The 112,892-nt window shown below is 57.6% G+C and carries 108 protein-coding genes, 2 tRNA genes and 2 pseudogenes (1 of these 112 only partly in view); 59 read left to right on the top strand and 53 right to left on the bottom strand.

All coding sequences use genetic code 11. From position 1 onward, the window contains the following. Positions 1 to 198, bottom strand: partial view of an adenosylhomocysteinase gene (locus EDF75_RS09795; protein WP_133598885.1) — the start only. 912 nt of this gene lie to the left of the window's left edge; only the first 198 of its 1,110 coding nucleotides appear in the window; the start codon lies at positions 196 to 198; its stop codon lies off the left edge, out of view. A 207-nt stretch (positions 199 to 405) separates the two neighbouring features. Between EDF75_RS09795 and EDF75_RS09790 the strand changes: the two genes are divergently transcribed. Then, positions 406 to 1,137, top strand: a complete 732-nt coding sequence (locus tag EDF75_RS09790) for an HPP family protein (RefSeq protein ID WP_123709227.1) — start codon at positions 406 to 408, stop codon at positions 1,135 to 1,137. 32 nt (positions 1,138 to 1,169) lie between these two features. Here the strand turns inward: EDF75_RS09790 and EDF75_RS09785 are convergent, their stop codons facing one another. Next, a complete protein-coding gene (locus EDF75_RS09785) occupies positions 1,170 to 1,559 on the bottom strand; it encodes a tautomerase family protein (RefSeq protein WP_133598883.1) in 390 nt (129 codons plus the stop codon). Positions 1,560 to 1,677: 118 nt separating this feature from the next. Here EDF75_RS09785 and EDF75_RS09780 point away from each other — a divergent pair, with 118 nt between their 5' ends. Then, entirely contained in the window at positions 1,678 to 2,601 is a 924-nt protein-coding gene (locus tag EDF75_RS09780) for a LysR family transcriptional regulator (protein WP_133598881.1), read from the top strand. Here EDF75_RS09780 and EDF75_RS09775 read toward each other — a convergent pair. Both EDF75_RS09775 and shiA read right to left on the bottom strand, forming a co-directional pair. Further along, positions 2,594 to 3,334: a lipoyl protein ligase domain-containing protein gene (locus EDF75_RS09775; protein ID WP_133598879.1), complete on the bottom strand. Its 741-nt coding sequence runs from the start codon at positions 3,332 to 3,334 to the stop codon at positions 2,594 to 2,596. The two genes, EDF75_RS09780 and EDF75_RS09775, sit on opposite strands and share 8 nt — an antisense overlap. A 44-nt stretch (positions 3,335 to 3,378) precedes the next feature. Continuing rightward, positions 3,379 to 4,701, bottom strand: a complete 1,323-nt coding sequence (shiA, locus tag EDF75_RS09770) for a shikimate transporter (protein ID WP_133598877.1) — start codon at positions 4,699 to 4,701, stop codon at positions 3,379 to 3,381. Between the two features lie 301 nt (positions 4,702 to 5,002). On the opposite strand from shiA, the gene EDF75_RS09765 reads away from it, so the two are divergent. The 5 genes from EDF75_RS09765 (at position 5,003) to EDF75_RS09745 (ending at position 9,571) form a co-directional block, all read left to right on the top strand. After that, positions 5,003 to 5,500, top strand: coding sequence for a putative pterin-binding protein (locus tag EDF75_RS09765; protein WP_045859463.1), 498 nt, complete (start codon positions 5,003 to 5,005; stop codon positions 5,498 to 5,500). A gap of 148 nt (positions 5,501 to 5,648) precedes the next feature. Then, positions 5,649 to 7,574 (top strand): putative bifunctional diguanylate cyclase/phosphodiesterase, encoded by a 1,926-nt coding sequence (locus tag EDF75_RS09760; RefSeq protein ID WP_133598875.1) that lies wholly within the window; start codon positions 5,649 to 5,651, stop codon positions 7,572 to 7,574. Positions 7,575 to 7,780: 206 nt separating this feature from the next. Continuing rightward, on the top strand, positions 7,781 to 8,113 hold the full coding sequence (locus EDF75_RS09755) for a TehB family protein (RefSeq protein ID WP_041146340.1): 333 nt from the start codon (positions 7,781 to 7,783) through the stop codon (positions 8,111 to 8,113). A gap of 10 nt (positions 8,114 to 8,123) precedes the next feature. Beyond that, on the top strand, positions 8,124 to 8,462 hold the full coding sequence (locus EDF75_RS09750) for a DUF1869 domain-containing protein (protein WP_133598873.1): 339 nt from the start codon (positions 8,124 to 8,126) through the stop codon (positions 8,460 to 8,462). A gap of 275 nt (positions 8,463 to 8,737) precedes the next feature. Next, positions 8,738 to 9,571, top strand: coding sequence for a sugar phosphate isomerase/epimerase family protein (locus tag EDF75_RS09745; protein WP_133598871.1), 834 nt, complete (start codon positions 8,738 to 8,740; stop codon positions 9,569 to 9,571). 48 nt (positions 9,572 to 9,619) lie between these two features. On the opposite strand, the gene EDF75_RS09740 is transcribed toward EDF75_RS09745, so the two are convergent. Then, a complete protein-coding gene (locus tag EDF75_RS09740; RefSeq protein WP_133598869.1) occupies positions 9,620 to 10,783 on the bottom strand; it encodes a dihydrodipicolinate synthase family protein in 1,164 nt (387 codons plus the stop codon). Between the two features lie 278 nt (positions 10,784 to 11,061). Between EDF75_RS09740 and EDF75_RS09735 the strand changes: the two genes are divergently transcribed. After that, positions 11,062 to 12,195, top strand: a complete 1,134-nt coding sequence (locus EDF75_RS09735) for an acyl-CoA dehydrogenase family protein (protein WP_133598868.1) — start codon at positions 11,062 to 11,064, stop codon at positions 12,193 to 12,195. 247 nt (positions 12,196 to 12,442) lie between these two features. Here the strand turns inward: EDF75_RS09735 and EDF75_RS09730 are convergent, their stop codons facing one another. The 5 genes from EDF75_RS09730 to EDF75_RS09710 form a co-directional block, all read right to left on the bottom strand. Then, positions 12,443 to 14,104, bottom strand: a complete 1,662-nt coding sequence (locus tag EDF75_RS09730) for an electron transfer flavoprotein-ubiquinone oxidoreductase (protein ID WP_133598866.1) — start codon at positions 14,102 to 14,104, stop codon at positions 12,443 to 12,445. 24 nt (positions 14,105 to 14,128) lie between these two features. Continuing rightward, the gene (locus EDF75_RS09725) at positions 14,129 to 15,058 is read right to left on the bottom strand and encodes an electron transfer flavoprotein subunit alpha/FixB family protein (protein ID WP_133598864.1); all 930 of its coding nucleotides are present in this window, start codon (positions 15,056 to 15,058) and stop codon (positions 14,129 to 14,131) included. Between the two features lies 1 nt (position 15,059). Further along, the gene (locus EDF75_RS09720) at positions 15,060 to 15,809 is read right to left on the bottom strand and encodes an electron transfer flavoprotein subunit beta/FixA family protein (RefSeq protein WP_133598861.1); all 750 of its coding nucleotides are present in this window, start codon (positions 15,807 to 15,809) and stop codon (positions 15,060 to 15,062) included. Between the two features lie 109 nt (positions 15,810 to 15,918). Beyond that, positions 15,919 to 17,505 carry a GMC family oxidoreductase gene (locus EDF75_RS09715; RefSeq protein WP_133598859.1) on the bottom strand — a complete coding sequence of 529 codons (1,587 nt, stop codon included), beginning with the start codon at positions 17,503 to 17,505 and terminating at the stop codon, positions 15,919 to 15,921. Positions 17,506 to 17,525: 20 nt separating this feature from the next. Beyond that, positions 17,526 to 19,043, bottom strand: coding sequence for an aldehyde dehydrogenase family protein (locus tag EDF75_RS09710; protein ID WP_133598857.1), 1,518 nt, complete (start codon positions 19,041 to 19,043; stop codon positions 17,526 to 17,528). A 358-nt stretch (positions 19,044 to 19,401) separates the two neighbouring features. On the opposite strand from EDF75_RS09710, the gene EDF75_RS09705 reads away from it, so the two are divergent. Continuing rightward, complete coding sequence (locus EDF75_RS09705; RefSeq protein WP_243657290.1) at positions 19,402 to 20,019, top strand: TetR/AcrR family transcriptional regulator; 618 nt, start codon at positions 19,402 to 19,404, stop codon at positions 20,017 to 20,019. Between the two features lie 21 nt (positions 20,020 to 20,040). On the opposite strand, the gene EDF75_RS09700 is transcribed toward EDF75_RS09705, so the two are convergent. Then, the gene (locus tag EDF75_RS09700; RefSeq protein WP_133598855.1) at positions 20,041 to 21,549 is read right to left on the bottom strand and encodes an acyl CoA:acetate/3-ketoacid CoA transferase; all 1,509 of its coding nucleotides are present in this window, start codon (positions 21,547 to 21,549) and stop codon (positions 20,041 to 20,043) included. 182 nt (positions 21,550 to 21,731) lie between these two features. On the opposite strand from EDF75_RS09700, the gene EDF75_RS09695 reads away from it, so the two are divergent. Further along, a complete protein-coding gene (locus EDF75_RS09695) occupies positions 21,732 to 22,760 on the top strand; it encodes an aldo/keto reductase (protein WP_133598853.1) in 1,029 nt (342 codons plus the stop codon). An 80-nt stretch (positions 22,761 to 22,840) separates the two neighbouring features. On the opposite strand, the gene EDF75_RS09690 is transcribed toward EDF75_RS09695, so the two are convergent. The 5 genes from EDF75_RS09690 to EDF75_RS09670 all read right to left on the bottom strand — a co-directional run bounded on the left by EDF75_RS09690 (position 22,841) and on the right by EDF75_RS09670 (position 28,594). Further along, on the bottom strand, positions 22,841 to 23,884 hold the full coding sequence (locus tag EDF75_RS09690) for a zinc-dependent alcohol dehydrogenase (RefSeq protein ID WP_133598851.1): 1,044 nt from the start codon (positions 23,882 to 23,884) through the stop codon (positions 22,841 to 22,843). Positions 23,885 to 23,896: 12 nt separating this feature from the next. Next, positions 23,897 to 24,913: an ABC transporter permease gene (locus EDF75_RS09685; RefSeq protein WP_095100997.1), complete on the bottom strand. Its 1,017-nt coding sequence runs from the start codon at positions 24,911 to 24,913 to the stop codon at positions 23,897 to 23,899. Between the two features lie 19 nt (positions 24,914 to 24,932). After that, entirely contained in the window at positions 24,933 to 26,438 is a 1,506-nt protein-coding gene (locus tag EDF75_RS09680; RefSeq protein WP_133598849.1) for a sugar ABC transporter ATP-binding protein, read from the bottom strand. A gap of 5 nt (positions 26,439 to 26,443) precedes the next feature. Next, positions 26,444 to 27,409, bottom strand: a complete 966-nt coding sequence (locus tag EDF75_RS09675) for an ABC transporter permease (RefSeq protein ID WP_133598848.1) — start codon at positions 27,407 to 27,409, stop codon at positions 26,444 to 26,446. Positions 27,410 to 27,478: 69 nt separating this feature from the next. Next, on the bottom strand, positions 27,479 to 28,594 hold the full coding sequence (locus EDF75_RS09670; RefSeq protein ID WP_133598846.1) for a sugar ABC transporter substrate-binding protein: 1,116 nt from the start codon (positions 28,592 to 28,594) through the stop codon (positions 27,479 to 27,481). Between the two features lie 483 nt (positions 28,595 to 29,077). Here EDF75_RS09670 and EDF75_RS09665 point away from each other — a divergent pair, with 483 nt between their 5' ends. From EDF75_RS09665 to EDF75_RS09655, 3 genes are read left to right on the top strand one after another with little or no spacing between them, the layout of a single operon-like run. Further along, positions 29,078 to 29,857, top strand: coding sequence for a 3-ketoacyl-ACP reductase (locus tag EDF75_RS09665; protein ID WP_133598844.1), 780 nt, complete (start codon positions 29,078 to 29,080; stop codon positions 29,855 to 29,857). Positions 29,858 to 29,877: 20 nt separating this feature from the next. Continuing rightward, positions 29,878 to 31,029, top strand: a complete 1,152-nt coding sequence (locus tag EDF75_RS09660) for a glycerate kinase (protein ID WP_133598842.1) — start codon at positions 29,878 to 29,880, stop codon at positions 31,027 to 31,029. A gap of 22 nt (positions 31,030 to 31,051) precedes the next feature. Continuing rightward, positions 31,052 to 31,837 carry an aldo/keto reductase gene (locus EDF75_RS09655; RefSeq protein ID WP_095101007.1) on the top strand — a complete coding sequence of 262 codons (786 nt, stop codon included), beginning with the start codon at positions 31,052 to 31,054 and terminating at the stop codon, positions 31,835 to 31,837. Positions 31,838 to 31,975: 138 nt separating this feature from the next. On the opposite strand, the gene EDF75_RS09650 is transcribed toward EDF75_RS09655, so the two are convergent. The 4 genes from EDF75_RS09650 to EDF75_RS09635 all read right to left on the bottom strand — a co-directional run bounded on the left by EDF75_RS09650 (position 31,976) and on the right by EDF75_RS09635 (position 36,231). Continuing rightward, the gene (locus tag EDF75_RS09650) at positions 31,976 to 32,590 is read right to left on the bottom strand and encodes a hypothetical protein (RefSeq protein ID WP_133598840.1); all 615 of its coding nucleotides are present in this window, start codon (positions 32,588 to 32,590) and stop codon (positions 31,976 to 31,978) included. Between the two features lie 928 nt (positions 32,591 to 33,518). Beyond that, positions 33,519 to 34,532, bottom strand: a complete 1,014-nt coding sequence (locus EDF75_RS09645) for an NAD-dependent epimerase/dehydratase family protein (protein WP_133598838.1) — start codon at positions 34,530 to 34,532, stop codon at positions 33,519 to 33,521. Positions 34,533 to 34,546: 14 nt separating this feature from the next. Beyond that, a complete protein-coding gene (locus EDF75_RS09640) occupies positions 34,547 to 35,104 on the bottom strand; it encodes a TetR/AcrR family transcriptional regulator (RefSeq protein ID WP_133598836.1) in 558 nt (185 codons plus the stop codon). Between the two features lie 92 nt (positions 35,105 to 35,196). Next, positions 35,197 to 36,231, bottom strand: coding sequence for a GlxA family transcriptional regulator (locus EDF75_RS09635; RefSeq protein ID WP_208113312.1), 1,035 nt, complete (start codon positions 36,229 to 36,231; stop codon positions 35,197 to 35,199). A gap of 55 nt (positions 36,232 to 36,286) precedes the next feature. On the opposite strand from EDF75_RS09635, the gene EDF75_RS09630 reads away from it, so the two are divergent. After that, complete coding sequence (locus EDF75_RS09630) at positions 36,287 to 37,009, top strand: DJ-1/PfpI family protein (protein ID WP_133598834.1); 723 nt, start codon at positions 36,287 to 36,289, stop codon at positions 37,007 to 37,009. 158 nt (positions 37,010 to 37,167) lie between these two features. Here EDF75_RS09630 and EDF75_RS09625 read toward each other — a convergent pair whose 3' ends face one another. The 5 genes from EDF75_RS09625 to EDF75_RS09605 all read right to left on the bottom strand — a co-directional run bounded on the left by EDF75_RS09625 (position 37,168) and on the right by EDF75_RS09605 (position 41,503). Next, complete coding sequence (locus tag EDF75_RS09625; protein ID WP_241723712.1) at positions 37,168 to 37,308, bottom strand: DUF2474 domain-containing protein; 141 nt, start codon at positions 37,306 to 37,308, stop codon at positions 37,168 to 37,170. 8 nt (positions 37,309 to 37,316) lie between these two features. Further along, complete coding sequence (gene cydB, locus EDF75_RS09620) at positions 37,317 to 38,321, bottom strand: cytochrome d ubiquinol oxidase subunit II (protein ID WP_133598830.1); 1,005 nt, start codon at positions 38,319 to 38,321, stop codon at positions 37,317 to 37,319. 139 nt (positions 38,322 to 38,460) lie between these two features. Further along, positions 38,461 to 39,855, bottom strand: coding sequence for a cytochrome ubiquinol oxidase subunit I (locus EDF75_RS09615; protein WP_133598828.1), 1,395 nt, complete (start codon positions 39,853 to 39,855; stop codon positions 38,461 to 38,463). A gap of 155 nt (positions 39,856 to 40,010) precedes the next feature. Then, a complete protein-coding gene (locus EDF75_RS09610; RefSeq protein ID WP_133598826.1) occupies positions 40,011 to 40,439 on the bottom strand; it encodes a CopD family protein in 429 nt (142 codons plus the stop codon). Positions 40,440 to 40,501: 62 nt separating this feature from the next. Next, entirely contained in the window at positions 40,502 to 41,503 is a 1,002-nt protein-coding gene (locus EDF75_RS09605; RefSeq protein ID WP_133599434.1) for a GlxA family transcriptional regulator, read from the bottom strand. Positions 41,504 to 41,951: 448 nt separating this feature from the next. On the opposite strand from EDF75_RS09605, the gene EDF75_RS09600 reads away from it, so the two are divergent. Both EDF75_RS09600 and EDF75_RS09595 read left to right on the top strand, forming a co-directional pair. Then, the gene (locus tag EDF75_RS09600) at positions 41,952 to 42,503 is read left to right on the top strand and encodes a TetR/AcrR family transcriptional regulator (RefSeq protein WP_133598824.1); all 552 of its coding nucleotides are present in this window, start codon (positions 41,952 to 41,954) and stop codon (positions 42,501 to 42,503) included. A 57-nt stretch (positions 42,504 to 42,560) separates the two neighbouring features. Then, positions 42,561 to 43,136 (top strand): DUF1349 domain-containing protein, encoded by a 576-nt coding sequence (locus tag EDF75_RS09595; RefSeq protein WP_133598822.1) that lies wholly within the window; start codon positions 42,561 to 42,563, stop codon positions 43,134 to 43,136. Between the two features lie 35 nt (positions 43,137 to 43,171). Here EDF75_RS09595 and EDF75_RS09590 read toward each other — a convergent pair whose 3' ends face one another. After that, positions 43,172 to 43,909, bottom strand: coding sequence for a 3-oxoacyl-ACP reductase family protein (locus EDF75_RS09590; protein WP_133598820.1), 738 nt, complete (start codon positions 43,907 to 43,909; stop codon positions 43,172 to 43,174). A gap of 64 nt (positions 43,910 to 43,973) precedes the next feature. Continuing rightward, a complete protein-coding gene (locus EDF75_RS09585; protein ID WP_133598818.1) occupies positions 43,974 to 44,558 on the bottom strand; it encodes a TetR/AcrR family transcriptional regulator in 585 nt (194 codons plus the stop codon). Between the two features lie 181 nt (positions 44,559 to 44,739). On the opposite strand from EDF75_RS09585, the gene EDF75_RS09580 reads away from it, so the two are divergent. Next, positions 44,740 to 45,303, top strand: a complete 564-nt coding sequence (locus tag EDF75_RS09580) for a TetR/AcrR family transcriptional regulator (RefSeq protein WP_133598816.1) — start codon at positions 44,740 to 44,742, stop codon at positions 45,301 to 45,303. 55 nt (positions 45,304 to 45,358) lie between these two features. After that, positions 45,359 to 46,282, top strand: a complete 924-nt coding sequence (locus EDF75_RS09575) for a glutathione S-transferase family protein (RefSeq protein ID WP_133598815.1) — start codon at positions 45,359 to 45,361, stop codon at positions 46,280 to 46,282. A 261-nt stretch (positions 46,283 to 46,543) separates the two neighbouring features. Here EDF75_RS09575 and EDF75_RS27585 read toward each other — a convergent pair. Further along, positions 46,544 to 46,723: pseudogene (locus EDF75_RS27585) on the bottom strand (N-acetylmannosamine-6-phosphate 2-epimerase); the annotation flags it as partial. Continuing rightward, positions 46,720 to 48,276, bottom strand: a complete 1,557-nt coding sequence (locus EDF75_RS09565; RefSeq protein WP_133599432.1) for a maltose/glucose-specific PTS transporter subunit IIC — start codon at positions 48,274 to 48,276, stop codon at positions 46,720 to 46,722. The gene EDF75_RS09565 and the pseudogene EDF75_RS27585, both read right to left, overlap by 4 nt. 171 nt (positions 48,277 to 48,447) lie before the next feature. Here EDF75_RS09565 and EDF75_RS09560 point away from each other — a divergent pair, with 171 nt between their 5' ends. Beyond that, the gene (locus EDF75_RS09560; protein WP_133598813.1) at positions 48,448 to 49,275 is read left to right on the top strand and encodes a MurR/RpiR family transcriptional regulator; all 828 of its coding nucleotides are present in this window, start codon (positions 48,448 to 48,450) and stop codon (positions 49,273 to 49,275) included. A 164-nt stretch (positions 49,276 to 49,439) separates the two neighbouring features. Further along, entirely contained in the window at positions 49,440 to 50,222 is a 783-nt protein-coding gene (locus tag EDF75_RS09555; protein ID WP_133598811.1) for a GntR family transcriptional regulator, read from the top strand. A 6-nt stretch (positions 50,223 to 50,228) separates the two neighbouring features. On the opposite strand, the gene EDF75_RS09550 is transcribed toward EDF75_RS09555, so the two are convergent. After that, positions 50,229 to 51,098: an ROK family protein gene (locus EDF75_RS09550; RefSeq protein WP_133598809.1), complete on the bottom strand. Its 870-nt coding sequence runs from the start codon at positions 51,096 to 51,098 to the stop codon at positions 50,229 to 50,231. Next, complete coding sequence (locus EDF75_RS09545; protein ID WP_133598808.1) at positions 51,095 to 51,793, bottom strand: N-acetylmannosamine-6-phosphate 2-epimerase; 699 nt, start codon at positions 51,791 to 51,793, stop codon at positions 51,095 to 51,097. The genes EDF75_RS09550 and EDF75_RS09545 overlap by 4 nt, the downstream gene beginning before the upstream one ends. Positions 51,794 to 52,128: 335 nt before the next feature. On the opposite strand from EDF75_RS09545, the gene EDF75_RS09540 reads away from it, so the two are divergent. From EDF75_RS09540 to EDF75_RS09520, 5 genes are all read left to right on the top strand, one after another. After that, the gene (locus EDF75_RS09540) at positions 52,129 to 53,142 is read left to right on the top strand and encodes a Gfo/Idh/MocA family protein (protein ID WP_133598806.1); all 1,014 of its coding nucleotides are present in this window, start codon (positions 52,129 to 52,131) and stop codon (positions 53,140 to 53,142) included. Between the two features lie 28 nt (positions 53,143 to 53,170). After that, positions 53,171 to 54,439: an ABC transporter substrate-binding protein gene (locus EDF75_RS09535; RefSeq protein WP_133598804.1), complete on the top strand. Its 1,269-nt coding sequence runs from the start codon at positions 53,171 to 53,173 to the stop codon at positions 54,437 to 54,439. Between the two features lie 68 nt (positions 54,440 to 54,507). Beyond that, positions 54,508 to 55,368: a carbohydrate ABC transporter permease gene (locus EDF75_RS09530; RefSeq protein WP_133598802.1), complete on the top strand. Its 861-nt coding sequence runs from the start codon at positions 54,508 to 54,510 to the stop codon at positions 55,366 to 55,368. Beyond that, the gene (locus EDF75_RS09525) at positions 55,361 to 56,188 is read left to right on the top strand and encodes a carbohydrate ABC transporter permease (protein ID WP_133598800.1); all 828 of its coding nucleotides are present in this window, start codon (positions 55,361 to 55,363) and stop codon (positions 56,186 to 56,188) included. The genes EDF75_RS09530 and EDF75_RS09525 overlap by 8 nt, the downstream gene beginning before the upstream one ends. Before the next feature lie 24 nt (positions 56,189 to 56,212). Then, positions 56,213 to 57,358, top strand: a complete 1,146-nt coding sequence (locus EDF75_RS09520) for an ABC transporter ATP-binding protein (protein ID WP_133598798.1) — start codon at positions 56,213 to 56,215, stop codon at positions 57,356 to 57,358. 65 nt (positions 57,359 to 57,423) lie between these two features. On the opposite strand, the gene EDF75_RS09515 is transcribed toward EDF75_RS09520, so the two are convergent. After that, positions 57,424 to 57,499: transfer RNA gene (locus EDF75_RS09515), tRNA-Asn, on the bottom strand. Between the two features lie 5 nt (positions 57,500 to 57,504). Here EDF75_RS09515 and EDF75_RS27580 point away from each other — a divergent pair. From EDF75_RS27580 to EDF75_RS09500, 4 genes are all read left to right on the top strand, one after another. Beyond that, positions 57,505 to 57,597 carry a DUF5951 family protein gene (locus EDF75_RS27580; RefSeq protein ID WP_367575711.1) on the top strand — a complete coding sequence of 31 codons (93 nt, stop codon included), beginning with the start codon at positions 57,505 to 57,507 and terminating at the stop codon, positions 57,595 to 57,597. A gap of 95 nt (positions 57,598 to 57,692) precedes the next feature. Beyond that, a complete protein-coding gene (locus EDF75_RS09510; protein WP_133598796.1) occupies positions 57,693 to 59,129 on the top strand; it encodes an EmmdR/YeeO family multidrug/toxin efflux MATE transporter in 1,437 nt (478 codons plus the stop codon). A 127-nt stretch (positions 59,130 to 59,256) separates the two neighbouring features. Further along, positions 59,257 to 59,332, top strand: a tRNA-Asn gene (locus EDF75_RS09505). Positions 59,333 to 59,664: 332 nt separating this feature from the next. Then, positions 59,665 to 60,486 (top strand): alpha/beta fold hydrolase, encoded by an 822-nt coding sequence (locus EDF75_RS09500; RefSeq protein ID WP_133598794.1) that lies wholly within the window; start codon positions 59,665 to 59,667, stop codon positions 60,484 to 60,486. A gap of 27 nt (positions 60,487 to 60,513) precedes the next feature. Here EDF75_RS09500 and EDF75_RS09495 read toward each other — a convergent pair whose 3' ends face one another. Then, positions 60,514 to 61,239, bottom strand: a complete 726-nt coding sequence (locus EDF75_RS09495; protein ID WP_241782412.1) for a substrate binding domain-containing protein — start codon at positions 61,237 to 61,239, stop codon at positions 60,514 to 60,516. 39 nt (positions 61,240 to 61,278) lie between these two features. Next, positions 61,279 to 61,449 (bottom strand): annotated as a pseudogene (locus EDF75_RS27305) (LysR family transcriptional regulator); the annotation flags it as partial. Between the two features lie 229 nt (positions 61,450 to 61,678). Here EDF75_RS27305 and EDF75_RS09490 point away from each other — a divergent pair. From EDF75_RS09490 to EDF75_RS09480, 3 genes are all read left to right on the top strand, one after another. Next, positions 61,679 to 62,842, top strand: coding sequence for an FAD binding domain-containing protein (locus EDF75_RS09490; protein ID WP_133598790.1), 1,164 nt, complete (start codon positions 61,679 to 61,681; stop codon positions 62,840 to 62,842). Between the two features lie 105 nt (positions 62,843 to 62,947). Continuing rightward, positions 62,948 to 63,598 carry a DsbA family oxidoreductase gene (locus EDF75_RS09485; protein ID WP_133598788.1) on the top strand — a complete coding sequence of 217 codons (651 nt, stop codon included), beginning with the start codon at positions 62,948 to 62,950 and terminating at the stop codon, positions 63,596 to 63,598. A 43-nt stretch (positions 63,599 to 63,641) separates the two neighbouring features. Then, on the top strand, positions 63,642 to 64,904 hold the full coding sequence (locus EDF75_RS09480; RefSeq protein ID WP_133598786.1) for an NAD(P)/FAD-dependent oxidoreductase: 1,263 nt from the start codon (positions 63,642 to 63,644) through the stop codon (positions 64,902 to 64,904). A gap of 63 nt (positions 64,905 to 64,967) precedes the next feature. Here EDF75_RS09480 and EDF75_RS09475 read toward each other — a convergent pair whose 3' ends face one another. The 5 genes from EDF75_RS09475 to hflK form a co-directional block, all read right to left on the bottom strand. After that, entirely contained in the window at positions 64,968 to 66,305 is a 1,338-nt protein-coding gene (locus tag EDF75_RS09475) for an ATP synthase subunit B family protein (protein ID WP_133598784.1), read from the bottom strand. A gap of 382 nt (positions 66,306 to 66,687) precedes the next feature. Beyond that, positions 66,688 to 68,634, bottom strand: a complete 1,947-nt coding sequence (locus EDF75_RS09470; RefSeq protein ID WP_133598782.1) for a heavy metal translocating P-type ATPase — start codon at positions 68,632 to 68,634, stop codon at positions 66,688 to 66,690. After that, complete coding sequence (locus EDF75_RS09465) at positions 68,631 to 69,701, bottom strand: SPFH domain-containing protein (RefSeq protein WP_133598780.1); 1,071 nt, start codon at positions 69,699 to 69,701, stop codon at positions 68,631 to 68,633. The genes EDF75_RS09470 and EDF75_RS09465 overlap by 4 nt, the downstream gene beginning before the upstream one ends. Continuing rightward, on the bottom strand, positions 69,698 to 70,699 hold the full coding sequence (locus EDF75_RS09460) for an SPFH domain-containing protein (RefSeq protein WP_133598777.1): 1,002 nt from the start codon (positions 70,697 to 70,699) through the stop codon (positions 69,698 to 69,700). Before EDF75_RS09460 ends, EDF75_RS09465 begins: the two co-directional genes overlap by 4 nt. Continuing rightward, a complete protein-coding gene (hflK, locus tag EDF75_RS09455; RefSeq protein ID WP_133598775.1) occupies positions 70,696 to 72,597 on the bottom strand; it encodes a protease modulator HflK in 1,902 nt (633 codons plus the stop codon). The genes EDF75_RS09460 and hflK overlap by 4 nt, the downstream gene beginning before the upstream one ends. A 262-nt stretch (positions 72,598 to 72,859) precedes the next feature. Here hflK and EDF75_RS09450 point away from each other — a divergent pair, with 262 nt between their 5' ends. The 8 genes from EDF75_RS09450 to EDF75_RS09415 all read left to right on the top strand — a co-directional run bounded on the left by EDF75_RS09450 (position 72,860) and on the right by EDF75_RS09415 (position 79,355). Beyond that, positions 72,860 to 73,111, top strand: coding sequence for a hypothetical protein (locus EDF75_RS09450; protein WP_133598773.1), 252 nt, complete (start codon positions 72,860 to 72,862; stop codon positions 73,109 to 73,111). Between the two features lie 105 nt (positions 73,112 to 73,216). Continuing rightward, positions 73,217 to 73,576, top strand: a complete 360-nt coding sequence (locus EDF75_RS09445) for a hypothetical protein (RefSeq protein ID WP_133598771.1) — start codon at positions 73,217 to 73,219, stop codon at positions 73,574 to 73,576. A 330-nt stretch (positions 73,577 to 73,906) separates the two neighbouring features. Continuing rightward, positions 73,907 to 74,998: an ABC transporter substrate-binding protein gene (locus EDF75_RS09440; RefSeq protein WP_133598769.1), complete on the top strand. Its 1,092-nt coding sequence runs from the start codon at positions 73,907 to 73,909 to the stop codon at positions 74,996 to 74,998. After that, positions 74,982 to 76,595, top strand: coding sequence for an FAD-dependent oxidoreductase (locus EDF75_RS09435; protein ID WP_133598767.1), 1,614 nt, complete (start codon positions 74,982 to 74,984; stop codon positions 76,593 to 76,595). The genes EDF75_RS09440 and EDF75_RS09435 overlap by 17 nt, the downstream gene beginning before the upstream one ends. Continuing rightward, positions 76,596 to 76,958: a 4Fe-4S dicluster domain-containing protein gene (locus tag EDF75_RS09430; protein WP_076945610.1), complete on the top strand. Its 363-nt coding sequence runs from the start codon at positions 76,596 to 76,598 to the stop codon at positions 76,956 to 76,958. It abuts the gene before it with no gap. Next, positions 76,955 to 77,791 (top strand): ABC transporter permease, encoded by an 837-nt coding sequence (locus EDF75_RS09425; protein WP_133598765.1) that lies wholly within the window; start codon positions 76,955 to 76,957, stop codon positions 77,789 to 77,791. The genes EDF75_RS09430 and EDF75_RS09425 overlap by 4 nt, the downstream gene beginning before the upstream one ends. Beyond that, positions 77,788 to 78,585 (top strand): ABC transporter permease, encoded by a 798-nt coding sequence (locus EDF75_RS09420; RefSeq protein WP_133598763.1) that lies wholly within the window; start codon positions 77,788 to 77,790, stop codon positions 78,583 to 78,585. Before EDF75_RS09425 ends, EDF75_RS09420 begins: the two co-directional genes overlap by 4 nt. After that, on the top strand, positions 78,570 to 79,355 hold the full coding sequence (locus tag EDF75_RS09415) for an ABC transporter ATP-binding protein (RefSeq protein ID WP_200851414.1): 786 nt from the start codon (positions 78,570 to 78,572) through the stop codon (positions 79,353 to 79,355). Before EDF75_RS09420 ends, EDF75_RS09415 begins: the two co-directional genes overlap by 16 nt. 172 nt (positions 79,356 to 79,527) lie before the next feature. Here EDF75_RS09415 and cysI read toward each other — a convergent pair whose 3' ends face one another. Together cysI and EDF75_RS09405 are read right to left on the bottom strand one after the other, a co-directional pair. Then, positions 79,528 to 81,222, bottom strand: coding sequence for an assimilatory sulfite reductase (NADPH) hemoprotein subunit (gene cysI / locus EDF75_RS09410; RefSeq protein WP_133598759.1), 1,695 nt, complete (start codon positions 81,220 to 81,222; stop codon positions 79,528 to 79,530). Positions 81,223 to 81,480: 258 nt separating this feature from the next. Next, positions 81,481 to 81,858, bottom strand: coding sequence for a helix-turn-helix domain-containing protein (locus tag EDF75_RS09405; RefSeq protein WP_133598757.1), 378 nt, complete (start codon positions 81,856 to 81,858; stop codon positions 81,481 to 81,483). On the opposite strand from EDF75_RS09405, the gene EDF75_RS09400 reads away from it, so the two are divergent. After that, entirely contained in the window at positions 81,850 to 82,080 is a 231-nt protein-coding gene (locus tag EDF75_RS09400; RefSeq protein ID WP_133598755.1) for a hypothetical protein, read from the top strand. The two genes, EDF75_RS09405 and EDF75_RS09400, sit on opposite strands and share 9 nt — an antisense overlap. Here the strand turns inward: EDF75_RS09400 and EDF75_RS09395 are convergent. Further along, positions 82,077 to 83,474, bottom strand: coding sequence for an aminotransferase-like domain-containing protein (locus tag EDF75_RS09395; RefSeq protein ID WP_133598753.1), 1,398 nt, complete (start codon positions 83,472 to 83,474; stop codon positions 82,077 to 82,079). The two genes, EDF75_RS09400 and EDF75_RS09395, sit on opposite strands and share 4 nt — an antisense overlap. A gap of 276 nt (positions 83,475 to 83,750) precedes the next feature. Between EDF75_RS09395 and cyoA the strand changes: the two genes are divergently transcribed. From cyoA to cyoD, 4 genes are read left to right on the top strand one after another with little or no spacing between them, the layout of a single operon-like run. Further along, the gene (gene cyoA / locus EDF75_RS09390; RefSeq protein WP_374756741.1) at positions 83,751 to 84,662 is read left to right on the top strand and encodes a ubiquinol oxidase subunit II; all 912 of its coding nucleotides are present in this window, start codon (positions 83,751 to 83,753) and stop codon (positions 84,660 to 84,662) included. Positions 84,663 to 84,665: 3 nt separating this feature from the next. Beyond that, positions 84,666 to 86,639, top strand: coding sequence for a cytochrome o ubiquinol oxidase subunit I (gene cyoB, locus EDF75_RS09385; RefSeq protein ID WP_133598749.1), 1,974 nt, complete (start codon positions 84,666 to 84,668; stop codon positions 86,637 to 86,639). A 3-nt stretch (positions 86,640 to 86,642) separates the two neighbouring features. Further along, entirely contained in the window at positions 86,643 to 87,248 is a 606-nt protein-coding gene (gene cyoC / locus EDF75_RS09380; protein ID WP_133598746.1) for a cytochrome o ubiquinol oxidase subunit III, read from the top strand. 1 nt (position 87,249) lies between these two features. Continuing rightward, a complete protein-coding gene (cyoD, locus tag EDF75_RS09375; protein WP_133598745.1) occupies positions 87,250 to 87,585 on the top strand; it encodes a cytochrome o ubiquinol oxidase subunit IV in 336 nt (111 codons plus the stop codon). 58 nt (positions 87,586 to 87,643) lie between these two features. Here the strand turns inward: cyoD and EDF75_RS09370 are convergent, their stop codons facing one another. Together EDF75_RS09370 and EDF75_RS09365 are read right to left on the bottom strand one after the other, a co-directional pair. Beyond that, complete coding sequence (locus EDF75_RS09370; RefSeq protein ID WP_133598743.1) at positions 87,644 to 87,907, bottom strand: hypothetical protein; 264 nt, start codon at positions 87,905 to 87,907, stop codon at positions 87,644 to 87,646. Positions 87,908 to 88,001: 94 nt separating this feature from the next. Further along, the gene (locus EDF75_RS09365) at positions 88,002 to 88,907 is read right to left on the bottom strand and encodes an AraC family transcriptional regulator (protein ID WP_133598741.1); all 906 of its coding nucleotides are present in this window, start codon (positions 88,905 to 88,907) and stop codon (positions 88,002 to 88,004) included. Positions 88,908 to 89,016: 109 nt separating this feature from the next. Between EDF75_RS09365 and EDF75_RS27470 the strand changes: the two genes are divergently transcribed. The 5 genes from EDF75_RS27470 to EDF75_RS09340 are packed head-to-tail and all read left to right on the top strand — an operon-like array spanning position 89,017 to position 93,371. Beyond that, positions 89,017 to 89,568, top strand: coding sequence for a carboxymuconolactone decarboxylase family protein (locus EDF75_RS27470; protein WP_133598739.1), 552 nt, complete (start codon positions 89,017 to 89,019; stop codon positions 89,566 to 89,568). Between the two features lie 33 nt (positions 89,569 to 89,601). Further along, on the top strand, positions 89,602 to 90,660 hold the full coding sequence (locus tag EDF75_RS09355; RefSeq protein WP_133598737.1) for an acyl-CoA dehydrogenase family protein: 1,059 nt from the start codon (positions 89,602 to 89,604) through the stop codon (positions 90,658 to 90,660). Further along, a complete protein-coding gene (locus EDF75_RS09350) occupies positions 90,657 to 91,457 on the top strand; it encodes an ABC transporter ATP-binding protein (RefSeq protein ID WP_133598735.1) in 801 nt (266 codons plus the stop codon). Before EDF75_RS09355 ends, EDF75_RS09350 begins: the two co-directional genes overlap by 4 nt. Further along, positions 91,441 to 92,631 carry an ABC transporter substrate-binding protein gene (locus tag EDF75_RS09345; RefSeq protein WP_133598732.1) on the top strand — a complete coding sequence of 397 codons (1,191 nt, stop codon included), beginning with the start codon at positions 91,441 to 91,443 and terminating at the stop codon, positions 92,629 to 92,631. Before EDF75_RS09350 ends, EDF75_RS09345 begins: the two co-directional genes overlap by 17 nt. Then, positions 92,628 to 93,371 carry an ABC transporter permease gene (locus EDF75_RS09340; protein ID WP_133598730.1) on the top strand — a complete coding sequence of 248 codons (744 nt, stop codon included), beginning with the start codon at positions 92,628 to 92,630 and terminating at the stop codon, positions 93,369 to 93,371. The genes EDF75_RS09345 and EDF75_RS09340 overlap by 4 nt, the downstream gene beginning before the upstream one ends. A gap of 6 nt (positions 93,372 to 93,377) precedes the next feature. Here EDF75_RS09340 and EDF75_RS09335 read toward each other — a convergent pair whose 3' ends face one another. Next, positions 93,378 to 94,157 carry a metallophosphoesterase family protein gene (locus EDF75_RS09335; protein ID WP_133598728.1) on the bottom strand — a complete coding sequence of 260 codons (780 nt, stop codon included), beginning with the start codon at positions 94,155 to 94,157 and terminating at the stop codon, positions 93,378 to 93,380. Continuing rightward, positions 94,150 to 95,679: an MFS transporter gene (locus tag EDF75_RS09330; protein WP_133598726.1), complete on the bottom strand. Its 1,530-nt coding sequence runs from the start codon at positions 95,677 to 95,679 to the stop codon at positions 94,150 to 94,152. Before EDF75_RS09330 ends, EDF75_RS09335 begins: the two co-directional genes overlap by 8 nt. Before the next feature lie 116 nt (positions 95,680 to 95,795). Here EDF75_RS09330 and EDF75_RS09325 point away from each other — a divergent pair, with 116 nt between their 5' ends. The 5 genes from EDF75_RS09325 to EDF75_RS09305 all read left to right on the top strand — a co-directional run bounded on the left by EDF75_RS09325 (position 95,796) and on the right by EDF75_RS09305 (position 99,626). After that, the gene (locus tag EDF75_RS09325; RefSeq protein ID WP_133598724.1) at positions 95,796 to 96,665 is read left to right on the top strand and encodes a LysR family transcriptional regulator; all 870 of its coding nucleotides are present in this window, start codon (positions 95,796 to 95,798) and stop codon (positions 96,663 to 96,665) included. 95 nt (positions 96,666 to 96,760) lie between these two features. Then, on the top strand, positions 96,761 to 97,819 hold the full coding sequence (locus tag EDF75_RS09320; RefSeq protein ID WP_133598722.1) for a catalase family peroxidase: 1,059 nt from the start codon (positions 96,761 to 96,763) through the stop codon (positions 97,817 to 97,819). Then, the gene (locus EDF75_RS09315; RefSeq protein WP_133598720.1) at positions 97,816 to 98,367 is read left to right on the top strand and encodes a cytochrome b; all 552 of its coding nucleotides are present in this window, start codon (positions 97,816 to 97,818) and stop codon (positions 98,365 to 98,367) included. Before EDF75_RS09320 ends, EDF75_RS09315 begins: the two co-directional genes overlap by 4 nt. 3 nt (positions 98,368 to 98,370) lie before the next feature. Then, positions 98,371 to 98,880 carry an RNA polymerase sigma factor gene (locus EDF75_RS09310; RefSeq protein WP_133598718.1) on the top strand — a complete coding sequence of 170 codons (510 nt, stop codon included), beginning with the start codon at positions 98,371 to 98,373 and terminating at the stop codon, positions 98,878 to 98,880. Next, on the top strand, positions 98,877 to 99,626 hold the full coding sequence (locus EDF75_RS09305) for an anti-sigma factor family protein (RefSeq protein WP_133598716.1): 750 nt from the start codon (positions 98,877 to 98,879) through the stop codon (positions 99,624 to 99,626). Before EDF75_RS09310 ends, EDF75_RS09305 begins: the two co-directional genes overlap by 4 nt. Positions 99,627 to 99,674: 48 nt before the next feature. Here the strand turns inward: EDF75_RS09305 and EDF75_RS09300 are convergent, their stop codons facing one another. Together EDF75_RS09300 and EDF75_RS09295 are read right to left on the bottom strand one after the other, a co-directional pair. Continuing rightward, positions 99,675 to 100,742, bottom strand: coding sequence for an aldo/keto reductase (locus EDF75_RS09300; protein ID WP_133598714.1), 1,068 nt, complete (start codon positions 100,740 to 100,742; stop codon positions 99,675 to 99,677). Between the two features lie 26 nt (positions 100,743 to 100,768). Beyond that, on the bottom strand, positions 100,769 to 101,728 hold the full coding sequence (locus EDF75_RS09295) for an oxidoreductase (protein ID WP_133598712.1): 960 nt from the start codon (positions 101,726 to 101,728) through the stop codon (positions 100,769 to 100,771). Positions 101,729 to 101,808: 80 nt separating this feature from the next. Between EDF75_RS09295 and EDF75_RS09290 the strand changes: the two genes are divergently transcribed. After that, positions 101,809 to 102,786 carry an AraC family transcriptional regulator gene (locus tag EDF75_RS09290; RefSeq protein ID WP_133598710.1) on the top strand — a complete coding sequence of 326 codons (978 nt, stop codon included), beginning with the start codon at positions 101,809 to 101,811 and terminating at the stop codon, positions 102,784 to 102,786. A 19-nt stretch (positions 102,787 to 102,805) separates the two neighbouring features. On the opposite strand, the gene EDF75_RS09285 is transcribed toward EDF75_RS09290, so the two are convergent. After that, entirely contained in the window at positions 102,806 to 103,852 is a 1,047-nt protein-coding gene (locus EDF75_RS09285) for a LacI family DNA-binding transcriptional regulator (RefSeq protein ID WP_133598708.1), read from the bottom strand. Positions 103,853 to 104,080: 228 nt separating this feature from the next. Between EDF75_RS09285 and EDF75_RS09280 the strand changes: the two genes are divergently transcribed. The 3 genes from EDF75_RS09280 to EDF75_RS09270 are packed head-to-tail and all read left to right on the top strand — an operon-like array spanning position 104,081 to position 106,600. Next, positions 104,081 to 105,238 carry an adenosylhomocysteinase gene (locus tag EDF75_RS09280; RefSeq protein WP_133598707.1) on the top strand — a complete coding sequence of 386 codons (1,158 nt, stop codon included), beginning with the start codon at positions 104,081 to 104,083 and terminating at the stop codon, positions 105,236 to 105,238. Positions 105,239 to 105,297: 59 nt separating this feature from the next. Further along, positions 105,298 to 105,618, top strand: coding sequence for a putative quinol monooxygenase (locus EDF75_RS09275; protein ID WP_133598705.1), 321 nt, complete (start codon positions 105,298 to 105,300; stop codon positions 105,616 to 105,618). Beyond that, on the top strand, positions 105,605 to 106,600 hold the full coding sequence (locus EDF75_RS09270; protein ID WP_208113311.1) for a Gfo/Idh/MocA family protein: 996 nt from the start codon (positions 105,605 to 105,607) through the stop codon (positions 106,598 to 106,600). Before EDF75_RS09275 ends, EDF75_RS09270 begins: the two co-directional genes overlap by 14 nt. A gap of 20 nt (positions 106,601 to 106,620) precedes the next feature. Here EDF75_RS09270 and EDF75_RS09265 read toward each other — a convergent pair whose 3' ends face one another. The 4 genes from EDF75_RS09265 to EDF75_RS09250 all read right to left on the bottom strand — a co-directional run bounded on the left by EDF75_RS09265 (position 106,621) and on the right by EDF75_RS09250 (position 112,871). Continuing rightward, positions 106,621 to 107,244 (bottom strand): NTP transferase domain-containing protein, encoded by a 624-nt coding sequence (locus EDF75_RS09265; protein ID WP_133598702.1) that lies wholly within the window; start codon positions 107,242 to 107,244, stop codon positions 106,621 to 106,623. Between the two features lie 56 nt (positions 107,245 to 107,300). Continuing rightward, on the bottom strand, positions 107,301 to 107,759 hold the full coding sequence (locus tag EDF75_RS09260) for a (2Fe-2S)-binding protein (RefSeq protein WP_133598700.1): 459 nt from the start codon (positions 107,757 to 107,759) through the stop codon (positions 107,301 to 107,303). Beyond that, entirely contained in the window at positions 107,756 to 110,980 is a 3,225-nt protein-coding gene (locus tag EDF75_RS09255; RefSeq protein WP_133598699.1) for a molybdopterin cofactor-binding domain-containing protein, read from the bottom strand. Before EDF75_RS09255 ends, EDF75_RS09260 begins: the two co-directional genes overlap by 4 nt. Before the next feature lie 436 nt (positions 110,981 to 111,416). Beyond that, entirely contained in the window at positions 111,417 to 112,871 is a 1,455-nt protein-coding gene (locus EDF75_RS09250) for an AMP nucleosidase (protein WP_045859415.1), read from the bottom strand. Positions 112,872 to 112,892: the final 21 nt, after the last annotated feature.

The following is a 112,892-nucleotide window of genomic DNA, read 5'->3' as shown; positions in this document are numbered from 1 at the left end:
GTTGCAGGTTGTTAAAAAGACCTGCGCGCCCTTTTCCAGGATGCCCTGCACCAGCGGGATCATTTTCATATCCAGATGCATACAGCAGGCCAGTCGTACCTGGCTCAGGTCGGGAAGCGCGGCCACCTGGCGCAGGGTGCGCGGCATGTTCTGGCTGGCCCATGCCACTTCTTTCTCTAAATTAATATTATTATTCAACGTATTATGCCTTCAATCCGTAGAGTGGGGGAAATTCCGAACGGGGATGATTCTAGCGCAGTACGCTGAAATCACATAGCCAGGGTCAATGGCTGGCCGCCGGACAGGGCGAGGGCGAATAGGCATGATAAATGCGTGGTTGTTAAAATATGGTTAAAAAAAGAAAATAAAATATAAGTAATTTATATGACGTGAGTGAGCAGTGAAATGTTAAGCGTTTTACCTTCCGCGCTGTTTTCGCGGATCCGCATTTTTATCGGCCGCCTGAAGCCGCACGCGCTGCCGGTTGCCAGAAAGCATATTCTCCTCGGCTCCATCGGCGCAGGCACGGGGCTGGCGGTCACCAGTATGTTCAGCCACTGGCTGCTGGGCGAAGTCAACCTGTGGTTTATCGCCCCTATGGGCGCTTCGGCGGTGCTGCTGTTTGGCGTGCCCAGCAGTCCGCTGGCGCAGCCGTGGTCGATTGTCGGCGGTAACGTGCTGTCGGCGCTGATCGGCGTGACCGTGGGCGTGCTGGTGCCCAACCTTGCGCTGGCCTGCGGGCTGGCGGCCGGGCTGGCGATTGCGGGCATGTATTTCCTGCGCTGCCTGCATCCGCCGGGCGGCGCCGTGGCCCTGACGGCCATCCTCGGCGGCGCCGGCGTACACAGCGAAGGCTATCACTTCGTGCTGACGCCGGTACTGCTGAACTCCGCCATGCTGGCCCTGCTGGCGATCGTATTTAATAACCTCGTCGGGCGCCGCTATCCGCACCCGCTGGCGGCGGAAGAGGTGAAAAGCAAGGTCGTTCCGCTGGGGCTGTCGGTGACCCGCGAGGACATTCACGCCGCGCTGCTCGATGGCCAGTTCCTTGATATTGATGAAGATGACGTCCAGGAGCTGCTGGAAAATATTGAACAAAAGGCGCGCAGGCGCATGGCCGCTGCGCCGAGGGCGTAGCGCCGCCGTCGGCGAGGGCCGGCGGTGAGCGGCTAAAGCTCGCCGGTCAGATACTGCGCCACGCCGCGGCCAAAACTCCAGTCACCTTTTTGGTTGCTCATCACCGAAACCATGAGATCGTCGGGGCTCAGCCCGCAGTGTTCCTGCAGTTCGGCGAGCAGCGTCGCGTAGAACAGCTGTTTTTGTTCTTCGCTGCGTGGGCTGGTGAACACCCTCACTACCACCAGCCGGTGGCTTCGCGACAGGCCTAAACCGGTATCCTCAATCACCATATGGTGAGGCTTGTTTTCATGAACAATCTGGTAGCGATCGCGTTCCGGTACCTTGAAGGCATGCAGTACGGCGCGGTGGGCGGCATCGAGCAGCGTTTTTATTTCATCTTCACTGCGACCTTCGATCACGTCAAATGTCAGGAGCGGCATAGCAGGTCATCCTTATTGTCTTATGTACGATGAGTGGGCAAAACCGATGCTATCTAATGTGACGACGGGCAAAAACCGCTATATTTGAATTCATTGTTTTTACAGGTGAACAATCGAGATGAGCGATCCGCGCCCCGACGTTTTCTGGACCCATTTGTACTGGCTCACGGTGCTGGAAGAGCAGAAGAGCTATACCCGCGCGGCGGAAAAGCTGGCGGTCAGTAAATCGGCAGTCAGCCAGAAAATAAGCGAGCTGGAGCGGGTCACCGGCAAGACGCTGGTCCACCGGACCACCCGCAGTGTGACGCTCAGCGAAGACGGGCTCAGGCTGGTGGCTGAGCTGAACGCGCCCTTCGGCCAGCTGCGCGATATCTTTAACGGCACCCGTGATGAGGCGGGGCCGCTGCGCGGTACGCTGCGGGTGACGGCCCCGGTTGCCTTTTCGCGCCAGCAGCTGGTCCCGGCGATGACGCCGTTTCTGCATCAGCATCCGCAGCTTGAGCTGCAGCTGGAGGTCACCGACCGGCTGGTATCCCTTGCCAGCGAAGGATTTGACCTCGCGATCCGTCACTGCCGACGCGAGGCGCTGCCGGATACCCACGTCGCGTGGACGCTGTGTCAAACCACCACGCTGATTGTTGCCTCCCCGGCGTATATCCGCCGCTTTGGCGCCCCGGAGTCCCCCGATGCGCTACGCCATCACCAGTGTCTGACCTACCCGCGCGGTTCGCAAATCCCGCAGTGGACGTTTGAATCTGACGACGATCGCGCCGAGCGCGTGAGCGTCCCGGTGCGCGGCCCCTTTGCCACTAATAACAGCGAATCGCTTCGCGATGCGGTGCTGTCGGGGCTTGGGATTGCGCTATTGCCCGATTTTAGCGCCCGGGAGGCGATAGCGCGCGCAGAGGTACAGGCGCTGCTGCCCGGCTGGCGGCCGGTGGACGTGTTTGCCGGGAGTCTGTACGTCATCCGCCCCTACGCGCCGCGCGTATCGCGGGCGGTAGAGACCTTCAGCCGCTATCTGAAAAGTACCTTCAGCTAAGATTTTGCAGCTCGATCGCCAGCGCCTGGCGGAAGCGGGAAAGCAGATCTTTTTCACCGGCCAGGTGCTGGGCGAGGGTGATGGTTTTATCCGCGTGGTAAATCCGCCCGCTGCCCAGCTGTGACTCAAAATCATTGGCCGCCCGATGCGCGGCGATCGGATCGGCATCGATCAGGATCACCGCATGCGCGAGCACCACATGACCTCGGCCCTCCGCCATCGGCCGCCAGTACTGCGCGGTCCCGGCAATTTTACGCGCCTGCTCCCCCTGACCGCAGGCGAGGTTATAGCGTCCGTCGCAAAACGAGCCGCTTACCGCCTGGAAGTGGGCATCGACGCCAAAGGTCGCCAGCGCGCGCTGCAGCAGACCGCAGAGCATCAGATAGATAGGTTCAGCGGCCTCGCCCAGCGGCTGATAGACCGGCCAGGCAAGGCTGAGATTGACAATCCCCGGCCCCTGCGGCACGAGGCCGCCGCCGGAGCGGCGCAGCCAAACCGGCCAGCCGCGCGCGGCAAAACGTTCGCTAACGGCGGAGAGCTGGCTAAATTTCCGGTAGCTGCCGGGAACGACGAATCCCTGCGGGGCCTGCCATAGCTGGGCCAGCGCTTCGCCGCCGCGGGCCCGCTCGAACAGCGGCAGCTCGGCAAGCGTCGGGTCAGCGTGGTACTGCAGCGGCAGCTGTTGATGAATGAAGCGCTGCGGCCAGCAGGCCGCTCTGTTGTGCTGGTACATGGGGTCTCCTTAGGGACGACGGTCTCCCGCCGTCCCTGGCGCTATCAGGCGTGCTGAGGTTTTTTCATCAACATGGCCGTGATGGCCGAGAGCAGGCAGCCGGCGGTCAGATAGATGGCGACGCTGTGCCAGGAGCCTGCGGAGAAGGTGACCAGCGCGGCGGCGATGAAGGGGGTAAAGCCGCCTCCGACGACGCTGGCGACCTGGTAACCCACGCCGGCGCCGCTGTAGCGGTAGCTGGCGCCGAACATTTCGGTGAACATCGGCTGCTGCACGCAAACCACCATATCGTGGGCGATATTGGCCAGCATTAGCGCGAAGAACAGGATCCAGAAATAGGACTGACTTTCGAGGGCCATAAAGAACGGGAAGCCGCTCAGGGTGCCGATCAGCGCGCCGGTAATATAGATGCGTCGACGGCCAAAGCGGTCCGCCAGCCAGGCGAAGCACGGAATGGTCAGGCAGCTGATCCCGCCGACGAGCAGGCCGATGTTGAGGAACAGCTCCCGCGGCAGGCCGAGGTTTTGCGTGGAGTAGTTGAGGGCGAAGGCGGTCACGATATACATCGTCAGCAGTTCGCACAGGCGCAGCGCGATAATCAGCAAAAAGGCGCCGGGATGGCGGAATAACGCTTCGACGACCGGCAGGCGCTTTTTCGCCGCGATGGGCATGTTTTTCTGCTGCTGATGCTCAAACTCAGCCGATTCGCTCATGCCGTTGCGGATCCACAGCGCCGCCAGCACCAGCACCACGCTGAAGAGGAAGGGGAGACGCCAGCCCCAGCTCAAAAACTGTTCGTCGCTGGTATTGGCGCTGATGAGCGACACCAGGCCGGTTGCGAGCAGCAGGCCGACGCCATAGCCAATCTGGACGCCGCTGCTGTAGAAGGCTTTTTTATGCTTTGGCGCGCTTTCTACGGCCAGCAGCGCCGCGCCGCCCCATTCGCCGCCCACGGCAAAGCCCTGGATTGCGCGCAGAAGCACCAGCAGCACCGGCGCCCACCAGCCGATTTGATTGAACGAGGGCAGCAGGCCAATGCAGGCGGTGGCGATCCCCATCATCCAGACGGTCATCATCAGCATCCGCTTGCGCCCGAGGCGGTCGCCAAAATGGCCGAAAATAATGCCGCCCAGCGGGCGGAAAAGAAAACCGACGCCAAAAGTGGCAAAGGCCGCCAGCGTGCCCATTGCCGGGCCTATCTGCGGGAAAAACTCCTTGTTAAACACCAGGGCGGCGGTGATGCCGTAAAGTAAAAAGTCGTACCAGTCGACTACGGCACCGGCGAAGCTGCCCCACGCCGCTCTTCGCGCGCGATGAAGTGAGTGGGCTTCCCCGGCGGGGCGGGGGGATGTAAGCGTTGAGTCCATACCTGTCCTGTCAATCTGTGCTGTTGCTACGTTATCGTTATTGGAATGAGACGCACTCTTAACGGCGTCATCAAAGAGACTACCGCGCCGCCGGGCGAGAGAAAAGATTTTTACCCATCGTCATGCATTAACGGCAAAAAATGTGCATTCTACGGCCTGCCATCGGCGGGCGATCGGAAGGTTCTGAAATTATGGATTCTTTTTTAATTGAACAGCTCACAACCTTCCGATGACATCTTTTAAGAATTGCTGTAAATGGTTTACAATTAACAAATCTCCAATCCTGGAAAGGGTGAGTTAAATGCGTTTATTTTTCGCAGTTTTATTTTGTTTCATAGTTTTACCAAATGCATTTGCAGAAAAACTGCCCGCGCCTGAGGGCAAGCCCGTTTTAACCATTTCCGGCCTTATTGGAAATACAAATGAAGGCGATACCGCGGTGTTTGACCGCGCGGCATTAGAGAAGCTGGGCATGCAGACCGTCGAAACCACCACCCCGTGGTACTCCGGGAAAATCCGTTTTGACGGCGTTTCCCTTAGCAAGCTCATGGACTTAGTCGCGGCAAAGGGTAAGTCGGCGCGGGTTATCGCCCTCAATGACTATACGACGGTCGTGCCGATTGATGATTTCCATAAATTCCCCGTTATTTTGGCTTTAAAAATGAACGGTGAATATATGCGCGTCCGCGACAAGGGCCCGCTGTTTATTGTTTATCCTTACGACAGCAGTCCTGATTTACAAAATCAAATCTATTATTCCCGCTCGGCGTGGCAGGTTTCGAAAATTATTATCGAGTAATAGCCTGTCCCGCCAGGCGTAATTGTTGCAAAGGGTTTGGACACCGGTAGGGCTCAGGAATCAAGGCGTACGCCGGGGTTTAGGGCTCGGCCCAGGAGCAAACTGATAAATAAAACAGCCTAATGGGATAGGCTCTAAGGGTTTGATCTTGAATCGAATACTCACTGCCATTATTTTGTCGCTTTTCGTTATCACCGGATACATTACCTATCTGGTGCATGAGCGACAGAGCGAGCTGCAAAAGTTGACCCGCTACACCGATTCGTGGTCAATCGCGCAGATAGTCTCTGAGTATATGCGGCTGGAAGCGCATCTGGGCTCCTATGCCCTGGGCGTTGAAGGGGTCGATCGGGATGATGTCCGGCTGCGTCTGGAGATCATGATGGGTCAGATCAAACCGTTAGAGCAGGGGGAGCCGAGCGAGTTTATTCGTAAGGATGCGGGGCGCCGGGCGACGATTGAGAGCCTGATCGCGATTCTGTATCAGCTTGATAAGCAGCTGGATACCATCACCCCGCAGCAGGCAAAGCCGATTTTGCAGCGCATGGGCGCGCTCGATGGCCCGATGACCGGGCTGGCGTCAATGTCGCTGGCGCAGGATATTAATATTGTTAACCTGACCCACGATAAAATACAGAATCTCTATTTTATTTATTCGATCATTTCTATTCTGCTGATCACCATGTGTATTTCTTTAGGGCTGTTAATGCTGCGGCAAAATAACAACCTGCGCCGCGCTCACGTCCGCATGAAGCTGCTGGCGAACGATCTGCAGGCGTCAAAAGAGAAGCTCCAGGTGCAGAACCGGCGTTTGCAATACGACGCGTATCATGACTCCTTGACCGGGATGCCGAACCGCCTCTCCTTCTGGCAAAAGCTGCAGGAGATCGTCAATCAGGTTCGGCCCTACAACGGCTCGGCGGTGGTGATGCTGTTCGATCTGGACAATTTTAAGGACGTTAACGATACGCTGGGCCACGATTCCGGGGATAAGCTGCTGCAGGATCTTGCCAGCCGGCTCTCCTTTTTCCGCAGAACCTCTGAAACCCTGTACCGCCTCGGGGGAGATGAGTTTGCGCTGGTCTCCTGTGATTTAAGCGAAGAGCAGGCTCTGGCACGGGCGACGGTGATCCGCGAAAAGATTAGCCAGCCGTATCAGGTCTATGATTCGCTGATCAATATCGATGCCTGTATCGGGATTGTTATCTCTGACCGGGAAACCCGTACCGATTATTTATATAAATGCGCCGATCTTGCGCTTTATGAGGCGAAAAAAGAGGGTTCGGGCACCGTCCAGATCTTCCGCCCAGGAATGCTCCAGCGTCTGCAGGAAAATAAATCCTTTGAGGACGACCTGCTGCAGGCGCTCGATAACGGTGAATTCCGCGTTTACTACCAGCCGATTGCCGATACGATGAGCGGCGAGATTTATGGCTATGAGGCGCTGGTGCGCTGGTTCCATCCGGTGCGAGGCATGGTGCCGCCGACAATATTTATTCCCGTCGCCGAAAAGATTGGCATGATTAATCCGCTCGGGGAGTGGGTGCTTAAAACTGCCTGTGAGGAAGCGGCGAGCTGGTCATCGCCGCTGAAAGTGTCGGTTAACGTATCCCCCGTTCAGCTGATCAACAGCTCGTTGACCGATACCGTTATCGCGGTACTGAAGCACACGGGGCTGGATCCGCACCGCCTTGACCTGGAAATTACGGAATCAGATGTGTTTAATGAAAACACGCGCTCTTTAGAAATCCTCAGCCAGCTGCGCGAGCTGGGGATCCAGATTTCTATTGATGATTTCGGTACCGGATATTCCTCATTATCACGACTCAGTTATTTCCCGTTTGATAAGATTAAAATCGATCGCTCATTTGTGATTAATATTCCAGCACAGAAAGATGATTTGGATATTGTCCGGCTGATTATCAGTATGGGTAAAAGCTTACATATGCGCATCGTGGCGGAAGGCGTCGAAACGGATGAGCAGTTAAAATCTCTCCAGCAATTAGGCTGCGACCTGGTGCAGGGCTACCTGATTGGTAAACCGGGGCCGCTGAATACCGTCAGTAATAAATAGCTCAGGATGCATTCTTTACTGCGGGTCGGTTAATACCGATCCGCCTGACCTTATATTAAATAAAGATAATCCTTGTTGGGTATAAATAGGGGTAGGGTGAAATTTCTTAAAAAATAATACCCTCAGTGATTAAAAGGGGTATATCATATGCAATATATTTCCCCGTTCCCGACCGTGCTCAATGGTGCGGAAAGAGAGGCCGAATCATGCAGCGTATCGTTATTCCTACCCACTACGTGCATACCCGCACAACTCCGCTATGGACCAAAGAAACGGCACCGGCGTCAATCTGGCAGCGACATCTTGATGCCGGCACGCGACAGGGCGTTTACCCTCGTCTGGCGGTCATGCAGGGTGCTATACGCTATTATGGTTACACGGATGAAACCGCCCCTGAGCCTGTCGAAACGATGACGATAGAGGCCGGACAGTTCGGCGTCTTTCCGGCGGAAAAATGGCACCGTATTGAAGCGTTGACGGAAGATACCGTTTTTAACGTGGATTTCTATGTCGATCCTAAAATTCTGATAGAGGGATAAAGCTGAACTTATGAACAGTGAAAATAAAGGCTATTCATTGGCGGTTGCTAACGGCAACAATGATGAAAAACAAGCAAAAGTCTATCTGAAACCGATGGCGCTTTATGTTCCCGATATTGCGGTGCAGGCGGTAGCAGAACTTATTGGTTCACTGTCGGTGGATAATGAACAGAGCAAAGGCTTTATTCTGTCGGTGACCAATAATAATAACGGCATATCGGTAGATAAAGAATTTGCTACCCTCGTCGAATTACAGGATCCGCTCATTGCCGCCGATGCGGTGAAGGATCTGGTTAATATCGTCCGCGGCTATGAATCGGACGAAGAGACCAACGTCTGCGGCTGGTAGCCTCGGCCCCGATAAATCAGGCAGACCTCCCCGGCGTCTGCCTTTCCTCCCCGGACAGTATTCCACCTTGGGTTATCAACTCCAGAGGTTCTCTTGCCCACCAGGCTCCCTTTCTTTGTCTTTCTGCTTTGATATTTATAACTAACTAGTTGGTTATGTGATGGCGATCGTATTTACCCAACACGTTCATTTCTATAATCCTTTGTTGAGAAAATTGATGCTCAATTCAGGTGGGTTTTACGTTTTTAGGCAAAGCAAACAACGAGGTCGCCGAGATGAATCAACCCGACAGTCGTAAACTGTCTCTTAATACCGCCACGGTGCGGCAGAAATGGCAGCTTAATCAGATCATCGAAGGCTGCGCCCGGCATGAGATCCGCGGCATTGCGCCGTGGCGTGACCAGGTCCAGGCGCTGGGGCTAAAAGAGTCAGCGCGTCTTATCCGGCATTATGAGCTGGCGCTAAGCGGCTATTGCCGCGGGGGGATGTTTCCCGGCAGCACTGCGCAGGAGCGCCGCGACAAGGCGCTGGATAACCGACGGGCAGTGGACGAAGCGCTGGAGCTTGGCGCTCCGTGCCTGGTGCTGGTGGTTGGGGGGCTGCCCGCGGGGTCGAAGGATTTGTCCGCCGCCAGGCAGCAGGTGCGCGATGGTTTAAGCGAACTGCTGGAATACGCGCGCCCGCTCGGCATGCCGCTGGCGATTGAACCCCTACATCCGATGTATGCCGCCGAACGCGCCTGTGTAAACACCCTCGCCGAGGCAAACGATCTGTGCGACCAGTTAGGTGATGAAGGGCTGGGTATCGCGGTCGATTTATATCACACCTGGTGGGATCCGCAGTTTCAGCAGCAGATTGAGCGCGCGGGCGCGGGCCGGCTGCTGGCTTTTCATATTTGTGACTGGCTGGTACCGACTGCGGATATGCTGCTGGACCGGGGCATGATGGGGGACGGAGTGATTGATATCCGCAGCCGTCGTCAGGCGCTGGAGGCGTTAGGCTATACGGGTTTTCACGAAGTGGAGATCTTTTCGCAGAATAACTGGTGGCAGCGGGAGCCGGATGAGGTGCTGGCGATGTGTAAACAACGCCACCGAGAATTTGGCTAGAGGCGTGATTTACCCAGAGCCCTCGGCTCTGGGTCGTCGCCTCAGCGCTCAGAGGCCGTAAATTGTTAGCAGATTTTGCATTCGCCGGGCCGCCAGCGGCGGATTTTGCAGCAGGCCGGCCTGGTCGGCGAGACGGAAAATTTCAGCGTAATGGCTAATCTCCCGCGCTGACTGCATTCCTCCGGCCATCGCGAAATGATGCTGATGGCCGTTGAGCCAGGCCAGGAACACGATGCCTGCTTTATAATATTGCGTCGGCGCCTTGAAGATTTCCCGCGACAGGGCCACGGTAGGATCCATCAGGCGGTAGTATTCGCCGCTGTTGCCCAGCGCCAGTTCGTTAAGTGCGGCGGCGGCAACCGGGGCGATGGCATCGAAAATGCCTAACAGCGCATGTGAATAATAGCCATCTTCTCCTGCGATCAGCTCGGGATAGTTGAAATCATCGCCGGTGTACATTTTAACCTGTGGCGGCAGGCGCTTACGGAAGGCGACCTCTTTTTCCTTACTCAGTAGCGAAATCTTGATCCCTTCCACCTTATCGACGTTGTTGCCGATTATCTCAAGCACGGTATCGGCGGCGGCGTTGAAATCTGCCGATCCCCAGTATCCGCTCAGCGCGGGATCAAACATCTCTCCCAGCCAGTGAAGAATAATTTTGCCTTTGCTTTGTTCAAGCAGGCGGTTATACACGGCAAGGTAGTCCCGCGGCGATTTTGCCACCGCGGCTAAGGCCCGGCTGGCCATCAGGATAATTTTACCGTCATGCTTCTCGACCAGCTCCATCTGCTCTTCATAGGCGGCGATGACCTGCGCCAGGGTTGTCGCGTCTGCCGCCGCCAGCTGATCGGTACCGACTCCGGCGGCAAGATCGGCTCCCGGTACGGTTTTCGCCTCCTTCAGAGAACGCACGATCAGCTCTTGCGCGATATGCCAGCTTACCCCCATGCCGCGCTGAGCGGTGTCCATCGCTTCGGCAATATTAAATCCCAGTCGCCACAGATGGTGGCGGTAGGCCAGCGTCGAGTCCCAGTCAATGCGCGGATTGTTCAGCCAGTCCGCGCTCTGATGGCGGGGATCGATAACCACGTGTGCTGCGGCGTAGGCAATACGATTAAACGCGGGAGTGATGGCGCAGGAACGTTCTTCCGTCGTCACAAGGCGGTAATTCGCGATGGAGCCTTGCGGCGTGGGCAGGTCGATTTTAAGCATGTTAACTTCTCCATTAAGTATCTATTTGGTTACTTTTAAGGTGTACTTTTTGCCCAGGTAAAAGTCAAGGTATTCGCGGCCAAAGTGATAACCGGAACGGCCTCCTGTGATCGGGGGGCGGCCTTTACCTGCAATATTTGTCGATGGGTTAACAACAATTATTTAACGGTATTGACAGCAATATTTATCCAATGTAGTAACTATCTGGTTATTTAATTAATGCGTTCGGATGTCGCAAAAAACAGGCGGCATGAATAATAGCCGGCAGGAGAATGACCATGTATTTGACTGAAACCCATCAACAGATCCGCGAAATGACCCGTAAGTTTGCCGACGAAGTAATTCGGCCTCAGGCCGAAGAGCTGGACAGAGAGGAGCGCTTTGCCGCCGAGATCTATAAACAGATGGGTGAGCTGGGATTGTTTGGTATCACCGTTCCGGAAGAGTATGGCGGTGTTGGGCTGGATGCTGTCGCCTACGCTGTGGTGATGGAAGAGCTGTCGCGTGGCTATGCCTCGATTGCCGATCAGTGCGGCCTGGTGGAGCTGCTGGGGACGCTGCTGTCAAAATATGGTAACGATCCGCAACGCGCCCAATGGCTGCCTGGGCTGCTGAACGCGTCGCTGAAAGGGGCCTATTGCATCACTGAGGCCGGCGCCGGCTCTGACGTTTCGGGAATTAAAACCACCGCCACGCGCACCGAAGAGGGCTGGGTGCTGAACGGTAGCAAGCTGTGGATCCATAATGCGCCGGTCGCCGATGTGGCCTTCGTCCTGGCGCGCACTGATAAGGAAGCCGGTCACCGCGGTATGAGCATCTTTATTGTCGACTGCTCGCGCGACGGCGTTTCGCGCGGCGCTAAAGAGCACAAGATGGGCCAACGCTCGTCGCAGGTCGGCGAACTGCACTTCAGCCAGGTCAGGCTGCCGGCGGATGCGCTGCTGGGGCCGGAAAACCGCGGCTTCCATATTATGATGAGCGTGCTGAATAAAGGGCGGGTGGGGATTGGCGCGCTGGCGGTAGGCATTGCGCGTGCCGGTCTCGAAGCGGCGATTGAGTATGCGAAACAGCGCGAACAGTTTGGCAAGCCGATTGCTGATTTCCAGGGCGTGCAGTTTATGCTGGCAGATATCGCCAAAGATACCGAAGCCGCTCGCCTGCTGGTGCATAGCGCGGCGTATAAAATTGATACCGACGCCCCGGATACCTCGATTGCCTGTTCAATGGCGAAATGTTTCGCGGGCGACGCTGCGGTACAGCACAGCGGCAACGCGGTACAGATTTTTGGCGGCGGCGGCTATATTCGCGGCGTGGAGGTGGAACGTCTGTACCGTGATGCCAAGATAACCCAAATCTATGAAGGAACTAACCAGATCCAGCGCATGATTATCGGCCGCAATTTGCTGGCGTAACGCCCGTCGCCCGCCGACAAGGTACCTTAACCGGGATAAGGCTGATCACCTCAGGTGACCAGCCTGTTTTTATGGTTTCGTGGGCTGGCATGATGCAGGTAAATAGTGAATCCGACGTTTTTCTCATACCCGCTGTGGGTGAAGGGCACGGAGAAGCGTTTCGCCCGCCCCATGACCCCGGCATATGCGATGGGGGAGGCCGAGCGGAGGCAAAGAAAACCCCGGCGCTGCCGGGGTGGGGAACAGATCACATATTCGGGTAGTTGGGGCCGCTGCCTCCTTCGGGGACCGTCCAGACGATATTCTGCAACGGATCTTTGATATCGCAGGTTTTACAGTGCACGCAGTTCTGCGCGTTAATCTGTAATCTGGGCTTTCCTTCCGGGGCGATAATTTCATACACCCCCGCCGGGCAATAACGCTGCGCTGGCTCAGCAAAGCGAGGCAGCGTTTCCCGCAGCGAAAGTTCGGCGTCTTTTAGCTGAAGGTGACAGGGCTGATCTTCATCGTGGGAGGTATTCGCCAGGTATACGGAAGAGGGTTTATCAAAGCTCAGCTGGTTATCCGGCTTCGGGTAGCTGATGGGCGCGCTGCGTTCGGCCGTATCCAGCTGGAGATGATCCGCCCTGCGGTCGTGCAGCGTGAACGGCAGCTTTCCTTTAAACCAGTTCTGATCGATATAGTTAAGTGCCCCGCCTGCCAGCGTACCAAAACGGTGCAGCAGCGGACCGAAGTTACGCGACTGCCGCAGCTCTTCCCCCAGCCATGACTCGCTAAACGCCCGGGCAAAATCATCGAGGTCCCGTTTCTCATCGGGGGTTTGTACCAGCGCCTGATAGACCGATTCGGCGGCCAGCATGCCGCTTTTCATCGCCGTGTGGCTGCCCTTAATCTTGGCGAAGTTGAGCGTTCCCGCATCGCAGCCAATCAGCAGCCCGCCGGGAAAGTGCATTTTGGGTAGCGCATTGATACCCCCTTTGGTGATGGCGCGCGCGCCGTAGCAGAGACGCTTTCCGCCGCTGAGGGTTTCGCTAAAGGCCGGGTGATGCTTCATGCGCTGAAACTCATCGAACGGACTTAAATAAGGGTTGCGGTAGTTAAGATCGACAATCAGCCCGACGACAACCTGATTATTCCCAGTATGGTACAGAAAGCTTCCCCCCGACGCGCCTTCGCTCAGCGGCCAGCCGGAGGCGTGGATGACCTCTCCGGGCCGGCTTTTTTGCGGGGCGATCTCCCACAGCTCTTTTATCCCCAACGCGTAGTGTTGCGCATCGCGGCCGGCATCAAGCTGATAGCGGGCGATCAGCTGTTTGCCGAGATGGCCGCGGCAGCCTTCGGCAAAAAGGGTATATTTCGCCAGCAGGTTCATGCCTGGCGTAAAGCCCGGCTTCTCTTGCCCTTCGGCATTGACGCCCATATCGCCGGTGGTGATACCGGCGACGGCGCCCGCATCGTCGTACAGGATGCTGGCGGCGGCAAAACCGGGGAAAATATCCACCCCCAGCGACTCTGCCTGGCGGGCCAGCCAGCGGCAAAAATCCCCCAGGCTAATGACGTAATTACCGGCGTTATGCATCGGGGCAGGGATAAAGGCCGCCGGGATCTTCCACGCTTTTTCGCCATCGCGCAGCAGCAAGAGCTCATCTTGCGTTACCGGAGTCGCGAGCGGCGCGCCGAGCGACTGCCAGTCGGGAAAAAGCTCCTTGAGCGCCCGGGGTTCGAAAAGCGCCCCGGAAAGAATATGTGCCCCAATCTCGGCGCCTTTTTCAATGACGCAAACGCTCAGCGGGCGCTGCTCCTGCTGCGCCATCTGCATCAGCCGGCAGGCTGCCGACAGCCCGGCAGGACCGCCACCGACGATGAGGACGTCAAATTCCATCGTTTCACGTTCCACCATAACCTCCATCTTTCGTTGCCTGCCCCTTGCTCATCAGAGTTTCGCCACCAGCTGCGGCACAATCTCGAACAGATCGCCCACCAGGCTGTAGTCGGCGATTTTGAAAATGGGCGCCTCTTCGTCGCTGTTGATGGCCACGATGACCTTGGCATTACTTATTCCCGCCAGGTGCTGAATCGCGCCGGAAATGCCCACCGCGATGTAGAGATCCGGCGCGACAATTTTGCCTGTCTGACCGACCTGCAGATCGTTGGCGACCATCCCGGCGTCGACCGCCGCGCGCGATGCGCCGACGGCGCCGTGCAGTTTGTCGGCAAGCTGCGCGATCAGCGCAAAGTTTTCGCGGCTGCCCAGCGCGCGACCGCCGGAGACCACCACGCGGGCGGTGGAAAGCTGAGGGCGGTCCGATTGCGCCAGCTCTTCATGAATGAAGCGAGAAACCGGTGGATTATCGACGCGGCTGATGTGCTCAATCGACGCGGAGGATTCGCTTTTTTGCGCCGCCGGGAAGCTCGAGACGCGCAGGGTCAGCACCGTCAGCGGGTCGAGACTCTCGACGGTGGCGATGGCGCTGCCTGCATAGATGGGGCGTTTGAACACGCTGGCGCTGACCACCGCAATCACGTCGGAGATTTGCGCGACGTCGGCGAGGGCCGCCACGCGCGGCAGGATGTTTTTCCCGTTTGAGGTGGCGGCGGCAAGGATGTGGCTGTAACCCTCGCGCAGGGAGAAGATCAGCGCGGCGACGTTTTCGGCCAGCTGGTTTTTAAAGACGCTATCGTCGGCGAGCAGCACCTTCGTCACGCCTTCAATGCGCGCCGCCTGTTCCGCGACCGTACGGCATTTTTCGCCCGCCACCAGCAGCGTAATCTCGCCGCCCAGCTCCCGGGCGGCGCTCACCGCGTTATAGGTTACCGCGTTGAGCTGGTTATTATCATGTTCAACAAGGAGTAAAGTCGCCATATCAAATCACCTTCGCTTCGTTTTTGAGCTTGTTCAGCAGTTCATCGACGCTTTCGACACGCACGCCGGCCTCGCGTGCTGGCGGGGCCTCGACCCGTAACAGCGCCGTATGCGGGCGTAATTCAAGGCCGAACTCCTCTACCGGCAGGATAGTGAGCGGCTTCTTTTTGGCCTTCATCATGTTGGGCAGGGAGGTATAGCGCGGCTGGTTAAGACGCAGGTCGGTGGTGATAATCGCCGGCAGCGTCAGCGAAACAATCTGCAGGCCGCCGTCAATTTCACGGGTGACGATGGCCTGACCATCCTCAATGCGTAGTTCAGCGGCAAAGGTTCCCTGCGGGTAACCGCACAGCGCGGCGAGCATTTGCCCGGTCTGATTGTTGTCGCCGTCAATGGATTGTTTCCCCATCAGGATCAGCGACGGCTGTTCCTGCGCGACGACTTTCGCCAGTAGTTTTGCCAGATTGAGCGGTTCGAGGGACTGGCCGGCGGTGATGAGCAGCCCGCGATCGGCCCCCATTGCCAGGGCGCTGCGCAGCTGCTCCTGGGCCGCGTCATCACCGATGGTTACCACCACAATTTCGCTGGCGATGCCGAGCTCTTTCAGGCGAATGGCTTCTTCAACCGCAATTTCGCAGAACGGGTTGAGCGCCATTTTCGCGTTGGTCAGATCAACCTGGCTGCCATCGCTTTTGACGCGGATTTTAACGTTATGATCGACAACGCGTTTAACGGGGACGAGAACTTTCATCGTGACCTCTCGGAATGTTTTATGCTTCTCTCGATTTAAGTAAATAACTATTTAGTTATTTATTCAACCGATTTTTGCCCATGATGCGAACATGGGCGGCAATTTGCGATCAGTGTGATGCGATAATCAGATCGCTGGCTTTCTCGGCAATCATGATGGTGGGGGCATTGGTGTTAGAGCTGACCAGGCTTGGCATCACCGACGAGTCCACCACGCGCAGCCCTTCAATGCCGCGAACGCGCAGCTGAGTATCGACGACCGACAGCTCATCGACGCCCATTTTGCAGGTGCCGACCGGGTGATAGCAGGTGCGCGCAAACCGGCGAATGTACTCTTCCAGATCTTTATCACTTTGCGCTTCGTGTCCCGGCATATGCTCGCGGCGAATATACGGCGAGAAGGCGCTTTGCTGCATGATATCGCGCATCAGCTTGCAGCCTTCGATCGTCATTTTCATATCGTAAGGATCGCTGAGATAGTTCGGATCGATAAGCGGGGCGTCGCTGGCGTTCGCCGTGCGTAAAGCGACCCGGCCGCGGCTGCGCGGACGCAGGAAATAGCTGTTAATCGTCACGCCGGAGCCGGACGGCACCGGTTCGATACCGGCTTCCACGCCGGCTCCGGCCAGGAAGTGAATTTGGGTATCCGGGTTCACCGACTGCTTATCGGCGTACCAGAATGCTCCGCCTTCGACGATATTCGAACATACCGGACCTTTGCGAAACAGCAGATACTCCAGCCCGGCCCACATCATCCAGTGCGTCTTTTTGTACTTGTCATAGCTCAGGGCGTTGCCGAGCTCAAATATCAGATCGATGCCCACGTGGTCCTGCAGATTCTCACCCACGCCCGGAAGATCGGCCGCGACCGTAATCCCTTTTCTAGCGAGTTCATCCGCAGCACCAATCCCCGAAAGCTGCAGCAGTTTAGGGGAGCCGATCGCCCCGGCGCTGACGATAACTTCGCAGCTGGCATGCAGCCGCTGCTGCTTGCCATCCTGGTAAATCTCCACGCCGACGGCGCGCTGGTTATCGATAATCAGCCGAGAAATATGGCAGCCGGTTTTAATGGTGAGATTACTGCGTCGGCTTGCGTCCTTCAGATATCCCACCGCCGCGGAGCAGCGGCGGGCATGGCGGGTGGTGGTCTGATAGAGACCGCAGCCGGCCTGGGTGGCACCGTTGAAATCAGGGTTGTAGGGCAAACCCGCCTGCTGGCAGGCTTTACTGAAGGTTTTACTCATCAGGTTAGCGCTGACCGGGCTGGAGACGCCGAGCGGACCGCCGACGCCGTGCCAGGCGTTTGAAAAGGTATCGTTATCCTCGGATTTAATAAAATAGCGCTGGATATCGGCAAATGACCAGCCGTCGCAGCCCTCATCCGCCGCCCAGCGGTCGTAATCCGCCGGGGTGCCGCGGGTGAACACCTCCGCGTTGATAGAGCTACCGCCGCCCAGCACACGCCCCTGGGCAAACAGCAGCTCACGATTGCCCAGCTGGGGCTGGGGCACCGTTTTATAGCCCCAGGTCAGCGGCCCGGAAGTGAGTTTGCTAAAACCGACCGGTAAATGGATGTAGGGGTTGCTGTCCTTTGGGCCAGCCTCAACCAGCAGCACTTTACAGTGGCTATTTTCACTTAAGCGCGAGGCAAGGACGCTACCCGCCGAACCGCCGCCAATAATAATGTAGTCGTACATGTCCGATCCTCTGCCAAAAATCACTCAGCGAGCCATTTGGCGCGCTTGCCCAACTGAATATGCACGGATTTAATTTCGGTATATTCATCCAGTCCATAGCTGCCGCTTTCGCGTCCGATGCCGGATTGCTTAAATCCGCCTGAAGGCAGTTCAGGACCCCCGGCAATAGTGGTATTCACCCACAGCCTGCCCGCTTTAAGATCGCGGAATCCCTGTACCGCATGATCCAGGTTCGAGGTCCAGATGCTGGCAGCCAGTCCGTAGCAGGTATCATTGGCAATTCTGATTGCTTCTTCATAGCTGTCGAACGGGGTGACGCAGAGTACCGGGCCGAAGATCTCTTCGCGGAAAATCGCCATCTCCGGCGTCACATCATCGAAAATAGTGGGTTCGATAAACAGCCCGCAGCCGGCGTTAACCGCACCGCCGCCGGTGAGCAGCGTTGCGCCCTCATTTTTGCCCTGTTCAATATAGCCGAGCACGGTCTGGAAATGCTTCTCGGTGATAATTGCGCCAATCTGGGTACTTTCATCCAGCGGATCGCCGCTGCGCACTCTTCGCGCGCGCTCAACCAGCTTCTGGCAGAAATCCTTATGGATTGAACGCTCAACCAGCAGGCGGCTGCCGCTGACGCAGCACTGGCCGGTATTAAACAGGAAACCAAACAGCGTACCGTCCAGCGCGGCGTCGATATCGGCATCGGCAAATACCACCTGCGGGTTCTTGCCGCCCAGCTCCAGCCCAAGACGCTTAATGTTTTTTGCCGAAGCGTGCAGCGCCATCTGGCCGACGGCGGTAGAGCCGGTGAAGGAAACCATATCAACGTCGGCATGTTCGGTAATATGCTGACCGACTACCGAGCCGCTGCCGGTGACGACGTTAAATACGCCGTCGGGCAGGCCTGCTTCTTGAAGAATGCCGGCCAGCAGCAGGGTCGTGCCGGAGGTGATCTCAGCGGCTTTCGCCACCAGCGTACAGCCCGCCGCCAGAATATAGGGGTAGCGTTCCGCGCCGATAAAGAAAGGAAAGTTCCACGGGGTGATGACGCCGACGACGCCGATGGGTTCGCGGGTCACCAGACCGAGCATGCTGTCGCCGAGGTTATTAAAGCTGTCGCCCTTGACGCTGCGCGCCAGACCTGCGGCATATTCCCAGATATCCGCCGCCCCCTGGATTTCTCCCCGGGACTGGGCGATCGGTTTACCGGTTTCAAGCGTTTCCAGCAGCGCCAGCTCGTCCAGCTTCTCGCGGATCAGCTGCGCGGTTTTCAGCAGTACTGCCGCCCGTGCCGCGCCGCTAATACGCGACCACTTCCCGCAGTCAAAGGCTTCTCTGGCCGCCTTTACCGCATCATCAACGTCTTCAGCGGTGCCGGCAGGATAGCTGCTGACGACAATATCGTGAGCCGGGCTTTTACGCACAAAGTTTTCGCTGCCGTGGCCTGCGGTCCATTTGCCATTGATGAACATCTGAAACTCGCGTGCTTTTTCGGGCAGCAAAGCGTGGTTAACGTCTACAGGGCGAAATGTATTACTCATAATTCTCTTCCCATCGTTCATAGCATGTCTTACCGCACGGTAAGAGCCGGAGTGTGATCGTTGTCATCCTGCCCTCAACGTGATGAGTGCTGACAGAATGAATTGGGTTTGTTTGCGTTTAACTTGATGTTTTAAAAGATTTATGTATTATATATATAACTATATGGTTACATATGTTAGCACGCTGTTTTTCGATTGGATAAGGAAACGCCAGCCCTTGTAATGAAATTGTTAAGCGGCTAGCAGAAAGGAGAACAGCCAAAAATTTTTCTTGATTTCCTCCAATGAGTAAGGATTAATCATCAGCCAGATCCGCAACCAAAACGATGTAATGACTAAATCAGCTTCTGAAAAAACAGTGCAGGTCCGTGACCCTATTGCGACACAAAATCGGATCCTCAAAGCCGCGAAACGAGAGTTTGCGCAAAAGGGACTCGGCGGGGCGCGCATTGACGTTGTCGCTGAAAAAGCAAAGTCAAATAAACGCATGATTTATCACTACTTTGGTAGTAAGGAGCAGCTTTTCCAGAAAGTTGTTGAAGACTCCTACCTCGATATTCGAGCGGCGGAAAAAAAATTAAATCTTGAAAAGCTGGAGCCGCAAGAGGCGGTTGAAGCGCTGGTCCGCTTTACCTGGAACTACTACCTGAAAAATCCGGAATTTCTGACGCTGGTCAACAGTGAAAACCTGCATCGCGCCGTGCATCTGAAAAAGTCGGTGGCGATCAAATCAGCGCAAAAATCGATGGTAGCCCTGATGGAGAATATTCTTCAGCGCGGCGTGGAGCAGGGCGTGTTCAGGGCCGGCGTCGATCCTGAGCAGCTGGTTATTACCATTGCGGCGGTTAACTACTATTACTTTAATAATAAATATACCGGCGCCATTCTGTTCGATCGTAATTTCATGGACGCTGATTCCCTTCAGCAGCGCCTTGATTTCAACGTCGAAACGATAATGCGGATATTACAGCCCTGATACCCGCATTACCCTCACGATTCAAAGAGCAACAATGGCGGGGCGATCGACTTTCGGGCAGAACTGCATGCGCTGCAAAATATCCCGTTCGAGGTCAACCCCGCTGACCACCGCGACCAGCTCAACGCCGTCTTCCGTCAGCCTGAAAATGGCGCGCTCCGTGACGTACAGCACCTCCTGCCCGCGTTTTATGGCTTCCGGCCCGCTGAAAGTGATATGGCGAACCTTTTGCACCAGCTTGGGAATTTGCCCGTGAGACTCGATTTGTAACTGCTCTCCCTGCTGGCACACCTGTAAACCTTTCGCTTCGAAGGTGCCGCAGAAAACCACCTTTTTGGCACCGCAGGTAATATCAATAAAACCGCCCGGCCCGACGATCGTGTCGCCAAGCTGAGAAACGTTAACATTGCCTTCCGCGTCCATCTCTCCCATGCCGAGGAAGGTGATATCGAGCCCGCCGCCGCAAAACAGATCGAACTGATCGAGCGAACTAATGATGGCGTGCGGATACTTTGCCGCGCCGAACAGCGCGCCGTCGAGAAGCTGGCCGTTGTGAATGCCCTGTTCCACCATCTGCCAGCAGGAGTCTACCAGCGATTTCTCCGCCATAGCGGAGATCCCGCCGGGGATACCGAAGCCGTAATTGACCCGCATATTCGGCTTCAGCTCCCGTACCGCTAGCCCAGAAATCAGGCGGCGAATGCCCTCTGCCGGCGCGTCGAGCGGGTGCTCATCCGGCGGGGCGAGCTGGCCGGAGAGGGCCGGATCGTATTCGGCAAGATAGCTTTGCCACTGCGTCGGACATTCAACGATATGGTCGATCATTACGCCGGGTACGGTCACCTTTCGGGCCGGGACAAAGTGCTCAGGAGTGGTGGATTTCACCTGGGCGATGACCATGCCGCCGTTGTTATGCGCGGCTAAAGCGACGGCATACGTATCCAGATCCGCCGGCTCTTCGCTGGTGGAGATATTCGCCACCGCATCCGCCTGTGAACCGTGAATCACCGCGACATCAACTTTAAAAGGCTTGTAGTGCAGCCAGGTTTTCCCGTCGAGCTCAATGCGCGAAACGATATTTTCGCAGGTGATGTCGTTGCATTTTCCACCGCTAATCAGCGGGTCGACAAAGGTCCCCAGCCCGACGCTGGAAATGACTCCCGGGCGCCCGGCGCCGCTTTCGCGATACAGCGTCATGATGATGCCGGTGGGCAAGCAGTAGGCTTCTATCTCATTGTTGCGGGCCATTTTTTGCAGCTCGGATGACCACGACCAGTGCCCGCCGATGATCCGTTTGATGAGGCCCGGAATGGCCAGCCGCCCAAGACCGGACCCCTTGCCGTCGCCAATACCTAAGGCATGAATCAGGGTCAGATTCCGCGGATGCCCGGTCTCACGATAGCGCGTCGCGATGGCCGCCATGACGTAGTCGGACTCCAGCAGCCCGCCGCCTGAGCCGGTGAAGGCAACGGTGGAGTTGTCTTTAATCAAAGCCACTGCGTCATCGACGCTTTTCAGTTTGCCGTGCATTCTCGTTATCCTCGTTGTATTTGGTAATAAATAAACTAACTAGTTAGTTACAATTGCAGAAAAAAAATGAAGGATCAACGTAATTGATGACGCTTTGTTATCCAGGTAACATTTTCACAACATTCGTTTTGATATAACTATCTTGTTAGTTAATTAAATCATAAATCTGCAGGAGGGCTGGCATGGTTCCATCACAGAAGAATGCGTTTGGTCGTACAAATATTCAGGTCACCGCAATGGGCTACGGCGCAGCGCCGATTGGCAATATTTTTCGCCCCATCAGCGAGCAGGAGTCGGAAAACATGATCCATCAGGCGTGGAACAGCGGCCTGCGCTATTTTGATACGGCGCCGTTGTACGGACATGGCCTGAGCGAAGCGAGGATTGGCCACGGCCTGCGCTGGTATCCGCGCGATGAGTACGTGCTCTCCAGCAAGGTCGGCCGCCTGCTGAAGCCGAAAAAGCGCGCTGAAATTGATTCCGGGGCATGGGTCAATCCGCTGCCGTTTGAGGCGATTTTTGATTACTCTTACTCTGCTGCCATGCGTTCGATTGAAGACAGCCTGCAGCGCACGGGGCTGGAGCATATCGATATCGCTTTTATTCACGACTGTGATGTTTATACCCACGGCGATAAGCAGCCGCACTATTTTCGCCAGGCGATGGACGGCGCGTGGCGCGCGCTGGCGCAGCTGCGTGATGAAGGGGTGATTAAAGCCGTCGGCATGGGCGTCAATGAATGGGAAGTTTGCCATGCGGCGCTGCAGGAGGCCGACTTCGACTGTTTCCTGCTGGCCGGGCGCTACACGCTGCTGGAACAGGAGGCGTTAAAAGCGTTTCTGCCGCTGTGCGAGGAGCGCAATGCGGCGGTGGTGATCGGCGGGGGATTCAACAGCGGAATTCTGGCGACCGGGGCGGTTGAGAACGCGAAATACAACTACGGCCCGGCCGGCCAGCAGGTTCTGGAAAAGGTCAGCAAAATTGAAAACGTCTGCCGCGATTATGAGGTTAGCCTGCCGGCGGCCGCGCTACAGTTTGTCCTGGCTCACCCGGCGGTGCCGACCATCATTCCCGGCACCCGCACGGTGGCGCAGCTTGAGAACTGCCTTGAGTGGATTGCCGCGCCGATCCCGGATGATTTCTGGCGTACGCTGCAACAACAGGGGCTGCTGGATGAAGGCGCGCCCACCCCGGCAGACCGCAAGGCCTGAGTGAAGATTGCAGAATAAAAAAGGTGCTCTTGATGAGCACCTTTTTTGATCCTTGCGGCCTTATCCGCGTCGCTAAGGCCTCATTCCTGCGCGATGCGCAGCTGGACTTTCAAATACTGCGGCTGCGCGAGCAGGGAGGTGAAAACCTGCTGAATATCCTCCAGCGGATGGACGGACTGGCAAAAGGGCGCGGTGATAAAACGTTGATGCTGCAACAGATGTAGCGCCTGGTGCATGTCTTCCCCCATCCCGGCTACGCTGCCCTGAATCCTTTGCTCTTTTAAAATAATCTCCAGCGGCCTGATGGCGATGGCGGTTTCGCTGTCGGTTAAACCAAAGGCCAGCAGCCGTCCGCCGGGGCGCATAAACGTCAGCGCCTGTTTGTAGAGCTCGGGATGGCCGACGCTTTCGATGGCCACGTCGGCACCGCGGCCCTGGGTGAGCTGCTTTATTTGCTCCAGAGCGCGTTCGGGGTCGGTGATGACGCAGTCTGCACCGCACTGCCCGGCGAGCTCGGCGCGCTGCGGATTCAGCTCGACGGCAATAATCGGCGCGGCCCCCAGCAGGCGCGCCATCTGAATATGCATATTGCCCACCGGGCCGGCGCCGATGACCACTACCGACTCTGCCACGCTGAGGCCGATTTTTTTACCGGCGCGCACTACGCATGAGAACGGCTCGGTCAAGCAGGCAACGCTATCCGTAATCTCGTCGCCGACGGGGATCGCCAGGCGGGCCGGCACGGCCACGTACTGCGCAAAAGCGCCGTGGGTGTGAATGCCGAGCTGGCGGATCTCCGGGCAGTTGAGCAGCTCGTTGCGCCGGCAATAATAGCAGTGGCCGCAGCTGATATTGATATCGGCGACCACCCGCTGGCCCGGCGTCAGGGTCGCGACGCGAGGGCCAACGGCAACAATTTCACCGCTAAACTCGTGGCCGGGAATTAACGGTAGCTTATCCTGGGCATAGTGGCCGTTATAGATATGGATATCCGTGCCGCAGATCGAACACTGGCTGACGCGAATGAGGACCTCGTCATCCCCGTATTCGGGGACCGGGACCTGGCGTATTTCGAATTTTTTGGCGGCGGTAAGCACCGCCGCTTTCATTAATTTGGGGATCATGGCCGGCTCCGGTTATTTAACGGTAGAAATTTTGGAACGATCGATGGTCATCGCAATGGCCGCGATCATCAGCGCCCCGAAGAAGATCTGCTGCGCCTGCGCTTCAACGTTCAGGTAGGTCATACTGGTACGAATGACGGCGACGATGAGAGTGCCGATAAGCGTGCTCACTACGCCGCCCACGCCGCCGGTCAGCGGCGTGCCGCCTAACAGCACCGCGACAATCGCCGGTAGCAGGAACTGATCGGCCATCGTCGGCGATGCGCCGGAGAGACGGACCGCCAGCAGTACCCCGGCGGCGGCGGCGAACGCTCCGGCGATGGCAAAGGTGAGGATCTTCACCTTGACCACCTTCACGCCGCTGGCGAGCGCGGCGGATTCCCCTGCGCCAACCGCCTTCATATGGCGTCCCAGCGCGGTGCGTCTTTCCATCAGCAGCGCCAGCAGCAGCAGTACGGCGGCGATGATGATTTCCGCCGGCAGCGTAAAGACGGTGGCGGTCATCCAGCCAACCGTCTGGCTGCGAATATCCCCAGGAATATAAAACGCCCGCTGTCCGGAAATAACCTGTCCGGTAGCGTAGGCGATCCCCCCCACGGCGAGGGTAGTAATGAATGATGATATTTTAAAGCGGGTATGCACCCAGCCGGAAGCCGCGCCGAACAGCGCGCCGATCGCCAGCGTCAGCGGAATAGCCAGCACGCCAATTTGCGATAGCAGAATGACCAGTACGACCGTCGACATGCTGGCAATCGACTGGGCGGATAAATCTATTCCGCCGATATAAATCACAAAGGTCATGCCGATCGCCATAATAAACAGCGTCGAAGCGTCCTGCAGCAGCTGGAATATATTGTCGAGCTTAAGAAAATCCGGGTTATAGAGGCTGACCAAGGCCACTAATACCGCCAGGGTGAGTATCGGTAAATAGCGGGTGATTTTTTCACGCCCGGTTAACGGCGGCCGTGTCGGGCTACCGCTATTATTATTTGTCGGCACTGCTAATGAGTCAGAACGGATGATTTTCATGGAGATGGGCCTTAATAACCTAGACGAAATGCTGCAATAATTCATATTGCTCCGGGCGCTTCTCTTCGCAGCCGGTAAACTGATACATCAGTCGGCCGTCCTTAAAAATAGCGATGGTGTGGGCGAGGCCGATAGCCTCCTCCAGAGAGTCGGCGATCAAAATCACGCCGCATTGCTCATCGGTGAAGTCGCGTACTAAGTCATAGACATCCTCTTTGGCACCGATATCGAGGCCGCGGGTAGGGTGGTCAAGCAGGATGATTTTCGCCTCAGCGGTCCGCCATTTCGACAGCACCACCTTTTGCTGATTGCCGCCGGAAAGCTTGCCGCATTGCGTATCAATACTGGCGGTTTTAATCGACAGCTTTTTAACCCACTCGTTTGCCAGCCTGCGCTCGTGATGGACCTGCAGCAGTCCGCCGCTGGAATAGTCCTGCAGGTTGGCGAGGGTAATATTTTCCACCACCGACATGCCTTCGACGATGCCCTCGATTTTGCGCTCGCGAGGAATATATCCCACTCCCTCGGCGATGCTGTGGGTGGGGCTAAATTTGCGTACCGCTCTGCCGTTGAGGATCACTTCTCCCCGTTCCGGCTGCATCAATCCGAAGATCGAGCGGATGATTTCTTCGGTACCCGCGCCATCGGTTCCGACCAGCGCCAGCACTTCGCCGGCGTGTAGCGACAGGGAGACGTTTTTATAATGGCCCGGCAGCGAAATATTTTTTAATTCGACTAAGGTCGTCTCTTTGTTAATTCGGTGCTTACGATGCTCGCGATAGTAGCGTTCATCGATATCCCGGCCGACCATCTGGCGCTGAATATTCACCACGTCGAAGCGGTCGCGGGTGAGCATATCCATAACCTGCCCATCCTTCATCACGTAGATGCGGTCGGACAGCGCCATCACTTCATCGAGGCGATGCGAAACGAAAATAAAAGAGGCCCGGCTTTTCAGCTCCCTGACCAGCTCAAACAGCAGCTCTATCTCCTGGGCCGGCAGGACCGAAGTCGGCTCGTCGAGCAGGATAATTAAGTGGCCGCTGCTTCTCTCCTCAAGGGTTAAAACCTTCGCCAGCTCCACCAGCTGACGTTGGGTAAAGGAAAGCTCGGCGGTCATTGTTTGCGGATCGATATCCAGTTTGACTTTCGCCAGCTGCTTTCTGGCCGCCGCCGCCATTTTTTTCCAGTTGATAACGCCCAGCTTTTTAAACGGTTGTTCAAAGCCGAGGAATATATTTTCCATCACGCTGAGGTTGGAAATCAGCGACTGCTCCTGAAATACCATCCCGATACCCTGCATCATGGCGTCGCGTGGCGAGCGAAATACCACCGGCTGACCGTTAATCAGCACTTCACCTTTATCATGCTGATAGGCGCCGTAAATTATTTTCATCAGCGTCGATTTCCCGGCGCCGTTTTCGCCGACTAATCCGACAATTTCGCCGGGATTAATTTGCAGATTTATATTCTGTAAGGCCAGAACGCCCGGGAACGATTTACCAACATTTTTGAATTCAAGCATAATCGTCACTTCACTATTTGCAGACGTTTACGATTAGTGACTAATGCCACCGAGATGATAACCAGGGCGCCTAAAACCCCTTGCTGGATATAGGTCGGGAAGCCGACCAGCACCATGCCGTTGTTAATGACGTTGATAATCAGTACCCCAACCAGGCTTTGCCACACGCCGCCGTTGCCGCCCATTAAGGAGGTGCCACCGACGACGACGGAGGTGATGGCGATAAAGGTGTACCCATCGCCAAGGTTGCTGGCGACCGAGCCCAGACGGGCGACCGCAAAGACGGCACCCAGGCCGTAAAATACTCCGGCCAGCGCAAAGCCAAGCACGCGAATACGTTTTACCGACAGGCCAGACGCGTAGGCCAGATGCTCGCCGCCGCCGATCGCATAAAAATTACGCCCCAGCGCGGTATAGCGTTGAATAAACCAGGCAAACAGCAGGGCCGCCCCGGCGAGATAGACCATCAGCGGGAAATCAAAAATGCGCTCGGTCAGCAGTAACCGGAATACCGGGTCGGGCAGGGGAATACGTTCGCCGCCGGTCGTCACCATCGTGACGCCAATTAAGCTAAAACCGATGCCCAGGCTGACCAGGAATGAGGGGATTTTAAGCTTTACGTGAATAAGACCGTTGATTAGTCCGCAGGCTGCCGAAATAAGGATCGCGGCGGGGATCGCCAAATAACCGAGTTCGTTAAAACCGCCCAGCTTCACCATGATAATTGCCAGCATGGAGCCGCAGAAAGCCATAATGCCTTCAATTGACAGGTCGATCGAACCCATAATAATGATAAACGTCACGCCAATGGCAATCATTAACGGCGCGGCGCTGGCGGTCAGTAAACGTGAGAAGTTACGCACGGATAAAAAACCCGGGTAGACAACGCTGATGATGGTGCAAAGCAGCAGCAGCACCATCAGCGGCGCCCATTTGCGCAAAAAATCTTTGTAGCCTGAATGTGATGACATGGTCGACCTTCACTCATTGAATTTATAACGTCTTCATCGACAATAAATATCTGCAGAAGAGTGGGGGAACTACAATTTGCGATATTGAATAGGCCCCTTCGACGCCTGCCAGAAATTATTCCAGTCGTTCACCGGCGTATTGACGATATTGTCCTGATACCATTTCTGCGCATCGTCTTTGGTTATCATGATCGTCGGACCGTAAAATTCGCGATGCTCATGCGGCTCAGCGGAGGGTTTGAAGCTGCCGATGGCCGCATGGTGAGCCAGTGAAAGCGCAATGCCTCCTGCCCAGTACGGGTCGGTGCTTACGGTGCAGAGGATTTCACCGCTGATGCACAGCTTGACGGCGTCCGGGGTGCCGTCGTAGGAGACAATCGGGATCTGTCCTGCCAGCCCTTCGGCACGCAGAGCCTCAATAATGCCGAGGGTCATGCTGTCGTTGGAGGAGAAGATACCTTTGATATCATCCCCGAAGCGGGTGAGCATCGTCGACATCATGTCGTTGGCTTTCGAGGTGCTCCAGTCCGCATCCTGCCAGTCCAGCAGCTTGATATCCGGGTTCTCCTTCAGCTTGTGCATCAGCCCCGCTTTACGCTCAATCGCCGGGACGTTGGAGGCGATCCCACCCAGCCCGACAATCCCGCCTTTTTTCCCCATTGCGTCAAAGAGCAGCTGCGCACACTGCTGCGCCGGTTCGAAATCCGACCAGCTGATGTGGGCCACGTAGTTGTCGCCAAAATCCCAGGGATGCAGATCGTCGGTTTTGTTCCAGATGGTGGTAATAAACGCGCCGCGCTGCTGGCAGGCGGTCACGACGGCCCGCGCGTTAGGGGCATCGTTAGGATCGCAGCCGATCGCCAGCTTCCCTTCGGTTTTGGAAAGCAGGGCTTTGATATCCGAAAGAACCTTCTCGTTATTGCCGCCGTTAATCAGGCTCACCATCGTCGAGTTTTGCGTCTTCGCATAAGATTGCCCGCCGGCGGCAATCGCGTTCCAGTAGGAGTTGTCAGGATCGCGATAGCCCCAGGCCAGCGTGAGGTTTCCGCCTTCAGCCGCCATGGCTTTTGAGAGCGGGCTGATAAGCGGAAGCGCTGCCATGCTGCCGATGCCCAGGGCACTTTTCAGCAGGAATTCACGTCGGCTAATCACGCTTTGTTCAACGAATTTTTTAATAAATGACATAGCGATATTTCCTGTCTTTTCGGTTTACATGAAGGCGTTAACCCGATGAAAAATACGTTACATGTAAATAACTAATTACTTACAAGTTGATGATATATCATTCGAGAATGAGATTGGCAATGAAGCGCTTTGGGCCGGGTTTACGTGGCTCGTTTATCGGATAGGGAATTGTCTAGTATTTTGTTTTTTATTGTTATTTTTAAATATTTCCTTTGTGAATGAGTAAATGCTTCTCCTCGGGGGTTTTGCCTGAGAATATCTCTTATCAATATGATTTATATTATCTTTTACTCATTTTTTCGTCCCGGGCTGTTTTGCTTGCGTTTGAGATATCAGTCACAAAGATTTTGCTGGCGATCTTCACCCGTCACGCGTGGAGTACGCAGATCTCATATTTGCATATAGTAAGTAACTATTTATTTACAAGTGATGAGGGGTGTAGCTATGCTTTCGGCGTATTCTCACTCCACAATGGGACAAGACATGACCGTTAAAACACGACAGGTAGCGTTTATCACCGGCGGGGCGCGAGGCATCGGTTTTGAGATTGCCGCAAAGCTGGCGCAGGCGGGCTTTGATATTGCGCTGAACGATTATCAGGATTCTGCGGCGCTGCAGGCATCGGTAGCGCGGCTAAAGGGCTGGGGCGTTAACGCCGTTGCCGTGCCCGGCGACGTGGCGGATATCAGCCTGCACGACAGGATGCTGGCGCGGGCGGAGCATGAACTGGGTCCGCTGACGACCTTTGTCAACAACGCCGGCGTATCGGTGACCAGCCGCGGCGATCTCCTCGACGTGACGCCGGAAAGCTACGATCGCTGCCAGGCCGTTAACGCCCGCGCCACGTTCTTTCTCTGCCAGGCTTTTGCCCGGCGCCTGCTTGCCGGTACCTGCTCTCCCGAACTGCACTACAGCCTTATCGTCGTCTCTTCCTCGAACGCCTCGGCGGCCTCCATCAACCGAGGGGAGTACTGTGTGTCAAAGGCCGGGGCAGCGATGGTGGCAAAACTATTCGCCTCGCGCCTCGCCAGGGCGGGGGTGCAGGTGTTTGATATTCAGCCAGGACTGATTGCTACCGAAATGACGCAGCCTTCGCTGGCAATGTACCAACAGCGCGTTGATGAAGGCTTAACCCTGCTGCCGGAGCTGGGGACCCCCGCTCAGATAGGCACGATAGTCACCACTCTGGCCAGCGGCGGGATGCCCTACCTAACCGGCCAGGTGATTAGCGCCGACGGCGGAATGTTGGTTTCCCGTTTCTGATTGATAGCAGGTAAATCGCGATGAAAATAATTATTGCCCCGGACTCCTTTAAAGAGAGTCTGTCCGCCAGCGCCGTTGCCGATGCTATCGAGCGGGGGCTTCGTCGAGCCCTGCCTGGCGTGGAGTGCGTGAAGCTGCCGATAGCTGACGGCGGTGAAGGCACGGTTGATGCGCTGATAAACGCGACCTCAGGCCAGCGGATTTCGGTCGCGGTAACCGGGCCGATGGGGACGCCGGTGAACGGTTTTTTCGGCCTGCTTGGCGAAGGGAAAACGGCGGTCATTGAGGTTGCCGCCGCCTGCGGCCTGCAGTGGGTTGCTCCGGAGGACCGAGATCCGCTGTTCGCCACCAGCTACGGGGTTGGGGAGCTGATTAAAGCGGCACTGGATCGCGACGTCGATAAAATAATTATCGGCCTCGGAGGCAGCGCTACCAATGAAGGAGGGATTGGGATGCTGCAGGCATTGGGCTGCCGCTGTATCACCGCCGCGGGGGAGGACGTACCCTGGGGCGCCGGAGGGCTTGATGAGCTGGCTGACATCGATCTCAGCGGACTGGACCCGCGATTAGCCCGGGTGGAGCTGCTGTTGGCCTGCGACGTCAACAATACGCTGCTCGGCGAGCAGGGCGCGACCGCGGTTTTTGGTCCGCAAAAAGGGGTAACCGCGCAAACGGCGGCCAGGATTGAAAGCAACCTGGCGCGGATCGCCACTATTCTCACATCCAGAACCGGGGACGATATCGCCAGCCTGAGGGGCGGAGGTGCCGCAGGCGGGATCGGCGCCACTCTGCAGGGGGTGCTGAACGCAGAGATGTCGAGCGGGATCGATATTGTGCTCAACACGCTGCATTTCGATGCGCAGGTGCGCGATGCCGATCTGGTCATTACCGGCGAGGGGCGGCTTGATGCCCAGACCAGCGGCGGTAAGGGGCCTGCCGGCGTTATCAGCCGCGCTCATGCCCACGGCTGCCCCAGCATTGCGCTGGCCGGCTCGCTCGGCAGCGGATATGAAGCGCTGTATGAGCTCGGTTTAATCTCGGCGTTTTCGCTGGTCCCCGGCATTATTTCTTACGAGCGTGCTCTACGAGAAGCCGCCACCCTGCTGGAGTCGACGGCGTTTAATATCGGCTCGCTCTGGCAGCAGGCGGCGAATCAGCCGCTGCGCCGCTAAAGCGTCCCCTGAGGAAAAAGATATGAATATTCTTTATCGGCCCGAGTTTATCCGCGGTTTTGGCACCTATAAACTGCGCGGAGAACGCTTAACCACCGCCTTAGAGCATGCCTTGAGCATCGGCTATCGGGCGATCGATACCGCGCAGATGTATGAAAACGAACAGCAGATTGGGCAGGTATTAAGCCGTCATCCCGTCGCGCGCGGTGAGCTTTGCATCACGACGAAAGTCCTGCCGGCGAATTACCGCAAAGATCTGTTTATGGCTTCGGTGGCGCGCAGCCTGGCGGCGCTTAACGTTGAACAGGTGGATGTGCTGCTGCTGCATAGCCCGCCAAAGCAGGCGTTCAGCGCCACGTTGCGTTTGCTGGAGCAGGCGCAGCGGCAGGGGCTGACAAAATATATTGGCTTAAGTAACTTCTCGCCTGAGCAGATGGGGGCGGCACGCGACGAGATCGCCACGCCGCTCGTCGTCAACCAGGTCGAGTTTCACCCTCTGCTCGATCAACGCGATCTGCTGCAGGCTGCGGTAGAGACGCAGATCCCGCTATCATCGTATTGTTCGATAGCCCGGGGAGAGGTACTTAAATATCCGCTTATTCAGCGGCTGGCGGACTATTATGCCAGGACGCCAGCACAAATTATTCTGCGCTGGATTTTACAGTCGGGCATTCAGTCAAACACCATGTCATCCAACCCCGGGAGAATGGCCGAGAACTTTGCGATCCTTGATTTCACCTTGTCCCATATCGATATGCAGCAAATAGCGGAATTAAGAATCGCCAACTATCGCGTTGTGGCGCTGTAGCTTTGTTAACTCGCGGCCCGCGGCCCGCGTCCGGTGGGGAAGGGGAGTCCTTCTTCTCCGCTTAGCTTATTTCGACAGGGTGAGCGCGCCGCAGGCTAAAGCAGACCTCTCCGGCGTCTGCCATTCCCCATGCCACCTCTAGCCCTCGCTGTTTTCCAGCGCCAGCTGACGCTGCACCGCAAGCAGGGTTCGCCGACGGATCCAGCCGCTTGCCGGGCGGATAACTCCCCAGTAGCAGGCGAAGCGCCGTTTTACCTGCGGGGTAGGGCAGTGCACGAAGGTCTCGGTGACCAGCCGGTGCTCGCCGTCGGCCGTGACGACCCGAAAGTACAGGATAAGCTTCGCGGCATCAGCCTCGTTAAAGCGGGCGAACGCTTCGGCGTCGGCGAGGCGATGAACCGCCATCGTGGGCCGCCAGAACTGGCCGGTAAGTCCGAGAACCAGCTCCCGGCTGGTTTGATGCAGCGGGGTGAATGTGGCAAAGCCAAAATCATTGACGTCAATGGTGTGGGGGGAGGGATGCTGCGTAAAGCGTTGATAGCATCTGCCGGGTAATTTACGCAGTTTTAGCAGCGCGTTAATAATCGGGTCCGCCGTCATGTCCAGGTTCTGTACCGCCTGAATTATCGTGCCGGGCTCAGCCGCAATAGGCGCGGATTGATGATGCTCATAAAAGCTAAAGTTGGCTAACCAGCGCGGAGGATCGGGCCAGTGCAGGTATGTCCGCGAAGTGACGTAGCCCAAAAAAATCATGATAACCTCCGTTTAGTGCATGAGCGGCAACGACAGCCAGCAGACCATATCGTCAGCGACATGGTTTAGCATAATACGCCAGCGCGTGCGACTGCCAGCAATGAGGAGGAGCTTAAAGACAGGCGTTATGACGGGATGGAATCAGCTCCGGTCATGCCCGTACAGGCTGAATTATCCCAGGAAACGGGGACGAGGTCGTCACTCAGGAGTCGATTGATACAGGAGATCAAAGCAGTAGATACGAAAAGCAGATACAAAAAAGCCCTGACCGTTGCAGCCAGGGCTTTTAAGGAACTACTGATTTAAGATTTAACATTCATGGACTTAATATGGATACTACTTATGATACTGCTTTAAATGTACACGTTTATCACAGATAATATTGGGTGCTGGTACTAACTAAAACCTCCCTCTATTTTCTCGTTACTTTACCCCACCATTTTCATTACCTTCAAAAATGGCACTTTAAACAAGTACATCCCCTCGCGACATATACTCTTTGATGCGTGGCCTGACTTCCGTTGCGATCGCTTCACTTAACTAACGTACCTAACTCAATCGCAAGAAATAACTTTAAAAAACATGGCCTTACATCGTCGCGCTACTTCCCCCAGATTTGCGATTAACTACCCTAACTACGTGGCCTTAAAACATTACCGATGTAAAAAAACGCTTCTTAACATCCGTAATCCCATACAACAAAATACGTGACCTTTATCGCAAATTACTTTTGTTACCTTACTAACACTTTCAACTTATAACAGCGAACTACTACTTCACCGCTGTTGAATCCTAATTTAACCATTTTAAAAGTAGTGTCAATACTGTTTTTAAAGACATGCTTTTATTCACAGTAAATATATTCTGCGACCGTTAGGCTGTATCTCAATGTTCCCTTATTTATGGCTCGGGAAAGCATACCGATGACCTATTTTCTGAGCGCTTCATCAACGGCGGAAAACCTTTTCTGCGAGGAAGGAGTGCCGTAGGCTTGCAGGCCATCCGCACGCGAAGTCTTCCCGACATAGCCCAAATCGCGGCGCGCGGCGGAGTCGTCGAGGTTAAACTCTCGCCCGATCATGCGCATCATCGAGCGGGAAATCGGCGGATCGTCTTTTTTTCGCGTAATGGTCCAGACGGCATCCATCACCCGGCCAGCGGCCGAGGCGAGCCAGTAGGGCATCGAGCGCAGCTCCTCAATAGAGAGCCCCTGAGCGCCTGCAATAGACGCGATGAATTCGCGGAACGTCCACTTTTCCCGATCTGTGATGAAGAAGGCGCGACCGCCAGCGCTGCGCTCAAGCGCGCATTCAATCGCTTCCACCACATTGTCAACGTGGCAGGTCGAAAAGGCATAGTTACCGCGATCGATGAAGGCGAACTGCCCGGACTTTATCGCGGCGGGAAGCTGGCGGCTGAAGGGATCGCCCGGCCCCCAGATCGCCGGCGGGCGCAGGGCGATTGTAGTAAAGTCGGGCCTGTTGGCTGCCAGTACCAGCGATTCGGCCCGCGCTTTGCTGGCCAGATAGGCTGAAAAATGGTGCGGGTAGGTGAGGGCGCTTTCATTGGCGTTGCGGATCGGCGTGCCGGCTTCATCCTGTATGACGCCCGCAGCGCTGATGTAGATAAACGTCCGCGCTGCGGAATTCCCGGCGGCTTTCAGCAGCGCGGCGGTGCCATCGACATTGGTGCGGAAGAAGGGGACGCGCGGACCTGAAAAGCGGAACATGGCGGCAGCATGCACCACCGCGTCGGTCGCCGGCAAAATCAGGGGAGCATTGCTTTCCAGATCGGCGTCAAACGGCGTTGCGCCCATTGCCCGCAGCCTGGCGTGAGAGGCGGCGGCGCGGGTGAGGGCGAAGATCTGGTGACCCGCGCCCGCAAGTTTTGGGATCAGGCGGCTGCCAAGCAGTCCGGTCCCGCCCGTGACAAGAATTCTCATGACGATCCTCCTTTCTATTCAGGATTCAAAATAGACTGCATGGCGCTGTCGCGGATTTGCTCAAGGACGGCAGGCGTGGGCGGGGCGACCTTGCGCAGCTGGGCCGTGACGTAAAGAAAGGATGCGGCGTGCGCCGATGCCCACATGAGATCGGCGGCCACTTCGACGGAACGGCGAAGTGGCCGCCTGGCCGCAATAGCCTCAATGCGCTCGATCAGGTGCGCGAAGGCCTGCGTAGCGGCCGGGATTTCCGCGCCATCAAGAACGCGGCTCATCATCGCGGCATAGAGTCGGGGACGAGCCGCCGCGAAGCGCACGTAATCGTCCCAGCCGTCGCGTAGCGCTATCACCGGGTCGGTGGGGTGAACCGCAGACTTTTTGCTTTCGAGGAACTGCGAAAAGGCTTCGGCTATGGCGGCGCTCAATAGCCCATCGGCACTGCCATAGTGATGGTAGAGCGTGGGGGCGGTGACGTTCGCGAGCGCGCAGACGCTACGTGTCGAAAAATGCGCCTCGCCTTCTGTTTCGAGCACTTTGAGTGCGGCATCAAGCAGGATATCTCGTGTTTTCATGGTGGGAGTATAGCAGTGCTATAGTGAGTGTCTATAGCGCTGCTATAGAAAGGGGCAGTTTGCGGAGTTCTGTCACCTTAGACGGCGTCAGGCTACAGGCTGTTTTTGCTGATGCAGCCAAAACGGCGGCGATAATCCGTGGGTGTGAGAGCGACAACCCGCCGAAATCGTGCGCGGAAGGCCACCGCAGAACCGAATCCGGCAAGAAATGCGATTTGGTCTATTGGCAGCTGGCTCTGCTCAAGTAATTCGCGTGCTCGTTCAATACGAGCGGCAAGAAGCCACTGTAAAGGGGTTGTGCCGATCTGCTCCTGAAATCGACGCGCAAAGGTTCGCGGGCTCATATTGGCGCGAGCCGCAAGGCTATCGACCGTATGCGCAGCATGCAAATTGTCGCTTATCCATTCGACTAAGGGATTCAAACTCGTTGGCGAGCCGGGGATTTTCTGGCGAATAAATTGCGCCTGGCCACCGTCCCGGTGCAATGGGGCGACCATCAGACGAGCCGTGTTTGCGGCAACCGTCTGGCCATAATCTTGTTGCACGAGGTGCAGGCACATATCCGTTCCCGCGGACGCGCCAGCAGACGTTACGATGCTCGCTTCATCGACGAACAGAACGTTAGGCTCGACGTTTATTTCCGGGTAAAGCCGGGCGAGGTCGTCGGCCAGGCGCCAATGAGTGACGGCGCGCTTTCCGTTAAGAAGGCCGCTGGCGGCAAGGATAAAGGCCCCGGAGCAAATTGATGCCAGCCTGGCCCCGCGCGCATGGGCCCGCCGAAGCGCGATGCTGACCGTCGTTGAAACCATCCCGAGAGGGTCTTCACTCCCCGGAATAACAATAGTGTGCGCTAGCGCAAGACGGTCAAGGCCGTAGCGTACGTGCATATCAAGTCCGGCGACCCGAATTGTCGACTCAGGGCCGCATACCTCCACCTCGTAAGCCCTGCTTCCATCGGCCAGACGAGCGAGGGTGAAAGCCTGCCAGGCGATGCCAAAATCCAGCGGTACCACATCATTAATAGCCAGAACCGCAACCTTACGCATGTCATTGAGCTCCGCTGGAGAATTTGAAAATACCATCCTGTTGGCAGAAACCGGTCTGTTTTTGTCGTCCTTGCGACTCACGCAGCCCTGCAGGCGGAATTATTATTGAGTCGAATTTAACGCAAAGGGGAACATAATGTCTGACGAATTGGGTAACGGTGTTGAAGGTCGAGAACTACAGATTGGCATGGTGATTTTCCCGGGGTTTACTCTGCAGGATTTAGCAGGGCCGCAGACGGCCTTTGGCCTTCATGCCAAAACACACATAATCTGGAAAACCATGGATCCTGTGCCAACGGACATGGGCGTCACCGTGAATCCTACCATCACGATTAATGAGGTTCCAGACAACCTCGACGTGCTGTTTGTTGCGGGCGGCGCAGGCACTCCCGAGATTATGAAGGATCGGCAGTTCCTGGATTTCATCTCCCGCGCGGGAGCAACGGCTACCTATATCACCGCCGCATGCACCGGCTCCGTGCTGCTTGCCATGGCTGGGCTGCTGGAAGGCTATCGCGCCGCCACCTATTGGCCATTTTACGAGCCGCTGATCGCCCTGGGCATTGAGCCCAGCTACGAACGCGTCTGCGTCGACGGGAACCGCATCACCGGCGGCGGCGTCACGGCAGGTATCGATTTTGCGCTCCGGGTTATCGCCGAAATCAAAGGGCTGGAGGCGGCAGAGTTCACGCAGCTGGTGCTCGAATATGACCCGCAGCCGACAATGAATTCAGGGAATCCACGTACCGCACGGCCAGAAATCGTTGCGCAGATAAAGGGGCTGTGGGGGCGAACGGATGAAGCCGTCAGGGTTGCCAGGGAGCATATGAAACGCCTGGCGCAGACGTCCCAATCGTAGCGCCCTGCAGCCCCCGAAGAACCGCCCGCAACCGCTCTACAACGGCCACCTGAAACTGGCCGCTATAGAGCGTTTTCCTGAACCCGCTGCCAATTCGTTTGCCGGCCATCCGGCCCCTAAGCGGGCGATGAAAACATAGGCATTCATGCTGGCGGCGCTTATGTCTTCATTCCGGCAGCAGTCAGCATCGCTCTGAGTATTAATGAAACTACGCCCAGCGCCAAAACGCTCAATGACCAAATCACTATCAGCCAAAATAATCGCTTCAGGAAAGATGTCCCTTTCGGGGAAATACGCATGTTAAGCATCAGTGATATCCTTCATCCGCTTTCGTCTTGCCGCGGAAAACGTAATAACTCCAAAAGGTATAAACCAGGATGACGGGTATAATGAAAAGGCTGCCAGTCAGCATAAATACCTGACTGCTTCGCGGGGCCGCGGCATCCCATATGGAGACCGATGGCGGGATGATATTTGGCCAGATGCTAATGCCCAGGCCTGAGAATCCCAAAAATATCAGCCCGAGCGTCAGCAGGAAAGGGAGGTAATGGGCATCGCTTTTAACACTGCGGATTATTCCCCACGCAAAAATTAACACCAATACGGGAACGGGCATAAACCAAAACAGATTGGGCAGCGTAAACCACCGCTGCGCAATATTTTCGTGAGCCAGCGGGGTCCAGATGCTGATCAAAAATATAACCCCAAGCAGCGCGAACAGGATGGGGCGTGCCACCGCCTGCATCCTCTGATGGATCCGGTGCTCGGTTTTCATGATAAGCCATGTGCAGCCAAGCAGGGCGTAGGCAATAATCAATCCGGCGCCACAAAACAGTGGAAAAGGCGATAGCCAGCCCATCGATGAGCCGGTAAAAGTACGGTTCAAAACCGGTAGCCCGCCCAGTAGCGTACCGACGGTAATCCCTTGACAGAACGTCGCCAGAATTGAGCCCGCGATAAACGCGCTATCCCAGAACGGGCGGTGGGCTTCGGTGGCTTTGAAGCGAAATTCAAAGGCGACGCCGCGGAATATTAATCCGATGAGCATTATCGTTAAGGGTATAGATAGCGCATCGGCAATGACGGCATATGCCAGCGGAAAGGCGCCAAATAACGCCGCGCCGCCTAAAACGAGCCAGGTTTCATTACCATCCCATATCGGCGCAACGGTATTTACCATCACATCGCGTTCGGCTCTGTCTTTAATAAAGAGAAAGATAATGCCAATACCCAGGTCAAATCCATCCATAACGATGTACATCAGCGTTGCGAAAATGATGATGGAAAACCAGATAATGGAAAAGTCGCTCATTTAATTACTGTCCTTTCTCGTCCGTAGAATAAGACGCGCGTGCCGATAGTTAGTTATCTGCAAATGCACGCGCCCTTTATCTTACCGGGGATAATAATAATAGAAATAGCCGCCTCGAGAATTACGGCTGGTCATCGTATCAGTCTGCCGCAGAAAGCGGGCGGGCCGGATTTCTTTTTTGCCCAGGTCCACCGTCTACTACCGTTTTCCCGGAACCTCCCTTTGGCCCTTTTTTAATCAAGCGCATCATATAGTAATAGCCGGCACCGAAGACCGCACTGTAGACTGAGATAAATACCAACAAGCTAATGCTCATCTGCAGAGATCCATGTGCGGAAACTGCATTAATGGTTCTCTGAACGCCATATACAACCCACGGCTGGCGCCCAATCTCGGTAGTAAACCAACCGGCAAGAATCGCCAGTAATCCGGATGGTCCCATTAATAGAACGAACCAGAGAAAAGATCGTGAATGATATAAGCGTCCTCTGTAGCGCATCCATAAGCTCGTTATCCCCATGGTGACCATTAGCAATCCCAGGGCAACCATAACGCGAAATGACCAGAAAATAATGGATGAGTTAGGTCTGTCTCGCTTAGGAAAACTTTTCAACGCCGGGATTTGCTTATCAAGGGTATGGGTTAAAATCAGACTACCCAGGTAAGGAATAGATAACGTATATTTTGTCTTCTCTTGAGCCATATCGGGCAGACCAAACAGGATTAGAGGCGTAGGCTCAGCGCCCACGTTTTCCCAGTGCCCCTCGATTGCAGCTATTTTTGCCGGTTGATATTTAAGCGTATTCAGGCCATGCGCATCGCCGATCAAGGCCTGGACTGGCGAGACCACCAGTACCATCCATAAAGCCATTGAAAACATCTTACGGATCGCCGGGCTATTGTTTCCGTGTAATAAATGCCAGGCGGCGGAGGCCCCAACAAATAGTGCGCTGGAGAGAAAGGCCGCCGTTGTCATATGCGCCAGGCGATACGGGAAAGAGGGGTTAAAAATAACCTTAAGCCAGTCGATTGGCACCACGATATCATTCTGGATGATATAGCCTTGCGGGGTATGCATCCAGCTGTTGGAAGCCAGTATCCAGAACGTGGAGAATAGCGTGCCTAACGCGACCATACAGGTAGCGAAGAGATGAAGGGCAGGGCCAACCCGGTTCCAGCCAAACAGCATCACCCCAAGGAACCCCGCCTCAAGGAAAAATGCGGTGAGCACCTCATAGGTGAGCAAGGGGCCCGTGATGCTGCCCGCAAACTGAGAAAAGCCGCTCCAGTTAGTTCCAAACTGGTAAGCCATGACTAAGCCAGAAACGACTCCCATACCAAAATTGACGGCGAATATTTTCGACCAAAAATAGTAGAGGTCGCGATACGTTTCGTTGCGTGTCTTTAGCCATAATCCCTCCAGTACGGCGAGGAAACAGGCGATACCGATGGTTATCGCCGGGAAAATAATATGGAATGAAACCGTGAATGCAAATTGAATTCTGGCCAGGTGAAAAGCGTCTAGTCCAAACATAATGCCCTCATTATACCTACTTTTTAACCTGCCAAATTTATTCGGCAAAAAGTCTGTCTTAGCCCCGCGAGTGGGCTAATCTATTGCCGCTATTTTTGTGCTATTCCGCTGCCGCGTATTTTGGCGTGGCTCTTTGCGCTTAAGGCGCGTGGCGATTAAAATAGTACCGGTTTAAACTTAGCCAGGAAAATTATTACGGAAATCGCCAGGATAATAATCGATGCGCCGCGGCGAATCGTCAGCCTGGCGTTAATATGTTCACCGCTTGCCAGCATTCGTATCGATTTCGAGAGCGTGCCGTGCAGGGCCGACAGAAAAATAAGGATCGCCAGCTTCATTAAAATCCATGAGTGAAACAGGCCGGCTTTAGATATTAATACAATGCCGCATCCCCAAAGCACAAGCATAGCCGGAGTGATAACCTTTCGATTCCATTTTAAAATATGCCTGAACCACGATTTATCAACCGCGTTGCCGTGTTGATTCTCGGAATAAATATAAGCCGTGATTGCGAGCAGCAGCAGTCCGCTAACCCAGACCACGGCCGCAATCAAATGAATGGCGCCGAACCAGCGGTAATCCATATTTCCCTCTGTTGGTTGTTTAAAAAATATACCTGAGTATTTAACGGCGTTCGCCGTTTCGGTCAAATAGATAAATCGCCGGAATGACTCTCCGCCGTCGCCATTCTTCGAATACTTTGCGGGGGCATGCCCGTAACCCGAATAAACGCTCTTCTCATTCGCTCAGGATCGGCGTATCCCACCCGGCGGGCGATAACCTCAACGGGTTCGATGCCTTCCTCAAGATGCTGTTTTGCCACCTCCGTACGCAGCTTTTCTACGGCTTTTGCCGGGGTATATCCGGTTTCAGCTCTGAAAATTCGACTAAACTGACGCGGGCTCAGGCAGGCGATCGTCGCCAGCTTTTCAACCGACAGATCGTTCGCAATATTGCTGCGCATATAGCCCAGAATGCTGCGGATTCTGTCCGATTGCGGTGCCATATCGGCAAGCGCGGAAAACTGCGACTGTCCGCCCGGCCGCCGGTGGTAAACAACGAGCATCCGCGCCGTCGCGCGCGATATGGCGGCTCCCATATCCTCTTCAATCATGGCGAGGGCCATATCGATCCCGGCGCTGATACCCGCCGAGGTCCATATGTGGCCATCTTTGGTAAAAATATGGTTGCCGTTAACCTTAATCCGCGGGAAGAGCTGCTGCAGTTGGGAAGCGTATTTCCAGTGCGTTGTCGCTTGACGCCCGTCCAGCAGCCCGTCTGCAGCGAGGATGAATGCCCCGGTACACACGCTCGCAATACGTCTGATTTCACCGGTCAGTACGGACTTCAATTGCTGAGAAACATCAAATAGATCGGTTAGATCGGCTAAAACGTCGCCGCCTACGACAATCAGCGTGTCATATTTCCCGGGGCGCAGCCGTTTTGTCACAACCTCGAGGCCCGCAGAGCTGGCTATCGCTCCTCCGGTTAACGAGGCGACGTGCAGGTGGTAGGAGCCTGCGCCAGCCAAGTTGCCCGCCGTTTCAAAAGCGGCGAGCGGCCCGCTTAAATCCTGGATCTGAAATCCGGGAAAGACGACAAAAGCGATGTCACGTTCGATAACCGCACCCTTCAGTTTTTCTTTCATAGCAGTGTTCAACATAGTCGCATGGGTCAGGCAACCGCCTGAGCTCTTACCTTCGCCGTGTCCCTGCAGACCATCACCACAGCGCAGCCGGCAGTCATGGCGCGATTTTCCAGCCCGGCACCAGGGCCTGAAAACGGCGCCGTCTGGATCCGCAAACGCGGCAGCCGCTTTCATTTTCTCATCCGCCTGACGATAGTGCATCAGCGCCAGAATATCCGAAAGGACACATATCCCTCATTAACAGACATATAGTGATAATGGTTTGAAAAATATACTAATTATTTGAGTAAACGGCGTTGGCTTTGTTAGCGCAGCAATCTGGCTCCTCTGACCGGGTGCGCATTTGCCTGTAGCTGGCTAATAAATAAGCTAAAATATGGGGTTAATGAATTAATACGTTTGTACGGTTTTGCGGGTTATGCTACCGTCGGCAGCAAAGGAGGGCGGAGTGACAAACGAGAACCGCAAAACCTGGCAACAGGATCCGCACCGCAAGGCGCATATCTTGCGGGCGACGCTGGATTCTATTGCCTTAAACGGCGTTGCCGGAACAACCTACAGGAAAATTGCTGAAATATCAGGCATTCCGCTGGGCTCGCTGACCTACCACTTCTCCAGTATGCAGGAACTGCTGCTGGAGGCGTTCAGCAGCCTGGCGCGTGAGGTTTCGGCACACTTCACCGCAGCCCTGAGCAGCGCCGGAAATCAGCAAGAGGCGCGTCACGCCATCGTGGAGATCATTTTTGGCGCCGTCACTTCCGGGGAAAAAACCAGCCAGCTGAGCTACGAGCTATATAGCTTTTCATGCCGCACGCCGGTGATGAAATCGGTGATGGCGGAGTGGATGCACAACAGCCGGCAGGCGCTGGAATTGCACTTCTCGCCGCTGGCAGCCGTGGCGCTTGATGCACTGATTGAAGGGGTGATGCTACATCGCTCGGTGATCCCGGTGACCCGCGAGGAGGTACACAAAATGGTCGCCCAATTGGCAATGTTATAAATCGAATGCGGCCGCGCCGCTGGCAAACTATTGGGCAGAAGACGCGAGGAAAACGTTATGAACAGCCATTTTTACTGGGTGAATGAACCGAAAGTCTGGCATCAGGAAGGAGAGGGGCTCGCCGTAACGACCGACGAGCACACCGATTTCTGGAGTAAAACCTGGTACGGGTTCGAACGGTTCTCGGGGCATTTTTACGGCCGCGACGTTGCCGGCGACTTCACCTTTCAGGTGAAGATAAAGGCCGACTTTAGCGCGCTGTACGATCAGGCCGGGATAATGCTGGTGGTCGATAAGGCGCACTGGCTAAAGGCGGGCATTGAATTTAATGACGGCAAGCCGGCTATCGGCAGCGTCCTGACGCTTGAGCACTCAGACTGGGCTACCGGCCTGTTTCCGGGGCGCGCCGACGTTTTCTGGATGCGGCTGACTCGCAGGGGAGATAGCCTGCGCCTGCAGTATTCTGCCGATGGTCAGTGCTGGCCGCTATTGCGCCTTGCTCATTTCCCTGCGGCGCAAAAATGCGCGGTGGGCGTCATGTGCTGCACGCCGGAGCGCGGCGGGCTGGTGGTCAAATTCGAGGACTTTCAGCTCACCGACGCGCTGGATAAAGCGCTCCACGATCTCTCCTGAGCGCTATTTTTACCTGCTGCCTCGCCGATAGCCGCTCAGGCGGTTAACCCGCCGTCAATGGTCAGGCTTGAGCCGGTCATATATCCTGACTCGCTGCCGGCGAGCCAGGAGACCAGCGAGGCGATTTCCTCAGGCTGGGCTATCCGCTGTAGCGGGCTTGATGCGGCCAGGCGCTCTACCATATCTGCGGTGATATCCGTTTCGGTGGGCCCCGGCTGAACATTATTCACCGTAATGCGGCGCGGGGCCAAATCCAGCGCCAGGCCTTTAACCAATCCTGCGACGGCGGCTTTTGTCATTGCGTATACCGCTGCGGCGCCGATAAAGCTGCGCACAGCGGTATTGCTGCCCATCGTTATCACCCGGCCTCCGTCATTCATTTGCGCCGTCGCGGCCTGAATGGCGAGGAAAACCCCGCGAATATTGACGTCCAGCATTGCGTCGAGGTCGTCGAGACTGAAAGACGACAGCGGCGCAACGCGGATGATCCCGGCGTTAACCACCGCCGCGTCAAGAGGGCCGAAGCGCTCTACGGTCAGCGCTACGGCCCGCTGCAGCGCCTCAGCGCTGGCGCTGTCTGCGGCAATGGCGAAGGCCTGCCCGCCGGCGGCCGTAATCTCCTCGACAACCTGCCCGGCTTTATCCGGGCTGGATATATAGGTTAGCGCGACGGCAAAGCCATCCTGCGCCAGGCGCTTTGCCGCCGCCGCGCCAATGCCTCTCGAACCGCCGAACACCAGCGCGACTTTCTGGGAATGGGATTGATTTTTCATGCCGCCTCTTTATGGATTGATTAGTCAAAAATGGGGTGTAAAAAAATAAGCCGAAGCAGGAAAATTAACGAATGCTCAGGCGTTCAACGATAAAATGCGCCATTGCGCGCAGGCTGTCGGCCGGCAGACCGCCGCGGGCCGCAACCTGGATTCCGCTCATACTGGTGAGCACAAAAGCCGCGGCCTGGCCGGCGTCCATCGTCGGATCCAGCTCGCCGCGGGTTTGGCCTTCTTCTATCTTCAGGCTGAGCCGGGACAGCAGCCTGGCGCCCAGCACGTTCCGCTGCTCAACCAGCTCCTGGTCCGAGGTGCCGAATTCGCAGGCAGAACTGACGCCCATGCAGCCCATGGCGCGCTCGGCGTCATCGTCAACCGCCAGGGCCAGTAGCATATTCAGGATGCCCTCTTTTGGCGACGCGGGCGCATTCAGCCGTTTGATATGCGCTGCGGTAGACATTTGCTGGTAGTGGGACAGGGCGGCGCGGTACAGCTTTTGCTTATCGCCGAAGGTGTTATACAGGCTCTGGCGCCCAATCCCCATGGCGGTAAGCAGATCTTCCGTCGACGTCGCGGCGTAGCCTTTTTGCCAGAAGACGCGTATCGCTCGTTGCAAAACAACCTCGCTGTCGAACTCTCTGGGTCTGACCATTCTACGTCTGCCTTTTCATTATGGAACGAACAGTCAATTATATATGTCATATATAACGCGGGAGCAAGGGAAAGATGCCAGACCGAGAAACTTCGAGCGACGCGAGAGAATTATCCTTGTTGCAAAGGATCTCAGATTTGATTTAAATTGACTGACTGGTCACTCATTTAAAGGGGGGTATATGGCAAGACCTTTGAGCGAGGAAAAACGTAAAGCACTGCTGAGTGCGGCTCTGGAAGTGATTTCCGCGCAGGGGCTTTCGGCGCCTACGGCCCTGATAGCCAGGCTAGCCGGGGTAGGGACCGGCACGCTGTTTGTTTATTTCCCAACCAAAGAGCACCTTTTTAATGCCCTTTATCTCAGCATAAAAGAAGACGTGAGACAGGCCGTCAGCATCGCTTCCGCGGGCAGTGTAGAACATGAACTCAGGGCGTTTTGGAGTTCTTATATCGATTGGGGGATGCAATTTCCCCAAAAATACAGGGTGGCGCGCTATTTGAACGCTTCGGACAAGCTGCGGGACGAAACCCGGGAGGCTTCATGGGCAATATTTTCTGACTTTAGCCATCTGGTGAATGAAGGCCTTGAGAAAAAGATCCTCCGCCCGCAGCCGGAAGAGTTTATTGGGCAACTCGTTGATGCTACGGCGAATATGGTTATCGAACATTGCCAGCTCCATGCCGGAGAGTTAGATGCATGGCGCATGTTGGGGTGGCAGGCTTTTTGGCACGCCGTGCGCGCGTGAGCGCGATAGCTAACCCGGCGTTCTCTTTTTCCCTTACCTGTGAGCAAGCGAATATATGTCTGACATTATCCTTCATCATTTTGACGCCTCTCCGTTTGCGGAGAAGATCCGCCTTATCTTCGGCCTGAAGCAGCTAGCCTGGAAATCTGTGATTGCAGAACTGATTATGCCGAAGCCTAAACTGACTGCTCTGACGGGAGGATACCGAAAAACGCCGGTGATGCAGATTGGCGCCGACATTTACTGCGATTCCCGCCTTATCGCCCTTGAACTTGAGCGACGTTTTCCCACGCCGACCCTTTTCCCGGGCGCGGATCGGGGGTTGGCGCAGGCCCTTTCTGCCTGGAGCGACCGCGATGTGCATATTGCCAGCTCCGGCCTGGCGATTGGTTCGAATATCCATCAATTTCCGCAAGAGTTGATGCGGGACAGAAAGGCCTATTTTGGCGACTTTATGGATATTGAAAAGCTGGAGCAGGATCTTCCCCACTTAACCACTCAGCTGCGCGCCCATGCTGATTTGGTCGAACAGCAGCTTGCCGATGGCCGACGTTTTCTTTCCGGCAGCGAGCCCGGGCTGGTTGATTTTCATGCTTACGTCGAGATTAAAACGGTGCTTGAGCACGTCCCCGGCGTGAAAGCGCTGTTTGAGCCGTTCTGGCACCTGTCGGATTGGCTGTCGCGGGTGAAATTACTCGGCCAGGGACAGCGTGCTGAGATCTCCTCAGAAGAGGCGCAGGCCATCGCACGGGCGGCTGCTCCTCAGCCGGACAGGCGGATCGATCGCGCCGATGCTCTCGGATTGTCCGCAGGCGATACCATAACGGTCACTGCGGATGACTACGGGCGTGAACCCGTTACGGGACGTTTGGTGACTCTGACTACGCATGAAGTCGCCATTGAGCGCGAGCATGTGGCGACAGGAGCGGTAGCGGTGCATTTTCCGCGCATAGGCTTTCGTATTGCAAAAAAGGGATGAGCACAAGGCCGGCCGGTAGCAAAGAAGGTTTTTCCAATCAAAACGCATATATAACACACGGCCTGGACAGGGTGGGATTGACTCAACCAGGGGGCGGTTGAGTCAATCACTACTATGGCTACGCTGGTGGAATAGTCATGGCGTTTACGCAGCGGCGGGTAATCTGCTGCGGGCGGGTGATCGCACCGCCACCACAACCTCATGAGCGCCTGGTCTCAGACAGTTTGCGGCCCTCTCAGGCCTCTCAACGTTGCCTTCCTCGATACCGGGTAAGTCAACCGTGTCCATAATTTTCTGTACGTCAAGCAGGCTGTTTGCCCTGATAGCGGCGGCAGCGGCCATTTTTGACATGATAAATAGGCTATGCAACGGTTCGTTTTCCAACGCCTGACAGGAGACGATGAGTTTTCCCCGAATCAGCGACAGCATGGATGGCTTCATAGCGCGAGTAACTCCTCAACTTCATTTTTTATAATGGTAACGTGAGGTCCATAAATGACCTGTACGCCGTTGCCACGTACGATGACTGCCCGGGCACCCGTACCTTTCAGTAACACTTCATCTACTTTGCTTCCATCAACAAGCGTAATGCGCAAGCGGGTAGCGCAGCAGTCCAGTTCAGCGATGTTCTCTTTACCCCCGAGCGCGGTAATAACCTGCTGCGGACGTTCGCCTGACTGAATCGGTGCACTTTCAACACCGGCTTGTTCACGACCTGGGGTTTTAAAATTGAAGCGGGTTATGACAACGCGGAAAGTGATGTAGTACAGGAAGAACCATGGAATACCAACCAGAGGAACGTATAACCAGTGGGTCTTATCCTCCCCCTGCAACACGCCAAACAGGATGAAATCGATAAGCCCGCCTGAGAATGTTTGGCCAATAGTGATATGCAGAATGTGTGCAATCATGAACGCCAGACCGTCAAACACCGCATGGATGACGTACAGCACCGGCGCAACGAACAGGAAAGAGAACTCAATAGGCTCAGTGATACCCGTCAGGAATGAGGTGAGTGCCGCAGACAACAGCAGACCGGTCACGAGTTTACGATTCTCGGGTTTGGCGGTGTGGTACATCGCAAGGCATGCACCCACCAGGCCGAACATCATGGTAATGAAACGCCCGGACATAAAACGCGAGGTACCGACATAGAACTGATGCGTATTGGGATCGGCAAGTTGAGCGAAGAAGATGCGCTGTGTGCCTTCAACCAACTGCCCGTTGACGATTTCGCTACCGCCCAGAGCCGTCGTCCAGAATGGCAGATAGAAAATATGATGCAGGCCGAACGGACCCAGCATACGTAGCACAAAACCATAGATAAAAGTGCCAAAGTAGCCGGTTGCATCAACCAGACTACCCAGACCGAAAATCAGTTTCTGGAAATGTGGCCAGATAATAGTCATCGCGGCGCCAACCAGAATGGCGATCAGTGAACTGATAATCGGTACGAAGCGTGACCCTCCGAAGAAGCCCAGAAACTGTGGCAACGCGATTTTGTTATATCTGTTATGCAGCAGTGAGGTGACGAGTCCAATCACCACGCCTCCAAACACCCCGGTCTCCAGCGTCTGAATGCCCAGCGCCATACCCTGACCCACCGAGCTCAGGTTAGCCGCTGCCAGCACTCCGGTCAGTTTAAGTAATGCATTAATAGTGGCATTCATCACCAGGTAGGCCAGCAGGGAAGCGAGGCCGGCGGTACCTTTATCACTTTTTGCCAGACCGACCGCCACCCCGACGGCAAACAGCACGGCGAGGTTGGCAAAGACTACCGATCCCGCGCTCGCCATGATAGTAAAAACGCCCTGCAGCCAGGCAACGTCAAGGAAAGGGTATGCCTTAATGGTATTTGGGTTTGAAAGTGCGCCACCAATACCAAGTAACAACCCTGCCGCAGGCAGCACGGCGATGGGGAGCATAAAGGATTTCCCGAAACGCTGTGCTTTCTCGAACCAGCCTCCCGAAGAGGCACCGCTGAAAAGTGACATTTTTTTCCCTCGATAAGTTGTGTTGGTGAAAATTATTATCACAATATGAATTGCTCGGTGAAAATTAACATCAACTTTTTGACGGATTTCACATCTGAGCGAATCTGCTGGCTTTATCGGGGGGCTTTCCGCCACACTATGGCGTGAGTTGAGATAATAGAGACGGGTCCGATGACGGAAAATGAGAATATCTTGCTGCATTTGCGGCAAGGCCTGCCGGGCTATAGCCCGACATTGCAAAGACTCGGGGATTTTATTCTCTCCGGGCCCCAGAAAGTGCTGTATCTGACCATCACTGAACTGGCGAGAGAGAGTGAAACCAGCGAAGCGAGCGTGACCCGACTGTGCCGTCACTTAGGTTGTAAAGGGTATACCGAGTTTAAAATGGCGATGGCCATGGACATTCAGCAGAATCAGCCGGATGCCCCGACCGGAGAGGACAGTATTGGCGAACTGGTTGAAGAATCCGTTCAGGCGCTGAGAGATACCGGTAAATTTATCAATCGTGAGGTTCTACGACAGGCAGGAATTGCCCTGCATGAAGCGGCATCAGTACAAATTTATGGCGTAGCGGCCAGTGCCATCACCGGGGACTATCTGCACTACAGATTACTTAGGTTGGGCAAAGCCGCTCTGATGTTTAACGATATGCACCGTGCTGCGATGAACGCATCCACGCTCAGAGAGGGGGATCTGGTTGTTGCTATTTCCAGCTCCGGCTCGACTAAAGACCTGTTGCACGTGGTCAGGCTTGCCAAAAAACGTAAGGCACGCGTGCTGATGCTGAGCAATACTCTGCGTAGTCCGCTGGGCGATCTGGCTGATATGCTGCTGGTGGCAGCCAGACCGGAAGGGCCACTGAGCGCGGGCTCGCTAAGCGCCAAGGTTGGCGCGATGCTGCTGGTCGAGGTTTTGGTCGGAGAGCTTATTACGCATGACAATCGCTACATCACGGCAAGTCAGCAGACGGCCAGTGCAACCCTGCCAATGCTTATTTGACGCTCATTGGCGCAGTGCCTGACCTGATAGGGTGAATCATTCATTGTGCGATTGCCTGTCATTGTGGCTAGTAGCCATACCAGAAGATACCAGTTGGACAAAATGGTATCATCAGCGCTATGCCGGACTGGTAACATCAGGTAATCTTCAAGTATGTCTGGGGAATGGATGGTGAAGGCGTGGAACGAAAATTCATTGAGACACTGAAAACGTATTGCGACGATGCGAATCGTGGGGCCGGACCGCTTTATCTGCGCCTGGAGAGAGGTTTTCGTGACATGATCGGCCGTGGTGAGCTCAAGCCGGGTTATGCCATTCCCAGTGAACGTGAACTTTCGGAACAGTTGAGCCTATCCAGAGTCACGGTACGGCGCGCATTAAGTGAGCTGGCAAACGCACAGGTCATCGTACAGCGACGTGGGGCGCGCAGTACCGTAGCCGGAAGGGTAGAAAAACCGCTCTCATCGCTGACCAGCTTTAGTGAAGATATGATTTCACGTGGTTATCAGCCCGGTGGTCGCTGGCTGGAGAAGGAACTGACGTATGCTTCTCCTTCCGAGATTATTGCCCTGAATCTGTCTCCCGGAGCGATGGTATGGCGGCTTAAGCGCCTGCGTACCGTCGACGACCGGCCGATGGCAGTGGAAATCGCGGTGGTGCCGCAGATATTTATTCCTGATATGGATGAACTGAGCGATTCATTGTACGCCGTGCTCCAGCTGCACGGTTTCATGCCGGCACGCGCGTTACAGCGCATTCGGGCTGAGCCGCTAAATCGCGATCACAGCCAGTTGCTGGATATGCCCGTACACAGTCCGGCGCTGCACGTTGAGCGTCACTGCTACCTCGAGGATGGTCGCCCGATTGAATATACCCATACCTGGTATCGGGGCGACAGCTACGATTTTCTTGTTGAGCTCCAGCGCGATATCTCGACGGGTATGTAACGATCGTTACTGGTGTTGTGCCCAATCAGCAACACCCAGTAACCCTGCATCGCCGCCTCCCAGCGCGGGAGTCACTGGCAGCTTAAACAGCTCGGGAAGTTCCTGCAGCGCCTTTTGCACCCGGGCAAGCATGCCATCTGCCAGACCCACGCTTCCCCCAATCACCACCTCTTCAATATCGACAACCATCAGCGTATCGGCTATCGCCTGGGCGACCGCTCTGGCGGCGTTATTAAGAATGGCGTCGGCCTGCGGGTTTGTACCGGCCAGCGCAAAAAGCTGGCGGCTGTTGAAAGGGCGTCCGAAGAGTGCCGTGGCCTGTCGCGCCAGCGCGGTGCCGGACGCAACGTGCTCCAGGCAACCGGTACGGCCGCAGCCGCAGGTGCCTGACTCCGGGTCCATTGGTGCGATGTTCACCGTCGCATGACCGATATGTCCGGAGAGTCCGTGCGGACCAATACGCAGCTTCCCGTCACAAATCAGCCCTCCGCCGACGCCGGTAGAAAGCGTGATAAATAGCAGGTTAGCGCGTTGCTCGCGGCGCGGCAGAAACTCTCCCCACGCTGCGGCCTGCGCGTCATTCAGCATGATAACCGGACAGGTAAACAGCTGCTCTAACGCCAGTCCGAGAGGAAAGCCTTTCCAGAATGGGATCGTGTTCTGGTTCACCGACCAGACCCGCCCCTCCCGCAGGTAGCCCGTCGCCGCTACCGCGACGCGTTCGATCGGATAATCCGACTGCGTGACTTCACGAAGGGCGGTAAGAAACCCCGCTTCATCATAGCGCATGGCGACCAGCCGACGGTCAATGCAGCGTTGACCCTCGAACCAGGCTGCGGAAAGCTTGGTGCCACCAATATCCAGAGCCAGGATCATGCTGACGTTCTCCCGTGAACAACCGCGGCGAGGGCGCTGTTGTACCACTCAGTAATATGTTCAACACGCGTGATAGCCGAACCCACCGTTACCGCAAAGGCCCCGGCCTGAAGCGCCGCCGCCGCATGAGCGGGAGTTCGGGTGCGGCCTTCGGCCATAACACGATAACCACGGCCGGCAAGTTGCGCAATAAGTTCGAGGTCCGGGTGTTCCATTGGCTGATCCGAGGTTTCGGCGGTGTAACCGGAGAGCGTTGTGCCAATCAGATCGAATCCCAGCTCTGCGGCTGCGATACCCTCCGCTAACGTTGAGCAATCGGCCATTACCAGTACGCCAGACTGACGGGCAAGCCGGTAAAGTTCCGCCACGGCTACCGGGCGGGGACGCGCCGTGGCATCAATCGCAATGATACTGGCTCCGGCAGCAATCAGGGCTGATACATCGTTCAGGAAGGGAGTGATGCGCACCGGCGAATCTTCCAGATCGCGCTTAACAATCCCGATAACGGGAATATCCAGGTGTCTGGAAACCTGACGGACATTATCCACTCCTTCAATGCGCACCGCGCTGGCTCCGGCCCGTTCCGCACTGCGCGCCATCGCGACCACGATATCTGTGCGGTCCATCGGTCCATCGGTTACCGGCTGGCAAGATACAACCAGCCGATCTTTGAGTCGATTTATGTCGATCGCCATTTTTTCACTCCTGTTGGTTTTGTCATTGCCAAATAGATAATCACAATAATACCAGATGTGTAAATTGGTATTTTTATTTAATACCTGACGCTTCGTGATGGTGCTCTAATTTTGATCAAAAGCACCATGAATGTGCTGGACAACACGAAAAAGCAGGCAGTATAACAGGTTAAATATGTTGAAATAATGTGCCTTAAAATGTTAATTGCTTTGATTTTAAAGGATTTTACATTATTGGTATTAATCTGGCATTTTTCTGGCATGTTAATTGAATTACCGAACAGGTTGCAGGAAGCGTTACTCAATTTTTCAAACCCGGTACTGAGGAAAGTGAAATGACAGACAGCGTGATTAAAGTGTGCGTCATCGGCGCAGGTTTCATGGGGGCAATGCATGCCAGAATCTGGCAGCAGATGTACGGCGTAGAGGTGGTTGGCGTGGCCGATCCGGACTTATCCCGCAGCGAAGCGCTGAAGGAGTGGATCCCGCAGCTGAACTGCTATGAAGATTTCAACCAGATGCTGGAGCAGGAAAAACCGGCCATCGTAAGTATCTGCACCAAAGATGACTTCCATCTTGCCCCCGCGCTCGCGGCGGCTAAAGTGGGGGCCCATATTTTTCTCGAAAAACCGATCGCAGCCACAATGGAAGATGGCGAAGCCATCATCCGGGCAGCGCGTGACGCCAATGTGAAGCTGGGGATTGGCTTTTTGCTGCGCTTCGATCCGCGCTACTCCCGTGCTCAGGAGATCCTGGCGACCAGCAGTGCAGGAGAAGTGAGCCATATTACCGCCCGTCGCAACAGCCCTGCGATTGAAGGACCGGCCCGTTACGGCGGCAGCCTGCCGTTGCCGCTGCACGTCACCGTTCACGACGTTGATATGATCCTCTGGCTGCTGAAGCACACCAGTCCGGTAAGCGTTTATGCGCAGACCACTAACAAACTGCTGGGTCACCTGGGTACAGAAGATTCAGTCTTCGCCATCATCCGCTTTGACGATGGAACCGTGGTGAATCTGGAAAGCTCGTGGGCGCTGCCGGCGGGTTCACGCACGCTGCTTGATGCCAAAATGACGATTCTTGCGACCAGGGGCCTGATTGAAATTGAATGTGGGGAGTCCGGTCTGTATCACGCCTCTGAAAATATGAACCGCTATATCGACACCCAGCACTGGCCGCTGAGTCAGGGGGAAATCAAAGGCGATCTGCGCGAGGAACTGATGGCATTCCTGGCCGATGTTCGCAGCGGTTCAACCAGCGTGGCAACCGGCGAAGAGGCTAACGAAGCCCTGCGCATTACCCTTGCCATTATGGACTCTGCCCGTACCGGAGAGATCGTCCGGGTCTGACATTCTGACTGAATAACCAGGTGATGAGATGAGCATAAAGAAAATCGCGATCGCAGGTATGATCAGCACGTTGCTGCTGGCGGGTAACGCCAGCGCGCAGGAAACCATTCGTGTCCTGCTGGAAGGCCACAGTACCAGCGATTCCATAAAAGCATTATTACCGGAGTTTGAGAAAGAGACCGGCATTAAGGTCCAGGCTGAGATTGTGCCCTACAGCGATCTGACCTCCAAAGCCCTGCTGGCCTTCTCCTCGCACAGCGGACGCTATGACGTCGTCATGGACGACTGGGTCCACGCGGTCGGTTATGCCTCGGCAGGCTATATTGTCCCCGTCGATAAGTGGATGAAGAGTGATAGCACATTTTATGACGGTGGGGATTTCGTTCCGAGCTATGCCGGGACGCTGCGGTATAACGAGGGTTACTACGGGCTGCCGGTTTACGGCGAAAGCACCTTCCTGATGTACCGCAAAGATCTCTTTGCGCAGTACGGTATTGCGGTACCGAAAACCTTTGATGAGCTGACGGCTGCGGCGAAGACCATCAAAGAGAAAACCAACGGTCAGGTTGCCGGTATCACGCTGCGCGGAGCGCAGGGGATTCAGAATACTTTCGCATGGGCAGCGTTCCTGTGGGGCTACGGCGGCCAGTGGATCGACAGTAGCGGCAAATCTGCCATCTCATCGCCGCAGGCGATTGAGGCGACGAAAGCTTTTGTCAATGTCCTGAAAAATTATGGCCCGATCGGCGCGGCTAACTTTGGCTGGCAGGAAAACCGTCTGGTATTCCAGCAGGGCAAAGCGGCCATGACTATCGACTCAACCGTCAACGGCGGCTTTAACGAAGATCCGAAACAGTCCTCTGTCGTCGGTAAGGTGGGCTACGCGCCGGTACCTGCCCAGCCTGGCGATCGTCCGGGTAACAGCGGCGCGCTTCAGGTACATGGCCTGTATATCTCCAGCGACAGCAAGAACCAGGATGCAGCCTGGAAGTTTATCAGCTGGGCGACCAACAAGCAGACGCAGGTGAAGTCGGTGGCGCTGAACCCGAACGCAGGCGTGAGCTCACTCAGCGCCATTAACAGTGATGCTTTCACCCAACGCTACGGCGCTTTCAAGGATGGCATGCTGGCGGCGCTGAAGAATGGTAATGCGAAGTACCTGCCGACCGTTCCGCAGTCCACACAGATCATCAACATTACAGGCATCGCCCTGTCCGAAGCGCTGGCCGGTACGCGGTCAGTTGAAAGCGCGCTGAAGGCAGCGAACACCCGTAACGATAAAGCGTTGTCCCGTTAACCATTTTCAGCCGGTGCGTTTGTGCGCACCGGCTGAAGTGAATTCCTTACGCAGGTCCAGGTAAAACTATGAAAGCAAAACTCACGCAGCAGGCGTTTACACTGCCGTTACTGGTTGTATTGCTGCTGGTTTCGTTCTACACGCTGGGTTACGCCATCTACCTGTCAGTGTACGACATCGATTTGATGTCGCCACCGCCGTTTGATTTTATCGGCCTGGCGAACTTTATCGAGGTGCTGAAAGAACCACGCATGTGGCTCTCTCTGTGGCACACGCTGGTATATGTCGTGGGCTCCACGGTAGCAGAGCTGGTACTTGGCAGCGCCATTGCGCTGTTCATCAGCCGTGACTTTGTTGGCCGTAAGCTGGTACGAGCGCTGTTACTGTTGCCGATGATTGTCACGCCCATCGTAGCCGGGCTTATCTGGCGTATTTTTTATGATCCCAACGCCGGTTTGTTCAACTGGCTGGCCGGTTTTTTCGGCATCGCACCGATTGACTGGCTAGGCAACACAAACACCGCAATGGCATCGCTGATCCTGGCGGATATCTGGCAGTGGACGCCGTTCATTATTCTGCTGGTCTCCGCGGGTCTGGATGCGCTGCCGAATGAGCCTCTGGAAGCGGCAGAGCTGGATGGCGCTCGCGGCTGGCGTCTGCTGGCGTTTATTAAATTACCGATGATGAAACCGATCGTCCTGATGGCGTTGTTTTTGCGCATGATTGATGCCTTCAAATCTTTCGATCTTATCTACGTGATGACCCGTGGCGGCCCGGCGCTCGCAACGGAAACGACCAACATGTATGCCTATCTCACCGGATTCCAGGATTTCCGTATTAGCGCGGCGGTGGTGATTGCCATTATCAATACGCTGCTGGTGATCGCGGTCCTGTCATTTGCCAGTAAAAAGGTGATGAAAGATGAGTGATTCCTTGAAGTTTATCTGCCGGAGAGCCGGATTTTACCTCGTGCTGGCCGTGATTCTGGCGTTCTTCCTGTTGCCGATTTACTGGCTGGTGACGATGTCGTTTAAAACCTATATCGACGCCTTTGCCATGCCGCCAAAGCTGTGGTTTACGCCGATTCTTGATAACTACAGACAGGTATTGAGCAACGGCGACTTTGTCCGTGCGTTTGGCAACAGCCTGCTGATCTCGCTGGTGTCGACGTTTCTGTGTCTGGTGTTTGGCGCACTGTTTGCCTACGGCCTGGTGTTCTTCATCGAACGTAAGGGCCAGGCTAAGCAGTTCATTATGAGTTTGCGTTATGCGCCAGCGATCATGCTGGTAATACCGGTCTATTACCTGATAACCCGGCTGGGCATGACTGACAGCTATCTGGTGCTGATTCTGGTGTACACCGTGGCGAATGTGCCTTTCACCATCCTGATGATCACCACCTTTTTTGAAGATATTCCGCCTGAGATCCGCGAGGCAGCCCGCGTTGACGGCGCCAGCGAGTGGCGCGTGTTCCTGAGCGTTATGCTGCCGCTGGCACGTACCGGGCTGGCGGCATCGGGTGTCCTGACGCTGTTCTTTATCTGGAATGAATTCCAGATTGTCCTGACGCTCTCCGGTGACTCCACACAAACGCTACCCGTCGCGATCACTTCATTCCTGACCTTCCAGGGAACGGAGTGGGGGCCGCTGACGGCAGCAGGAACGCTGGTGATGTTGCCGATGCTGGTACTCGGTCTGATGGTACAAAAACATTTGGTACGCGGTTTAACCATGGGCGGCGTTAAGTAGCTCAGAAGAGAGGAGTTGTAAATTATGTCTGGTATACGTCTGAGCAATGTATTTAAGCGCTTCCATGACACGCAGGTGATTAATCAGGTCGATCTGGAAATCAAAAACGGTGAGTTTTGTGTGTTTATCGGGCCATCGGGATGTGGCAAATCGACGCTATTACGCATGATTGCCGGGCTGGAAACCATTACTTCTGGAGAGATCTCGATTGGTAATAAGGTAGTAAATCGTCTGGCTCCGGCCGATCGTGGTGTGGCGATGGTATTTCAGAGCTATGCGCTTTATCCGCACATGACTATTTATGACAACATGGCGTTTAATTTGAAGCTGGCGAAAACCGAACCGGCTGAAATTGAACGTCGCGTTATGAATGCGGCGAAAATTTTGCAGCTTGAGCCGCTGCTACAACGTCTGCCAAAGGCGCTTTCCGGTGGTCAGCGCCAGCGTGTTGCCATCGGGCGGGCTATCGTTCGCGCGCCCGATGTTTTCCTGTTTGATGAACCGTTGTCTAACCTCGATGCTTCACTGCGCGTCGCAACGCGGGTGGAAATTGCCAAACTGCACCATCAGCTTGGCAACACCATGATCTATGTGACTCACGATCAGGTTGAAGCGATGACGCTGGCGGATAAGATAGTGCTACTGAACAGCGGAGCAGCAATGCTAAATGAGGGCTCGATCGCGCAGGTCGGTCATCCGCTGGAGTTATATCACCATCCGGTGAATGAATTTGTGGCCGGATTCATTGGTTCACCGAAAATGAATTTCCTGCCGGGGGAACTGGTTAAAGGAACGGGCCAGAGCGCCAGAGTACGTCTGGGAGGGGGCGGCAAAGAAATTGAAGTACAGGTCAATACGGCCGCCACGCGTTCAGGCGAGCGGGTAAAAGTGGGGATTCGCCCCGAGCACTTACGCCTCGTCGATAAACGGGAAGCGCATCTGGTCGGAAAGATTCAGCATATCGAACACCTTGGTGAAGCCGCTTACTTCTATGTCTCCGTTGACGGATTTGATCCTCTGTTGGTAAGGCATTCCGAAGAGCAGGATCTGGGGCTGGGTGATGAAGTCGGGTTAGCGATCCCGGCAAATCATGCGCATCTCTTTGATGATAAGGGCGTAGCATTCCATCGCACAGCCGCCGCGGTACAGAAGCAATTTGCAACTGTATAAGAGTTGAACTAAGTTTTTATCGAAAAAAAGCCCGCTTAAGTTTCCTTAAGCGGGCTTCTTGAATATGGCTCCTCTGACTGGACTCGAACCAGTGACATACGGATTAACAGTCCGCCGTTCTACCGACTGAACTACAGAGGAATCGTGTGGGGTCGTATCTTAGCGGCGAAAAAATTTTTGTCAAACATCTATTCTGCCCCTGTCGACCAACCGCCGCTTCTATCAACAATTTGTTGTAATTACCGACAATTTAGAAGGAAAAATGCTTTGCAGGATTAGCATTTCTCTATCATCATTTGAAATGTAGTTTCAACTTTTCTCACTAAGGTCTCCCTTGAACGTCACATCCGCAGCACGCAGGGTCGTAGAACGAACATCCTGGTTCAAAAAACGTAAGAGTTATCGCGTACTTTACTGGCGTGAAATCAGCCCGCTAGCGGTCCCCATCTTGCTGGAAAATAGCTGCGTTTTGCTGATGGGCGTAGTCAGCACGTTCCTGGTGAGCTGGTTGGGTAAAGAGGCGATGGCCGGGGTTGGGCTGGCCGACAGCTTTAATATGGTGATCATGTCGTTCTTTGCCGCCATCGATCTCGGTACGACGGTGGTGGTTGCCTTTAGCCTCGGCAAGCGCGATCCGCGACGCGCGCGCGCGGCCGCGCGGCAGTCGCTGGCAATTATGACGCTGTTCTCCATTCTGCTGGCGGTGGTGATACACGCCTTTGGCAAAGAAATTATCAATATTGTCGCCGGCGACGCCTTGCCCCAGGTTAAGGATATGGCCTTAACCTATCTCGAGCTGACGGTGCTGAGCTACCCGGCGGCGGCGATTGCGCTGATCGGCAGCGGCGCGCTGCGCGGGGCAGGCAATACCAAAATCCCGCTATTGATTAACGGCGGGATGAACATCATCAACATTATTATCAGCAGCATCCTGATTTACGGCGTTTTCTCGTGGCCAGGGCTCGGCTTTGTCGGCGCAGGTTTGGGGCTGACCATCGCCCGTTACATCGGAGCGGTGGCGATCGTGTGGGTATTAGCCGTCGGGTTTAATCCCGCGCTGCGCATCTCGCTGAAGAGCTACTTCAAACCGCTTAACTTTGCCATTATCTGGGAAGTGATGGGCATTGGCATCCCGGCGAGCATTGAATCGGTGCTGTTCAACGGCGGCAAGCTGCTGACGCAGATGTTCGTCGCCGGCATGGGCACCAACGTCATAGCCGGCAACTTTATCGCTTTCTCCTTCGCCGCGCTGATTAATCTGCCGGGAAACGCGCTGGGCTCCGCGTCGACCATCATTACCGGCACCCGGCTGGGAAAAGGCCAGATTGGGCAGGCGGAGCGCCAGGCGTGGCACGTATTCTGGCTATCGACCATCATCCTGACGGTAATTGCGTGGGGAACCGCGCCGTTTGCTAACCTGATCGCCTCGTTCTATACCAGCGAAGAGGATGTCAAAGTGGTGGTGAAAGAGCTGCTGTGGCTGAACGCCTTCTTTATGCCGATTTGGGCGATGTCCTGGACCCTGCCGTGCGCGTTTAAAGGCGCTCGCGACGTACGCTACACCATGTGGGTGTCGATGCTGGGGATGTGGGGATGCCGCGTCGTGGCGGGCTATACGCTGGGCATCGTACTCGGTATGGGCGTGATTGGCGTCTGGCTGGGGATGGTGCTTGACTGGGCGGTACGCGGCGCGCTGTTCTACTGCCGGATGGTCAGCGGGCGCTGGCTGTGGAAATATCCGCGAAGCAAAAGCCAGGTGCGCGAAACCTAACCATTTTCTGGGCGAAACGACAAATTTCGCCCAAAGTGGAGAATAAATCGGCAAACGGTTTGAAATGTGCGAAACAGCCTTTGACAAGGCCGGGCGTCGCCGTTAATATTCGCCCCGTTCACACGATTCCTCTGTAGTTCAGTCGGTAGAACGGCGGACTGTTAATCCGTATGTCACTGGTTCGAGTCCAGTCAGAGGAGCCAAATTCGAGAAGCCCGCTTAAGGAAACTTAAGCGGGCTTTTTCATGCTTCTTTGAGAATCCCTTCGTGATTTTGATTCAATGAGCAAGCGTGGAAAATCTTCCCGGTGCATTTTCAGTTTTCCCTCCACATCGGGCAAATTTGGCGCCCAGCACGGAACACGGCGCGGACATAAAAACAGCCGGATACCCTGAACGGCGCCAGCGTTGCACCAGATGCAAAACTACGTTGTATATTCCCCGGGTTATCACCTCTGACATTGTCGTTTAAGTTAACTGCACCCGACACGGGGTGTAGTTTCCTAATTAATGCCGTTAATTTCAGGAGAACGATAATGAGCCATTTCACTACCTCAGATAATATTCGCATCGCGTATAAAGATTGGGGCAAAGGTCAGCCGGTTGTTTTCTCTCACGGATGGCCGCTTTCCGGAGACGCCTGGGACGCACAGATGCTTTTCTTCGGGCAGAACGGTTTCAGGGTTATCGCCCATGACCGCCGCGGGCACGGCGCATCCGAGCAGCCGTGGGAAGGCAACAACATGGACCGTTACGCGGACGATCTGGCAGAGCTGATCGACCATCTTGATCTGCATGATGCGATACTGATTGGCCATTCAACCGGCGGTGGGGAAGTCGCCCGCTATATCGGCCGCCATGGATCATCCCGCGTGGCAAAAGTGGTGTTAGTCGGCGCGGTTCCACCGCTAATGCTGCAAACGGCTGATAACCCGCAGGGCACGCCTCTGGAGGTTTTCGACAATATCCGCACCGGCACCGCAGCCAATCGTTCGCAGTTCTTCCGCGAGCTGGCGGTACCGTTTTATGGCTTTAATCGCGAAAATATCGCCACCAATGATGGCCTGGTCGAATCGTTCTGGCGGATGGGGATGCAGGGCGGCATCAAAGGGGAGTATGACTGTATCCGTGAGTTTTCCGAAGTCGACTATACGGACGATCTGAAAAAAATCGATAAGCCAGCCCTGATTATTCACGGCGATGACGATCAAATTGTGCCCATTGCTGCGGCAGGCATTAAGAGCGCGAAGATAATCGCAGACGCCGAGCTGAAAATCTATCCCGGCGCCAGCCACGGTCTGGCTCAGCTAAATGCCGGGCAGTTTAATCAAGATGTGCTGGCGTTTATCCGCCGCTAGTTTAGATAAATAACCAGGCGTGCTGCTTTAGCCTGGCTTCCCGCAGAAAATATCAGCTTCCTCTGCCGCCTGCTGGTTGAGGAACTGATAAATAAAATCGACAAATAATTTCACCATTTTAATGTCGCGGCGGCTTGGATGATAAAGCGCATACACCGCGGATTCATCCTCGTCAGCGGTCACATCAACGCGTATATCCGGAAACAGCGCTAACAGGTCGCCGCGCTGAACGTCGTTATTCACCAGCCAGTCCGGAAGCAAAGCAATACCCTGTCCGCCCAAAGCCGCCTGCCTGAGTATCTGAGAATTGTTGCATCTAAGGTTTCCCTCAACGCTGACGCCTTCCGTTTTATCGCGGAAGAAAAACCATTTTGTCTGACCGGAAGAGTAGGAGAAAAGCAGGCAATTATGGCGTCGTAAATCGGCAGGCAGCAATGGCACGCCTTTTTCAGCAAGATAGGCCGGGCTGGCGCAAAGAACGCGCTTTTGCAACAGCAGCTTTTTGGCAATGACGTTTTGCGCAGAAATTTTCCCCAGCCGGATGCTGAGATCCAGCCGGTTCTCAGCCAGATCGACCACATCGTCAGTAAAAGTGAGTTCAAGTCGGATAAGCGGATATTGCTTCATGAATTCAGGCAGTAAAGTGGCTAAATATTGCAGTGACCAGGATACCGGCAGGCTGGCTCTGAGGATCCCGCGGGGCATACCGGAGTGGTCGCGGGCTTCGTAGTTAGCGTAGGAGAGATCGGCCATAATCCTGCAGGCATGCTGGTAGTACCGCTCTCCGGCCCCGGTTAACGATACCTTTCGGGTTGAGCGAACCAGCAGCACCGTTCCAAGATATTGCTCAAGCGTGTCAATTTGCCGGGTGACGGAAGAGGTGGCAAGCGACAGGCGCCGGCCGGCGGAAGAGAATCCGCCTTCCTCAACCACCGCGACCAGCGCCTGTAAGGACGAAAACATATCCATAGCTTTAACTTTCTCGTATAGGAAAAACGCCTGGGTGAGTCCTTACATTAGCCTGTTTTGAGTGAGGAATACCAGTCAGCTTTGCGTGCTACGCAATAGTGTTTCCGGTTTTGCTGGTATTCTCCGCTAGCGCTGAGGCTGTTATGGTTAACGTCAGCAGCCAGACAGTTAATTATTATTTATGCCCTTACCTGGGCGGCATAAATAAAATGTGGAGGTGCCTGTGTCAGATATTACCCGACCTAAAAAAGCCATTATTATCGGCGGTTCCCTTGGTGGACTTTTTGCCGGAAATATGATGAAAAAAGCCGGATGGGATGTGGATATTTTCGAACGCTCGGCAAAAAATCTCGATAGCCAGGGCGGTGGGATCGTGCTTCAGCCGCAGGTGGTGGAGGTGATTCAGGAAAGCGGCGTTAATAAAAAATGGGATGAGATGGGCGTTCGTTCCCAATACCGCATTTTTTATAATCCCGACGGTACGGTTGAATACAAACAGTTGGCCCCACAAATGCAAACCTCATGGTCATTAATTTATTCGACATTACTGACCACCACCGGCAAAGAGAATTACCATCAGGGGAAAAAACTGCAGCGTATCGATTCGCAAAAAGAGGGCGTTACCGCGTGGTTTGAGGACGGTAGCCATATAAAAGGCGACATTCTGATTGGCGCTGATGGCAATAACTCCACCGTCCGCCAGCTGCTCTGGCCGGGTGAAACCCCGACCTATTCTGGCTATATCGCCTGGCGAGGGCTGATTCGTGAAGATCGGCTGCCGGAGCGCGCGCGCCTCGATCTTCATGGCAACTTTGCGTTTGCCGATAATAAGGGCTCGCAGATTCTGGGCTACCTCGTTCCGGGGATAAATAACGATCTGCGTCCGGGGCACCGGCTTTATAACTGGGTGTGGTATCGCGTTATGGACGACGCGACTCGCGAATCCGTGATGACCGATAAAAATGGCGTAATGCGCGGGCATTCTCTACCTGAAGGCGTCATCGCGCAAAAATGGAAAAGCCATATTTATGAAGAGGCCGCGCGGATGTTGCCGCCAGGGTTCAGAGACGTGGTGCTGGCGACAGAAGAGCCTTTCGCGCAATCTATTCGCGATCTGGCCGTTGATAGCATGGTGAAAGATCGGGTGCTATTGCTTGGCGATGCGGCGTCTATTCCACGTCCACACACGGCGGCAAGCACTTCCAAGGCGGCGGCAAATGCCCTGGCGTTACGGTGGGCATTTCTGAATTATCCTGACGATATCGATGCCGCTTTGGCGCGCTGGGAGCCGGAGCAGCGCCATCTCGGTAAATACCTGAAGCAGGTGGGAATGAACATGGGCAACCGCCTGATGTCAATTGATATGTCACCATCATCAGGAGATTAAATATCAATACGCCGTAGCCGTCCGTTAATGTATTTCATCTTTCGCGCCAATCATCTTTTAAACGCAATGTTGTTCCCGACCCACTCATAGCCAGCAGGAGTCAATATGAATATTACCGTCAAGCTCACTTCTGATTTTATTTGCCCGTGGTGCCTTATTGGCGAACGCCGTCTGCAAAAGGTGATTCGTCGTTTACCCGATGACGTGGAGGTGACAATTCTCTGGCAGCCCTACGAGCTTAATCCCACGATGCCGGTAGAAGGCGTCGATCGTAAGAACTACCGTTCCGCCAAATTTGGCAGCTGGGAGTACAGCCAGTCGCTGGACAGAAAAACCATTCTGGCTGCCGCGGAGGATGATATCGCGTTTAATTACGACGCAATGCAGAAGACGCCGAACACCTTCCGCGCGCATCGTCTGATGAATCTGGCCCACCGGCATGGCGCCGCTGATGCCGTCGCCAATGGGATTTTCCATGGCTATTTTGAGCAGGGCCGCGATATCGGCGATGTGGACGTTCTGGCTGATATCGCCGGGGAAAACGGCCTCAACAGAGCGGAAGCGCTGGCTTACCTCTCCGGCGATGCTGGCGTAAAAGAGACCAGGGCAGCAATCAGCTTCGCCACCGGGATCCGCGGCGTACCGAATTTTGACATTGAAGGCGAGACGATTTCCGGCGCGCAGCCGTTAAATCTCATTGAGGATGCCATCATGAGGGCGATTGCCCGTAAATCTCAAGAGAAGCCCGCGCTCTGAACGTCTGATGCTCTTCAATCCCTGCATGGTGAGGTTGCTAAAAATGATCGATAAAGAAACAAACAGCATACGCATTTATGGCCGGGCGGGATCGCCGGAAGGCTATCTGCTTCGGGACTATCTGGCGCGTAGCGCGGTTACCTTTGAATGGATTGAACTAAATAGTGAAGAAGAGTGTTTATCGGCATTAGGGGTGTCAGGGTTCAATGACCTGCGTCTTCCCGTTGTTGAATTTCCGGGACAGGTTCGCCTGTTCGCCCCGGGAGTGCATGATATCGCCGCTTATTTAGGCCACATCACGTTGCCCAAATATCGCGAATATGACGTCTCCATTTACGGCGCGGGCCCGGCAGGACTAAGCGCCGCCGTCTATGCCGCATCCGAAGGTCTGCGAACCATATTAATTGAGCGCCAGGCTCCAGGCGGCCAGGCGGGTACCAGTTCATTAATCGAAAATTATCTCGGTTTTCCCGAAGGGATCTCCGGGGCTGCGCTGGCGGACCGGGCCCGCAAGCAGGCGATTAAGTTTGGCGCTGAGCTGGTGACCATGAGTGAAGGGGTGAAGGCCCATTTTAAGGATGGCAAAATCCATGTTCGTCTTGCCAATGGCGAGACGCTGACCGCCAGAACCAATATCTGCGCCACCGGCGTTGAGTATCGCCGCCTTAATTTACCCCGCGAAGATAAGTTCCTCGGTCACGGCCTGTTTTATGGCGCCGGAGCAGCAGAGGCGCCTTATTGCGCGAATGACCATGTTTATGTGGTGGGGGGCGGCAACTCGGCAGGCCAGGCGGTGATGCACTTTGCTGAATATGCTGCTCAGGTCACGATGCTGGTACGGGGAAGCAGCCTGTCTCAGACATTGTCGACGTATTTAATCCAGCGTATCGCCGCAAAAGCCAATATAAAGGTCATCTTCAATAGCGAGATAGCTGAGCTGGAAGGCGAAGATTCCCTCGCAGCGATTACTCTTCACGACCGGTTATCGGGTGGAAAAAGTCGCCACGCCTGTTCCCGACTTTTTGTCTGCATTGGCGGCCAGCCCAACACCGACTGGGCCAGCGAAACGCATATTTTGCGCGACTCTGAAGGCTATCTGCTAACCGGGTCCGATCTCTTCGGAGAGAGCCGCTGGCCCGAGAACTGGCCATTAGCCCGCCAGCCATTTTATCTGGAAACCAGCGTGCCCGGCTCTTTTGCCGCGGGGGATGTCAGACATGGTTCCGTGAAGCGCGTTGCGTCCGCCGTTGGCGAGGGGGCGATGGCCGTGACGTTTGTCCATCGCTACTTACAGGAACAGGGGTGAGCGCATGTCAGCAACCGTATCCTCACCGAAGGCATCTTTCCCGCGCTATGCGGGTAGCCGGCTCTACGTCTCATCACGATCTTCTGCCGGCCTTCCGTTTACTGACCGCTTAATTGCCGTTCTTAGCTTTGCGCACTGCGTTAATAACCGACAAAATAATCGATTGAGAATGCAGAAAATCTGCCGGGAAGATGCAATCAAAAATCCCCAGGCGGCGCTTATCATACCGATTATCCGACGTTTATCCCCTAAGCCGGCCCTGTTTTTGCCAGATTTGCTCCAGCGTGCGGTTGCATTAGCGACTTTACCGCCGGCAAGGACAGAAAGTAAAAAGTAGAAAAACCAGCGTATATGCTTTTGTTCGGAAGATGCGCTGACTTTCTTCGTTTCACTAGCAATTCTTTTTTGTAAAAGGACTAACGTTGGAATAATACATTCGTTCGCAACGATCGTTTGGTGGTGAGAATAATCATAAAAATTCTTTGGCGGATCGCTGATTAAACAATAAACGGACGGTGTCCTTACGCAATCGTACGAGCCAGGGCCATTTTGACAGGTTGCTTGATTATATGTATCAAGCTCCTCGCGGATTTTTTGGGCAGTATTATTGTCGGCATCTCTGTTATAAATAATGTAGATTTCGCGGGTTGTTTTCGGCACCAGCGCGAGAATTAATTTATCATTGTAAGTGGCATATTCTGCCAACTCTTGCCGCATACGATGAGCCCAGGCACACGATGCCAAATTTAGCTTTTCTTGAGCACAATGCCGATCGTACTGGCGAAGCTGATCTGCCAGATAGGTGCTTGCTTGTTGGAACTGTTGAGTGTCATCCTGCAGGTGCCGTTGATTCTCTCCAGCGCCGGTATCAGCAACAAAAAATACCGCTGCGACAATCGCCATTGAGTACCAAACATGATCGTAGAAATGGCGAAATCGGTCCTGTAAGCTAAAGATATCCGTAAGAATGATAAATAAGTTCCAGCCGGTAATTAATCCCATGATGAGCAGGCAGGTCATGCCCACCGCGCTACCTAAATAGCCTGCACCCCATACGTTATAAATCTCTGGCAAGAATTGAATTTTAGGCCAATACCCTAAGACCGAAAGCGTTCCCGGAACGCACCAAATAAATACCCCAGCCAGCAATCCTTTCCATCGTCCAACGCAGTAGGCGGCGACCATAGAAAAAACAAAAAGCAACATCAAATATATCAACAGAAAGAAAACTAAGAACCCGATACCATATTGGATATCAAAGGCCGTGATCATGGCATAGCCGCTGGAATCGATTGCTGGAGGTGTAACAAGGGATATTCCTGTGGCATCTAACGTTTGCTGGATGTTATAGGCAACACCAATAATAAATATTACGTATGGGATTGTGAAGGTTACCATCATTTCGCGCTCCTGCTCTTTCCTGATATCTTCAGGGCCCCTTTGAAACCGCAGCGGCTCGGCGGCCTGTAGGCAATCCTGCCCTGGATTGTGAACAAGGGTCAACCAATCGCGAAAAAAATCACATCGCAAAGAATACTTCATCTTTGGCTCTTAATAAGCGATCCATTTAAGGCGAAAAATTCAGTTTTTGGGGATCAAATGAGAGAGACAAACATTGCATTTAGTCCGCGAAGCTATATTTAAAAAGCCCGCTTAAGTTTTCTTAAGCGGGCTTTTTTGTCGTTTGCCGCTCTCTCAACCCAGAGCATTAATTTTCCCTGCGCGCTGACCCGTCAGGCGCCGGCAGAGCAGTGCCAGGCCCTGGGCCGCAGCGCGCCTGTTTTTACGAGCGCGGCTCGTTGCCCGCGCGCTCATCTTTCCCGCGCCGGTCGTCGAACTGCAGCAGCCTCCCGGTATTGAGCAGCACCAGCAGGGTGCTGAGGTTGTGCAGTATCGCCGCCACCAGGGCGCCCGCCGCGCCGAGCAGCCCCATCGCCGCGGCAATCACGATTAAAATCGTCCAGCCAAGGCCGATAAAGACGTTGACCCGCAGGGTGGCGCGGCACCGGCGGCTGAGCCTTACCGCCAGCGGCAGACGGCGTAAGTCGCTGCCGGTCAGCACCACGTCGGCGGAGGCCAGCGCGATATCGGCGCCGTTGCTGCCCATAGCAATACCGACGGCACCGGCCTTGAGCGCCAGCGCATCGTTGATCCCGTCGCCAACCACCATCGGGCGCCATCCTTCACTGACTGCTTGCTGCACCTGCAATAGCTTTTCGGCCGGCAGCGCTTCGGCCGCCAGCTCGTCAATGCCCGTCCGTTGCGCCACGCGCTGCGCGACGGCCAGGCGATCGCCGGTCAGCAGCAGGAAGCGGCCGATGCCGAGATTTTGCAGCATCCCGATGGCCTCCGGCGCCTCGGGGCGGATCGTATCGTCGAGCAGCAGCCAGCCGAGAAAAACGCCGCCTTCCGCGAGACCGACCGTCGGGCCGTCGTGGTCGGGGAGCGGGGCGACCGCGACCCGATAGCGGTCAAAGAGCTCTTTTCGCCCCAGCAAAGCCCGGCCGGCAGCGGTGGTGGCGACGACCCCTAGCCCCTGAATCTCCTCCACCTCCCGCAGCGTCATCTCTTCATTATCTGCAGGAAGGGCGCCAGCCATCGCCCGGCTCACCGGGTGATTACTCGCCGCGCCCAGCGCCGAGGCCAGCCGCAGCAGAGATTCGCGCGGGCGCGAGGTTGCCGGAACCACGTCAACCAGCCGCAGCCGCCCCTGGGTCAGGGTGCCGGTTTTATCAATAATGACCGCATCAACGTCCGCCAGCTCTTCAAGAAAGGCCGCGTTGCGGATCAGGATGCCGTGCCGGGCAGCCACCGCGATCCCCGCCATCGAGGTGGCCGGGGCGGAGAGCACGAGGGCGCAGGGGCAGGCCGCGACCAGCACCGCCAGCATCGCCTGGCTGTCGTAGGTCAAAAACCAGGTCGTTGCGGCGATCAGCAGCACGAGGATCAGATAATGTCCGGCGTAGCGCTCCAGCATCCGGGTAATGGGCGGTTTTGCCCGCTCGGCATCCTGCATCAGCGCCAGCACCTTCCCGAGGGTGGAGTGCTCGCCCGTATGGGTAATCTCGAGGCGCAGCAGGCCGTTGAGGTTTAGCGTTCCGCCGAAGACCGACATCCCCGGGCAGACCTCCGCCGGGACCGATTCGCCGGTAATGGAGGCCACATCGAGGCTGGCGTTACCGGAGAGGATCTTCCCGTCGGCGGGAATCTGATCGCCCGCACGCACCTCAACCACGTCGCCGGGCCGCAGCTGCTGGCTGCCGATATTCTCCAGCGATCCGTCCTGGCGCAGGCGTCTCGCCCGGCTATGCGCCAGCTTGCTCAGCCCGGCGATGGCCTGGCGGGTTCCCATGACGCTGCGCTCTTCCAGAATATGGCCGAAAATCATGATCACCGGCAGCAGCGCGGCGGTCATCAGATCTCCCAGCGCCCACGCGCCCAGCATCGCCAGCACGATCAGCAGATCGGTCACCCCGTGGAGATCCGGGTGCAGCAGGCTGTGCCAGCCGGCGCGAAATACCGGCACGGCAACCAGCAGCCAGGCCACGCCGGCCAGAATATCGCCGATCGCCGGCTGATCCGGCGCCACGGCGCGCCAGAGCAGGCTGAGCAACAGCAGCCCGATGGTTATCATCGCCAGCGTCAGCCGACGCGCCATCCGCCGCTGCTCCGCCGGGGTCTGGAGATGACTGCTGAAGTGGATATGCCCGTGGCTACACGACTGGCTCATGGTGATTTCTCGCTGGTCGGCGGGGTGGCCGGCTGGGGGGGAAGGCCCTGAAGGATCAGGCGGCTGTCGTCTCCGGGGGCGACGGTAATAACCTGTCCGGCCTGCGACAGAATGCGGCTGACCGCGTCGCGCCACAGGCGCAGCAGCAGCCCGCCATCGCTGCCGTCGCGCCGGGTTTGCGCCAGCTGCAGGATGGTCCGGGTATCAACGCTGGCCTTCGCCAGGGTCTCCTGGCGGCCGGCTTCTGCCTGCTGGATGGTGCGATCCGCCTGCTGCTGCGCCTGCTGGCTCAGCAGCGTGGCCGCGGTGCGCGCGCTGGCTATCTCTTTATCGGCCTGCTGGCTGGCGGTGAGCACGGCGTTGAAGGCCGCCACCGCGTTAGCCGGCAGGGATGAAACGATATCGACGCGCTCGATGACGATGCCTGGATCGTTGCCGCCGGCGGCCATCTGCGCCAGGCTTTGCGCCATGCTGCGCCTGAAGTTGCTGCGCAGGCGAATGCGCTCCTCCGCCGAGTGGCGGTCGTTCTGCGGGCTCTCCGGTCTGGCAACCAGAATCGCGTCCAGGCCGCGCTCCATGCAGACGACCGCCGCGGCGCGTTCGGTCAGGCGATCGATCAGCGGCGCGATGTGCGCACGCTGTAGCGCGAAGCGGACAGGGTCGCTGACCCGCCAGAACACGCGGACGTCCAGCTGCACCACGCCTTCGTCGCCGGTTAACAGATAGCCTGCACCGGCGCCGGCATCGCCGTCGCGCTCCCAGTTGTTGATCTGCTCCAGCTGCCGATCGCGGCGCAGCACCGCCACGTCCCGTTCGAGAATGCGTTCGGCGGCCGGCACCAGCTCAATGCTGTTGACGGGATGCGGCCAGGCAAACAGCAGCCCCGCGTTCGCCACGCGGATCGGCCTGCCAAACTGGAAGACCACCGCCCGGCTGTCGGGGGCCACCGGATGGATACAGGAGAACAGCCACGCGCCGGCGGCAAGAATAGCCGCGCCGTACAGCGTAAAGAAGGCGATGCGGTACGACTGGCCCCAGGGCGTTGAGCCCGGCGATGCTGAGGTCATGGCTGCGGCGTCCCGGTCAACGGCGCGGGGCCCTGCACCAGGGTGCGGAACGGCTCCGCGTCGGTGCGCAGCACCAGGCGGGTGCTGGCGTTAACAATTGTGCTCAGCGTATCCAGCGAACGCAGCAGGTCGTACAGCTGCGGGTCGCTGGCCCGCGCCTTGCCGTAGATACTGGCCGCGTCGCGCTGGGCGTCGGCGCTGATGGCCGCCGCTTTCACCGCGGCGTCGGCCTGCAGAATGCGCGCATCGCGATCCGCCCGGGAGTGGATTTCCGCCGCCTGACGTTTGCCTTCTGCGGTGCGTTCGGTGGCGATGGTTTCGCGCTCGGCGCGCATGCGGTCCACCGTGGCGTTCAGCGTGACGGCCGGCAGGGTCAGGCGCTCGATCCCGGTCTGGATCAGCTCAATGCCGTAGCTTTTCAGCAGCTGGGCCTGCAGCTGCGACTGCAGCTGGCTCTCCAGCTGGGCTATTTTGACCTTTTTAGCATCGACGTTAACGATGTCCGACAGCGCGTAGCTGCTGGCGGTAGTCTCCAGCGCGGAGCCGACAAAGGTGCGGATTTGGCGGGCGGCCTCATCCGGCTGGTTCTGCACGGCGCGAATAAAGCGCAGCACGTTGTCGTTATCGGGTTTGACCTTCCAGATAACCCAGGCCTGCACCAGCACCCGTAATCCGTCGCGGGTGCCCACGTCCTGCAGGCCGCTGGAGGTGGAGCGAATGCGCAGATCGACGTCCAGCGGCGTTTCAAAAGGCGCCGGCAGCCGCCATGACAGGCCGGGGGCGAGCAGGACGCGTACCGGATCGCCAAAGCGGGTCACCACGGTGGCGCTCCCGGCGCGGACTTCCAGCAGGCAGGCGGTTAATACCGCCAGCGTGACCAGACATGCCGCCACGCCGAGGCGAATGCCGCGCCTGCGGCGCAGCGGGGCAGGCGGAGAGATCTGCCGCTTAACGGCATTCGGGGCTACGTGGGTGGCGGTTATCGCGCGGATCTTCATGGTGTGCTGGCCTTCTGTGGGGCGGTACTGTCGGATAAAGCGGGATACTGACGGAGATCGAGCACCGGTTCGCTGGTCCCCTGAAGATGGTTATCGAGGATCAGCAGCGGAGTATGGGCCAGCGCCTGGCTCAAAATGTGATAGCGTCGCTCGGTAATAAACGCCTCTCCCGCCTGCTGCCACGCCTGCTGTTCCGCAGAGAAGGTCACCGCGGCGGCCCGCGCCCGCGACCGGTTTTCGGCGGCGGAGGCCTCGGCGTTATTCAGGCCGGTCAGGGCGTTACGCTGCGCTTCGCGGCCGACCTTCTCCGCATAGCCCTGTTCGCGCGCGATCAGCGCATTTGCCGCGATCTGCGCGGCCTGCACCCCGTGATAGGCGTTGGCCGCTCCGGCGGGGGGATGAATGGCCTCTATGCGGGTGAACAGCAGCTCCACGCCGGTATTGAGGGTCGTAAGACGCTGCTGGATTTGCTGGCTGAGCGCGGTAGCCAGCGTCGCCCGCTGCTCGTCAAGCAGTTCATCGAGCTGCTTGCTGGCAAACTGGGTCACCAGTATCTGCCGGGCGATGCTGCGAATCATCACCGCCAGGTCTTCGGTCTGATACTGGCTGTTAAGCGCATCCCGATCGCTGAGGCCAATGCGCCAGATCACGCGGATATCCATATTCACTATCTGGAAATTCTGCTTGTCCATAGCGGCGCTGGCGATGACCTGGGACTGGTCCGTGGCGTGGCTGCTATCCCACAGCCGCCAGCTGCTCTGCGGCGCCGGGCCTTCTGCGGCGTCGTCGGGCTGGCGATCAGGCTGCGCTTCCTCGGTGATATCGCTGAGCTGGAGTTCATGCACCGCGCCGTTCTCAACGGCGACCACCCGGCCAAAGGGCCACGGCAGTCCGGCGTGCAGGCCGGGAGCCAGCACGGCGATCGGCCGGCCAAAACGCTCGTATATCCCGCGCTGATGCAGCCCCACCTCCGTTAGCCCGCTGAGCAGCCAGCCCAGCGCCGCGATCCCCAGGGTCACCGGTACAAGCCGGCGGCCCATTAGACGAAAAGCGTGGATCTGACGCAGATCGACGCCAAAGCGCTGCTGAAATGAGTCCAGGGCGTGCAGCAGCGGCCGCGGCGGCCACTGATACTGCGCGGCCAGCAGGCTGCGGGTCAGAAAGCGGGGAGCGGAGTCCGACGCTGGGGGAGAGGCCATCGCGGCCAGGGCGCGCAGCGCATACTCCAGCGCCACCAGCAGGATCGTCAGGCTCGCCAGCTTAATGCCCCACAGCGCGGGGGCGGGGAACGCCATCGCCGCCAGCAGGGAGAGGGTGAGCAGCAGAAAGAGGCTGAGCATCAGGCGGGCAAGCCCCACGTGCTGCTGCCGATGAGGCCAGCCGCGAAGGGGGCGGAAGCTGAGCATGCGTTCGAGCAGCAGCAGCGTAAAGCAGAGCAGAATAAAGAAGCCGACGGCGATCGGCCGCGGGGCGTCGGCCAGGTCAACGGGCCGGGCATCCGCGATATTGGCGATGGCAAAGGCGCCGGCGAGCGCGGCGGCGATCAGGGTGGTGGCCAGATGCTGATGAAAATGGCGAAGCCAGGCCTGCACGCTTTCCGGCAGCAGCCGGCCCAGAAGCGTCGGCTCGTCCTCCGGGCTCCCGGCGGACGGCGGGGCCCGTCTCCCGCCGCCTTCACAGCGCAGCGCGTTTTCGACAAACGCCAGCGCGACCAGCACCGCGGCGAGCATCAGGCGCGTTACCGGAAGCCAGAACCCCGTGACGGAAAACAGCGCCAGGAACAGATAAATCGCGCCAGCGATGGCGAGAAGGGCGTACAGAATGGCCTGCGCGATGAGCAAACGCCGGCTTCGCGAAGCGTCCCGAGGGCGACTCTCGGGTGAGGGGGACTGCGCCATAGACTCTCCAGTTGATCCGTCCCTGCCCGACGCAACCCGGGCAAACGATCTGCTGAAGTCACCGCTGAGACGAAGAACCGATGGTGTTATATGATAACATCCGCAATATAAACAAAGCGCCCGGTCCTGGATAGCCTGCGACCCGCGTAAAGGTGGATGTTATATTGTAACAATGTATTTATTGTGCAATATAGCGCTGGCGCCGAACGGGCGCTGTGGTAGGGTTTTCGCATCGATAACTGGCCCGGGACGCGCTTCTGAGATGAAAATTTATCGCATAGTACTTTTAACCGTTGCCTTTAGTTCCCCGACGGCCTGGGCCTTCCAGGCCAAAAGCGCGGCTTCTGCGGAGGTGAGCACCGCCGAGCTGAGAAAATCGGAAGATAACATCGTCAGCAATTTTTATAGCCACAACGATGCCGGTTTCCAGACTTCCACCTTAGGCACCTGCAGCGCGACGCCGGTGCCCGGCTGCCATTGCGCCTTCTGCACCATGCTGCGCGGCGGGGCGTAACCCGTTTTTCTCCACAGAGCCGTAGCGGTTATTGTTGATAGCTGGTTGAGGGGGACTCGCGGACAATAGCGTCGCCTTCCCCTTTTTAACCCGCAGAGAACGCTGATGTTTAAAATCATTTATCTGGCCGCCGTTATGGCCATGCTCTCAGGATGTTCAGGCTTTATCGATAAGGTCAAAAATACCGAACTGAAAGAGGAATATTTTTCCGCCAGCGTAGACCGCACCCAGGGATGTCTGCAGTATCAGTCACTCCGCCATCATTTTTATCTTGAGCAGGACGAGCCGCTGCCCAACGGCGATAAAAGATACAACCTTCTGCGAGACCACGATGCGGTGGCGAATATCGACATGGGAAAATCGGGCAAACAGACGCTGGTCAATTTCTTCTACGATAAAAGAGATCCGCAGGTAAAAAGCGCGCTGACCGACATTATCCATCAATGCCACCGTGACCTGGATTAGCTTTGCGGGTCTTGCCCACGGTCAGTCTCTGAGCGTAAAAATAGCCGCCATGATGCCAACACCACAAAAAAGGTAGGGTCAGCCGCCGGGGCTGGAACGTGCGCCTTGATGGCATAGCAGCAGGATAGAGCGCAGAATTTCACCGGCCTTACCTTCCTTTTCTTTCCCTCGTCAGATCGCGGCGATCCCGCCGCGATCCAGATAAACAACGGCCTGCCCGTTTATCAATAAATCCCAATTGCATTCATTTTATTGGCATATGTAACACAAATGTTATGCCCTATTATCATTTTTTAACCAATCAGGCGGTAACCACCAGAGGGATGGCACTTGTTTATAAATACGATAAAAAAACACTATCTGGCGAAGGTGTTGCTGGGTACGTTCACCTTGATGCTCGGATTTTCAGGCTCCCTGTATGCCGAAGAAAAACTGCCATCGGTTATCCATATTGCGGGACAGGGGAATCCCTACGGTACGCCGTACGGCTCGGCGGTCATCGGCGTGGTGCGCGCAGGGCACTATCTGGAAGATGAATTTGCCAAAGACAACGTCAAAATTGACTGGCAGTTTCCCCAGGGGACCGGCCCGGCAATTAATGAAGCTTTAGCCAACGGGCAGTTGGATTTCGCCAATTACGGCGGCTTACCAAACATTGTCGGACGGGGATCGGGTTTAGGCACCACCGTCCTTGCCTCTTACGGCAGCAGCCCCATTTATGTGGTGGTGCGTAAAGGCTCGCCGGTTAAAAGCCTTCAGGACTTGAAAGGTAAAAAAGTGTCTGTTTCGCGCGGGACGATTCTTGAATTGTCGCTGGCGACGCTGTTGTCGGAACAAGGTCTGACGGAAAATGATATTCAGCTCTTTGACTTAAAATCCGCCGACCAAATTTCCGCCCTGACCTCCGGCGATATCGACGTCATCGTTGGCACCTCTGACGTATTAACGCTGCTGGATAAAGGCATCGCCACGCAAATCTACACCACCAAAGGTAAATCCGACCCGGCCAATATTTTTGGCTCGCTGGTGGTGACAAATACCTTCCTTAAACAGTATCCACAGGCCACCCAGCGGGTGGTCGACGCTTTCGTGAAAGCCGCCGCGTTTGTCGCTGACGAGAAGAATCGCCCGCAGGTTTTCGCCTGGTGGGCCTTAACCAAAGTTCCGCCTAATAGCCTGGAGACGGACTATAAAGGCGATTTGTTAAAGGATCGTCTCAGCCCGCTGCTGGATGATTACTATCTGGCGAACCTGCGCCGCGGGATTGCGTTTGCGAAGCAGAGCAAGCTTATTCGCCGCGACATTGATGTATCGACCTGGGTCGACCCGAGCTATCTGAATCGCGCCGTTGAAAAGTACGGCTACACCTCCCTGTGGACGAAAAAGGCGGCAAACGGAGAACCTGATGTCCAGAGCCAATAGCGAGATCGTTGAGGAGAGCGCCGATGTTCTGGTCGTCGGCGGCGGCCCGGCGGGGGCGTGGGCTGCGCTGATAGCGGCGCGTAGCGGCTGTCGGGTGATCCTTGCCGATAAGGGCTATTTCGGCACCAGCGGCGCGACGGCGCCCTCCAATACCGGCACCTGGTGCGTTCCGCCCGGGCAGCGGGAAGATGAGATCGCCCGTCGTCGCCGGCTCACCGGCGAGCTGGCGGCGCCGGAAGTCATGCAGCGTACCCTCGCGGGCTGTTGGGAAGGTTTACAGCAGCTGCTTGCCTGGGGTTATCCGTTTCCGCAGGACCACGACGGCAGCCCCTATCTGGCCAATTTGCGCGGCCCGGATTATATGCGCTTTATGCGCCAGAAGGTGCGCGAAGCGGGCGTGACGATTATGGACCATTCACCCGCGCTCGCGCTGCTGAAGGATGCCGACGGCGTGGCGGGCGCGGTGGGATTGAACCGGCAAAAAAACTTTTTCTGGCGCGTGACCGCCTCCAGCGTGGTGCTGGCCACCGGCGGCTGCGCGTTCGGCGAACGCATTTTAGGCGCCACCGGGCTGACGGGCGATGGCTACGTGATGGGGATGGAGGCGGGAGCGGCGCTGTCCGGAATGGAGTACAGCGCTCAGTATGGGATTACGCCGGTTCATACCTCGATGAACAAAGGCGTCATTTATCAGTGGGCGACCTTCTACGACGCGAACGGTCACGTGCTGGCGATTGAAGGCGACCGCCAGACGGCGCTGGCGCGGGCCTTACTCAGCGGGCCGGTTTACGCCCGTCTGGACCGCGCTGACCCGCCGCTGCAGGCCTGCCTGCGCCAGTCGCAGCCCAACTGCTTTGTGCCGTTTGACCGCCAGGGAATCAACCCGTTTAGCGATAAGTTTGAAGTCGTGCTGCGCTGCGAAGGGACGGTGCGCGGATTGGGAGGACTGCGCTTGCAGGATAGCCACGGCGCGACGGACGTTGCGGGATTGTACGCCGCCGGCGACGCCGCCAGCCGTGAAGGCATGAATGGCGTGATAAGCGGCGGCGGCGGCCCCAACGCCGCCTGGGCTATCGCCAGCGGGCGGGCCACGGGTCTGGCGGCGGCCCGCGCGGCCGAAAAGCTAAAACCGCTGGCCGCCGCGCGTCGGCAACGGCATCGCCTGACGCCGCTACTGAACGTTGGCGGACTGGGCTACGACCTGTACGGCAGCGGTGCGGGCGCCGATGCGCAGCAGCCGGACGCCATTATTGATGCCGTTCGCGACGAAATGCTGCCGTTGACTAAGAACTTCTTCCGCACGTCGGCGGGCATCGGTCAATCCCTCAGCCGCCTGAACGGTATTTCTAAATCGCTCGGCTTATACGGCTACGGCGCCAGCGATTCGCTGATTGAACTGCTGCGCAGGCGCGAAGCGCGCTCCCTGCTGAAGGTTTCCCGCTGGTCCTATAAAGCCGCCCTGCTGCGGCAGGAGAGCCGGGGCATTCATCGTCTGTTGGATCGTCCGCATAGCCAGCCGGCGTTCGCTAAACGAATCGTTATTCATGGCCTGAATGCGCCCGCGTGGGACAGCCACGCGTTATTGGAGGGGGAGTAATTGATTGAAATTATCTCTGCGGCATCCTGCATTGCCTGCGATCGCTGCGTTACCGTTTGTCCTGCCAACGTATTTGATAGCGTTCAGGGACGAGCGCCGATCGTCGCCCGCCAGCAGGATTGCCAGACGTGCTTTATGTGTGAAATCTACTGCCCGACGGATGCGCTTTACGTCGCCCCGGATGCGGAAAAAAGCGTGCAGGTGAGAGAGGAAACGGTGTCTCGCGCCGGCCATATGGGTGAATACGCGCTTAATCTTGGCTGGAAGCAGGGGCGAGCCGGCGGGGCGGAAAACGATCAAACCTATCGCATTCGTGAACTGTACCGTCAGCAGCAATTGATGCAGCGGGAGTCATCAACATGAGAAGCATCGTCATCCCTCAGGCGATAAAAGCGTCCGCACAACCGCAGCGGCGGGCCGCAAGCGGACGTTATTCGTGGCTATTTAATAGCCTGTTGGCGCTGGTCTTTCCGGCGTTTATCCTGCTGCTGTGGCAGGTCGCCAGCGATTTCGCGTGGATGCCGGAGCAGATCCTGCCGGCCCCGTCCTTCACCCTGCAAACGGCGGTTGAGCTGATGCACTCCGGCGAGCTGGGCGAGGCCTTACGTATCAGCCTGCTTCGGCTCGCGGGGGGCTTTGTGGTCGGCAGCACGCTCGGGCTGGCTTTGGGTTTGCTTTTTGCCACCACCCGCGCTGCCGACGAGTATATCGGCCCGACGGTGCGCGCGATTTGCCTGGTACCGTCGCTGGGCTGGCTGCCGTTCTTTATGCTGATTTTTGGTATCGGGGAAACGCTGAAGTTTGTACTCATCGCGAAAACCTGCTTTCTGCCGGTGCTGATCTCAAGCTATAACGCCGCGCGCGATCTGCCGCAAAAATACCGCGATGTCGCCCGGGTGCTTGAGCTAAGCGGCAGCGAGCGCCTGCGGATTATTTATTTCCCCGCCATTGCCCCGGCTATTTTTACCGGCTTGCGCCTGTCGTTGAGCAAAGGCTGGAAGGCGCTCATTCTGGTGGAAATGATCGCCTCCGCCGCCGGGATTGGCTATCTGATGACGTGGGGGCGTAAAGCCTTCCAGCTCGATGTGGTGTTTGTCACCATGGTGTTTATTGGCCTGATCGGCTGGCTGATTGATTACCTGGCATCGCGTTGGGAAAAACGCCTGATGCGCTGGGCGGATGAGGGGGCGTCATGAGTCAGACACAAGGGCGCAGAACGGCTTTCTCCCGCCGCTGGCGCGCCCTGATTTTGCCGCTGGGCCTGCTGCTGCTGTGGGCGGCGCTGAGCCACGCCCGGGTGATAAATGCCAGCATTATGGTCTCCCCCATGCAGGTCGCGCATACCCTGTGGCAAAGCTTTGGCGATGGCTCATTACCGCTGGCAATTATCGCCACGGTTCTGCGCGCGCTGGCCGGTTTGCTGATTGGCGGAGCGGCCGGATTGGCCGTCGGCATCCTGCTGGGAACCCACGGCCTGTCCCATCGTCTGTTTTCACCGACGTTTAACGGGCTCCAGCAGATTGCGCTGTTCGCATGGATCCCGCTATTAAGCGCGTGGGTCGGCACCGGCGAAGGATTGAAAATTACCGAGATTTCGCTGGGCGCTTTCTTTCCGATGCTGCTGAGCACGCGCGAAGGCTTCCGCCACGTCGCGGAAAAATACCGCGAAGTGGGCTATCTGCTTGAATTTAATCCCCTGCAGATCTTAACGCGCATCACGCTTCCCGCCGCGCTGCCGGCGATTGTGAGCGGGCTGGAAACCGCCTTTACCATCGCGTGGCTCGGGACCATTGGCACCGAATATTTAGTGGGTACCGGCTACGTTAACGGGCTGGGCGATGGCTTAGGTATCTATCTGGCGGCGGCCCGTATGTATGGCGATATGGACAAGGTGATCGTGGGCGTCTTAACCCTGGCCGTTATCGGTATTCTGTTAAACCGTGCGATTGCACTTTTATCCCGGAGAATCACACCGTGGTTGACGCATTAATTCCCGTTGCGGGCGCAACAAACCCTGTTCAGGCTATCGATATTGTTGACGTGTCGCGCTATTTCACGGTTAACGAGGGGATTTTTCAGGCGCTGGATCGGGTCTCCCTGACGGTGAAAAAGGGGGAGTTTGTCAGCCTGATCGGCCCCAGCGGCTGCGGAAAATCCACGCTATTGCGTATGCTGGCGGGCCTCGATCGGCCCGATAGCGGGCAGGTTTTGGTCAGCGGCGTGCCGATTGATGCGCCGTCCTTATCCCGCGGCATCGTGTTTCAGGATCATCGGCTGCTGCCCTGGCTTAGCGTCGAAGACAATATTCTGCTCAGCCTGAAGCGCCAGGGCGGCGCGACGGAGAAAAACCGCCAGAGCGTCGCCCGGCTGATTGAGCTGGTCGGGCTGTCAGGGTTCGAAAAAGCCTGGCCACATCAGCTGTCTGGCGGTATGTCGCAGCGCGCGGCGATTGCGCGCTGCCTGGCGCCAGGCCCCGAAATATTGCTGCTCGATGAACCTTTCGGCGCCCTTGATTCCCTGACGCGCCGTCGTTTACAGCAAGAGCTGCTGCAGGTCTGGGAAAAAAATCAGCTTACTACGGTTATGGTGACGCACGATATTGACGAAGCGCTCTATCTGTCTGACCGCGTTATCGTCCTGAAGCCGAGCCCCGGCCGTTTGCATAATCAATATGAGGTCGCTTTACCACGCCCAAGATCGCTGGACGATCCCGCACTGCTTGAGATAAAGCGTGAGATACAGTGGGCGCTGGATGCGTGAGAGATAGCGGCAGATGGGCTATTCGCCCATCCCGCTGAACGCATCCATTTCGGTATTTGTACCGGCGTGCGGGGGTTAATCGCCGAATGCGTTTTGCCTCATTTCCATCAGCCAGCCATTAAGCCACAGAAAATATAAGCGTGAGTCACGCGATTAAATTTCGCCGGGCACCTTAATCCTGCAGATAAAAGTCGAGGCTGGAGTTCAGCACCGGGCGGATAATCCCCGTTCGTATCGCAAAGTCGCCGAATGCCTCATCCGGGCCAGCCGCCTGCGCCCAGGCGCTCAGCAGGGCGTCAAGGTCGTGGAGAATCTCCTCAAGGGGCTGGTTCTCTTTATAGAGGCGAGGAATGCGCGTTCCCTCGCGGTTGCCGCCGAGGTACAGATCGTAGCGGCCCAGGGCGCGGCCCACCAGGCCGATTTCGGCCAACATCGCTCTGCCGCAGCCGTTCGGGCAGCCGGTGACGCGAAATATCACCGCCCGATCGGCAATCCCGTTGCGCGCTAAGATCGCATCAAGGCGATCGACGATGTCCGGCAGCACGCGTTCCGCCTCGGCCATCGCCAGCGGGCAGGTGGGATAGGAGACGCAGGCCATCGCGCTTTTGCGCTGCGGCGAGACCGTGTCATCAATCAGGGAGTAGCGCTGCGCCAGTTCCTCAATCTGCGCTCTGTTGCGCTCGCTGACGCCGGCGATAATGATGTTTTGATTGGGGGTTAAGCGAAAATCGCCCTCGTGGACGGCGGCGATGGCGGCAAGGCCCGACTTGAGCGGCCTGCCGGGCTTATCGATCAGCCTGCCACTGGGAATAAACAGGGTGAGGTGGTGCTTACCGTCGATCCCTTCGACCCAGCCGATACGATCGCCGCGGCCGCTGAAGGCGTACGGCTGCAGCGGCTCGAACGCTATACCTGCCCGCTGCTCGACTTCCGCTTTAAAGACCTCAACGCCGAGCCGATCGAGAGTATATTTCGTTTTCGCGTTGCGTCGATTTACGCGGTTTCCCCGGTCCCTTTGGGTGGCGACAACGGCGGTGGCAACCGCTAGCGTAGCGCTCAAAGGAATATATCCCAGCTCCGTTGCCAGGCGCGGATAGGTGCTATGGTCGCCGTGGGTCATCGCCAGGCCGCCGCCGACAAGCACGTTGAAGCCCGTCAGCCGCCCATTCTCGCCGATAGCGACAAAGTTAAGATCGTTGGCGTGCAGATCGACGTCGTTTTGCGGCGGGATTACCACCGCGGTTTTAAATTTTCGCGGCAGGTAGCTGTTGCCCAGAATGGTCTCTTCTTCCGGCTGGGCGATCTTTTCACCGTCCAGCCAGACCTCGGCATAGGCATTGGTTTTCGGCAACAGATGCTCTGAGATCTTTTTAGCCCATTCGTAAGCCTGATGATGAAGCCCGGACTCCACCGGATTTGAAGTACACAGCACGTTACGGTTGACGTCGCCCGCCGTCGCCCGCGAATCGAGACCCAGCTGATGCAATAGCCGATGAACTGGCTTGATATTGCGCTTTAGCACGCCATGCAGCTGCAGCGCCTGGCGGTTGGTGATGCGAATGCTGCCGTAAAGCGTATGCTGCGACGCAAACTCGTCGATCCCCAGCCACTGCTGCGGGTTGATGATCCCGCCGGGTAAACGCACCCGCAGCATCACCGTATGCAGCGGTTCCAGCATTTGGGCTGCTCTTTGCTGACGAATATCGCGATCGTCCTGCTGGTACATGCCGTGAAAGCGGATCAGCTGAAAGTTATCGCCGAGAAAGCCGCCGGTTAATTCGTTATGCAGGTCCTCTTTAATCGTGCCGCGCAGGAGCTGACTCTGCTGTTTTAATCGCTCATTATCCGAAAATTTATCATTGCTCATTATATTGCTCTCAAAAAAGTGCGGGTTAATTCTCCTGGGAATACCGGCGGATTACATCACAGCGGATCCTTAGCCAACATAATCAGTTAGTTTGTTAATCGATATAACAGTTGTTATAACTGCTGGTTATAATTAAGCATTACTCGTCCTGAGCAGTTTTTCCGTTATACGGTAGCGATTATTTTGCTAATGGCTGAGCGCGCCGCTGACGAGTACCATCAGGGAGCATTGATATAGAGATTGACAGTACGAAGCGATTTACTTTTTATGCGCTGTGACCGCCGGCAGGTTAGACGTGGCGGGCGCTGTGTGCATGTAGTTCTGAATCTGGTCGATAAACGCGTGTTTACTTTTGAAATTATATTTAAGGTAGGCTGAGGCGGTATCTTCAACCCCGAGGATGATATCCATCATCGCATATTCAATTTTTTTATGGCTGACGAAGGCGCTGACGGTCATGCCGGTCCGTTTTTTAAAAATTCGGTGAACGTACTGCCGGGAAACCTGCAGGTATTCCGCGAGATCGTAAACTGAAATATTATTTCTTATATTTTGATAAATATACTGGATGGCCACGTTAACCAATGCCTGGTCATTAGGAATTATGCTGTCGGAAAGTTGAGCCTGATGTTGCATAGATACTGGTTCTTTTTTGGCTATATCTTTTTTATCGTAGGCGATTTAAAACAGAACGAAATAGACAATATTGTGGTTTTTATGGATAACAGTATTACGAATGCCGCGACGAGCGGGATTTTAGCACAGGCGTTTGGTATGCATCATTCCCGCTCGCACAGCGGGGCAATGCCTGAAGCATGGCCGATCGCAATCAGCCATGCCGGAACGGGGGCGAGCTAAACGATTTCGTTCATCTGATGATAATTCTGGCCGTTAAGCACGCTGTCCAGACGCCGCAGCCCCTGCTGCAGCTCGCGGTAGTCTTTGGCGCCGCCGAGGGAGATCCTGACGGCACCCGGCCCCTGTCCCTGAGGGCTGAAAACATGCGAAGGGGCGATGCCCAGACCGGCCCGGGACGCGGTATTGGTCAGGCTGTAGGGATCCCAGTGCGACGGCAGCGTCAGCCAGACGTGCAGCCCGTAAGGATGGGCCTGTAGCGGGTGACTTAGCATCGACGCGACCAGCTGCTGGCGGCGGTGATTCTCTTCCCGCAGCTGGCTGAGAAGCTCGGCGGCAATACCGGTATGCACCCAGTCCGTCACCACTGCCGACATCAGCGGGTTGGCCACAAGGGTCAGCGAGCGCAGAGCGTGGGCCAGCGGTTCGTATGACATCCCTTCGGGAACGACGACCCAGGCGATACGCAGCCCGGGAGTCAGGCATTTTGAGAGGGTGGAAATATACCAGCTGTGCGCCGGGGCGAGGGCGGCGAGCGGCGTCATCGGCTCGGCAGGCAGCAGCCCGTAGGGATCGTCTTCCAGCAGCGTCCAGCCGTTTTCCGTCGCCAGGCGGGCGATCTCCCGGCGCCGCGCCTCGGAGAGCGTGACGGCGGTCGGGTTGTGGATCGTCGGGTTGAGATAAACCACTTTTGCCTCATGCTGGCGGCAGGCCTGCAGCAGCGACTCAGGCAGCATGCCCTCCTCATCTCCCTTCACCCCCACCACGTTGCGCCCGAGCTGCCTGGCCGCGGTGATAAAACCGGGATAGGTCAGCTCGTCCGCCACAATCACTTCCCCCGGTCGGGTCAGCAGGATTAGCAGCGCGCTAATCGCCGCCTGGGCCCCGGAGCTCACCACCACCCTGGCGCTGTCCAGCGGCCCAAGCAGCGGCGCCAGCCAGAGCGCGCCGGCCGCGCGTTCCGCCGGCTCGCCGGCGCCAGGATGGTAGCTCATCAGCGAGGAGACATCTGCGTTCAGCTGCAGCCGGGTCATCGCTTCGCCAATCAGTGGCAGGATCCGTGCGTTACCCGGCGGGATATTCATGCTGAGGTCAAGGTGGGTCTGGATCTGTTGTGGAACGGCGATAAAAGAGCCGCGTCCGCTGGCCGCCTGCAGCAGCCCGCGCTGGCGAATAGCGGTATAGGCGCGGGTTACGGTGGTCAGGTCGACGTCCAGCCAGGAGGCCAGCTCGCGCTGGGCTGGCAGGCGATCGCCCGGCTGAAGAGTGCCGTTATTTATCGCCTCAATGACCTGAGTGACGATCTGTTTATATCGCGGTCCTCCCGCCGGCGCTAGCGGGCGAAGCCACGGCGCGTCAGGAAAACTTGTCTTTTCTTTCTCCGACGTATTTTTCATACATCCCTCTGGATAAAAGCATACAAATTAGTATAAATTAATTAACACAAATTAAATGTATGCATACATGATTAACTTGTATGTTTTTTTAGAGCATAAATCATGAGAGTTACCGACCCATGCGGAAAAGGAGCCTATGAACAGATTCCCCGAATGTAACCGGCCGCGTCAGAGTACCCACCCTGCGCTAAACCTTCCCAGCTTAGCGATTTTCTCGACCAGCCTCAAACCCGGCCACGCGCTTAGCCGCGTGATTCATGCATCTTAGGGCGCAATGTGATGTTAAAACGAGTCTGCCAATCTCTCAGGCTGCCGCTGGCGCTGGGCATTTTGCCTCTGCTAAGCGGCTGCAGCTGGACATTGTTCAATTCCAAAGGTGCGGTGGGGATTGAGCAACGTAATCTGATTATCACCGCGATTATGCTGATGCTGATTGTCGTCATACCGGCAATCGTGATGACCTTTCTTTTCGCATGGCGCTATCGGGCGGGTAACCGCAGCGCGCGGTATACCCCGGAATGGGCGCATTCCAACAAGGTAGAAATCATCGTGTGGGGCGTTCCGCTGTGCATTATCGTGGTACTGGCGATTGTCGTCTGGGTCAGCACCCATCGCCTCGATCCTTATCGTCCGCTGGAGTCATCCCAGCCGCCGCTGACCGTTGAGGTGGTGGCCACCGACTGGAAGTGGGTGTTTATCTATCCCGAACAGGGGATCGCGACGGTGAACGACCTGGTGTTCCCGGTCAATCGCCCGGTCTCCTTCCAGATCACCTCCGACGCCACCATGAACACCTTTTTCATCCCACAGCTGGGCGGGCAAATCTACGCGATGGCCGGGATGCGCACGCAGCTGAACCTGATCGCCAATGAAACGGGCGATTACGCCGGGATGTCCGGCAACTTCAGCGGCCCGGGATTCTCCGATATGAAATTTGTCGCGCACGCCACCAGCGCCTCGCAGTTTGACGCCTGGGTCAGCCAGGTTAAGCAGGGGGATCATCCGCTGGATTTCTCCGGCTTTAAACGACTGGCGCTCCCCAGCGAGAAACATCCGCCGGAGTATTTCTCCGCCGTTGAGCATGGCCTGTTCCAGAGCGTTATCGATCAGTTTATGGACTCCGGGATGGATATGGGCAGCCATATGCATGACATGGGTTCGGACAATTCAACCAGTTCCAGGGAGTAAAACATGTTTGGCAAGCTGACTCTGGAGGCAGTTCCTTACCATGAACCTATCGTCATGGTAACCATTGCCGCCATTTTGCTGGGCGGCGCGGCGGTTCTCATCGCGCTGACGGCGTTTAAAAAGTGGGGGATGCTGTGGCGCGACTGGTTAACGACCGTCGACCATAAGCGTATCGGTATTATGTACATCTTTGTGGCGTTGATTATGCTGGTACGCGGCTTTGCCGATGCCATCATGATGCGCACCCAGCTGGCGGTGGCCGGCGGCGGAAGCGAAGGTTTCCTGCCGCCACACCACTACGATCAGATATTCACCGCCCACGGCGTGATCATGATTTTCTTCGTCGCCACACCGTTCTTTACCGGCCTGATGAATATCGTGATGCCGCTGCAGATCGGCGCCCGCGACGTCTCTTTCCCGTGGCTGAACGCGCTCAGCTTCTGGCTGTTCGTCGGCGGGGTGATTCTGGTTAACCTGTCGCTTGGGGTCGGAGAGTTCGCCCAGACCGGCTGGGTCGCCTATCCGCCGCTTTCCGGCATCCAGTATAGCCCCGGCGTCGGGGTGGATTATTATATCTGGAGCCTGCAGCTCTCGGGGCTCGGCACGCTGCTGACCGGAGTGAATCTGTTCGTCACCATCCTCAAGATGCGCGCGCCGGGGATGAAGCTGATGATGATGCCGATCTTCACCTGGACCACCCTGGTCACCTGCGCCATTATCGTCGCCGCTTTCCCGATCCTCACCGCAGTGCTGGCGCTGCTGACCCTCGATCGCTACCTCGATATGCATTTCTTCACCAACGAGCTGGGGGGGAATGCGATGATGTACGTCAACCTGATCTGGGCGTGGGGGCATCCGGAAGTGTATATCCTCGTCCTGCCGGCCTTCGGGGTGTTTTCTGAAGTGACGCCGACCTTCGCGCGCAAAAAGCTGTTCGGCTATAAGTCGATGGTCGGCGCGACGCTGGCGATCGGTATCCTCTCGTTCCTGGTTTGGCTGCACCACTTCTTCACCATGGGGTCCGGCGCCAACGTCAACGCCTTCTTCGGGATCATGACGATGATTATCGCCATCCCGACCGGGGTGAAGATCTTCACCTGGCTGTTTACCATGTTCCGCGGACGGCTGGAGTTCACCACGCCGATTCTGTGGACACTCGGTTTCCTCGTCACGTTCACCATCGGCGGCATGACCGGCGTGCTGCTGGCGATACCGGGGGCCGACTTCCTGCTGCATAACAGCCTGTTCCTGGTGGCGCACTTCCACAACGTGATCATCGGCGGCGCGCTGTTCGGCTACCTTGCCGGATTTACCTACTGGTTCCCGAAAGCGTTCGGCTTCCGGCTGAATGAGAGGCTCGGCCGCTACTCCTTCTGGTGCTGGATTATCGGCTTCTATCTGGCCTTTATGCCAATGTATATCCTCGGCTTTATGGGCATGACCCGCCGGCTTAATCACTACGACAACCCGGACTGGGCACCCTATCTGAAGGTGGCCGAAGTGGGGGCGTTCTTTATCCTGTTCGGCATTCTGTTCTTTATCGCCCAGCTGTACGTCAGCATCCGCGATCGCCATCAAAACCGCGATCTGACCGGCGACCCGTGGGATGGCCGCACCCTCGAATGGGCAACCTCCTCGCCGCCGCCGTTCTATAACTTCGCCATCGTTCCTCATGCGCAAGGCATTGACTACTGGCATGAGGCGAAAAAGGCCGGGAAACGCAGCTTCGGCGAACGCTATGAACCGATTCATATGCCGCGTAATACCGGCGGCCCGTTCATTATCGCCATGCTGGGCACCGTTATGGGCTTTGGACTTATCTGGCATATCTGGTGGCTGGTGATTGGCTGCGCGCTGGCGATTGCCGTCGGCGTCATTGCCCGCAGCTATAACGATGATACCGATTATTTTGTCCCGGTCAGCGAAGTGGAACGGATCGAGCGCCAGCGCCTCAGTCATCACGTTAACAAGGTATAAAACATGAGTAGCCATACACTTGCGCCCGCGGCGGGGCACGAAGCACAGGGTCACGACGACGGCAGCGCCCAGTTAGGACTGTGGATTTATTTGATGTCGGACTGCATTCTGTTCGGCTCGATTTTCGCCACCTATGCGGTACTGAGCAGCGCTTTTGCCGATGCGTTGACGCCGAAAGAGCTGTTTGAGATCCCGTATGTGCTGACGGAAACCTTCATGCTGCTGCTCTCCAGCATCACCTACGGTTTCGTGATGCTGGCGCTGCGCAGGCACAACCGCCCACAGGTGCTGCTGTGGCTGGCGGTGACCTTCGCCTTCGGGGCCGTTTTTATCGGCATGGAGCTGTTTGAATTCCATCATCTGATCGCCATTCACGCCGGGCCGGATAAGAGCGCCTGGCTCTCCGCGTTCTTCACTCTGGTGGGCACCCACGGTTTGCACGTCACCTTCGGCCTGATCTGGATGGCGGTGCTGTTTCACCAGGTGCTGACCAAAGGGATCGGCGGCAAGATGCCCGGACGGCTCTCCTGCCTGAGCCTGTTCTGGCACTTTCTCGATCTGGTGTGGATTTGCGTCTTTACCGTGGTCTATCTGCTGGGAGTGTACTGAGATGGAAAAAACAACCCACGTCGGTGAACATCCGCCGCACGGCACCCTGGCCTCCTACCTGGTGGGCTTTGTGCTGTGCGTGATCCTCACCATGATCCCGTTTTCGCTGGTGCTCTGGCCCTGGGCGCCGCGCAACGTCACCCTGGCGCTGTTCGTCATCACCGCCGTTCTGCAGGTGCTGGTGCAGCTGGTGTTCTTCCTGCACCTGAACCGTAAAACGGAAAATGGCTGGAACCTGGCGAGCTTCGCCTTCACCTTGCTGATTCTGTTGATTATTATCGGCCTGTCGATCTGGATTATCTGGAGTATGCATTACCACATGCTGATCCGCGCCTGACGTCGGGCGCAGAGACGCGCATCGCGGCCCCGGCGGGTTATCTGCCGGGGCCGTTTTTTTAGGGCTGACGATGGAAGCGCGCGACAAACTGTTTTTGCATTTCCGCGCAGCTTTCATCGTTGAAATAGCCGGCGACGCTGCGGCCGGACGCCGGTCGCGAGGCCTGCTGGCAGTGGCGTATCGCCTCGCGGGCGTTCTCTTGCGCATTGTGGTTGGTCCACAGGGTCATGCAGGCGATCATGATGGCGTAGACCGCCGCGATGAACAGCAGCGCCAGCCCCATTAGCAGCAGGCAGCCGCGCGGTCCCGATGTGAGCTTCATGGTGTACCTTACGATTGTGATGGCGGGGGAAGAGGGCGCTATTATAAAATATTGTATGCATACAATAAACCATACAATGACGATATTGTATGGTTCAGGCGGCGCTCTCCCGGCACTGCTGGCCGTAGCGGCCAGGAGTGACGCCAGTGACGCGTTGAAACGCGCGGTTAAACGCCGCCTGGGATTGATAGCCGACGCGCTCCGCGCTCTGCGTCAGGCTTACGCCGCTGGCGATGTGCTGGCAGGCCAGCGCAATGCGAATATGGCGCACGATTTCTGCCGGTGGCAGCGGCGAAACCTGGTTAAAGCGCTGAATAAACCACGAGCGCGACAGGCCCGACGCGCGCGCCATGGCTTCCACCGTCCAGCAGCGTGCCGGAAACAAGACGATCTCCGCCATCAGATTGAGGAATTCTGTGGTCAGCGGAATATTATCCAGCGGCGTTTTCACCGTATGGCTGGATAAATAGTGGCGGATCACCATAAAAAAGAGTAATTCCGTCAGCGAAGCGATCAGTTTTTCACTGGGCGGCACCGCCTGCGTTGCTTCCTGATTAATCACCGCCACCAGTTTGCCGATGGAGCCGGAGCTGTCGTCCTGTGCTTTAAATACGATAACCTGCGGTAAAAAGCTCAACAGCATCTGGCTAATGGTGGTTTTAAAGGTAATAAATCCGCAGGTCAATGCGGTACTGGTCTCATCTTTATAAGCCAGCGGCTGCATTTCCCGCACCGGCGCCCGCCAGGCGCTTTGCGCATTTTCATGAGAGGAAAGAACGAATGGACAATCCTGTAAAATAAAAACCATATCGCCTTTTTCCAGACGCAGCGCGCCGGCCGACAGGTCGCGGTGCAGCCAGCAGTGCCCCTCCATCACCAGATGATAGCTGGCTTTGCCGCTGCCCGAAGTGCCGCCTTTCCATGAGCCGCAATACTTGCCCACGTGGAACACGGAGTTCTCAATACTCAGATTATCTAATAACCATTCGCTATTTAGCATAGTAAAAAAGAATAAATAAAGGACGAATGAACAATAATCAACTTTTTATCAGCATTGCTCCCCGCGTTCAATAAAAACATACTGGTTGAAATTTACCAGGAGGCTAATTATGACAAGAATTACCTTACAGACTCTGGCAGGCGCGCCGGAGGAATCAAAACCTTATCTGGAAAAAGCCCGGGTCGCTTCAGGCTTTATTCCAAATTTATTACTGGCGCTGTCTAATTCGCCGCAGGCGTTGCAAACATATATAACAGTTGGCGCTATAAATAATAATAACAGTCTATCCGCAGCGGAACGAGAAACGGTGCAATTAATTGCCGCAACCGTCCACGGCTGCGGTTTTTGCGTGGCGGGGCATAGCGCAACTGTCGAAAAGAAAAAGATCATGCCGCCGGCCGATTTACAGGCGCTACGCACCCGGCAGCCGCTGCCCGACCCGCATCTTGAAGCCATCGCCAGCTTCGCCCGCGAAGTCATCGCCACCCGCGGCGCGGTTAGCGAAGCGGCATGGCAGGCGTTTCGCGCGGCGGGCTACGGCGAGCGCCAGGCGCTGGATGTGATCCTCGGCGTCAGCCTGGCCACGCTGTGCAACTTCGCTAACAGCCTGGCGCAAACGCCGCTCAATACCGAGCTAAGCCCGTGGGCCTGGTCCGACTAAATCGGGCCCGTTCTCTGCTGAAGGAGAGTACGCATGCTACATCACTCATTACGCGAGTGGCTTGACAACCGGGCGGAGGAACTCGATCGCTCCGGCGAACTCAGCCACGCGCTATTGCAACAGCTGGCGCAGGCGAACCTGTTTCGTATTGGGATCGCGCCGGCCTTCGGGGGCAGCGGCGGTACGCTGCTGGACGCGATTGACGCCATCAGCGCGGTGGCCCGCCATTCGCTGACGGCGGCGTTTATGTTCTGGGGACACCGTACCTATATCGATATCCTGACCCAGGCGCCAGAGAGCGCGCTGCGCGATCGCCTGTTGCCCGATCTGCTGGCCGGCAGGCTGGCGGGGGCGACCGGTTTATCCAACGCGATGAAATTCCTCTCCGGGCTCGAAGAGCTGCAGGTCGGCGGCGTAGCTAACGGGGAGGGGGGCTGGCGGCTCTCCGGGCAGCTTCACTGGGTGACCAATTTGCAAACCCGCGGTTTCCAGACGGTGACGGTTGTTCAGCCTGATGGCGGCGGTGAACCGTTCATCGCCAGCATCGGTTCCGGCCTTGCCGGAGTGTCGCGCTCTGCCGATCTCGCCCTGATGGCGATGCAGGGCAGCGCCACGGCGGCATTGCGTTTTGACGATGTCGCGCTGGAAAAAGACGGGGTGATCCATCCTGCCGCCCGGACGTTTTTGCCCGCGGTGCGCCCGCGTTTTCTCGGTTTGCAGTGCGGCATGGCGCTGGGGCTGACCGAACGTATTCTTGACGAGTGCCGCGACCGATTAAGCGACGGCCACGTGCTGCGCGGGGAGTGGCAGACGCTGGCACAGCGCTATCGCCAGATCCGCAGCGACCTTTACGCCGGGGTGGAAAGCCAGCGCTTTGTCCAGCAGCCCGGCGAACTGTTCCGGCTGCGCATCGGGCTGGTCGAGCTGGCGATGAGCAGTATACAGCTGGAACTGATGCTGGCGGGAGGCCGGGCCTACCTGTCGCCGCAGGGCGATCGGACCGCGCGCCGCTGGCGCGAATGCGCCTTCCTGCCGCTGGTCACCCCCAGCGTTGTGCAGCTGAAACAGCAGCTGGCAAGGCTGCCGTCATGAGCGTGTTGCTGCACGCCAGCCGCCTTGAGGTGGGGTATCGCCGCGGGCAGGCGACGACCCGCCTGCTACAGGATTTCAACTTTGCGCTGGCGGAAAACGAAATTGTCGCCGTGGTGGGCGCCAGCGGCGTCGGGAAATCGAGCCTGCTGCGGATCCTTGCCGGGCTGGAAAAGCCGCTGGCCGGTGAGGTGAACTATCTCGGCCAGCCGCTGGACGGCCCGCATCCTCACCTTTCGGTGGCTTTCCAGGATCCCACGCTGCTGCCCTGGCGCACTCTGGAACACAATGTCGCCTTTGGCCTCGATTTCCGCCATCAGCCGCGGCTTGAGGCGCGGGAACGTCGGGAACGCGTGCGCCAGGCGATTGCGTCGGTCGGCCTGATCGCCCATCTCAGCAAGCTACCGGCCCAGCTTTCCGGCGGGATGGCGCAGCGCGTGGCGCTAGCCCGATGCCTGGCGCGGCGGCCGAAGGTGATGCTGCTTGATGAACCGTTCAGCGCGCTGGATGAAGTCACCCGCCATGATATGCAGCGGCTGCTGATCGCCGTGCTGAATCAACACCGGATGTCGGCGCTGCTGATTACCCATGATATTGACGAGGCGCTGCTGGTGGCGGACCGGGTTATTTTGCTGGGCGGCGCCCCGGGCCGCCTGATGGGCGAGTGGCGCCCGCAGATCCCCCATCCGCGCGATAATGCGCTGGAGGCGCTCGCCGCCCTGCGGCTGGAAATATTGAAGAAACTGCGCGATGTGCGCGCGGATACCGATGCGGAGAAACGCTATGTGCCTGATGTGTGATGCGATGTCGCGCCGCGACTTTCTGAAACTGAGCGCGCTGCTGAGCGCCGGAACCGCTCTGCCGCTGATAATGCAACAGCAGGCGCGCGCCGCCGCTGAACCGGACGCCCCGGTCAGAATCGGCTATCTGCCGATCGTCGACGCGGCGCCGCTGCTGGTGGCGCACGGGCTGGGCCTGTTCGACAAGGCCGGGGTGAAGGCCGATCGTCCGGTGATGTTCCGCAGCTGGTCGCAGCTGACCGAGGCGTTTATCGCCGGCCGGGTGAATGTGATTCATATGCTCTCGCCGGTGACGATCTGGGCGCGCTACCAGGCGAAGCTGCCGGCCAAAGTGGTGGCCTGGAATCATACCAACGGCTCGGCGCTGACCGTGGCGCCGCAGATTAGGCGCCCCGAAGAGCTGGAGGGGAAAACCGTCGCCGTGCCTTTCTGGTACTCAATACACAACGTGGTGCTGCAGCAAATATTGCGCAGCGTCGGGCTGCAGGCGGTCACCGGCGCGCCGGGGAAAAAGCAGGTTCGCCTGCTGGTGCTTTCACCTGCTGATATGGTGCCCGCGCTGGCGGCCGGGCAGATCCAGGGCTTTATCGTCGCCGAACCGTTTAACGCGCTGGCGGAAGCGCGCCGCGTCGGGCGGATCCTGCGTTTTACCGGCGATGTCTGGCAAAACCACGCTTGCTGCGTGGTGATGATGCATGAAAGCGATCTCAGCGCGCGGCCGGCGTGGAGCCAGAGCGTGACCGATGCGCTGGTTAACGCCCAGCTGTGGATCCGCCAGCATCGGGCGGAAACGGCGCAGCTGCTGGCGCGCAGCGACGAGCATCGCTATACCCCGCACGATGCCGAGGTGCTTCGTCAGGTACTGCTGCCCACTCCGGCGATGCAGGCCGGCTGGCAAAAGGACGGCGCGATCCGCCACGAAGCGTGGCGTCAGCAGCGGATTGATTTCCAGCCCTGGCCGTACGCCAGCTATTTCGCCTCGCTGACCGAGCAGCTGAAGCAGACGGTAATGGAGGGAAATAGTGATTTTCTCGCCCGGCTCGACGGGCAGCAGGTCGCCGCCGAGCTGGTGGCGTCGGATTTCGTGCGTCAGAGTATCGCCCGCGCCGGCGGCCTGACCGCGTTTGGTCTGCCCGAGCGGGCGTTTGACCGTGAGGAAACGATCGCGCCATGAAGTCGCTTTTCATCCGTATTGGCTGGGCGCTTCCCGGTCTTACACTTCTGCTGCTGCTGTGGGGCGCAATAACGCACTTTGCCGGGGGAATGGCCGGGCTGTTCGCGCCGGAAAACGCCTTCCGCAGCCTGCAGGAGATGCTTGTTCAGGGGGAGCTGGCGCGCAATATCGCCATCAGCCTGTCGCGTGTGGCGGTCGGACTGGGGCTGGGGCTAATGGTCGGCATCCCGTGCGGCCTGCTGATTGGCTGCTCGGCGGCAAGCGAGCGTCTGGCGATGCCGGCGCTGCAGTTTCTGCGCATGATCTCGCCGCTGTCGTGGATGCCCGTCGCCGTGATGCTGCTGGGGATCGGCGATCGGCCGATCTGGTTCTTACTTAGCTTTGCCGCCGTCTGGCCGGTGCTGCTCAATACCGCCAGCGGCGTCAGGCAGCTGCCGCCCGGCTGGCTGCTGCTGGCACGTTCGTTGAGCGCGACGCGCCGGGAAACGCTTTGGCATATTATTCTGCCCGGCGTTCGCGCCCATATTCTCACCGGCGTCCGGCTGGCCATCGGCATCCTGTGGATTGTGCTGGTGCCTTGTGAAATGCTGGGGGTCAGCTCAGGGCTGGGCTATGCCATCCTTGATGCCCGCGACCGGCTGGATTATTCCGCCCTGATGGCGGTGATTGTGACCATCGGCGCGATCGGTTTTCTGATGGACTGGCTGGCCAGATATTTTATCCGCACGGTGAGCGCCTGATCGCTCTTAACCCCCGCCGAGGGCGAATGTTCCCGGCATACCGTTGCGCATCAGCTCATCGGCGTAGAAATCAGGGACGGCGCTTTCACGGATCGCCTGGGCCGTCCCGGCCACGTCGTAGCGTACGCATCCGATCTCGAAGCTGAGCTTCCCCCGCTGGTAGCGCCCGGCAAGCCAGCTCGCCTGGGGCTGACCGGGCTTGATCCGCCCGGTGGCGCCGGCGTTAGCGATAATACACTGGCCCTGCGCCGCCGCCACGGTTCTGACTCCGGCGCGATGGGTATGCCCGCTAATCAGCACGTCAAAATGATACTGCTGCTGATAGGCCAGCAGCTGCTCGTCGCTGACCTCCTCTGTCAGATACTCCGACAGAGAACGCGGGCTGGCGTGGACCAGCAGGATCCGCAGCGGCGCGTGACGCGGGCCGAGATTCAGGCGCTGCGAGGTGGGGAGGTCTTGCAGCCAGCGTCGATTCTCCTCGCTGAGCGTCCGCTGGCTGAGAGTAATGGCCTCAAGGCGGGCCTCTCGTTCGGCCTGGCTATGCCAGGGCAGCGGCGGCACCGGTTCGTTGTCGGCGACGCGGCGATCGTGGTTACCGAGCACCACCGGGATATTCCGCTGGCGCAGGAGCGCGATGGTCTCGTTGGGCCAGGGGGCAAAGTCCACCAGATCGCCGAGGCAGTAGCAGGCGTCAACCTTATATTGCTCGATATCATCGAGCACGGCCTTCAGCGCCGGCAGGTTGGCATGCACATCGCTAAACGCGGCGAACGTAAAGTCAGCCATGGTTTTTTTCCTTCGTGTTCATTGACCAGATGATAAAAAGCGCCGAGCAGAATGCGAACAGCGCCGCGCCGATCAGCATGAGCGCAAAGCTGCTGCGATAGGCGCTATGCATCAGCGCCTGTAGCAGCCCGGCCTGCTGCTGCGGATAGCTCGCCAGCGCGCGCGCGACGTCGCCGGTCACCAGCCGGGAGATCGCTTCCTGATGGAGAGGCAGGTGGTTTTCCTGCAGGGCCGCGCTCAGCATGTGGCGCAGGCTGCTGGCCAGAATGGCGCACAGCATGGCGAATCCGAGCAGGATCCCGGAAAAGCGCGCCGTGGTGCTGATCCCGGAGGCCATGCCGGCCCGCTCGTGTGGGACGGTCCCCATAATCGCCTTTTGCGTCTCGCCGTTGAGCATCCCGCCGCCGCTGCCGAGGATCGTCATCCCGCCGGCGATAAGCCCGCTCATCTGCTGCTGGACCGCGACGGCAATCAGCAGATTTCCCGCCGCCACCAGCAGCAGCCCGATCGCCAGCAGCCAGCGGGAGGCAAGGTAATGCGCCAGCCAGCGCCCCACGACGGGAAAGATCAGCATCGCGAGGGCGAAAGGCAGCATGCCGATCCCGGCGCTGAGCGCCGATTTCCCTTCAACATTCTGTAGCAGCAGCGGCAGGAGCGAGGTCATGACCTGGGCGGTGGCTGCGTAGGCGAACATCGCCAGCACCGCGCCGATAAAGGGCCGGGCGTGAAACAGACTGAGCTCCAGCATCGGCGCGCGCCGGCGTTTTTCGACCAGCACAAAACAGCCGAACAGGCACAGGCTGCAGGCGAGGCGCAGCAGGACGCTGGAGCTGAATAAGCCCTGCTCCGGGGCGAGAATAAAGGCCCAGGTGAGCGCGAACATCGCGCTAATAAACAGCGCGATGCCGGGGATATCCAGTTTTCCGGCGCCGGGATGACGCGATTCTTCAACCACCCGCAGAACCAGCAGGGCCAGCAGCAGACAGATGGGAATATTGATATAAAAGGCCCAGCGCCAGCCGAGCAGGGTGCTGATAACGCCGCCCGCCAGCGGCGCCAGCACCATGGTGATGCCCATGATCCCGCCCCAGATGGCCCACGCCCGGTTACGCTCCGCGGGGAGGCGCCAGGTATGGCCGATAATCGCCAGCGCGGGAGCCAGCAGGAACGCCGAACCCACGCCCTGAGCCGCGCGGGCAACGTTGAGCCACATCACCGTGGGCGCGGCTCCGCAGGCCAGCGATGCCAGGGTAAAAAGCGCGAGCCCGCACAGCAGCACTTTCCGGCGGCCAAAACGATCCGCCAGCGAGCCGGCAGGCAGCAGCAGCGAGGAAAAACAGAGCACGTAGGCGCCAATAACCCACTCCAGCGCGGAGAAGGTGGCGCCGAGTCCCTGGGCGATGGTCGGCAGCACCACGCCGACGATATTGGTATCGACCACCGTGATGGCGCAGCCGAGCGAGGCGACCAGCAGAACCGAACCCGGCGATTTAACCGACCCGGCGCGAGAGAGGTGGGCCATGAAAACTCCTGATATAAAGGGGGAATGACGGCCATCAGCATCGCCTGCGCCGTCCGGGGTATCAATTGCGCGAAATGGGATTATTATTAGGCAATACCTAATTGTTGGGAGAGCATATGGAGCTTCGCCACCTGCGTTATTTTGTCGAAGTAGCCAACACGCTACATTTTGGCGCGGCGGCGGAGTCGCTGAATATTGCGGTGCCCACGCTGTCGGTGCAGATCGGCCAGCTGGAGCGGGAGCTCGGTACGCCGCTGTTTCTGCGCAACAAACGGCGCGTCCAGCTGACTCAGGCCGGCGAGGTGCTGCTCGAAGAGGCCCTGGCGACGCTGGCCCACGCCAATCAGGCCCGGGAGCGGGTACTCAGCGCCGCGCGCGGCGAACGGGGCTATATCCGCGTCGGCTACGTCGCTTCGGCGCTGATGTCGGGCAGCCTGAGCCAGCTGTGCGCCCGTTTTCGCCAGCATCATCCCGCGGTTTTTGTTCAGGCGTATGAAATAGCGATGGACGGCATGGCCTCCGCGCTGGTTGAGGGGCAGATGGATGTGGCGCTGGTGCGCGCGCCGGTGGCGCTGCCTGCGGAGGTTGCCCATATTGCGCTACAGCAGGACCGTTTCTGCCTGGCGCTGCCGGCGACCCACCCTTTAGCGGCGGGTGAAACCGCCGTTGTCCCCGCAGATCTGAGCGCAGAAACCTTTATTTTACCCGAACAGATTTCCGGTACCCGGGAAGTGGCGCGCCGCGGCGGGTTTATGCTCAATCACACCCTGCGGGCGGGCAGCCTGACGGAAGTGCTGGCCAACGTGGCGCTCGGCAACGGCGTGGCGGTGGTGCCGGTTATCCTCAGCCAGGCGATCGTTCTGCGCGAAGTGGTCTATCGGGAGCTGGCCGCGCCGGATATTCCCTCGGCAATTTGGCTGCTGTATCGCAAGCGCGAACGCGCGCCGGTTATTAAAAAATTCATAGCGATGGCGCAGACGCCATAGCGGGATGCGCTGGCGGATAAAAAATTTTCGTCCGCCGGGAATAAACCCGTTCCCCGTTCGTCTTATGGAGACTCTATCGTGACCGAGCTTCTAAGATGAAAACACCTGACCGCGTTTTTGAGCAAAAAAAACTCCTGCTGCTGCTTGTCGGCGCCATTCCCGCGGCCCTGCTGCTGCTCTTCGTCTGGGCCGGCGGCTGGCTGACGCCGGAGCGGCTTTCGGCGAATACGCTCATTGAGGTGCTGGAAAAAAATGGCGGCGTGCATCCTGGCTTTCGCCGCAATCACGCCAAAGGCGTGTGCGTGAGCGGCGAATTTATCTCCAACGGCAAGGCCGAGGCGCTTTCGCGAGCGATCGTCTTTCGCCCGGGAAGCGTACCGGTGACCGGGCGGCTGGCCATCGCCGGCGGCAATCCGGGGGCGCCGGATTACGCCGTGCCGGTGAGAAGTTTCGCCCTGGCGTTCACTTTACCCGACGGCCAACAGTGGCGCAGCGGCATGAACGCGCTGCCTTTCTTTAGCGTCGCCACCCCGCAGGGGTTTTATGACCAACAGCTAGCCACCCGCCCGCTGGCGGCCACCGGCAAACCCGACCCGCAGAAAATGCAGGCCTTTATGCAGGCGCATCCGGAAGCCAAACCCTTCTTCCAGTGGGCGAAAACGCACGTCCTGGCCGCCGGCTGGGCGCAGGAGCAATACAACAGCCTGAACGCCTTTCGCTTTATCGACGCGCACAATCAAAGCCACTTCGTGCGCTGGAGCCTGGTGCCGCACTCGCCGTGGCAACCTATTTCGGCGCAGGATAAAGAGGATAAAAACTATCTCGCCGGCGATCTGAAAACCCGCCTGGCCGCGGGTCCATTATCCTGGGATCTGCTGATTACCGTCGCCCGGCCGGGAGATCCGGTCAACGATGCGACGAAAGCCTGGCCGCAGGAGAATCCCTCGCTGGTGGCGGGAACCGTGGTGATTCACAAGGCTGAAGATCAGCAGGGGGGCGCGTGCAATAATATTAACTACGACCCGCTGATCCTGCCGGACGGGATTGCCGGTTCCGACGATCCGCTGCTGAACGCGCGCTCCGCGGCTTATGCCAAATCTTTTAATCTGCGTACGACCGAAGAGGCCCGTCAGGGTCAGGAGAAGCGTTCATGAAAACTCAGGCGACGACCTTTCATCCGCTGCTGCGCCTTGTTCACTGGCTGATGGCGCTGGCGATACTGGCGATGTTGTTTATCGGCGTAGCGATGGTCTCAACGGTTTCATCCAGCCACTCGCTGCTGCTCGCCGTGCATAAACCCCTTGGTGCCGCTATCGAAGTATTAGTGCTGCTGCGTATCTTTCTCCGCTGGCGCTACGGCGCGCCGGCGCTGCCGGGAACCCTGTCCCGCTGGCAAAAAGGGATGGCGCACCTTAGCCACCTGGCGCTCTATCTGCTGATGGTCGCTCAACCGCTGGTTGGCTGGGCGATGCTTTCCGCTGCCGGCTATCCCGTCACGTTGTGGGGCGGGGTGGTATTACCGGCTTTGCTGCCGGTGAACATCGATCTGTATGCCATCCTGCGCCCTTTACACACGCTGCTGGCGTTTGCGTTATTCGCCGTGGTCCTCGCGCATGTCGCCGCGGCGCTGCTGCACGGTCTGATCCTGCGCGACGGGGTATTCAGCAGTATGAGCGGCGTTCGTCGGCGTTCCGGAGGGTGAGTCATGCTGGCGCTTAGCGATGAAGATATTCGCGAACTCCTCCCGCACCTCCAGCGCTTTGCGCTATGGTTGACCCGGGACGTCATGGCCGCGGAGGATTTGGTGCAGAATACGCTGATCAAGGCGTTGGACGGCCCGGCTGACAGGGCAGAGGTGCACAATCTGCGCACCTGGCTGTTCTCGATTCTCTGGCGCCTGTTTATCGACGGCGAGCGGCGGCGCAAGCGCTGGCAAAAGCTGCTGACGTTTTTTCAGCAGGAAGCTAAAACGGACGTTGGCGGTGAAAACAGCGTCATGGCGGACGAAACGCTGGCGCTATTTGCCCATTTGCCGGCGGAAAGTCGGGCGCTGCTTCTGCTGATCAGCGTGGAGGAGATGAGCTACCGGGAAGCCGCCGAAGCGCTCAATATCCCTCTCGGAACGGTGATGTCGCGCTTGTCCAGAGCCCGCAAGCAGCTGCGGAAATTGACTGAGGAGCACGCGTCGCCCGTGGTGCTAAGGAGATTAAAATGAGCAATCTGCCCGATGAAAGCCTGCTGCATGCCTGGCTGGATGGCGAAACCGACGAACGGACCAGCCGGGAAATCGAGTCCTGGCTGCGCGATCATCCCGCGGTGGCCCGGGAGGTGGAGGGCTGGCGACAGGATAAGCTGCGTCTGCAGCATGCCGTGAACCGAACGGATATTCGCTACCTTGCCATCAACTCTGACCCCGCCAGGCTGCGCTTTCGCCTGCGTCAGCGGCGTATTCAGCGCGTTGCGCTGGCCTTTTCCCTGGTGCTGGCACTGGGGGCGGGAAGCCTCGGCGGCTGGCAGCTTAAAGAGCACGTTCAGTCGCCGACGCTGCCGATGGAAGACGCGGTGCAGGCCTATAAACTGTTTGGCGATCTTCCGCAGCTCGCCAGCATGGATATCCGCACCAGCGAGCCGCCGATGCTGGAAAACTGGCTGCGACGCTACTTTATCAGCGGTACGCTGCCGCCGGATCTGGAACGCTATGGCTTTAAGCTGATTGGCGCCCGGCTGATGGCCAGCGAACAGGGGGCATCGGCGTTAGTGCTCTATGAAACCGCCGGAGGGAAGCGGATCGCCTGGTATATCCGTCATCAGGCGGTCCACCTGAGCAAAGGGGCGCGGCAGAGCGATGGCCTGGTGGCGCAGTACTGGAGCGACAGCCATTACAACTATGCGATGGTGAGCCCCGTTGACGGCGACAATTTGCCGGCTTTACGCGAGGCCATTCGCAGCGAAATGGGCTAAACCGACCGGCGCGGCGGGCAATCCGCGCCGGTCGTTTGGCGTAAACCCTCAGGAGGCGTGGAGGTTGAAAGAGGGGATCGTTTTACCATCCACGGTCATGCCGGCGAAAGCGAGCATCGGCGCCAGGGTGGCGTTGTTTTCGGCCGGGAAGTTGAGCTTCGGCTGCGAAACCTCGCCGAGCCTGGCGATCTGTCCGGCCGACAGCGTTACCTCCAGCGAGTCGAGGTTGGTTTTCAGCTGATCGAGCCGCCGGGCGCCAATCAGCGTGGCGCTGACTCCCGGCTGCGATCTGACCCACGCCAGCGCCACCGCCGCCGGGCTGACGTTAAGCGCCGAGGCGATCTCGATCACCGTATCGATAACATCGTAGTCCGCCGGAGACGGCATGCCGACCATGCCGCTGCGGCGGGTGTCGACGCTGCCTTCGCCGTTGCGCCTGAATTTACCGCTCAGGAAGCCGCTTTTGAGCGGTGACCAGGGCATGATCCCCATGCCCATCTCCTGCGCCAGCGGGAACAGTTCCCCTTCGCCGGTTCGCTCCAGCAGGGAGTATTCGAGCTGCAGCGCAATGATCGGCGCCCAGCCGCGAAAGCGGGCGATGGTCTGCGCTTCGGCGGTTTTCCACGCCGGAATATCCGAGAAGCCGACGTAGCGAATCTTGCCGGCGGTGACCAGATCGTCGAGCCCGCGCAGCGTCTCTTCAATCGGCGCGGTCTGGTCCCAGTTATGCAGCCAGTAGATATCGATATAGTCGCTCCGCAGGCGCTGCAGCGAGGCCTCGCACTGCTGGATCAGCGCCTTGCGCCCCGCGCCGCCGCCGTTCGGATCGCCGGGGAAGAGGTTGCAGTAGAACTTCGTACTTAGCACCAGCTCATCGCGCCGTAGCGCGCGGTGCTTAATGTAGTCGCCGACGATCTGCTCCGAATGACCGGCGGTGTAGATATTGGCGGTGTCGACAAAGTTGCCGCCGCGGCTGCGGTACTCGTCGAGCATGGCAAACGACTCCTGCGGGCTGGCGCCCCAGCCAAACTCTTCGCCAAAGGTCATGGTGCCGAGGCAGTACGGGCTGACCCGTAGCCCGGAGCGTCCCAGGGTAATGTAGTGATTAAGCGGCATAGCGTTCTCCCGTATGGCTAAAAAAATTATTGCCCGAGCATCCTGAGCGAAAGGTCCCACAGGCGCCCGGCCTGCAGAGGATCCGTCGCCCAGCGGCGTACGCCGCTGACGTCGGGGCTATCGTCGGCGACCTGCGGCGAGATGTCGCAGTCCGCGCAGTACACTCCGCCCATGCCGGCCAGCTGCGGGCTGGTGGCCGCCCACAGGCTGGTTGCCGCGCCCTGAGCCACGGTTTTCAGCGGCGAAGGTACAAAGTCCGGCCCAACCTGCGCCGCCCGGGCGACGGCCGCCTTCTCCTCCGCGCTCATAAAGCGGCTCAGCCCGGTAGCGGGGATCCTGCCGGGATGTACCGAAAACGCGCGAATGCCCAACGGCTCGCCGAGTCGGTCGAGATGTACGGCAAACAGGGCGTTGGCCGTTTTCGACTGGCCGTAGGCCCGCCAGGGATCGTAGGGCCGCTGCCGGTAGTGGATATCGTCGAAGCAGACTGCGGAATAGCGGTGCCCGAGGGATGACAGCGCCACGACGCGCGCGCTCCCCGAGGCGACGAGTGCGTCCCAAAGCCGCAGCGTCAGCTGAAAATGGCCGAGGTGATTGGTGGAAAACTGCGATTCGAACCCGCGGGCGTCGCGGGAGAGCGGCGGGGCCATAATGCCGGCGTTATTCAGCAGAATATCGACGGCGTCGGTTTCGGCGAGCGCCGCGCTGGCGAAGCGGTCGATAGAGTCCGGGTTCAGCAGATCCAGCGGTAGCACGATAGCGTCCGGCATACCGGCAAGGGCGGCCCGGGCCGCCGTCACGTCGCGGGCGGGAACGATGATTCTGGCACCGGCGGCACGCAGCGCCATGACGGTTTGTAGACCAATTCCCGCGTGTCCGCCGGTGACGATGGCGCATTTTCCGCTGAGGTCGACGTGACGCATAACCTCCTCGGGCGTAGAGGTCGCGCTGAAGCCTGAAACAACAGGAGACTGAGGGGTGAGCATAGCTATTCTCCGGGACGAAGGGGGTTGTCACATGGTAGAGTGCCGTCACCGTACGATGAAGCCGTGAAAATGCAATTTATATGCGTGATAGTTCAAATTTAGCCGTTGACCCGCTATCGGATCTGCTCGATTTCCTGCAGGTGCGCTGCGATCTCTCCGGAAGCCTGGTGGCCGGCGGGGCCTGGGCGCGCCGTTTTGCCAACCTCGATTCGATTAAGTTTTGCGCGGTAACCCAGGGGCGCTGCTGGTACGCGCTTGATGACGTACCGGCTCCGCAGCTGGCGGAGAGCGGCGACGTGCTGATTACCAACGGTACGCGCACCCTGACGCTGGCCAGCTCGGCCGAATTACTGCCCGACGCCGGGCAGGCGCCGATCGAACGCGACGACGACCGCTATCGCCTGGGGCAGGGAGAGGATTTCACCATGATCGGCGGCAAGGTCCGGCTGGATGCCGATCGCCAGGCGCTGCTGCTGAGCGGACTGCCGCCGCTGATCCACGTCCGCGGCGGCGCAGCCGAAGCTGAACCGCTCTCCTGGCTGCTCAGGCAGCTGGTGGTCGAAATGAACAGCAGCCGACCCGGACGCGCCAGCATGGTGGCCGGGCTGACCCAGCTGCTCTTCACCCAGACGCTGCGCGCCTGGCTTGCCGGCGCGCCGGCGGAAGATAAGGGGTGGCTGCAGGGTTTTGCCGATCCGCGGCTCTCCATCGTGCTCAGCTGCATTCACGGCGAACCCGCCCGCGGCTGGACCCTGCAGACGCTGGCAAAAAGCGCCGGGATGTCGAGAACCTCGCTGGCGGTGCGGTTTCGCGAAAGAATGGGGATCCCACCGCTGGCCTATTTAACCCAGTGGCGTATGTACCTGGCGCGGCGCGAGCTGCTGGCGGGGGCGGCGATCGCCGAGGTGGCCGCAAGGGTAGGGTACGCTTCCGAAAGCGCGTTCAGCAGCGCCTTTAAGCGGGTGATGGGCCTGGCTCCCGGCCACTATCGTCGGGATGCGCGCAACGATGCCGCACAACCGGCGGCCTCCGGCGATGCGAATAGCGGTGATTTTTAGTCGCTGTTCCGGCAGGACGCTACTTTGCCACCGGCCCGGTTGAGCCGCGAAGCCGCAGGTGCAGATCGAGGATCGCCGGCTTCGCCCTGACGTGCGACGGGCCGAGCTGGGCGAGCAGCAGCTCAACCGAGCGCTGGCCAATCTCTTCTGCGGGAATGGCGATGGTGGTGAGTTCCGGACTTAGCAGGCGGGCGATCTCCACATCGTTAAAGCCGATGACGGAGAGATCGCCGGGGATCGATTTGCCCATTTTCCGGGCCGCGCGGTATAGCGCCCCGGCGAGCAGATCGTCATCGCAAACCACGGCGGTAATATCGCTTTCCAGCAGCTGCAGGGCGCAGGCCGTGGCCTCCTCAACGCCGAATCTGGAAAACTGGCGACGCTGCGGCGCAAAGGCGATCCCCGCAAGCGCCAGCTGCTGGACAAAGCTGTCAAAGCGACGCTGGAACAGCGCTCGCGGGTAGCGGGCGGCAAGGTAGCCGATGCGCCGGTGCCCGAGGGCGGCCAGGTGTTCGGCCACGGCCTTCATCACCCCGACGGTATTAAGATCGATACCGCTTAGCGTCTCGTCATCGGCTTCAATATAGACAACGTTATTCTGCATCGGCGCCAGGCGCCGCTCGGTCTCTTTGTCGCTGGCGTAGACGATACAGCCGGCGATGGTGTGGCTGTTGAACATCTGCAGCAAGCGCCCGGCCCAGTCCGCGTCGGCGAGGGTGTCGATCAGGATAATGTTGTAGCCGTGCTGGCAGGCGAAAAGCTCTGCGGCATAGAGCACCTGACCAAAAAAGGGCTGCTGCAGGTCGGGAACCGCGAAGGCGAGAGTTTTGACGATCCCCGTGCGCAGCGTCTGGGCGGAAACGTTGGGCCGATAGCCCAGCTGCCGCGCGGTCTCTTCGACCAGGGTTCGGGTGGCGGCGGAGACGCGGCCGGCGGATTTTCCCGAGAGCACCAGCGACACGGTGGACTGGGAGACGTTAGCGGCCCGCGCCACCATCGTACTGGTCACCGCGCCTTCTCGTTCGCCGGACCGGGGGTCCGGACGCATTTTTCCACTGTCAGCCATGTCGTCTCCTTTTTTACGCCGCCTATGATGCCTGTCGTGGCCGGGTTAGACAAGGACGGGCTGTAAACCGCGTCCCGGCGGTACCCTTCTTAAGGTCATACGTATTACTTAATATGAGATCGCCGTCACGCACTGATCATGAAGTCATACGTATGATGTCGATCGCCGGCGCCAGCAGACGCCGATCGGTGTGACAACGTTCGAGATTAACTTCAGGAGCAAAACGCTATGCCTGGTCGTATTGAGTGGGTACAAGAGAACTGTCGTTTACTGCAGGAGATTGCCGGTGAGTTCCGCGAAACCCGGCCATTTTCCGGGATGACCATTGGGACCGCTATTCACCTCGAGCCTAAAACCGTGTCGCTGTTAATGACGCTGCGCGACGGCGGGGCCGATATCGTCGCCACCGGCAACCTCAACTCAACCCAGCCGGACACGCTGGCGTGGCTGAGTGAGAAGGGAATGCGGGTGATCGGTGAAGCCAGCCAGGATCCCGGACGTCATCGTCAATTCCTGCAGCAGGTGCTGGCGGCGAAGCCGGATATGCTGCTGGATAACGGCGGCGATCTGTTCGAGCTGTTCCTTGAGCAACCCTATGATTCTCTGCTGGGCGGCACCGAGGAAACCACCTCCGGGCGCATGCGCCTGGCGCTGAGGCGAGCCGAGCTGAACCGCCCGATCCTCGTTATCAACGACAGCCCGATTAAGCAGTTTGCGGAAAACGAGCACGCGGTCGGCCAGAGCGTGCTGGAGTCATACATGCGGGTGACGAACCGGATAACCAACGGCCAGCGGGTGACCGTATTCGGCTACGGCGCCTGCGGCATGGGGGTGGCGTATAACTTCCGCAATGCTAACGCCAAAGTCAGCGTGGTGGATAGCGATCCGCTCAAGCGCCTGCGCGCGCATCTGGACGGTTTTGATACCCCCGACCGGGAGACGGCGATCCGCAGCGCCGACGTCATTATCACCGTGACCGGCGGCGGGCGCGTTCTCGGCTCTGAAGACCTGGCGCTGTTAAAAGATAACGTTACCCTCGCCAACGCCGGCCATTTTCCGACCGAAATAGACGTGGCGGATATTGCCGCCCACGGAGACATTCGCGATACCGTGCGTTTTGCCGAGGGAATAACCTGCTATACCCTGGCCAACGGTCGGCGGATCCGCATTCTCACCGACGGCCATATGCTGAACCTGGCCGGCCCGCGCCCGCTCGGCAACTCAATCGAATCGATGGATCTCGGCTTTGCGCTGCAGTCGCGCTGCCTTGAGGCGGTGGCGCGGGGCTACGCCACGCGCGCCGACTGCGTGGTGCCGGTTCCGCGAGAAATCGATGAGCGGGTCGCCAACGGCTACCTCAGCCTGCACTACCCGGCAGGGCATTAATCATAGACAACTCCCGGCGCGGAGCCGACGCCCGCCGGGTTCACAGCAAGAGGAACAGTATGGAAAGCAGCGGCCATTTTATTACCGCCGAAATCACCCTTAACGCCCGGTGGTCCATCGAGGAGGGGCAGCGCGCCATCGATGACTTCTGCGCCGCGATGCGCCAGGAGCCGGGCTGCACCCTGGCCCAGGCCTGGCAGGATAATACCGACCCGCGGCGGTTTATTCTCTGGGAGCGCTATGAGGATCCGGCGGCCCATCAGCGCCACTTCACCCTGCCGCATACCCAGGCGTTTATCGACGCCGGGTGGGTCAGCCTGGTTCGGGTTTTCGAAACCACGTTGCCGGCGCGCGCCGGTGGGGAGCATGACCATGATTAACTGGGGCATTCTGGGCACCAGCTTTATTTCCGGAGTGATGGCCGAGGCCATCGCCCGCGCGCCCGGGCACCGGCTCTATGCGGCCGCGGGGCGCTCTGCCGCCGGGCTGGCCTCATTTGGCGAAAAGTACGCCCCGCAGCGCCTGTTTGACGACTACGCCCGGCTTATCGCCGATCCTGAGGTTGACGTGGTCTATATCGCCCTGCCAAACCATATTCATCATGATTTCGTGATTCAGGCCGCCCGGGCCGGAAAAGCCATTCTGTGCGAGAAATCGCTGTCGGTGGATATGCCGCGAACCGAAGCGGCGCTGGCGGCGGTAGAAGAGCATCGCGTCTTCTTTATGGAGGGCCTGATGTACCTGCACCATCCGCTGATTGCCGCGCTGATCGATATCCTCAACGGCGGCGAGCTGGGGGAGGTCCGTTCGCTGACGGCCCGCTACGGCGCCAGCATTGCCCACCTGGTGAATCCGGACAGCCGGGGGGCGATTTACAACCTCGGCTGCTATCCGGCTTCATTAGCGCATTTGGTGATGCAGCACCGCCTCGGCGACGCGGTCGGCGACTACCGTCTGGCGGCGATGGGCCGCCGCGGCGCAGACGGCAATCTCGCCGAGGCCACGGCAATCCTGAGCTGGGCCGATGGGGCGGTGGCCTCCCTGCACTGTACGGAAGATTACGGCATGTTCTGGGATTTTAGCATCCAGGGCAGCGTCGGTTCGCTGCGCATTGAGAGTAACCCCTGGCTCCCGGAAGCCGGCGGCAACCGCATCGCCGTCACTCCCTACGAGGGAGAAACCCGCTATATCGATATCGCCGCCGCGGGCGACGCGTTCGACTATCAGGTGCTGGCGGTCGGCAGCGCGCTGGCGCAGGGGGCGCGGGAGGTGGCGCGACCGGCGGCGAGAGTCGAAGACTCGCTGGCCATTATGCGGATGCTCACCGCCTGGGAGCAGGGCGCGGAAGCCGGTCTGGCGTAGGTGCGACAACGATATCGCCTTCAGCCCCTCGGCGACGCCGGCGGGGCGACCCTCTCCGGCGTCTCGCCGCTGGCCCGGCAGCGGGAGAGCAGCTGCTGATATTGCTGCGGGGTATCAACGTCCCAGTGAATGCCATTTTCTGCCACGCCGACCGTTTGGCTACCGAACTGACGCACAATCGTTTTGAGATTATCGTCGGCGCCGGCAGCGACTATTTTTTCAATAATCGAAAACGGCAGCAGCACCGGATGACCCCGGCCCTGCTGATACTCGGGGATAAGGCACGTCTCTTTGCGCTGGCGCCACAGGGACGCATAAACGCCAGCGCCGGCTGCCGGCATATCGCCGAGGGCGATAAAAAAATGGCGCGCTTTAATGTGCTTTACGCCCGCCTGGATGGATGAAAACATGCCTTGCTGGTAGTTAGCGTTATAAACCAGCTCAATACCTGGATGGTGCGCGTAGCGCTGATGCAGCTCGGACCCTCTGAATCCGGTCACCAGGATAACCCGATCGCAGAATGAGAGCGCATTGGCGATGGCGCCGTCGAGGACGGTCCCCTCTCTCCATGGCAGCATCATTTTCCAGGTCCCCATTCTGGTTGACAGTCCTGCCGCCAGAATCAAACACTCTTTAACAGGCATACGTCCTCCGCCACTATCGGCACCCCGGATATCAGCTCGTCCGGGGCGCCGCAAACTCAAGCCTTCAGAATCGCTTTTATCGAGGTGATAATCGGCTGATAGCCGGTGCAGCGGCAGAGGTTACCCTCCAGCGCCTCGCAAATTTCGCTATCGGAAGGTTTAGGGTTTTGATCTAACAGGGCCTTCGTGCTCATCAGTACCCCCGGCGTACAGAAGCCGCACTGGACGCCGCCGTGGCGCACGAACGCGTTTTGCAGCCTCTTCCCGACGGCGTCATGCTGCAGGGCCTCAATCGTGGTGATTTCCGCGCCGTGGCACTGGGCGGCCAGCAGGAGGCACGAGCAGACCGACTTTTGATTCATAATCACCGTGCAGGCCCCGCACTCGCCGACGGAGCAGCCCTCCTTGGTGCCGGTTAGCCGCAGATCTTCCCGCAGGAAATCCAGCAGGCGGGTGTTATCGTCCACTTCGCGACTGATGCGAATGCCATTAACCTTCAGCTCAATTCGGTTCATTTTTTTGCCACCTTCTGCTCTGCCAGCGTTTCCTGCATCATTTGTCGGAACATATCTTCAAATACCGGTATTTTGTAAGGGGCCGACCAGCGTCCGCCTATCGCCTCATGCATGATTTTGTTCAGCGCCTGGACCGCATCCTCAATTCTCTTCTCGTCGAGGACAAACCCCGTCAGGCAGGCCTCAACCTCCGTCAGCCGCTGGGGTTTGCTGAGCAGTGCGCCATCCACCAGGCGGCAGAGCGCCAGGGTACCATCGGCAGAAAAGGTGAACAGGCCCGTCAGGCTTTGGCGGGTGATATTCAGCGCGTTGCGGCGTCCCAGCTGTAAATACCGCTGCTGTGATAGCGGCCCGGGCGGGGCGGGTAATATGACCCTGGTGACGATTTCACCTTGATTCAGCGCCGTGCGGTAGCCGCCGACGATAAAGTCGCTGAGCGCTATTCGCCGCGCGCCGCTGGCGCTGCGCAGCTCCAGCCTGGCGTCATAAATAATCAGCGGCGGAACCGAGTCGGCGCAGGGCGCGGCGTTGACGATATTCCCGCCGATCGTCGCCTGGTTGCGCAGCTGGAGAGAGCCGATAGTTTTGCAGGCCGTGACCAGCAGAGGGTAGCGCGCCTTAATCTGCGGGTGCCTGACCAGGTCGGTAAAGCAGACCCCTGAGCCGATAATCAGCTCATCGTTAACCTCTTCTATCTGCCTGAGCTCCTGAAGCCCCGCAATATTGACCAGCTCGACCTCGTCGGTTTTCAACCGCGCCTGTACCAGAACGTCGGTCCCGCCGGCGATGGGCCGGCTATTTTCCCGCGCCAGCAGCTGCAGCGCCTCGTCCAGATTTTTCGGCGTCGCCATTCGCAGCGTATTGAGGCGCAGAACCTGCTTATGCTCCGCTCCCTCCGCCATGAGTTCGCTCTGGCGCTCGGGTTTTTTCAGGTTATAGCCGAGGCGCACGCGCTCGAGGGTCAGGGGAAGCTGACGGTTTCGTTTCTCCAGGGCGAAGCAGACCGCGTTGTTAAGCGCCGCGGCTCCCAGCTCCAGGACCGGCTCGCCGATGACCTTGGCGCCTAAAGGCCCGGCGCGGTCGTGGTTTTCGACGGCGATAATATCGATATGGGGCATATCCTGGATGGTGGGCAGCAGATAGGTGTCAAAATTCTCGGATTTCACGGTCCCGTTTTCGGTATTAAAATCCTCCAGCATGCCGTATCCCACCATCCCCTGCAGCACGCCGCCGTACACCTGACCGGCAAAGCCGACGGGATTGATCACCTTACCCACATCGTGGGCGGCGACGACGTTATTGATAGCAATCTTGCCGGTGCGGGTATCCAGCGCAATATCGGCGATCTGGCAGCCGTACACCCAGGTGAAATAGGGGCTGCCGCAGCCTTTTTCCTCATCCCAGTGGATAGCCGGCGCCACGTGCCAGCCGTAGGAGGAGAGGTTGGCGCCCGTCGCCCGGGTCAAATCGACAACTTCCTGGAAGGTCAGGGTGGTTTGCGGCTGGTGCCGATTGAAGACTTTCCCCCCCTGCCACACCAGATCGTCGATACCGGCGGCCCCCAGCCGCTGGCTGACGGCGTTGGCCATCCGGTTCTTGATTTTATTGGCGGCGCTCAGGATGGCCTGGCCGCCCATCAGCGTGCCGCGGGAGGCGACGGTAGAGCCGCCGTCGGCGATCATCGAGGTGTCAGGCTCAGAGAACATCACCCGATCCAGCCCGATGCCGAAGGCCTCGGCGGTAATCAGCGACATGGTGGTTTGCAACCCCTGGCCGTTTTCAGAGACGGAGGTTGAAATGTTGATGCTGCCATCGGCGTTCACCTGCATCAGCGCCGATGAGGCGTCCAGGCCCTCCGCGCCGAGGGAGCACCCGCGGTGGCTGAGCGCCAGGCCGATACCGTAGCGCACCGGCCCGCCCTCGGCGTTGAGCTTGCGATAGTGCTCACGCCTGGCGACGAACTCCGCTTTCGCCATGGCTTTTTCGAGGACCTCCTGCGCGGAGACCGTATGATTATCAAATACCTGTCCGGCCATGCTGGTATCGCCCTGGCGGAGAATATTGCGCAGGCGCAGCTCCACCGGGGAGAGCCCCATCGCTTCGGCAACCTCGTCCATCAGCGATTCATTGGCAAAAATGACCTGCGGAGCGCCGTAGCCGCGATAGGCGGAGGTGTAGTTATTGTTGGTATAGACCCCCGTCACGTCGACCCGCACGTTGGGAATGTTGTAAGGCCCGGCGGCCTGCACGGAGCTGCGCCAGGTTACGAACATGGTCTGCCCGGAGTAGCTGCCGCCATCGGCGATAATATCGACCTTAATCGCCTGAATGCGGGCCTTATCATCGAGGCCAATCTTGTACTTCATCTTATAGGGATGGCGTTTATAGCTCTCCCGCATCGACTGTTCCCGATTGTAGGAGATCTTGACCGGGCGGCCGGTAAGATGCGCCAGCAGGGCGGCCCGGCAGGCAATATTGTCGATAATATCGTCCTTGCCGCCAAACGAACCGCCCAGTATCGAGCGCTTAACGTTGACCCGCGACTGCGGAAGGGCGAGGTATTTTGCCACGATCCCGCGTATGCGGTGGGCGTTCTGAATCGAGCCGCTAATGGTCATCACCTGCTCGTTGTTATCGATCCAGGCCGTGATAGATTCAGGTTCTATATAGCCATGTTCCTGAAACCCCACCTCGTACTCGCGTTCAAAAATATGCGTAGAGGCGGCAAAACCGCTGTCGATATCGCCTTTGACGGTGTGGTGGTGATTAATAATATTGCTGTCGAGTTCGCTATGAATTAAGCGCGCTCCGGGTTTCATGGCCTCTTCGGGCGAAACGATGGGCTGCCACGGCGTATAGGTAATCGCGATCTTCTCCGCCGCGAGGCACGCCGCTTCATAGGTTTCGGCGGCGACGACCGCAATGACATCACCGCGATAAGCAATTTCATCGCGAATGATCGGCGGATAGTCGGGAATGATAACGCCGAGGCTCTTCTCGCCGGGAATATCCTCCCACGTGGCAATACGCACCACGCCAGGAACGTTCTTCGCCGCAGATAAGTCGAGCGAATCAATGCGTCCTGCAGGAATATCGACAAAACGACAAACGCCGTACAGCATATTTGCCATTTTAATATCATCGCCGTAAATAGCCTTGCCGCTCACCTTGGCCAGGCCATCAACGCGCGCGACTTCATTGCCAACCAGCGTAGTGGTCATATATTTCTCCGTTTCCAGGGTCCTGTCCCTTGTACGAACGACGCCCGACGGATGGTGTCACCGTAGGTCGCACTGCCGCAGCTGCGGGTCGTGTCTGTTGCGCGGCATAACGGTCGTAAAGACGTTTTTGCCTATCGGGCGAGAAGTAGCAATAGGTATGCCAGCTCAAAGGAATGGGGTTTTCGGGGTTGCCAACTGTGATGCCGATCGAACTTATTGGCGAAACGACGCTGCCTGCGGGAGAGGCCGCAGCCGCCGTTGCCGGGTGATTATCACCTGCGCGGCGATAATTATTATCATAATGATAAAGGGCGGTGATGAAGAGATAGCCTTTCGGCCTCGGGAGGTGGCGTGCGGCGACCAGAGGGAGGGGCGTTTCTCGACGTTAAAGCCCCCGGGCGCCGGGTTGCGCCCAGGGGAGTACGGGGAAGGGAAGCTAGCGGAAAGGCGGCTCGTTGAAGGTGCGCAGCTTGCGCGAATGCATATGATCGCCTTCGGCCCGCAGGAGGTCGATGGCCTTAATGCCAATCTGCAAATGCTCTGAAATCGCCCCTTCATAAAAACGGTTGGCCTGGCCGGGGAGCTTTATCTCACCGTGCAGCGGCTTATCAGAGACGCACAGCAGCGTGCCGTAGGGGACGCGGAAGCGGTAGCCCTGGGCGGCGATAGTCGCGCTTTCCATATCAATCGCGACGGCGCGGCTGAGGTTGAAGCGCAGCGCCGAGGCGGAATAGCGCAGCTCCCAGTTGCGGTCGTCGGTAGTGACTACCGTCCCGGTGCGCAGCCGCTGCTTAACTTCTTCGCCCGGCATGCCGCTGATCTGCTTGGTGGCGTCGTACAGCGCGCGCTGGACCTCGGCGATGCTGGGGATCGGGATATCCGGCGGCAGCACCGCATCGAGCACGTGGTCGTCGCGCAGATAGGCGTGCGCCAGCACGTAGTCGCCGATGGTCTGGCTTTCTCGCAGGCCGCCGCAGTGGCCAATCATCAGCCACACGTCCGGGCGCAGCACCGCCAGATGATCGCAGATATTCTTGGCGTTAGAAGGGCCAACGCCGATGTTAATCAAGGTGATCCCCTGACCATCTTTGGTGATCAGGTGCCAGGCGGGCATCTGATGCTTTTTCCATGCCAGGTCGGACACGGCCTGCTCCGGCGCTTCGGTATCGGCGGTGATCCAGATCCCGCCGGCGCAGGAGAGCGCGATATAGGGGCTGTCGGGATCGAGGATCTGGCTGCAGCCCCAGCGCACGAACTCATCCACGTAGCGGGTGTAGTTGGTGAACAGGACGTACGGCTGGAAATGGTCGACCGGCGTGCCGGTGTAGTGGCGCAGGCGGGCGAGGGAGAAATCGACGCGTCGGGCATCGAAGTGGGAAAGCGGGTGGTTTTCGGTCGGGTGGAATATCCCGTCGGCGGTTTCATCGCCAATCTGCGACAGCTCGGTGGTCGGGAAATGGCGGGTCAGGCCCGCGCTCATCGAGCGATCGAGGGTCAGCGCGGAACCGTCGATCACGTAAGGGTAGGGAATTTCATGCTGCGAAAGCCCAACGCTAATGTGCGCGCCGTAATCCTCATACAGCAGGGTCAGCTGTTCGAGGAGGTAGGTGCGAAAGAGCTTAGGATTGGTAATGGTGGTGGTGTAACAGCCGGCGTGGGTGAAGCGGCCCCAGGCGCGGGTTTTGAGGGCCTTGTGATCGGCGCCATCCCAGGAAACGGACAGCAGCGGATAGACAAACAGCCCCTGGGCACGGACGCTCTCGTCAGGGAGCACGTTGTGGTTGATGTACTCGCCAATGGCTTTACGTAGCGCATTGACCGACTGCTCATACTGCGTTTCTAGCTGACTCAGCGCTTGTTCCGGGGTCAGACTGGCGGCCTTGTGGTTCATCGTTCGCTCCTTGTTTCAGGT

It is taken from the genome of Klebsiella sp. BIGb0149 (assembly GCF_004362605.1).
In the GTDB taxonomy this organism is placed as follows: Bacteria; Pseudomonadota; Gammaproteobacteria; order Enterobacterales; family Enterobacteriaceae; genus Klebsiella; species Klebsiella terrigena.
The sequence above is the reverse complement of the archived record's forward strand: the minus strand, read 5'-3'. Positions and strand labels throughout refer to the sequence as shown.

Bases quoted from the DNA above. Each gene is read 5' to 3' on its own strand.
- EDF75_RS09400 (WP_133598755.1), top strand. From the start codon at position 81,850: ATGTTGCATAGATACTGGTTCTTTTTTGGCTATATCTTTTTTATCGTA.
- EDF75_RS09465 (WP_133598780.1), bottom strand. From the start codon at position 69,701: ATGACCTCAGCATCGCCGGGCTCAACGCCCTGGGGCCAGTCGTACCGC.
- EDF75_RS09295 (WP_133598712.1), bottom strand. From the start codon at position 101,728: ATGCTCACCCCTCAGTCTCCTGTTGTTTCAGGCTTCAGCGCGACCTCT.
- cysI (WP_133598759.1), bottom strand. From the start codon at position 81,222: ATGAGCAATGATAAATTTTCGGATAATGAGCGATTAAAACAGCAGAGT.
- EDF75_RS09330 (WP_133598726.1), bottom strand. From the start codon at position 95,679: ATGGCCCACCTCTCTCGCGCCGGGTCGGTTAAATCGCCGGGTTCGGTT.
- EDF75_RS09285 (WP_133598708.1), bottom strand. From the start codon at position 103,852: ATGGCTGACAGTGGAAAAATGCGTCCGGACCCCCGGTCCGGCGAACGA.
- EDF75_RS09265 (WP_133598702.1), bottom strand. From the start codon at position 107,244: ATGCCTGTTAAAGAGTGTTTGATTCTGGCGGCAGGACTGTCAACCAGA.
- EDF75_RS09335 (WP_133598728.1), bottom strand. From the start codon at position 94,157: ATGGCTGACTTTACGTTCGCCGCGTTTAGCGATGTGCATGCCAACCTG.
- EDF75_RS09450 (WP_133598773.1), top strand. From the start codon at position 72,860: ATGAAAATTTATCGCATAGTACTTTTAACCGTTGCCTTTAGTTCCCCG.
- EDF75_RS09535 (WP_133598804.1), top strand. From the start codon at position 53,171: ATGAGCATAAAGAAAATCGCGATCGCAGGTATGATCAGCACGTTGCTG.
- EDF75_RS27470 (WP_133598739.1), top strand. From the start codon at position 89,017: ATGACAAGAATTACCTTACAGACTCTGGCAGGCGCGCCGGAGGAATCA.
- EDF75_RS09420 (WP_133598763.1), top strand. From the start codon at position 77,788: ATGAGTCAGACACAAGGGCGCAGAACGGCTTTCTCCCGCCGCTGGCGC.
- EDF75_RS09340 (WP_133598730.1), top strand. From the start codon at position 92,628: ATGAAGTCGCTTTTCATCCGTATTGGCTGGGCGCTTCCCGGTCTTACA.
- EDF75_RS09370 (WP_133598743.1), bottom strand. From the start codon at position 87,907: ATGAAGCTCACATCGGGACCGCGCGGCTGCCTGCTGCTAATGGGGCTG.
- EDF75_RS09575 (WP_133598815.1), top strand. From the start codon at position 45,359: ATGTCTGACATTATCCTTCATCATTTTGACGCCTCTCCGTTTGCGGAG.
- EDF75_RS09475 (WP_133598784.1), bottom strand. From the start codon at position 66,305: ATGATGGTAACCTTCACAATCCCATACGTAATATTTATTATTGGTGTT.
- EDF75_RS09345 (WP_133598732.1), top strand. From the start codon at position 91,441: ATGTGCCTGATGTGTGATGCGATGTCGCGCCGCGACTTTCTGAAACTG.
- EDF75_RS09680 (WP_133598849.1), bottom strand. From the start codon at position 26,438: ATGCTTGAATTCAAAAATGTTGGTAAATCGTTCCCGGGCGTTCTGGCC.
- EDF75_RS09305 (WP_133598716.1), top strand. From the start codon at position 98,877: ATGAGCAATCTGCCCGATGAAAGCCTGCTGCATGCCTGGCTGGATGGC.
- EDF75_RS09255 (WP_133598699.1), bottom strand. From the start codon at position 110,980: ATGACCACTACGCTGGTTGGCAATGAAGTCGCGCGCGTTGATGGCCTG.
- EDF75_RS09260 (WP_133598700.1), bottom strand. From the start codon at position 107,759: ATGAACCGAATTGAGCTGAAGGTTAATGGCATTCGCATCAGTCGCGAA.
- EDF75_RS09665 (WP_133598844.1), top strand. From the start codon at position 29,078: ATGACCGTTAAAACACGACAGGTAGCGTTTATCACCGGCGGGGCGCGA.
- EDF75_RS09675 (WP_133598848.1), bottom strand. From the start codon at position 27,409: ATGTCATCACATTCAGGCTACAAAGATTTTTTGCGCAAATGGGCGCCG.
- EDF75_RS09605 (WP_133599434.1), bottom strand. From the start codon at position 41,503: ATGAAAGAAAAACTGAAGGGTGCGGTTATCGAACGTGACATCGCTTTT.
- EDF75_RS09775 (WP_133598879.1), bottom strand. From the start codon at position 3,334: ATGTACCAGCACAACAGAGCGGCCTGCTGGCCGCAGCGCTTCATTCAT.
- EDF75_RS09590 (WP_133598820.1), bottom strand. From the start codon at position 43,909: ATGAAAAATCAATCCCATTCCCAGAAAGTCGCGCTGGTGTTCGGCGGT.
- EDF75_RS09555 (WP_133598811.1), top strand. From the start codon at position 49,440: ATGGATGGTGAAGGCGTGGAACGAAAATTCATTGAGACACTGAAAACG.
- EDF75_RS09495 (WP_241782412.1), bottom strand. From the start codon at position 61,239: ATGGCCGATCTCTCCTACGCTAACTACGAAGCCCGCGACCACTCCGGT.
- EDF75_RS09750 (WP_133598873.1), top strand. From the start codon at position 8,124: ATGAACAGTGAAAATAAAGGCTATTCATTGGCGGTTGCTAACGGCAAC.
- EDF75_RS09780 (WP_133598881.1), top strand. From the start codon at position 1,678: ATGAGCGATCCGCGCCCCGACGTTTTCTGGACCCATTTGTACTGGCTC.
- EDF75_RS09735 (WP_133598868.1), top strand. From the start codon at position 11,062: ATGTATTTGACTGAAACCCATCAACAGATCCGCGAAATGACCCGTAAG.
- EDF75_RS09615 (WP_133598828.1), bottom strand. From the start codon at position 39,855: ATGTTTGGACTAGACGCTTTTCACCTGGCCAGAATTCAATTTGCATTC.
- EDF75_RS09650 (WP_133598840.1), bottom strand. From the start codon at position 32,590: ATGATTTTTTTGGGCTACGTCACTTCGCGGACATACCTGCACTGGCCC.
- EDF75_RS09720 (WP_133598861.1), bottom strand. From the start codon at position 15,809: ATGAAAGTTCTCGTCCCCGTTAAACGCGTTGTCGATCATAACGTTAAA.
- EDF75_RS09580 (WP_133598816.1), top strand. From the start codon at position 44,740: ATGGCAAGACCTTTGAGCGAGGAAAAACGTAAAGCACTGCTGAGTGCG.
- EDF75_RS09425 (WP_133598765.1), top strand. From the start codon at position 76,955: ATGAGAAGCATCGTCATCCCTCAGGCGATAAAAGCGTCCGCACAACCG.
- EDF75_RS09395 (WP_133598753.1), bottom strand. From the start codon at position 83,474: ATGAAAAATACGTCGGAGAAAGAAAAGACAAGTTTTCCTGACGCGCCG.
- EDF75_RS09280 (WP_133598707.1), top strand. From the start codon at position 104,081: ATGCCTGGTCGTATTGAGTGGGTACAAGAGAACTGTCGTTTACTGCAG.
- EDF75_RS09625 (WP_241723712.1), bottom strand. From the start codon at position 37,308: ATGCGTATTTCCCCGAAAGGGACATCTTTCCTGAAGCGATTATTTTGG.
- EDF75_RS09325 (WP_133598724.1), top strand. From the start codon at position 95,796: ATGGAGCTTCGCCACCTGCGTTATTTTGTCGAAGTAGCCAACACGCTA.
- EDF75_RS09700 (WP_133598855.1), bottom strand. From the start codon at position 21,549: ATGCACGGCAAACTGAAAAGCGTCGATGACGCAGTGGCTTTGATTAAA.
- cyoC (WP_133598746.1), top strand. From the start codon at position 86,643: ATGAGTAGCCATACACTTGCGCCCGCGGCGGGGCACGAAGCACAGGGT.
- EDF75_RS09270 (WP_208113311.1), top strand. From the start codon at position 105,605: ATGACCATGATTAACTGGGGCATTCTGGGCACCAGCTTTATTTCCGGA.
- EDF75_RS09300 (WP_133598714.1), bottom strand. From the start codon at position 100,742: ATGCCGCTTAATCACTACATTACCCTGGGACGCTCCGGGCTACGGGTC.
- EDF75_RS09790 (WP_123709227.1), top strand. From the start codon at position 406: ATGTTAAGCGTTTTACCTTCCGCGCTGTTTTCGCGGATCCGCATTTTT.
- EDF75_RS09435 (WP_133598767.1), top strand. From the start codon at position 74,982: ATGTCCAGAGCCAATAGCGAGATCGTTGAGGAGAGCGCCGATGTTCTG.
- EDF75_RS09470 (WP_133598782.1), bottom strand. From the start codon at position 68,634: ATGAGCCAGTCGTGTAGCCACGGGCATATCCACTTCAGCAGTCATCTC.
- EDF75_RS09315 (WP_133598720.1), top strand. From the start codon at position 97,816: ATGAAAACTCAGGCGACGACCTTTCATCCGCTGCTGCGCCTTGTTCAC.
- EDF75_RS09755 (WP_041146340.1), top strand. From the start codon at position 7,781: ATGCAGCGTATCGTTATTCCTACCCACTACGTGCATACCCGCACAACT.
- EDF75_RS09685 (WP_095100997.1), bottom strand. From the start codon at position 24,913: ATGAAAATCATCCGTTCTGACTCATTAGCAGTGCCGACAAATAATAAT.
- EDF75_RS09355 (WP_133598737.1), top strand. From the start codon at position 89,602: ATGCTACATCACTCATTACGCGAGTGGCTTGACAACCGGGCGGAGGAA.
- EDF75_RS09405 (WP_133598757.1), bottom strand. From the start codon at position 81,858: ATGCAACATCAGGCTCAACTTTCCGACAGCATAATTCCTAATGACCAG.
- EDF75_RS09565 (WP_133599432.1), bottom strand. From the start codon at position 48,276: ATGTCACTTTTCAGCGGTGCCTCTTCGGGAGGCTGGTTCGAGAAAGCA.
- EDF75_RS09655 (WP_095101007.1), top strand. From the start codon at position 31,052: ATGAATATTCTTTATCGGCCCGAGTTTATCCGCGGTTTTGGCACCTAT.
- EDF75_RS09745 (WP_133598871.1), top strand. From the start codon at position 8,738: ATGAATCAACCCGACAGTCGTAAACTGTCTCTTAATACCGCCACGGTG.
- EDF75_RS09275 (WP_133598705.1), top strand. From the start codon at position 105,298: ATGGAAAGCAGCGGCCATTTTATTACCGCCGAAATCACCCTTAACGCC.
- EDF75_RS09640 (WP_133598836.1), bottom strand. From the start codon at position 35,104: ATGAAAACACGAGATATCCTGCTTGATGCCGCACTCAAAGTGCTCGAA.
- EDF75_RS09710 (WP_133598857.1), bottom strand. From the start codon at position 19,043: ATGAGTAATACATTTCGCCCTGTAGACGTTAACCACGCTTTGCTGCCC.
- EDF75_RS09765 (WP_045859463.1), top strand. From the start codon at position 5,003: ATGCGTTTATTTTTCGCAGTTTTATTTTGTTTCATAGTTTTACCAAAT.
- EDF75_RS09595 (WP_133598822.1), top strand. From the start codon at position 42,561: ATGAACAGCCATTTTTACTGGGTGAATGAACCGAAAGTCTGGCATCAG.
- EDF75_RS09250 (WP_045859415.1), bottom strand. From the start codon at position 112,871: ATGAACCACAAGGCCGCCAGTCTGACCCCGGAACAAGCGCTGAGTCAG.
- cydB (WP_133598830.1), bottom strand. From the start codon at position 38,321: ATGAGCGACTTTTCCATTATCTGGTTTTCCATCATCATTTTCGCAACG.
- EDF75_RS09690 (WP_133598851.1), bottom strand. From the start codon at position 23,884: ATGATCCCCAAATTAATGAAAGCGGCGGTGCTTACCGCCGCCAAAAAA.
- EDF75_RS09715 (WP_133598859.1), bottom strand. From the start codon at position 17,505: ATGTACGACTACATTATTATTGGCGGCGGTTCGGCGGGTAGCGTCCTT.
- EDF75_RS09460 (WP_133598777.1), bottom strand. From the start codon at position 70,699: ATGAAGATCCGCGCGATAACCGCCACCCACGTAGCCCCGAATGCCGTT.
- EDF75_RS09730 (WP_133598866.1), bottom strand. From the start codon at position 14,104: ATGGAGGTTATGGTGGAACGTGAAACGATGGAATTTGACGTCCTCATC.
- EDF75_RS09290 (WP_133598710.1), top strand. From the start codon at position 101,809: ATGCGTGATAGTTCAAATTTAGCCGTTGACCCGCTATCGGATCTGCTC.
- EDF75_RS09695 (WP_133598853.1), top strand. From the start codon at position 21,732: ATGGTTCCATCACAGAAGAATGCGTTTGGTCGTACAAATATTCAGGTC.
- EDF75_RS09660 (WP_133598842.1), top strand. From the start codon at position 29,878: ATGAAAATAATTATTGCCCCGGACTCCTTTAAAGAGAGTCTGTCCGCC.
- EDF75_RS09550 (WP_133598809.1), bottom strand. From the start codon at position 51,098: ATGATCCTGGCTCTGGATATTGGTGGCACCAAGCTTTCCGCAGCCTGG.
- EDF75_RS09485 (WP_133598788.1), top strand. From the start codon at position 62,948: ATGAATATTACCGTCAAGCTCACTTCTGATTTTATTTGCCCGTGGTGC.
- shiA (WP_133598877.1), bottom strand. From the start codon at position 4,701: ATGGACTCAACGCTTACATCCCCCCGCCCCGCCGGGGAAGCCCACTCA.
- cyoD (WP_133598745.1), top strand. From the start codon at position 87,250: ATGGAAAAAACAACCCACGTCGGTGAACATCCGCCGCACGGCACCCTG.
- EDF75_RS09540 (WP_133598806.1), top strand. From the start codon at position 52,129: ATGACAGACAGCGTGATTAAAGTGTGCGTCATCGGCGCAGGTTTCATG.
- EDF75_RS09530 (WP_133598802.1), top strand. From the start codon at position 54,508: ATGAAAGCAAAACTCACGCAGCAGGCGTTTACACTGCCGTTACTGGTT.
- EDF75_RS09480 (WP_133598786.1), top strand. From the start codon at position 63,642: ATGATCGATAAAGAAACAAACAGCATACGCATTTATGGCCGGGCGGGA.
- EDF75_RS09520 (WP_133598798.1), top strand. From the start codon at position 56,213: ATGTCTGGTATACGTCTGAGCAATGTATTTAAGCGCTTCCATGACACG.
- EDF75_RS09740 (WP_133598869.1), bottom strand. From the start codon at position 10,783: ATGCTTAAAATCGACCTGCCCACGCCGCAAGGCTCCATCGCGAATTAC.
- EDF75_RS09320 (WP_133598722.1), top strand. From the start codon at position 96,761: ATGAAAACACCTGACCGCGTTTTTGAGCAAAAAAAACTCCTGCTGCTG.
- EDF75_RS09585 (WP_133598818.1), bottom strand. From the start codon at position 44,558: ATGGTCAGACCCAGAGAGTTCGACAGCGAGGTTGTTTTGCAACGAGCG.
- EDF75_RS09500 (WP_133598794.1), top strand. From the start codon at position 59,665: ATGAGCCATTTCACTACCTCAGATAATATTCGCATCGCGTATAAAGAT.
- EDF75_RS09630 (WP_133598834.1), top strand. From the start codon at position 36,287: ATGTCTGACGAATTGGGTAACGGTGTTGAAGGTCGAGAACTACAGATT.
- EDF75_RS09310 (WP_133598718.1), top strand. From the start codon at position 98,371: ATGCTGGCGCTTAGCGATGAAGATATTCGCGAACTCCTCCCGCACCTC.
- cyoB (WP_133598749.1), top strand. From the start codon at position 84,666: ATGTTTGGCAAGCTGACTCTGGAGGCAGTTCCTTACCATGAACCTATC.
- EDF75_RS09670 (WP_133598846.1), bottom strand. From the start codon at position 28,594: ATGTCATTTATTAAAAAATTCGTTGAACAAAGCGTGATTAGCCGACGT.
- EDF75_RS09545 (WP_133598808.1), bottom strand. From the start codon at position 51,793: ATGGCGATCGACATAAATCGACTCAAAGATCGGCTGGTTGTATCTTGC.
- EDF75_RS09560 (WP_133598813.1), top strand. From the start codon at position 48,448: ATGACGGAAAATGAGAATATCTTGCTGCATTTGCGGCAAGGCCTGCCG.
- EDF75_RS09785 (WP_133598883.1), bottom strand. From the start codon at position 1,559: ATGCCGCTCCTGACATTTGACGTGATCGAAGGTCGCAGTGAAGATGAA.
- EDF75_RS09610 (WP_133598826.1), bottom strand. From the start codon at position 40,439: ATGGATTACCGCTGGTTCGGCGCCATTCATTTGATTGCGGCCGTGGTC.
- EDF75_RS09365 (WP_133598741.1), bottom strand. From the start codon at position 88,907: ATGCTAAATAGCGAATGGTTATTAGATAATCTGAGTATTGAGAACTCC.
- EDF75_RS09525 (WP_133598800.1), top strand. From the start codon at position 55,361: ATGAGTGATTCCTTGAAGTTTATCTGCCGGAGAGCCGGATTTTACCTC.
- EDF75_RS09645 (WP_133598838.1), bottom strand. From the start codon at position 34,532: ATGAGAATTCTTGTCACGGGCGGGACCGGACTGCTTGGCAGCCGCCTG.
- EDF75_RS09350 (WP_133598735.1), top strand. From the start codon at position 90,657: ATGAGCGTGTTGCTGCACGCCAGCCGCCTTGAGGTGGGGTATCGCCGC.
- EDF75_RS09725 (WP_133598864.1), bottom strand. From the start codon at position 15,058: ATGGCGACTTTACTCCTTGTTGAACATGATAATAACCAGCTCAACGCG.
- EDF75_RS09445 (WP_133598771.1), top strand. From the start codon at position 73,217: ATGTTTAAAATCATTTATCTGGCCGCCGTTATGGCCATGCTCTCAGGA.
- hflK (WP_133598775.1), bottom strand. From the start codon at position 72,597: ATGGCGCAGTCCCCCTCACCCGAGAGTCGCCCTCGGGACGCTTCGCGA.